The 115,343-nt window shown below is 31.2% G+C and carries 98 protein-coding genes (1 of these 98 cut by a window edge); 73 read left to right on the forward strand and 25 right to left on the reverse strand.

Features of this window, described 5'->3' with window-relative positions:
• Nucleotides 1-83 precede the first annotated feature (83 nt).
• The 3 genes from JM82_RS03355 (at nt 84) to JM82_RS03365 (ending at nt 4,703) form a co-directional block, all read left to right on the forward strand.
• Nucleotides 84-1,652 (forward strand): hypothetical protein, encoded by a 1,569-nt coding sequence (locus JM82_RS03355; RefSeq protein ID WP_145001229.1) that lies wholly within the window; start codon nt 84-86, stop codon nt 1,650-1,652.
• Between the two features lie 79 nt (nt 1,653-1,731).
• Nucleotides 1,732-4,065 carry an ATP-dependent helicase gene (locus JM82_RS03360; protein WP_145001231.1) on the forward strand — a complete coding sequence of 778 codons (2,334 nt, stop codon included), beginning with the start codon at nt 1,732-1,734 and terminating at the stop codon, nt 4,063-4,065.
• A 17-nt stretch (nt 4,066-4,082) separates the two neighbouring features.
• Nucleotides 4,083-4,703, forward strand: a complete 621-nt coding sequence (locus JM82_RS03365) for an L-threonylcarbamoyladenylate synthase (protein ID WP_145001233.1) — start codon at nt 4,083-4,085, stop codon at nt 4,701-4,703.
• Nucleotides 4,704-4,838: 135 nt separating this feature from the next.
• Here JM82_RS03365 and JM82_RS03370 read toward each other — a convergent pair whose 3' ends face one another.
• The 3 genes from JM82_RS03370 to JM82_RS03380 form a co-directional block, all read right to left on the reverse strand.
• Nucleotides 4,839-5,699 carry a flagellar motor protein MotB gene (locus JM82_RS03370; RefSeq protein WP_145001234.1) on the reverse strand — a complete coding sequence of 287 codons (861 nt, stop codon included), beginning with the start codon at nt 5,697-5,699 and terminating at the stop codon, nt 4,839-4,841.
• Between the two features lie 240 nt (nt 5,700-5,939).
• Nucleotides 5,940-6,923: a glycosyltransferase family 2 protein gene (locus JM82_RS03375; protein WP_145001235.1), complete on the reverse strand. Its 984-nt coding sequence runs from the start codon at nt 6,921-6,923 to the stop codon at nt 5,940-5,942.
• 52 nt (nt 6,924-6,975) lie between these two features.
• On the reverse strand, nt 6,976-7,425 hold the full coding sequence (locus tag JM82_RS03380; RefSeq protein WP_145001237.1) for a type I restriction enzyme HsdR N-terminal domain-containing protein: 450 nt from the start codon (nt 7,423-7,425) through the stop codon (nt 6,976-6,978).
• 70 nt (nt 7,426-7,495) lie between these two features.
• On the opposite strand from JM82_RS03380, the gene holA reads away from it, so the two are divergent.
• The 3 genes from holA to JM82_RS03395 all read left to right on the forward strand — a co-directional run bounded on the left by holA (nt 7,496) and on the right by JM82_RS03395 (nt 9,620).
• Complete coding sequence (gene holA / locus JM82_RS03385) at nt 7,496-8,500, forward strand: DNA polymerase III subunit delta (protein ID WP_145001239.1); 1,005 nt, start codon at nt 7,496-7,498, stop codon at nt 8,498-8,500.
• Nucleotides 8,501-8,527: 27 nt separating this feature from the next.
• Entirely contained in the window at nt 8,528-8,893 is a 366-nt protein-coding gene (locus tag JM82_RS03390; protein ID WP_145001241.1) for a cupin domain-containing protein, read from the forward strand.
• A 166-nt stretch (nt 8,894-9,059) separates the two neighbouring features.
• On the forward strand, nt 9,060-9,620 hold the full coding sequence (locus JM82_RS03395) for a type 1 glutamine amidotransferase domain-containing protein (protein ID WP_145001243.1): 561 nt from the start codon (nt 9,060-9,062) through the stop codon (nt 9,618-9,620).
• Between the two features lie 66 nt (nt 9,621-9,686).
• On the opposite strand, the gene JM82_RS03400 is transcribed toward JM82_RS03395, so the two are convergent.
• A complete protein-coding gene (locus tag JM82_RS03400; RefSeq protein ID WP_145001245.1) occupies nt 9,687-10,157 on the reverse strand; it encodes a hypothetical protein in 471 nt (156 codons plus the stop codon).
• Entirely contained in the window at nt 10,158-10,421 is a 264-nt protein-coding gene (locus JM82_RS03405; RefSeq protein ID WP_145001247.1) for a DUF202 domain-containing protein, read from the reverse strand. It lies immediately after the preceding gene.
• A 194-nt stretch (nt 10,422-10,615) separates the two neighbouring features.
• On the opposite strand from JM82_RS03405, the gene JM82_RS03410 reads away from it, so the two are divergent.
• A complete protein-coding gene (locus JM82_RS03410; protein WP_145001250.1) occupies nt 10,616-11,446 on the forward strand; it encodes an alpha/beta fold hydrolase in 831 nt (276 codons plus the stop codon).
• A gap of 79 nt (nt 11,447-11,525) precedes the next feature.
• Here JM82_RS03410 and JM82_RS03415 read toward each other — a convergent pair whose 3' ends face one another.
• The 5 genes from JM82_RS03415 to uvrA all read right to left on the reverse strand — a co-directional run bounded on the left by JM82_RS03415 (nt 11,526) and on the right by uvrA (nt 21,783).
• Complete coding sequence (locus tag JM82_RS03415; protein ID WP_145001252.1) at nt 11,526-13,937, reverse strand: thiamine pyrophosphate-dependent enzyme; 2,412 nt, start codon at nt 13,935-13,937, stop codon at nt 11,526-11,528.
• Between the two features lie 153 nt (nt 13,938-14,090).
• On the reverse strand, nt 14,091-16,919 hold the full coding sequence (locus JM82_RS03420) for a M1 family metallopeptidase (RefSeq protein WP_145001254.1): 2,829 nt from the start codon (nt 16,917-16,919) through the stop codon (nt 14,091-14,093).
• Entirely contained in the window at nt 16,916-18,181 is a 1,266-nt protein-coding gene (locus tag JM82_RS03425; RefSeq protein WP_145001256.1) for a T9SS type A sorting domain-containing protein, read from the reverse strand. Before JM82_RS03425 ends, JM82_RS03420 begins: the two co-directional genes overlap by 4 nt.
• An 8-nt stretch (nt 18,182-18,189) precedes the next feature.
• Nucleotides 18,190-18,879, reverse strand: coding sequence for a TIGR00730 family Rossman fold protein (locus JM82_RS03430; protein ID WP_145001258.1), 690 nt, complete (start codon nt 18,877-18,879; stop codon nt 18,190-18,192).
• 72 nt (nt 18,880-18,951) lie between these two features.
• On the reverse strand, nt 18,952-21,783 hold the full coding sequence (gene uvrA / locus JM82_RS03435; protein ID WP_145006584.1) for an excinuclease ABC subunit UvrA: 2,832 nt from the start codon (nt 21,781-21,783) through the stop codon (nt 18,952-18,954).
• A gap of 129 nt (nt 21,784-21,912) precedes the next feature.
• On the opposite strand from uvrA, the gene JM82_RS03440 reads away from it, so the two are divergent.
• On the forward strand, nt 21,913-22,437 hold the full coding sequence (locus JM82_RS03440) for a hypothetical protein (RefSeq protein WP_145001261.1): 525 nt from the start codon (nt 21,913-21,915) through the stop codon (nt 22,435-22,437).
• Nucleotides 22,438-22,512: 75 nt separating this feature from the next.
• Here the strand turns inward: JM82_RS03440 and JM82_RS03445 are convergent, their stop codons facing one another.
• Genes JM82_RS03445 through JM82_RS03455 form a run of 3 tightly spaced genes read right to left on the reverse strand, consistent with a single transcriptional unit; the run spans nt 22,513 to nt 25,539 of the window.
• A complete protein-coding gene (locus tag JM82_RS03445) occupies nt 22,513-23,226 on the reverse strand; it encodes a hypothetical protein (protein ID WP_145001263.1) in 714 nt (237 codons plus the stop codon).
• A 37-nt stretch (nt 23,227-23,263) separates the two neighbouring features.
• Nucleotides 23,264-24,943 carry a gamma-glutamyltransferase gene (gene ggt, locus JM82_RS03450; protein WP_145001265.1) on the reverse strand — a complete coding sequence of 560 codons (1,680 nt, stop codon included), beginning with the start codon at nt 24,941-24,943 and terminating at the stop codon, nt 23,264-23,266.
• Nucleotides 24,940-25,539 carry an ACP phosphodiesterase gene (locus JM82_RS03455; RefSeq protein WP_145001267.1) on the reverse strand — a complete coding sequence of 200 codons (600 nt, stop codon included), beginning with the start codon at nt 25,537-25,539 and terminating at the stop codon, nt 24,940-24,942. The genes ggt and JM82_RS03455 overlap by 4 nt, the downstream gene beginning before the upstream one ends.
• 40 nt (nt 25,540-25,579) lie before the next feature.
• Between JM82_RS03455 and JM82_RS03460 the strand changes: the two genes are divergently transcribed.
• Genes JM82_RS03460 through JM82_RS03470 form a run of 3 tightly spaced genes read left to right on the forward strand, consistent with a single transcriptional unit; the run spans nt 25,580 to nt 29,561 of the window.
• Nucleotides 25,580-26,650, forward strand: coding sequence for an acyltransferase family protein (locus JM82_RS03460; protein WP_186439173.1), 1,071 nt, complete (start codon nt 25,580-25,582; stop codon nt 26,648-26,650).
• Nucleotides 26,647-28,035, forward strand: a complete 1,389-nt coding sequence (gene glmM / locus JM82_RS03465; protein WP_145001271.1) for a phosphoglucosamine mutase — start codon at nt 26,647-26,649, stop codon at nt 28,033-28,035. The genes JM82_RS03460 and glmM overlap by 4 nt, the downstream gene beginning before the upstream one ends.
• 26 nt (nt 28,036-28,061) lie before the next feature.
• Nucleotides 28,062-29,561, forward strand: a complete 1,500-nt coding sequence (locus tag JM82_RS03470) for an aminotransferase class V-fold PLP-dependent enzyme (protein WP_145001273.1) — start codon at nt 28,062-28,064, stop codon at nt 29,559-29,561.
• 86 nt (nt 29,562-29,647) lie between these two features.
• Here JM82_RS03470 and JM82_RS03475 read toward each other — a convergent pair whose 3' ends face one another.
• Entirely contained in the window at nt 29,648-30,538 is an 891-nt protein-coding gene (locus JM82_RS03475) for a lysophospholipid acyltransferase family protein (RefSeq protein WP_145001275.1), read from the reverse strand.
• 63 nt (nt 30,539-30,601) lie between these two features.
• Between JM82_RS03475 and JM82_RS03480 the strand changes: the two genes are divergently transcribed.
• Entirely contained in the window at nt 30,602-31,237 is a 636-nt protein-coding gene (locus tag JM82_RS03480; RefSeq protein ID WP_145001277.1) for a rhomboid family intramembrane serine protease, read from the forward strand.
• Here the strand turns inward: JM82_RS03480 and JM82_RS03485 are convergent.
• Entirely contained in the window at nt 31,234-31,746 is a 513-nt protein-coding gene (locus JM82_RS03485) for a peroxiredoxin family protein (RefSeq protein ID WP_145001279.1), read from the reverse strand. The two genes, JM82_RS03480 and JM82_RS03485, sit on opposite strands and share 4 nt — an antisense overlap.
• Before the next feature lie 64 nt (nt 31,747-31,810).
• Between JM82_RS03485 and mnmE the strand changes: the two genes are divergently transcribed.
• From mnmE to JM82_RS03695, 43 genes are all read left to right on the forward strand, one after another.
• Nucleotides 31,811-33,202 (forward strand): tRNA uridine-5-carboxymethylaminomethyl(34) synthesis GTPase MnmE, encoded by a 1,392-nt coding sequence (gene mnmE, locus JM82_RS03490; RefSeq protein WP_145001281.1) that lies wholly within the window; start codon nt 31,811-31,813, stop codon nt 33,200-33,202.
• Nucleotides 33,203-33,467: 265 nt separating this feature from the next.
• On the forward strand, nt 33,468-33,827 hold the full coding sequence (locus tag JM82_RS03495) for a helix-turn-helix domain-containing protein (RefSeq protein WP_145001283.1): 360 nt from the start codon (nt 33,468-33,470) through the stop codon (nt 33,825-33,827).
• 9 nt (nt 33,828-33,836) lie between these two features.
• On the forward strand, nt 33,837-34,988 hold the full coding sequence (locus JM82_RS03500; RefSeq protein ID WP_145001285.1) for a tyrosine-type recombinase/integrase: 1,152 nt from the start codon (nt 33,837-33,839) through the stop codon (nt 34,986-34,988).
• Nucleotides 34,966-35,823, forward strand: a complete 858-nt coding sequence (locus tag JM82_RS03505; RefSeq protein WP_145001287.1) for a hypothetical protein — start codon at nt 34,966-34,968, stop codon at nt 35,821-35,823. Before JM82_RS03500 ends, JM82_RS03505 begins: the two co-directional genes overlap by 23 nt.
• A gap of 185 nt (nt 35,824-36,008) precedes the next feature.
• Nucleotides 36,009-36,338 carry a helix-turn-helix transcriptional regulator gene (locus JM82_RS03510; RefSeq protein ID WP_145001289.1) on the forward strand — a complete coding sequence of 110 codons (330 nt, stop codon included), beginning with the start codon at nt 36,009-36,011 and terminating at the stop codon, nt 36,336-36,338.
• Nucleotides 36,339-36,367: 29 nt separating this feature from the next.
• The gene (locus tag JM82_RS03515; protein WP_145001291.1) at nt 36,368-36,772 is read left to right on the forward strand and encodes a hypothetical protein; all 405 of its coding nucleotides are present in this window, start codon (nt 36,368-36,370) and stop codon (nt 36,770-36,772) included.
• A 5-nt stretch (nt 36,773-36,777) separates the two neighbouring features.
• The gene (locus JM82_RS03520; RefSeq protein ID WP_145001293.1) at nt 36,778-37,101 is read left to right on the forward strand and encodes a hypothetical protein; all 324 of its coding nucleotides are present in this window, start codon (nt 36,778-36,780) and stop codon (nt 37,099-37,101) included.
• A 2-nt stretch (nt 37,102-37,103) separates the two neighbouring features.
• Nucleotides 37,104-38,300, forward strand: coding sequence for a primase-helicase family protein (locus JM82_RS03525; protein ID WP_145001295.1), 1,197 nt, complete (start codon nt 37,104-37,106; stop codon nt 38,298-38,300).
• Nucleotides 38,301-38,731: 431 nt separating this feature from the next.
• On the forward strand, nt 38,732-40,354 hold the full coding sequence (locus JM82_RS03530; protein WP_145001297.1) for a type I restriction-modification system subunit M: 1,623 nt from the start codon (nt 38,732-38,734) through the stop codon (nt 40,352-40,354).
• 3 nt (nt 40,355-40,357) lie between these two features.
• Nucleotides 40,358-43,402, forward strand: a complete 3,045-nt coding sequence (locus tag JM82_RS03535) for a P-loop NTPase fold protein (RefSeq protein WP_145001299.1) — start codon at nt 40,358-40,360, stop codon at nt 43,400-43,402.
• Nucleotides 43,403-43,411: 9 nt separating this feature from the next.
• Nucleotides 43,412-44,674, forward strand: coding sequence for a restriction endonuclease subunit S (locus JM82_RS03540; protein WP_145001301.1), 1,263 nt, complete (start codon nt 43,412-43,414; stop codon nt 44,672-44,674).
• Between the two features lie 34 nt (nt 44,675-44,708).
• Nucleotides 44,709-47,714, forward strand: coding sequence for a type I restriction endonuclease subunit R (locus tag JM82_RS03545; protein ID WP_145001303.1), 3,006 nt, complete (start codon nt 44,709-44,711; stop codon nt 47,712-47,714).
• A 46-nt stretch (nt 47,715-47,760) separates the two neighbouring features.
• Nucleotides 47,761-49,092 carry a hypothetical protein gene (locus JM82_RS03550; protein ID WP_145001305.1) on the forward strand — a complete coding sequence of 444 codons (1,332 nt, stop codon included), beginning with the start codon at nt 47,761-47,763 and terminating at the stop codon, nt 49,090-49,092.
• A gap of 136 nt (nt 49,093-49,228) precedes the next feature.
• Nucleotides 49,229-50,422 (forward strand): PD-(D/E)XK nuclease family protein, encoded by a 1,194-nt coding sequence (locus tag JM82_RS03555; protein ID WP_145001307.1) that lies wholly within the window; start codon nt 49,229-49,231, stop codon nt 50,420-50,422.
• Nucleotides 50,423-50,430: 8 nt separating this feature from the next.
• A complete protein-coding gene (locus JM82_RS03560) occupies nt 50,431-51,123 on the forward strand; it encodes a hypothetical protein (protein WP_145001309.1) in 693 nt (230 codons plus the stop codon).
• Nucleotides 51,124-51,216: 93 nt separating this feature from the next.
• Complete coding sequence (locus tag JM82_RS03565; RefSeq protein WP_145001311.1) at nt 51,217-51,357, forward strand: WYL domain-containing protein; 141 nt, start codon at nt 51,217-51,219, stop codon at nt 51,355-51,357.
• Nucleotides 51,358-51,558: 201 nt separating this feature from the next.
• Nucleotides 51,559-51,918, forward strand: a complete 360-nt coding sequence (locus tag JM82_RS03570; RefSeq protein ID WP_145001313.1) for a hypothetical protein — start codon at nt 51,559-51,561, stop codon at nt 51,916-51,918.
• 258 nt (nt 51,919-52,176) lie between these two features.
• The gene (locus tag JM82_RS03575; RefSeq protein ID WP_145001315.1) at nt 52,177-53,571 is read left to right on the forward strand and encodes a PAS domain-containing protein; all 1,395 of its coding nucleotides are present in this window, start codon (nt 52,177-52,179) and stop codon (nt 53,569-53,571) included.
• Between the two features lie 28 nt (nt 53,572-53,599).
• Nucleotides 53,600-56,128 (forward strand): ATP-binding protein, encoded by a 2,529-nt coding sequence (locus JM82_RS03580; protein WP_145001317.1) that lies wholly within the window; start codon nt 53,600-53,602, stop codon nt 56,126-56,128.
• A gap of 76 nt (nt 56,129-56,204) precedes the next feature.
• Complete coding sequence (locus JM82_RS03585; RefSeq protein ID WP_145001319.1) at nt 56,205-56,585, forward strand: response regulator; 381 nt, start codon at nt 56,205-56,207, stop codon at nt 56,583-56,585.
• Between the two features lie 6 nt (nt 56,586-56,591).
• Nucleotides 56,592-61,076, forward strand: a complete 4,485-nt coding sequence (locus JM82_RS16505) for a sigma 54-interacting transcriptional regulator (RefSeq protein WP_145001321.1) — start codon at nt 56,592-56,594, stop codon at nt 61,074-61,076.
• A gap of 185 nt (nt 61,077-61,261) precedes the next feature.
• Nucleotides 61,262-61,681 carry a hypothetical protein gene (locus JM82_RS03595; protein ID WP_145001323.1) on the forward strand — a complete coding sequence of 140 codons (420 nt, stop codon included), beginning with the start codon at nt 61,262-61,264 and terminating at the stop codon, nt 61,679-61,681.
• Nucleotides 61,682-61,688: 7 nt separating this feature from the next.
• Nucleotides 61,689-62,105, forward strand: a complete 417-nt coding sequence (locus JM82_RS03600) for a hypothetical protein (RefSeq protein ID WP_145001325.1) — start codon at nt 61,689-61,691, stop codon at nt 62,103-62,105.
• A 152-nt stretch (nt 62,106-62,257) separates the two neighbouring features.
• Nucleotides 62,258-64,135, forward strand: coding sequence for a T9SS type A sorting domain-containing protein (locus JM82_RS03605; protein ID WP_261375287.1), 1,878 nt, complete (start codon nt 62,258-62,260; stop codon nt 64,133-64,135).
• Nucleotides 64,136-64,137: 2 nt separating this feature from the next.
• Complete coding sequence (locus JM82_RS03610; RefSeq protein WP_145001328.1) at nt 64,138-65,586, forward strand: cell wall anchor protein; 1,449 nt, start codon at nt 64,138-64,140, stop codon at nt 65,584-65,586.
• A gap of 61 nt (nt 65,587-65,647) precedes the next feature.
• Nucleotides 65,648-67,120 (forward strand): hypothetical protein, encoded by a 1,473-nt coding sequence (locus tag JM82_RS03615; protein WP_145001330.1) that lies wholly within the window; start codon nt 65,648-65,650, stop codon nt 67,118-67,120.
• 235 nt (nt 67,121-67,355) lie between these two features.
• Complete coding sequence (locus JM82_RS03620) at nt 67,356-68,120, forward strand: hypothetical protein (RefSeq protein ID WP_145001332.1); 765 nt, start codon at nt 67,356-67,358, stop codon at nt 68,118-68,120.
• 181 nt (nt 68,121-68,301) lie between these two features.
• Nucleotides 68,302-68,619, forward strand: coding sequence for a hypothetical protein (locus JM82_RS03625; protein ID WP_145001334.1), 318 nt, complete (start codon nt 68,302-68,304; stop codon nt 68,617-68,619).
• A 48-nt stretch (nt 68,620-68,667) separates the two neighbouring features.
• Nucleotides 68,668-69,756 carry a sensor histidine kinase gene (locus JM82_RS03630; protein WP_145001336.1) on the forward strand — a complete coding sequence of 363 codons (1,089 nt, stop codon included), beginning with the start codon at nt 68,668-68,670 and terminating at the stop codon, nt 69,754-69,756.
• A 9-nt stretch (nt 69,757-69,765) separates the two neighbouring features.
• A complete protein-coding gene (locus JM82_RS03635) occupies nt 69,766-71,094 on the forward strand; it encodes a sigma-54-dependent transcriptional regulator (protein WP_145001338.1) in 1,329 nt (442 codons plus the stop codon).
• Nucleotides 71,095-71,281: 187 nt separating this feature from the next.
• Entirely contained in the window at nt 71,282-71,446 is a 165-nt protein-coding gene (locus JM82_RS16310) for a hypothetical protein (protein ID WP_186439174.1), read from the forward strand.
• Between the two features lie 175 nt (nt 71,447-71,621).
• Nucleotides 71,622-72,926 (forward strand): Glu/Leu/Phe/Val family dehydrogenase, encoded by a 1,305-nt coding sequence (locus tag JM82_RS03640; protein WP_145001340.1) that lies wholly within the window; start codon nt 71,622-71,624, stop codon nt 72,924-72,926.
• Nucleotides 72,927-72,942: 16 nt separating this feature from the next.
• Nucleotides 72,943-73,362, forward strand: a complete 420-nt coding sequence (locus JM82_RS03645; RefSeq protein ID WP_145001342.1) for a GreA/GreB family elongation factor — start codon at nt 72,943-72,945, stop codon at nt 73,360-73,362.
• Between the two features lie 11 nt (nt 73,363-73,373).
• Nucleotides 73,374-73,793, forward strand: a complete 420-nt coding sequence (locus JM82_RS03650; protein ID WP_145001344.1) for a hypothetical protein — start codon at nt 73,374-73,376, stop codon at nt 73,791-73,793.
• Nucleotides 73,794-73,796: 3 nt separating this feature from the next.
• Nucleotides 73,797-74,183 carry a hypothetical protein gene (locus JM82_RS03655; protein WP_145001346.1) on the forward strand — a complete coding sequence of 129 codons (387 nt, stop codon included), beginning with the start codon at nt 73,797-73,799 and terminating at the stop codon, nt 74,181-74,183.
• 75 nt (nt 74,184-74,258) lie between these two features.
• Nucleotides 74,259-75,089, forward strand: coding sequence for a universal stress protein (locus tag JM82_RS03660; RefSeq protein WP_145001348.1), 831 nt, complete (start codon nt 74,259-74,261; stop codon nt 75,087-75,089).
• Between the two features lie 250 nt (nt 75,090-75,339).
• Nucleotides 75,340-78,105 carry a triple tyrosine motif-containing protein gene (locus JM82_RS03665; protein WP_145001350.1) on the forward strand — a complete coding sequence of 922 codons (2,766 nt, stop codon included), beginning with the start codon at nt 75,340-75,342 and terminating at the stop codon, nt 78,103-78,105.
• Between the two features lie 231 nt (nt 78,106-78,336).
• Complete coding sequence (locus tag JM82_RS03670) at nt 78,337-81,387, forward strand: SusC/RagA family TonB-linked outer membrane protein (RefSeq protein ID WP_145001352.1); 3,051 nt, start codon at nt 78,337-78,339, stop codon at nt 81,385-81,387.
• 3 nt (nt 81,388-81,390) lie between these two features.
• Nucleotides 81,391-82,857 (forward strand): RagB/SusD family nutrient uptake outer membrane protein, encoded by a 1,467-nt coding sequence (locus JM82_RS03675; RefSeq protein WP_145001353.1) that lies wholly within the window; start codon nt 81,391-81,393, stop codon nt 82,855-82,857.
• A 34-nt stretch (nt 82,858-82,891) separates the two neighbouring features.
• Nucleotides 82,892-84,880, forward strand: coding sequence for a carbohydrate binding domain-containing protein (locus JM82_RS16315; RefSeq protein ID WP_186439175.1), 1,989 nt, complete (start codon nt 82,892-82,894; stop codon nt 84,878-84,880).
• Between the two features lie 48 nt (nt 84,881-84,928).
• Complete coding sequence (locus JM82_RS03685) at nt 84,929-86,560, forward strand: family 16 glycosylhydrolase (protein ID WP_145001355.1); 1,632 nt, start codon at nt 84,929-84,931, stop codon at nt 86,558-86,560.
• 2 nt (nt 86,561-86,562) lie between these two features.
• Nucleotides 86,563-88,863, forward strand: a complete 2,301-nt coding sequence (gene bglX / locus JM82_RS03690) for a beta-glucosidase BglX (RefSeq protein WP_145001357.1) — start codon at nt 86,563-86,565, stop codon at nt 88,861-88,863.
• The gene (locus tag JM82_RS03695; protein ID WP_145001359.1) at nt 88,860-89,669 is read left to right on the forward strand and encodes a family 16 glycosylhydrolase; all 810 of its coding nucleotides are present in this window, start codon (nt 88,860-88,862) and stop codon (nt 89,667-89,669) included. The genes bglX and JM82_RS03695 overlap by 4 nt, the downstream gene beginning before the upstream one ends.
• Nucleotides 89,670-89,757: 88 nt before the next feature.
• On the opposite strand, the gene JM82_RS03700 is transcribed toward JM82_RS03695, so the two are convergent.
• Nucleotides 89,758-90,492, reverse strand: coding sequence for a Crp/Fnr family transcriptional regulator (locus tag JM82_RS03700; RefSeq protein WP_315897448.1), 735 nt, complete (start codon nt 90,490-90,492; stop codon nt 89,758-89,760).
• A 51-nt stretch (nt 90,493-90,543) separates the two neighbouring features.
• Here JM82_RS03700 and JM82_RS03705 point away from each other — a divergent pair, with 51 nt between their 5' ends.
• From JM82_RS03705 to JM82_RS03745, 9 genes are all read left to right on the forward strand, one after another.
• A complete protein-coding gene (locus JM82_RS03705) occupies nt 90,544-92,916 on the forward strand; it encodes a heavy metal translocating P-type ATPase (RefSeq protein ID WP_145001361.1) in 2,373 nt (790 codons plus the stop codon).
• 182 nt (nt 92,917-93,098) lie between these two features.
• A complete protein-coding gene (ccoS, locus tag JM82_RS03710) occupies nt 93,099-93,302 on the forward strand; it encodes a cbb3-type cytochrome oxidase assembly protein CcoS (RefSeq protein WP_145001363.1) in 204 nt (67 codons plus the stop codon).
• 2 nt (nt 93,303-93,304) lie between these two features.
• The gene (gene ccoN / locus JM82_RS03715) at nt 93,305-95,500 is read left to right on the forward strand and encodes a cytochrome-c oxidase, cbb3-type subunit I (protein ID WP_145001365.1); all 2,196 of its coding nucleotides are present in this window, start codon (nt 93,305-93,307) and stop codon (nt 95,498-95,500) included.
• A 6-nt stretch (nt 95,501-95,506) separates the two neighbouring features.
• Nucleotides 95,507-95,698 (forward strand): CcoQ/FixQ family Cbb3-type cytochrome c oxidase assembly chaperone, encoded by a 192-nt coding sequence (locus JM82_RS03720; RefSeq protein ID WP_145001367.1) that lies wholly within the window; start codon nt 95,507-95,509, stop codon nt 95,696-95,698.
• Nucleotides 95,695-96,657, forward strand: coding sequence for a cbb3-type cytochrome c oxidase N-terminal domain-containing protein (locus JM82_RS03725; protein ID WP_145001370.1), 963 nt, complete (start codon nt 95,695-95,697; stop codon nt 96,655-96,657). Before JM82_RS03720 ends, JM82_RS03725 begins: the two co-directional genes overlap by 4 nt.
• 10 nt (nt 96,658-96,667) lie before the next feature.
• Nucleotides 96,668-98,092 (forward strand): cytochrome c oxidase accessory protein CcoG, encoded by a 1,425-nt coding sequence (ccoG, locus tag JM82_RS03730; protein ID WP_145001372.1) that lies wholly within the window; start codon nt 96,668-96,670, stop codon nt 98,090-98,092.
• Between the two features lie 12 nt (nt 98,093-98,104).
• Complete coding sequence (locus JM82_RS03735) at nt 98,105-98,551, forward strand: FixH family protein (RefSeq protein WP_145001374.1); 447 nt, start codon at nt 98,105-98,107, stop codon at nt 98,549-98,551.
• Nucleotides 98,551-99,252, forward strand: coding sequence for a sulfite exporter TauE/SafE family protein (locus JM82_RS03740; RefSeq protein WP_145001377.1), 702 nt, complete (start codon nt 98,551-98,553; stop codon nt 99,250-99,252). Before JM82_RS03735 ends, JM82_RS03740 begins: the two co-directional genes overlap by 1 nt.
• 126 nt (nt 99,253-99,378) lie before the next feature.
• Nucleotides 99,379-100,203, forward strand: a complete 825-nt coding sequence (locus tag JM82_RS03745; RefSeq protein ID WP_145001379.1) for a universal stress protein — start codon at nt 99,379-99,381, stop codon at nt 100,201-100,203.
• A gap of 25 nt (nt 100,204-100,228) precedes the next feature.
• Here the strand turns inward: JM82_RS03745 and JM82_RS03750 are convergent, their stop codons facing one another.
• The 8 genes from JM82_RS03750 to JM82_RS03785 all read right to left on the reverse strand — a co-directional run bounded on the left by JM82_RS03750 (nt 100,229) and on the right by JM82_RS03785 (nt 107,799).
• Nucleotides 100,229-100,864, reverse strand: a complete 636-nt coding sequence (locus JM82_RS03750; protein WP_145001381.1) for a hypothetical protein — start codon at nt 100,862-100,864, stop codon at nt 100,229-100,231.
• A gap of 1 nt (nt 100,865) precedes the next feature.
• Nucleotides 100,866-101,309: a hypothetical protein gene (locus JM82_RS03755; protein WP_145001383.1), complete on the reverse strand. Its 444-nt coding sequence runs from the start codon at nt 101,307-101,309 to the stop codon at nt 100,866-100,868.
• A gap of 260 nt (nt 101,310-101,569) precedes the next feature.
• Entirely contained in the window at nt 101,570-102,943 is a 1,374-nt protein-coding gene (locus tag JM82_RS03760) for an MBL fold metallo-hydrolase RNA specificity domain-containing protein (RefSeq protein ID WP_145001385.1), read from the reverse strand.
• A 4-nt stretch (nt 102,944-102,947) separates the two neighbouring features.
• Nucleotides 102,948-103,793 carry an ATP cone domain-containing protein gene (locus tag JM82_RS03765; protein WP_145001387.1) on the reverse strand — a complete coding sequence of 282 codons (846 nt, stop codon included), beginning with the start codon at nt 103,791-103,793 and terminating at the stop codon, nt 102,948-102,950.
• 3 nt (nt 103,794-103,796) lie between these two features.
• Nucleotides 103,797-104,630 (reverse strand): universal stress protein, encoded by an 834-nt coding sequence (locus JM82_RS03770; RefSeq protein WP_145001389.1) that lies wholly within the window; start codon nt 104,628-104,630, stop codon nt 103,797-103,799.
• A 136-nt stretch (nt 104,631-104,766) separates the two neighbouring features.
• Nucleotides 104,767-105,603 (reverse strand): universal stress protein, encoded by an 837-nt coding sequence (locus JM82_RS03775; protein ID WP_145001391.1) that lies wholly within the window; start codon nt 105,601-105,603, stop codon nt 104,767-104,769.
• An 86-nt stretch (nt 105,604-105,689) separates the two neighbouring features.
• A complete protein-coding gene (hemN, locus tag JM82_RS03780) occupies nt 105,690-107,054 on the reverse strand; it encodes an oxygen-independent coproporphyrinogen III oxidase (protein WP_145001393.1) in 1,365 nt (454 codons plus the stop codon).
• An 85-nt stretch (nt 107,055-107,139) separates the two neighbouring features.
• A complete protein-coding gene (locus JM82_RS03785) occupies nt 107,140-107,799 on the reverse strand; it encodes an HAD family hydrolase (protein ID WP_145001395.1) in 660 nt (219 codons plus the stop codon).
• Between the two features lie 162 nt (nt 107,800-107,961).
• On the opposite strand from JM82_RS03785, the gene JM82_RS03790 reads away from it, so the two are divergent.
• From JM82_RS03790 to JM82_RS16320, 9 genes are all read left to right on the forward strand, one after another.
• Complete coding sequence (locus JM82_RS03790) at nt 107,962-108,675, forward strand: zinc-dependent peptidase (protein WP_315897449.1); 714 nt, start codon at nt 107,962-107,964, stop codon at nt 108,673-108,675.
• A 43-nt stretch (nt 108,676-108,718) separates the two neighbouring features.
• Complete coding sequence (locus JM82_RS03795; protein WP_145001399.1) at nt 108,719-109,351, forward strand: Crp/Fnr family transcriptional regulator; 633 nt, start codon at nt 108,719-108,721, stop codon at nt 109,349-109,351.
• A 63-nt stretch (nt 109,352-109,414) separates the two neighbouring features.
• Nucleotides 109,415-110,209, forward strand: coding sequence for a sulfite exporter TauE/SafE family protein (locus JM82_RS03800; protein WP_145001401.1), 795 nt, complete (start codon nt 109,415-109,417; stop codon nt 110,207-110,209).
• A gap of 226 nt (nt 110,210-110,435) precedes the next feature.
• Entirely contained in the window at nt 110,436-111,851 is a 1,416-nt protein-coding gene (locus tag JM82_RS03805; RefSeq protein WP_145001403.1) for an MBL fold metallo-hydrolase, read from the forward strand.
• A 227-nt stretch (nt 111,852-112,078) separates the two neighbouring features.
• Complete coding sequence (locus tag JM82_RS03810; protein ID WP_145001405.1) at nt 112,079-112,348, forward strand: heavy-metal-associated domain-containing protein; 270 nt, start codon at nt 112,079-112,081, stop codon at nt 112,346-112,348.
• 11 nt (nt 112,349-112,359) lie between these two features.
• Nucleotides 112,360-113,358 carry a DUF3365 domain-containing protein gene (locus tag JM82_RS03815; RefSeq protein ID WP_145001407.1) on the forward strand — a complete coding sequence of 333 codons (999 nt, stop codon included), beginning with the start codon at nt 112,360-112,362 and terminating at the stop codon, nt 113,356-113,358.
• Nucleotides 113,359-113,369: 11 nt separating this feature from the next.
• Nucleotides 113,370-113,666: a thioredoxin gene (gene trxA / locus JM82_RS03820; RefSeq protein WP_145001409.1), complete on the forward strand. Its 297-nt coding sequence runs from the start codon at nt 113,370-113,372 to the stop codon at nt 113,664-113,666.
• A complete protein-coding gene (locus JM82_RS03825) occupies nt 113,666-114,247 on the forward strand; it encodes a methyltransferase domain-containing protein (protein ID WP_145001411.1) in 582 nt (193 codons plus the stop codon). The genes trxA and JM82_RS03825 overlap by 1 nt, the downstream gene beginning before the upstream one ends.
• Before the next feature lie 98 nt (nt 114,248-114,345).
• Complete coding sequence (locus JM82_RS16320) at nt 114,346-114,495, forward strand: hypothetical protein (protein WP_186439176.1); 150 nt, start codon at nt 114,346-114,348, stop codon at nt 114,493-114,495.
• A 77-nt stretch (nt 114,496-114,572) separates the two neighbouring features.
• Here the strand turns inward: JM82_RS16320 and JM82_RS03830 are convergent, their stop codons facing one another.
• Nucleotides 114,573-115,343, reverse strand: the 3' end of a protein-coding gene (locus JM82_RS03830) for a TonB-dependent receptor (RefSeq protein ID WP_261375292.1). 1,332 nt of this gene lie beyond the right edge of the window; only the last 771 of its 2,103 coding nucleotides appear in the window; its start codon lies off the right edge, out of view; it ends in the stop codon at nt 114,573-114,575.

A 115,343-nucleotide genomic window follows, 5' to 3' on the forward strand; every position in this document is an offset into this window, starting at 1 on the left:
TAACTGATAGTTTAATCAATTAAGTTTTCTTAAAGATTTTTAAAAATTGAGGTACTTAAGATTGTTAGTTTTATCTTTATAGTATGAGCATAAAAAGAAAAAAAATAGTAATTGGATTTGTTACCTTTATAGGTTTGGTAATACTATCGTTAGTAATAGCAAATACTATAGCTAAAAATAAACTTAAAAACTATATCGTTAATTTACCAGAGCATATATCTTTATTGTATGACGATTTAGATGTTAGTCTTTTACAGGGTAATATTACCTTAAAATCCCCTTTGCTAACAGTCAAAGGAAAAACGACAAATCAAATTAATGCTCAGGTTAAATTAAGTAGTTTATCTATTAAAGATTTTAGTTATTGGAACTATTTATTTAATGACAATTTAAAGTTTGATCACTTAAATTTTGATACTCCAAAAGTAACTTATTACCACAACCCATTGGCTGATACAGATCAAGGCAGTGAGTCTGTTTTTAAAAACATAAAAAAAACAATTTACATTAAAAATCTTAGCGTTAATAAGGCTTCAGTTGAGGTTCTTAATGTCAAAAATGATTCCGTTTTATTAAGCACAAACAATCTTGATTTTACAATGTCACAGATTATTGTTGATAATAATTTAGCGTCTTCAAAGCTTTTCGATTTTAAATCTAGCACTTTAAGCGCTAATAATTTAAAATATCAGATAAGCAGATTTGAAAACTTAAGTGTTGATAAATTAAAAATAGATAATACTAGAATGACTTTATCTGGATTTAGTTTAAAAACAAAATATGATAAGGTGGCATTATCAAACGTGATCACCACAGAGCGTGATCACTTTGAATTAGCAACTCCAGAAATACGTATTGATAATTATGATTTTAAGTTTGATAATACCATATTATCGGGATTTAGCACAGATAAAATTACCTTTACAAAACCTGATTTGACAATTTACAGAGATAAGTTAGTTGCGGACGACTTAACACAAAAAGACCTATATAGTACAATGTTAAGGTCGCTTAATGTTAAATTAGATATTAAACATATAAATATTGTGGAAGGTAAAATTGTTTACCAAGAAAAAGTTAATCAAGATAAAACAGCAGGTCAGCTTACTTTTAGTGACTTTAATGCAAGCTTAGACCACATAAGTAACACTAAATTAAATCCTAAAAAAACAGAAATTAAAATAGATTGTAACTTTATGCAAAGTACACCACTTAAGGTGGATTGGTCGTTTGATGTTAATGATCCTAATGATGGCTTTGTTTTTAAAGCAAATTTAGGAGACTTACAAGCAGACCATTTAAACCAATTTATGCAACCTAATTTAAATTTAAAATTAGAAGGTAATTTAATGCAAACACTGTTTACAATAGATGGAAATGCTACAACCTCTAATGTGGATTTAAAAACAAAGTACACTAATTTTGATATTATTTTACTTAAAGAAAACGGTAGCGAAAAAAATAAAATACTATCCAAAATAATAAACATTTTTGTTTCAAAGGATAGCAAAGACGCTAAAGATAACTTTAGAAACAGCAATACTAAAACAGTAGAACGCGACAATACTAAATCAATATTTAATTTTGTTTGGAAAAATGCTCAAGCAGGTTTAATCTCTGCTATGGCAGGTGACGGTAAAAAAGATGATTGATTGTTTATAATTAATAACAAATCTTTAGAGTAAAAACAGAGGGTTTGGTTAATTTTGCTTTTTTAAAAAAGAATAAAAATTGGAGAAATATTTAAGTCAGTTAAACGAAGCACAATACGCGCCAACAGTTCAAAAAGAAGGACCTATGATAATTATCGCAGGTGCAGGTTCTGGAAAAACACGTGTGCTAACCTATAGAATAGCCTATTTAATGAATCAAGGTGTAGACTCTTTCAACATCTTAGCATTAACCTTTACAAACAAAGCAGCCAAAGAAATGAAAGGCAGAATAGCCGAAATTGTAGGTGCAAGTGAGGCTAAAAACTTGTGGATGGGAACCTTTCACTCGGTTTTTGCAAAAATATTACGTTTTGAAGGTCACCATTTAGGTTATCCAAGTAATTTTACTATTTATGATACTCAAGATTCTCAAAAATTAATGGGTAGTATAATTAGAGAAATGGGTTTAGACAAAGACTTGTATAAAACCAAGCAAGTATACAGCAGGATTTCTTCTTACAAAAATAGTTTAATTACAGTCAAGGCATATTTTAATAATCCAGAATTAATGGAAGCTGATGCTATGGCTAGGCGTCCAAAAATGGGAGAAATCTATCAAGCTTATGTGGAGCGTTGCTTTAAAGCAGGAGCAATGGATTTTGATGATTTATTACTTCGTACTAACGAGCTGTTAACGCGTTTTCCTTCAGTTTTAGCGCAATATCAAGATAAGTTTAGATATATATTAGTGGATGAGTACCAAGATACAAACCACAGTCAATATTTAATTGTACGTGCTTTAGCAGATCGTTTTCAAAACATTTGTGTGGTAGGTGATGATGCACAAAGTATTTACGCCTTTAGAGGAGCAAACATTAGTAACATCTTAAATTTCCAAAAGGATTATGAAGATGTAAAAATGTACCGATTAGAACAAAATTACCGTTCTACAAAAAATATAGTTGGAGCAGCAAACTCTGTAATAGAGCATAACCAAACTAAATTAGATAAAATAGTTTGGACTGCAAATGTGGATGGACCTAAAGTGCAAGTGCATCGCAGTTTAACAGATGGTGACGAAGGTCGTTTTGTGGCTAGTGCCATTTGGGAGACAAAAATGACAGACCATGTGCCAAATAGTGATTTTGCGATTTTATATCGTACCAATTCACAATCACGTGCAATGGAGGAAGCTTTGCGTAAAAGAAGTATTCCGTATCGTATATATGGTGGTTTGTCTTTTTATCAAAGAAAAGAAATTAAAGATGTTACAGCATATTTACGTTTGATTTTAAATCCATCTGATGAAGAGGCCTTAAAACGTGTTATCAATTATCCTGCACGTGGTATTGGTCAAACAACCATAGATAGATTAATGGTTGCAGCTAATGAGTCTGGTAAAACTATTTTTGGATTATTAGAAAACATTGATAGTACAGATATAAATATAAATGGAGGTACAAAAAATAAGCTAAAAGACTTTGTCACGCTTATTAAAAGTTATCAGGTAATGAATCAAACAGCAAATGCTTTTGATTTAGCAGAGTATGTAACTAAAACTAGTGGTTTAATAAAAGAGTTTAATAAAGACAATACTCCAGAAGGTGTCACGCGTTTAGAGAATGTCGAAGAATTATTAAATGGTATAAAGGATTTTGTCGAAGGACAAATGGAAATTGCAGACTCTAAAGATGATTTAGCCGAGTTTTTAGAAGATATCGCATTAGCAACCGATCTTGATGGAGACAAAGGAGATCCAGATCATGTAGCGTTAATGACTATTCACTCTTCAAAAGGATTAGAGTTTAGTAATGTCTTTATCGTTGGTTTGGAAGAAGACTTGTTTCCAAGTGCAATGAGTATGAATACAAGAAGCGAGCTTGAAGAAGAGCGTCGTTTATTCTATGTAGCTTTAACCAGAGCAGAGAAAAAAGCATATCTAACCTATGCGTTATCGCGTTATCGTTGGGGAAAATTAGTAGACTCAGAACCAAGTAGATTTATTGAAGAAATTGACGATCAATTTTTAGACATTATAACACCAATAGAAGAGCGTCGCATTAACCCAATGCTGTCTGCAGATATCTTTGGCGACACACCACCTAATAAAGTAAGATTTAAAAAACCAATGCAACCTAAATTGAAGAAGAAAGACAAATCTAAGCCAGTAAATTTTGAAATTAGTGCTCCTAAAAAACTTAAAAAGGCTTCAGAAGTTAAGCCTTCAGCAGAAGCAAATCTGTTTGATGGAGATTTAGCAGTAGGTAATCGCGTTAAACATTTAAAATTTGGTAGAGGTGATGTTTTAAGTATCGAAGGTAAAGGTGGAGATGTTAAAGCTGAAATTGATTTTGAATTTGGAGGAAAGAAAAAGCTTTTACTACGTTTTGCAAAATTAGAGCTTATAGGATAATATTTAAAAAATTTATTATGGCAGACTTTATCAGAATTTATGAAGAAAATCCAAATCCTAAGGAAATTAAAAAGGTAGTAAACATCCTTAAAAAAGGAGGTCTTATTATTTATCCCACAGATACGGTATATGGTTTAGGCTGCGATATTACTAACTCAAAAGCTTTAGAGCGTATCGCTAGGATTAAAGGTGTAAAGTTAGAAAAAGCTAATTTTTCTTTTATTTGTCATGACCTTAGTAATTTATCAGATTATGTAAAGCAAATTGATAGTACAACTTTTAAAATATTAAAACGTGCTCTGCCAGGACCATACACTTTTATTTTACCAGGATCCAAAACGTTGCCAGCAGCTTTTAAAAAGAAAAAGGAGGTAGGTATAAGAGTGCCAAATAACGCTATCGCATTAGAGATTGTTAAGGCATTAGGTAATCCAATTGTGTCCACATCAATCAGAGATGATGACACAATTTTAGAGTATACCACAGATCCTGAATTGATTTTAGAAAAATGGGACAACCTAGTAGATTTAGTTATTGATGGTGGTTATGGAGGTAACCAAGGATCAACAATTATTGATTTGTCAGGTGAACAACCTGAAATAATAAGGGAAGGAAAAGGTAGTATCGAGATTTTTTAGAGCATATTTTTAATAATTCAGACTATTAACTCTTTTAATACTATCGATTTTCAAACTCATGATTTTTAAACGATAAGATTTTAAACAAAAAAAGCCCAACCGAAAGGTTGGGCTTTTTTACTCTAATAAAAAGAATTAGTTCTCTTTAGATAAACTTTTCATTTCAGTTTCAATCATTTCGTAAAATTGATCAATCTTAGGTAAGATGTAAATCTTAGTTCTTCTGTTGATTGCTCTGTTTTCTGCAGTATCATTTGATACTAAAGGTAAATGATCACCACGTCCAGCTGCAATTAATTGTTGAGGTTTAACACCTAAGTCTTGTAAAGCTCTAACAATAGCTGTACTACGCTTAACACTTAAATCCCAGTTGTCAACTAATACACCACCTTTGTTGTATGGTACGTTATCTGTATGACCTTCTACCATTGCTTCAAAGTTTGGCTTTCCATTAATAACTGTTGCTACTTTTCCTAAGATTTCATTAGCTCTAGTTGTAATGTTATAGCTTCCACTCTTAAATAATAACTTGTCTGATAAAGAGATAAAAACAACGCTTTTTTCAACATTGATTTCGATGTCTGGATCGTTTAATCCAACTTCTTTCTTTAAGCTAGTTACTAAAGCTAGTGTTACACTATCTTTTTTAGTTAAAGCATCTTGTAATCTTGTAATTCTTAAGTCTTTTTCTTTTAAGCTTTCTAAAGATTTTTCAACGTTTTTAGCGCCTTGAGCGGTTAACATTGTCATATCTTTTGTGCTTTCAATCAATGCAAGATTATTTGCTTTCATGTCTGCTAAACGAGCTTGTAATTCTGCTAAACGCGCTGCAGATGCTGCTTCGTCAGCTAAACAAGAGTTAAGTTTAACAGTTGCTGTGTTTAATAAATCCTGTGTTTCTTTTTGTTTTGCTTCTAATGCAGCAAATTCTTTTTTAGACACACAAGAGCTTAATAATAGTAGTGCACCTGCACTAAATAAAAGGATTTTTTTCATAATTTTTAAATGATAAATTAAATTTATACACACCAAAAGTATAAATAATTAAAATGTTAAAATACGCTTTAACAAAACTTTTGCTAAAACTAAAAGCAAATAAGGTTTAAAACTGACAGTTAAAATTTAGTATAATAATTAAAATATTTAATCAGCTAATAATCAGTATTTTGTTTGGGTAAGTAAAGCGTAAGTAAAATATCGTTTAGTTTTTAATTATTCTATTTTTTTAATAAAAACTTACTTGACAAAGGTTTTTTTATTTAAAACAAAATAGTTGTAAACTATTGATTTTGTCTGGTAATAGCCAGTTTTTTGCGAGATTGCTTTTCGTTTTTTTAGTAGCTTAGGTAAATGTTTGTAAAAAGATACATGTGCTTTTAAAATTGCTATTAAATGGTTAGGCTTAAATTCTATTAAAAATTTTAAGGCAGCAATACCATCAAGTACTAATCTTACAAAAATTAATAATGCAATATATCCTTTGGCGTTTTTAGTTAAAGTAAACAAACTGTTTCTAAAATTTAGATAGGTTTTTTTTGGACTACTTGCGTTTAAGGTTGCTCCACCAACGTGATACACAGTACTATTATTAATGTATTTGGTTAAATAACCCTTGTTAAACGCTCTCCAACATAAATCAATTTCTTCCATATGGGCAAAATAGGATTCGTCAAATCCTTGTAAAGCCTTAAATGTAGATTGTCTAATAAATAAGCAAGCACCTGATGCCCAAAAAATGGTTTCGTTTTGGTACTGATTGGTATCAACTTCAATTGTATTAAAAATACGACCTCTACAATATGGATAGCCATATTTATCTATATAACCTCCAGCAGCACCAGCGTATTCAAACTTTTCTTTGCTTTTGTAATCTAAAATTTTAGGTTGTATAATGGCTGTTTCAGGTTGCTCTTTAAATGTTTTTAAAATAGGGACTAACCAATTAGGCGTAACTTCAATATCGCTATTTAATAAGCAATAAATATCTTCTTTAACAAAAGGTAAAGCATCATTATAGCCTTTTACATAGCCTCCATTTTCTGAGTTTTGAATAATTATAACCTCAGGATAGTTTGTTTTAATAAATGTTACAGAATTATCAGTTGACGCATTATCAGCCACATAAATGGTTGCATCTTTAGAGTATGCAATAACAGATGGTAAAAATTGCTCAAGCAATGCGCTTCCATTCCAGTTTAATATAACGACTGCTATTTTCAAATTTTTTAAAGGCGTTTTGGTTTTTTTATTTATGCTTTAGACTAAACAAAAACTAGTGTTCTTGATAATCTGGTATGTCTTTTAAAAAGTGATACTGTTCTGCTTTAAAATCCATACTGCAATAATAGTGATTAATACCATTTGTTACCATCAAATAGGTTGCATTTAATGCCAAATTATAACGTGCTATTTGGTCAAAAGTGTTTTGTTTGATTTCTATTTTAGGCGCTTTACATTCTACAATTAAATGTATGCTTCCGTCAGTATTAAAAATAACAATGTCATAACGCTTTTTTAAACCGTTGACTTTTAGTTCTTTTTCGACATTAATCAAAGAGATTGGATATTTTTTAACTTCTATTAAGTAATGTACACAATGTTGTCTTACCCATTCTTCAGGTTGTAAGACCATAAATCTTTTACGTATAACATCAAAAATAGATACTTTATTTTCGTTATTTTTGAATCGAAACACAAACTTTGGAAAGTTTAACTCTTGCATTTAATGGTATTCGGTTTTTTTCAAAGTTAAACTTCAAAAGTCAAAAACCAAATTTTTAATTTTTTTTCCTTTGGACGAAGTCAAACAGTTAGTTACTGATATAAAAAATAAGCAGCTTAAACCTATCTATTTATTAATGGGTGAGGAGGCTTATTACATTGATAAAATCTCAGATTACATCGAAAAAACCGTTTTAACGGAAGAGGAGCGAGGCTTTAACCAAATGGTGTTATATGGTCGTGATATTAGCGTGGACGATATTGTAAGTAATGCTAAGCGTTACCCTATGATGGCAGATCGTCAAGTGGTGATTGTTAAAGAAGCTCAAGATTTATCTAGGACAATTGATCAATTAGCAGATTATGCCAAAAACCCACAACCTACAACGGTTTTAGTTATTTGTTATAAATACAAATCTGTAGACAAACGTAAAGCGGTTTACAAAGCTATTAAAAAGTCAGGTCAAGTTTTTGAAAGTAAAAAGCTTTACGAAAACCAAGTACCAGATTGGATAAGTCGTGTGTTGTCACCAAAAGGCTATTCTATAACTCCAAAAGCATCACAAATGTTAGTGGAGTTTTTAGGTACAGATTTGAGTAAATTAAGTAATGAGTTAAACAAACTACAAATAGTCTTACCAAGAGACACACAGATTACTCCTGACCATATCGAAGAAAATATAGGTATTAGTAAAGACTATAATAACTTTGAGTTACGTAAAGCTATTGGTGCAAAAAATACTGCTCAGGCTTTTAAAATTGTCCATTATTTTGCAGAAAACCCAAAGGATAATCCAATGGTCTTAACTGTATCTTTATTGTTTAGCTTTTTTTCTCAATTATTGCATTTACATGGAATGTCTGATAAAAACCCTCGAAGTGTAGCCTCTGCATTGCGTGTTAATCCTTATTTTGTAAACGAATATATAGAGGCTTCACGCAATTACCCAATGCGAAAAGTTAGTCAAGTTATTGCTATTTTACGCGAGTTTGATGGTAAAAGTAAAGGTGTTGATAGTAATGCTGTGCCACAAGGTGATTTGCTTAAAGAGATGTTAGTTAAGATTATGTACTAACATTTATTTAAAACTTTAAAAAACATCATGAAACCATATTATATAATCGCAATAGTGCTTTTAAGCTTTTCTTGTAAAACTGTACAAACACTTCCAGATCCATTAGCAGCAGGTTGGGAAGGACATAAAGTGTGCAAAGTATTACAAGACACAAAAAAACAGCGCATATTAAAATGTACGTTTCCACCTAATGTTGGTCATGAGAAGCACTATCATAAACCACATTTTGGTTATACCTTAGCAGGAAGCACTTTTCAAATAACAGATGCTACAGGTACACGTACTATTCCTGTAAAAACAGGAGTGACTTGGTCTAAATCTGAAATTAGCCAGCATCAAGTACTAAATGTTGGAGATAGTACTGCAATATATTTAATTATAGAACCCAAATAGTTAATTTTTTTAACGAAGCTAAATGGGTTTTAACACTTCCATATTATTATTTAACACTTGATATTAAATCGAAGTTAAACAGGTTTTATAATTCGTCTAAGGCTATTAATTATAGTACTTTAGAGGTAGTAAATCGAATTATTAATAACAAAAACCAAAAAATAAAATGGAAAACTTAGAGAGAAAGAAAGTTGCAATTTTAGCAACCAATGGATTTGAAGAAAGTGAATTAAAAGAACCAATGAATGCTTTAAAAGAAGCAGGAGCTGATGTACATATCGTCTCTGAAAAATCAGGACAAATAAAAGGTTGGGCAGACGGAAACTGGAGTAACAGTTATGATGTAGATAAAACCTTAGATCAAGTGTCTCAAGACGATTATAATGCACTAGTATTACCAGGAGGAGTCATTAATCCTGATACTTTAAGAAGAAATGAAGATGCAATTAGATTTATTAAATCGTTTTTTGCTAATAAAAAACCAGTAGCAGCTATTTGCCATGCACCTTGGTTGTTAGCCGAAGCAGGTGTATTGCAAGGACGTAAAGTAACATCATTTAGCTCTATTAAAAGAGATTTAGTAAATGCAGGAGCCATGTGGGAAGATAGCGAAGTTGTGGTAGATGAAGGATTAGTCACAAGTCGTAATCCAAACGATTTGCCAGCTTTTAATAAAAAATTAATAGAAGAAGTTTACGAGGGTAAACACAATATGCAAACTGCATAATCTATTTACAGATTGAATATAAAAGCCAACCGTTAAGGTTGGCTTTTTTTATGTTTTAATTTTAAACTACATATCTTCTAATTCAGTAGTATAATCGTATTGTAAATCTTCATGTAATGCTAATATTTTTTTAGTAATCGCCTCAATGTTTCGGTCATACAGATTAGTTAAGGTTGTGTTTCTAGAAATAGACGGTTTCATTGTTTTTAACTTTTTACAAAAGTACAGCAGTAATTCAACTTCAGTTTCTTTATTAAGCGAGTATCTAATATATTTTTTTGTGTTTCGTAAAATCTTTCTAACACTCTTTTTTATATAAAAAAAGCTATCTGTATTTATTAGTTCAAATTGTTCGTCTATTTCAGCTTTGACGGTTTCAATATAACCAGCTTCACTATCTGCTTCAAATAATAAATAGGTAAGCAGTTCTTTGTTTTCTTTTTTAAAACGTGATAATCTTAAACATAGTTCTGCCAATTCTTCGTTGGTTTTATGTTTTAACTCTTTTCGGATCGTAACAACAGATACAGCTTTCATTTAAATTTTATAGTGTTTTTTTATAGTGCGTTTGACTACATATAGGCGTACAATACCTATTATTAAAATAATAGGAGCTATTGCTATTAATATGATACCATACGTTTTTAAATCTGCTAGTAAATCTAATTTAAGTATAGTAATTCCTGTACCTAAAATAACTAAAAAAGTTCTAAAATAAGCCAAAAAAGTACGTTCGTTGGCTAATTTGGTACGCTCAATAGCTAGCCAATCGCGTGTTGTTAAATCGGTTTGTTCTATCATAATTTTTAAATAGATTTTAAAGGTATAAAAAAAGGAGTCATTTACTCTAGCTAATGCCTATTGTCTGCATAATTTCATTTATATATTTTATTTTTTGCAATTTAACGACTTGTTAATAATACTTTAAGTCTGGTTTAACACTGTTTAGTCATTGATATTTTATCTTTAAGTAAACCAAAAAAAAAGAAATTGATATGCCATTTATTACAAACAAAAACACAGCAGAAACCGTAGATATTTTTTATGAAGATTATGGAAGCGGACAACCAGTCATTTTAATTCATGGTTGGCCATTAAGTAGAAAATCATGGGAACATCAAGTGTGGAAAATCGTAGAATCAGGTTATAGATGCATTTCCTACGATAGGAGAGGCTTCGGAATAAGTAGTACACCTTGGAATGGATACGACTATTCTGCATTAGCTAGCGATTTAGAACAAATTATTGCTCAGTTAGATCTTGAAGATGTGATTGTTGTAGGATTTTCAATGGGTGGAGGAGAAGTTGTAAGATATTGTACAGATTTTGGCACAGATAAAATTGCTAAAGCAGCTTTAATAAGTAGTATTATACCTTTAGTTAAGCAAAAAGAGGATAATCCTGATGGTGTCTCTGAAAGGGATTTACAAGGGATTCAAGATGCTTTAGAAGAAGACAGAGTAGGGTTTTTAAAAGAATTTTCTAAAGGGTTTTATAATTTTGAAGACAATAAAGACAAGGTTAGTCAAGCACAATTAGACTATGATTTTGTTGTAGCTTCACACGCTTCGCCAAGAGCCACAATCGAAACTGCCAAAGCATGGATGCATACAGATTTTAGAGATGAATTAAAAAATGTAAATGTGCCAACTTTAATTGTACATGGTGATAGTGATAACACTGTCCCAATTGAAACGTCTGCTAATCAAGCAGCAAAAGGTATTACAGATAATGTGTTTAAAGTCATTAAAGGTGCACCTCATGGTTTAAATATTACCCATAAGGACCAATTAAATACTATTTTAATTGATTTTCTAAAATCGTAAATGGTAACTAATATATAAGTAAAAAGCTCATCTAATTTTATAGATGAGCTTTTTTATTTAGTATATAGCGTTTGACCAATTATCTTAACTTAGGAAAACGACTAGGATTAGACTCGTGCATAACCGCGTAAACTGCTTCAAAAACATCTTCTGTTGAAGGTTTAGAGAAGTAATCTCCATCAGTACCATAAGCTGGTCTATGTGGTTTAGCAGCTAATGTTTTAGGTTGGCTATCTAAATGCTTATATGCATTTTGAGTGTTAATTATTTGATCTAATATATATGCGGATGCTCCACCAGGAACGTCCTCATCTATAACCATTAAGCGGTTGGTCTTTTTGACACTGTTTACAATGTCGTGATTAATATCAAAAGGTAGTAAAGATTGTATGTCAATAATTTCTGCATCAATACCAACTTCAGCTAGTTCTTTGCCAGCTTGTTGAACAATTCTTAAAGTTGATCCATAAGATACTAAAGTAATATCTGCACCTTCCTTGATAGTTTCAACAACTCCAATAGGTGTTGTAAACTCTCCAATATTAGATGGTAATTTCTCTTTTAATCTATAACCGTTAAGACACTCTACAATTAAGGCAGGCTCGTCACTTTTTAAAAGTGTATTGTAAAAACCTGCAGCTTTGGTCATGTCTCTTGGTACCAATACATGAATCCCTCTAACTAGATTTAAAACGCCACCCATTTGCGAACCTGAATGCCAAATACCTTCTAGTCTATGTCCACGAGTACGAATAATTAATGGTGCTTTTTGACGACCTTTTGTTCTGTAACGCAAGGTTGCTAAATCATCGCTAATTATTTGTAAAGCATATAGTATATAATCTAAATACTGAATTTCGGCAATTGGACGTAAACCACGCATAGCCATACCAATACCTTGGCCTAAAATGGTCGCTTCTCTAATACCAACATCAGCAACGCGTAATTCGCCATATTTTTCTTGTAAACCTTCTAATCCTTGATTAACATCTCCAATGTTACCAGCATCTTCTCCAAATACTAAAGTTTCAGGATATGTATTAAAGATAGCATCAAAGTTTTCTCTTAAAATAACACGTCCATCAACATCTTCAGTTTTACTGTCATAAGTTGGTTTAATTTCTTTTATATGAATCGCAGAAGTTGAACTTTCGTTATGTAAATCAGAACTATACAAGGGTTGTACCTTGGTAAAAAAGGTGTCAATCCAGTCTAATAATTGTTGTTTTTCTGAAGAATTTTCAGCAATAACATAACGCAACGCTTTTCTAGCAGCAGATACAGCGTCTTTTCTGTTAGGCTCTCCAATAGCACTTAAATCGTTTGCAATTTTTTCGATAAACACTTTATTAGAACTAGCTTTAGCAACATTTTTTAATAGCGCTACTAAATCTTCTTTTTCTGTCAAAGCAGGTTTTAAATAATTAGTCCATGCAGCTTTTTTAGCATCTCTAACTTGCTTTTTAATGTTTTTTTCAATGGTTTGTAATTCTTCGTCAGTTGCAATGTTGTTTTCTATTAACCAAGCACGCATTTTAAGATTACAATCGTTATTAGCTTCCCACTCTAAACGGTCTTTATCTTTGTAACGCTCATGCGATCCTGAGGTCGAGTGACCTTGTGGTTGTGTTAGCTCGTTAACATGAATTAAAACAGGTACGTGTTCTTCTCTTGCTATTTTTGCAGCTTCTTCATAGGTCGCTATTAAATTAGCATAATCCCAACCTTTAACTCTTAGGATTTCATAACCATTATTGTCTTTATCACGTTGAAATCCTTTTAAGATTTCAGAAATATTTTCTTTTGTTGTTTGGTGTCTTGCATGTACAGAGATTCCGTATTCATCATCCCAAACGCTTATTACCATTGGTACTTGTAATACACCAGCAGCATTAATAGTTTCAAAAAACAAACCTTCACTTGTACTTGCGTTTCCTATAGTTCCCCAAGCAATTTCATTACCATTTACAGAAAAATTGGTCGTATCAATACCTTTAACATTTCTGTAAATTTTTGATGCTTGCGCTAAACCTAATAATCTTGGCATTTGACCTGCTGTAGGTGAGATGTCAGAACTTGAGTTTTTTTGCTGAGTTAGATTTTTCCAATTTCCGTTTTCATCCACACTATGCGTTGCAAAATGTCCACCCATTTGTCTTCCTGCAGACATAGGTTCTTGCGATAAATCTGTATTGGCATATAATCCAGCAAAAAACTGCTGAATTGTTAGCTCTCCAATAGCCATCATAAAGGTTTGATCACGATAGTAACCTGATCTAAAATCTCCGTTTTGAAAAGCTTTAGCCATAGCTAATTGAGGGACTTCTTTACCGTCACCAAATATTCCAAATTTAGCTTTTCCGGTTAACACTTCACGACGTCCTAATAGACTACATTCACGACTGGTTACAGCGATGTGGTAATCTTTAAGAACTTCAGTTTTAAAATCTTCAAAAGACAAGTCTTTTTTATTGTTAACTTTTGTTTGCATGTGTAAGGAATTATTTGAAACAAATTTAATCAAAAATTGTCGGTTTAGCAATATCAAAAAATCTTAAAATAATGTGAATTATTCAATAATTAAGCCTTAAGTAGGGTTATTTAATAAATTAATCGCAAAAAAGACTAATCTGCTAAGAATTTATTAATACCAACGTCTGGTAAATAGACCTAATAAAGTTTTTGGAGATAGGGTAACTATAAACCTAATTTTTTCGTCATAATTAGGTTGTCCTATTTCCCAACCTAAATTAGAGTAGACCGGAAAGTATAGCTCAAAATAATCTTCGACAAGATTTAATCTAATACCAGAATCATAAACAAATTCTGGACTAAAATTTTGATTTTTTATAACTCCAGCATCACCATAAAGCATAATATATCTCCAAAGTGTTGCGCTTGTGTTAACGGTTGTCATCCATTGGTTAGCAAAAGGCTGAGATAGTTTAGATTTAAATCCACCTTCGGCTATTATAATTTGTTGACTTAATACTCCAGTTTGTTCGCTTCTACCTAAATAATTATAGTCAAATAAATAGTCTGTAGGTCTGTCTAAAGCAAAACTAAAAAAGTCAGAATCTTGATACGTATCATTGTATAAAAACAAACCAGAAAAAACACGTAAATTAAATTGTTTATTACGTTCGTTTAGGTTTCTAAACTCTAACGTAGCCGATATTTTACCAAAGTTTTTAGCTACTTGTAAATCTGTAAATAAAGACGCGTAGTCTTTTAAATTATTGTCTACAAGACCATATTTAGCATTAAAGACAGAATATTTTGGCTCTCCATCTGTTTCAAATTCTCCTGTTGGATCTACCTCTCTATTTATATTTACATATCTAAAAGATAAAAACTCACGTTTATTGTCCCTTAAATCTTTATGGTTTCTAAAATTATAATCAATAAAAGGTGTAAAAGAGGTATAGCTTAGGTTTGGTGCATAATTGTAATAATTACCAGATAATCCATAGCGTGTTCTAAAATTGTCAGTTCCTTCTGGTCTAGCATTATAAATTAAGGAGGCACTACCAACAACTTGATTACTTTTAAATCCATATTTAGGACTTAATTTGTATAGAAAGTGCTTACTTAAAAGGGTCTTATTGTATAGTTTTAAACCAGGAGATAGTCCATCATAAAAATTATAGTCAAACTCTGGCATAAAAAAGACTTGGTTATAGTTTGGGTCTTCAATGTCTTTAAATAATCTAAATTGTAAAGGTTTATTGGTTAGAAAAAAGCCATTTAACTTTTTAAAATTGTTACGTTGGTTAAATTCTGGTATGACATTATCATAGTTTAACGCTAATTGGTCCACGTCTTTATTTGCTATTGTAATGGTTTTATTACCATTAAAACCATCAATCCAAAATTTGGAGGTAATACTATCGTTTTCTAAAGTAAAAAGCGAAACAGGCATTTTATTATCCCTAAGGTTTTTAAGAGTAATTTTAATAGAGTCTTCTGATTTTTTTATCTTTTTGATTTTAAAATCTATCTTTTTACTTGTGCTAACATAGTCTTCAAAAAACCAATCAATATTTTTAGGCGTTTTAGATCTAATTATAGTTTCAAAATCTGCTGGTGTTGTGCGTTTTAATTTAGATTGTTTAACAAAATCACTTAAAGTTTTAGAGACTATAGAGTCACCTATGTAATCATCCAAGTAATTTAATCCAATTGCTGCTTTGTATTTGTTAGATATATTTTTATTGAATTTTAATAACGAGTCCTTAGCCATACCAATAGGTTGGTCAATATTTGTACGTGCCATGTGCATGTATAAAAATGAATATTGGTCGTTAAAATTTAAGTCTGCTGCATGAAACGATCTTACTCCCCAAACATTAGCTAGTTTTCCTAATATTTTTTGGTTAGGATAAAAGTTTTCGACGTATTTCATTAAATAGTATACCTGAATACCATCTAGTAACCACTGTTCTTTTCTTGGGTTTATTAACAAAGTGTTTTCTAAATATACCTTTAATGTGGTTTTAAGTAATTTTAATTCATATTGAAACGTATCCTCAAAAGGTCTTACAAAGTCAGGAAGTAAATTAAGACCATAAATAGGGTCTTTTTTGTAATCAATCCAAGTTAATAATACTTTTTCATGTGGATAATCACCTAGGTTTTTGGTAATAAATTGTGCAACTCGATCGGATGCTAATGCTACTTCAGTAGGTTCTAGACTTTCAGTATCAATATTTGATTCAATATTAAAAAAATCTGTTTCAACTGTTTTGTAATCGTTGTTTTGTACTAGTGATAATTTAGAGTTTATTCTATTTTCACCTTTAAATGTAGTGGTTGTAACAGTTCCAACTTTATTATTTAGAATATTTAATTCAGATACTGGCGTAAAATTATTTGGATAGGTAAGTTTAAGGGTAATATTTGCAGGTTCTACAAATAAATCCTCTAAATCTTTATTACTGTAGTAATGCCAAGATCCATCAAACACAGCAGGCGTAATGTACCAAAAGCGTAGGTTGTAATCCCCAAAGTCAGTGACACCATATCTTGTAAATTTATTATGAGGTATTTGAACAATGTAGGTAAGTGTAATATTATAAGATTGATTGGGTTGTAAAGGTGTGTTAAGAGCTACCTTAATAACATCTGGGTGTTTAGCTAAACGTTCAAAAAAAGTAGTTTGATTAGATTGTTTAATACTAGTTAATGCAGTAAAACCACGATCTTCATTATTTGCAAAATGAAATGTTGTTTTAAACTCATCTGCAAAACGCTCGGCAAGTGGAGTTGTTTTTGAAGAATAGCTATGACTCCAATCGTTTAAATAGATGGTGTCTAAAACCGTATTACTATTGTTTTTATATTGTATACTTTGCGTTACGTTTATGCTATTTTTTTTAGTATCAAAAACAGCCTCAATGTCAATAGTATTTTGGCTTAAAGCCGAAATACTAAATAGTATAAAACAAATAAAAATATAATAGTTTAGCTTCAATTGACTTTTACAAACTTTAAAGGTTGAACATTAATATTGTTAAGTGAAATGTAATATATTCCGTTTGATAAATACGAAATATCAACGTTAATAGTTTTGTTGTTTATATAAATTGTTTTTACAACTTGACCTAACGTGTTATAAATCTTTAAGTTATTGTCTTTTTTAAGCGATGCGTTAATTTTTAAATTTAATAAACTTGAAACCATATTGGATCCAATGATCTCGAAAACCGGTTTTTTAACTACCACATCAGGTATGTTTAAAAAGTTTTGATTGGTTTCAATATTTAAAGTAACGGGAAGATGGTCGCTAAAATTGTGTAAAGACTCTCTAATACTTTCTGAAAACAAAACACCAGAACAATCGTTACTATTTATTGCGCTATTCCAGCAATTTGAGTTGTTATTGTTACCATATACTTGATAACTATTTGGCGTAAATTGTAATTCCGGATTATTAGTCAAAGAGGTACTAGTTAGTATAAAGTCAAACCTGTCATCAAAACCTCCTGTAGTACCACCAAGTCCTGTTGCTGTCCTTGTAGATTGTGTAAAAACATCTACATAACTTTGGTTATTGTGCCAACTACCCATCCTGTTTGCTGGATCTATAAAGGTAATATTGTTTGTAGGATTGATAAACTCTTGAAAAGCAGGTTCGGAATTTGTGTACACATTAAAATCTCCTGCTAATATAAAATAATCATTACTTGAAAAAGTGGATAAGTAAGTTGTTAAATCCTGAGCCATTTGAAAACGTAATTGCTGATTTGTAGTACCACTTGATGCTTTTAAGTGACACACTATCACGTTTAAATATATTGGGTCTGTGTCTTGAGTTAGTGTGTTTAACTTTAATTGGTAATGATTAAAGTCTCTGTAAATTGTAGTGACTTGATTTTGTCCTTCCAAACTAAATTTTGTGCTATCAAAATAGATTAAGTTTTGTAAGTCATTTTGGTCTCCTAAGTTATTATCGCTTGAGTTAAGTGTAAAGTTTGCCATTTGATAATTAACATTAATGCTTTGTTGCATCATGTTTAAAATAGCATTTGCTCCAGAGCTATTATTAAGCTCGCAAACCATAAAAAGATCTGGTTGGTAATTGGATAATATAATGTCTAGCTCGTCTAAGCGATCACTTGCAGGTTCTTGAAGCGGAAAATTTAATAAATTATAAAACATAGTTTTAAAGGTGTCTTGTGCATAGACACCTGAAAAACTAAGTAGTATTAATAAGTATAATGTTTTTTTTATCATTAATTGTTTTAGAAATTAGGACTTAATCCATAATCCTTATAAAAGTTGTCTAAAATATCTACAACCTCTTCAGCAGAATCGACTAAATGTATTAAATCTAAGTCACCTTCGCTAATATTTGCAAAACTATCTAAAAGGGTTGTTTTAACCCATCCCATTAAACCTTCCCAAAAGTCAGTACCTACAAGTATAATTGGGAATTTTTCAATTTTATTAGTTTGTATTAACGTAATGGCTTCAAATAATTCGTCTAAAGTTCCAAATCCACCAGGCATTACTACAAATCCTTGGCTGTATTTAACAAACATTACTTTTCTAACAAAAAAGTAGTCAAAGTCTAAACTTTTATCAGAATCGATATATGGGTTATCATGTTGCTCAAACGGTAATTCAATATTTAATCCAACAGATGTACCACCTGCTAGATGTGCACCTTTATTACCAGCTTCCATTATACCAGGTCCACCACCTGTAATTACACCATATCCAGCATCGACTATTTTTGAAGCTATATTTTCTGCTAATTTGTAATATTTATGGTCAGGCTTAGTACGTGCTGAACCAAAGATTGAAACAGAAGGTCCTATGGCACTCATCTTTTCAAAACCATTTACAAATTCTCCCATGATTTTAAAAATCGCCCAAGAATCATTTGTTTTTTTCTCATTCCAACCTTTTGGATGTTTTTCTTCTCTCATTATATAACTGTTTATTTTCTATTTATTAGTGTTTAAATATTGGTCTATTGTAAATGTAATTCATTCCCAATATTATTTTAATTCTTTCTTTAAAAATTTAGCTGTGTAGCTTTTTTTATGCTTAGCAACTACTTCTGGAGTACCTTCTACAATAACTTGTCCACCACCTTTTCCGCCTTCATATCCAATATCAATAATATGATCTACGGTTTTAATGACATCTAAATTATGTTCTATAATTAACACTGTGTTTCCTTTGTCTGCTAATTTGTTTAATACAATCATTAACACTCTAATATCTTCAAAATGGAGACCTGTAGTTGGTTCGTCTAATATATAAAAGGTATTACCAGTGTCGCGTTTACTTAACTCTGTAGCCAATTTTATACGTTGAGCTTCTCCACCAGATAGCGTTGTACTTTGTTGTCCCAAGGTAATGTAACCTAATCCAACATCTTTAATTGTTTTTAGTTTTTTATGAATTTTAGGAATGTTTTCAAAAAAGTCAACCCCTTCATTAATGGTCATGTCTAAAACATCACTTATGCTTTTTCCTTTATATCTAATCTCTAATGTTTCGCGATTAAAACGCTTACCTTGGCAAGTTTCACATTCGACATACACGTCAGGTAAAAAATTCATTTCAATAACACGTAAACCACCACCTTTACAGGTTTCGCAACGTCCTCCTGCAACATTAAAACTAAAACGTCCAGGTTTATAACCACGTATCATGGCTTCTGGTATTTTAGCAAAAAGGCTACGGATTTCGTCAAATGTTTTGGTGTAAGTTGCAGGATTACTTCTTGGTGTACGACCAATTGGTGATTGATTAATATCAATAACCTTATCTATATGCTCTAAACCTTTTATGCTTTTATAAGGCATTGGTTTTTTTACACCATTAAAATAATGTGCATTTAAAATAGGGTAGAGTGTCTCGTTAATTAAAGTAGATTTTCCGCTACCAGAGACACCTGTAACACCAATCATTTTAGCTAATGGAAATTTAACTGACACATTTTTTAAATTGTTTCCTGTACAGCCTTTAAGTTCTAAAAAGTGTCCATTTCCTTCGCGTCGTTTTTTTGGTATTTCAATTTCTCTATTACCATTTAAATATTCTGCAGTAAGTGTTTTTTCTTTTAATAGCTGCTTAGGTGTCCCTTGACTAATAATTTCTCCTCCATGTTTACCAGCTCTTGGACCAATATCTATAACATGGTCTGCACGCTCAATCATGTCTTTATCATGCTCTACAACAATAACAGAGTTACCAATATCACGTAAAGCTACTAAGCTATTAATTAGTTTTTCGTTATCACGTTGGTGTAACCCAATACTGGGTTCGTCTAATATATACAACACACCAACTAATTGTGATCCAATTTGCGTTGCTAATCTAATACGTTGTGCTTCTCCACCAGATAACGATTTAGAGCTTCGGTTTAAAGACAAGTAGTCCAAACCAACATCTAATAAAAACTGAAGTCTGGCACTAATTTCTTTTATAATTTCTTCAGCAATTTTGACTTGTTTTTCAGTCAAATACTGAGGTAATGTTTTAAACCATTTAGCTAATTCACTTATATCTTGATTAGCTAATTCGGCAATATTTTTACCATTTACTTTAAAATATAACGACTCTTTTTTTAGTCTAGCACCTTCACAAACAGGACATTCAATTTTGTCCATATAGTCTTTAGCCCATCGTTTTAGAGAGGTTGACTCAGCATTTTTGTATTGATTTTCAATAAAGTTAGCAACACCTTCAAAGTCTATTTTATAGTCTCTGGTTATGCCTAAGGTTTTACTTTCAACCGAAAATTTTTCATTACCACCAAACATAATAATTTGTTTAGCTTCTTGTGGTATTGATTTATATGGATCGCTTAATTTAAAATTATAGCGTTCTGCAATGGTTTCAAATTGTTTAAAAATCCAGCTCTTTTTTTCAGGACCATGAGGCGCCAAAGCACCTGTTTTTATGGATAACGTATCGTCTGGGACAATCTTTTTTTCGTTAACCTGATATAATGTTCCAATCCCATTACAATTATCGCAAGCACCTTTAGGCGAGTTAAACGAAAAATTATTAGGTTCTGGATTTGGGTAAGAAACACCAGAAGTTGGACACATTAAACTACGACTAAAATAGCGCGCTTCCTGTGTGTCTTGGTCAATAACCATCAACACATCATCACCATGATACATGGCTGTATTAATACTTTCGGTTAAACGTTTGTCATTATCAACACCATCATCAATTTTAAGTCTATCAATTACAATCTCAATATCATGGTTTTTGTAACGATCCAACTTCATACCTTTAACTAAATCCTTGATTTCGCCATCAGTACGCACTTTTACAAAGCCTTGTTTAGCAATTTGCTCAAATAACTCGCGATAATGTCCTTTTCTAGAACGCACCACAGGAGCTAAAATGTTTATACGCTTGCCTTTATAGCTTTCGGTAATTAATTCTTTAATCTGCTCATCACTGTAGCTTACCATTTTTTCGCCTGTATTATAGCTGTAAGCATCACTACCTCTAGCATATAAAAGACGTAAAAAATCATAAATCTCAGTAATAGTTCCAACCGTAGATCTTGGAGATTTACTAGTTGTTTTTTGCTCAATAGCGATTACAGGAGATAATCCATCAATTTTATCAACATCAGGACGCTCTAAACCACCTAAAAATTGTCTCGCGTAAGCAGAAAACGTTTCGATATAACGACGTTGTCCTTCAGCATAAATGGTGTCAAATGCTAATGACGATTTACCACTACCAGATAAACCAGTAATCACAACTAGTTTTTCGCGAGGAATGGTCACATCAATATTTTTAAGGTTATGCGCTCTGGCACCTTTAACCTCTATGTTTTCTTCAAAATTACTCATAGCATTTAAGTGTTTTTGCCCAGAAATAGACAAAGCTGTAAAGATACGCATTTTGTATTTCTTTTAGAAATAGTGTTTGTTAGGATTTTATTAATTATCACTATTTTTGAAATTATAAAAAAAACGATAATGGAAATATTAGGAATAGGCTCTAGAATTAACCATCCAGAACACGGAAAAGGAGTGGTAACTAACATTGATAGTAAACACTATTGGGTTACTTTTATTGAAAATGGGTTAGAAACCATTGCTTTAAATGATGATTTTGAAGTTATTGAAGCTGCAGAAAATGAGGTAGACACTATTAGTCTTTTTGATGTAGAAAGTAGCTTGGTTAGAATACTTAAAAAATATAGCGATGTCTCGGAAATTGTGCCAATTGGCGATAAGTGGAAAGGAGGTGTCTTAGAACTAAAACCAGCCGACAGTAACTTAAAAAGTAAAGTAATAAAAATTGAAGACTTTTTTCATAAAATCACTATGGTTAGAGATCGATTGAGAGTGATGGAACAAAAAGTTAACTCTAGTAATCTAGAACCATCAGAGAAAGTGGATATACAACAATATATAACCCGAATTTATGGAAGCTTAACCACTTTTAATGTGTTGTTTAAATCCAAAGAACAGCAATTTGTAGGTCAAAAAAGTAAGTAGTATAACTTGCTTTTAATTTTTGGTAGTTAGTAGTTATCCTTTTTAATATTAAACAATGGATAACTACTGCTTTTGTTATTTAGTGCCTTTTACGTCACCCATATCAAAACTAAAAAAGAATAATTGGTGGTTGGTTGGTAACTCTGCTTTAGACTCGGTTGTTTTCCAATCACTCCATGTGGCTTCCAAACCTCCAATAGGTAAAATATCAACCCACATTTTAAATTTTGTAGGCTTATAATTGTCATCTAAAATCCATAAATAAGAATCTCCAGGAGTAGAGCCTCCTTTAGAATAAGTCACCATTAAAGCATCTTTACCATTATGCTTAACAATGCTTCTAGACGTACCATGGTCAAATACTTTATAAGGTGCAACTAACCAAAAGGAATCGTTGTTAAAGTAGTTTATTGCTGTTTGGATTAGTGCTTCCTTCTCTTTAGTATTTATTTCTTGTTTGTTTATAAAAACTTGACTTATAGACGGATTGTTTAGGTCTAATATTACTTTGTTTTTTTTCCAATAGACTTCACAGCTATTCTCTTTTTTGTTCCATTTGTAGTGGTGTTTTTGGCTAAAGGTCCATTCTAAATTATTAGTAGCTTTGTAAGCGTCAGCGTTTAAGGATATTAGCATTTTATGTGCTAAAATATCAGCTTTTTCTGTTTGATTACCAATAGGTAAATCTTCGTTATATTTAAAGTAAACAATTCCAAAAAACAGCAAACTTGGTAATGTAAAAAAGATGATTACACCAGCTATTATTTTTAGTGCTTTTTTAAGTTTCATTATGTAAAAATTATATTGTTTTAATTTATTATACTGTTTAAAATCCAATAGCAGTGTCATCACCACGTTTATCTGCACCACCTTCTAATTGACCATTGTCTAAAACTAAGATACCATCTACTTTACCAATAACGTCAGCATTTTTTTCGGTAATGGAATAGCCTTTTTGTTGTAATTGAAGGACTAAATCTTTAGAGAAAGAGTTAGGTTCCATTCTAATTTGGTCAGGTAACCATTGATGATGAAACCTTGGTGCATTTACAGCTTCTTGCATGGTCATATCATATTCATGCACGTTTAAAATAGTCTGCATAACAGATGTTATTATTGTGGATCCTCCAGGAGTCCCTAAAGTCATATATAGTTTGTCGTTTTTTTCTACAATCGTTGGCGTCATGGAGCTTAACATACGTTTTTCTGGTAAGATACTATTAGCTTCAGCACCAATTAATCCATACACGTTAGGCGTTCCAGGTTTGCTGGAAAAATCATCCATCTCGTTATTAAAGAAAAAGCCTAATTTTGGACTATATAATTTTGAACCATAACCAGAATTTAAGGTGGTTGTCACAGCTATTGCATTACCAAATTGATCAACTATGGAGTAGTGCGTGGTCTCATCACTTTCAATAATATCAACTTTTCCATGAGAAATAGTGCTAGAAGGTGTTGCTTTGTCAAAGGTGAAGTCAGCCATTCTGTTTTTTAGGTAAGCATCACTTAACAATTGGTCATGAGGTATTGCAACAAAATCTGGATCACCTAAATAAAAACTACGGTCTGCGTACGCACGTCGCTCAGCTTCAGTAATAACCTGGATACTTTTAAGGCTATTGTGCCCAAATTCATCTAAATTAAAATCTTCAATTTGCTTTAATATTTGAGCTAAACAGATACCACCACTTGAAGGAGGTGACATGGATATAATATTTAAATTATCGTATTCAAATGTAATAGGTTTACGCCATATGGCTTGGTAACTTGATAAGTCGTCAACCGTAATTACGCCACCATTTGCTTGTATAAAGCTTGCTAATTTTTTAGCGGTTTTACCCTTATAAAATTCGTCACGACCATTTATCATTATGGCTTCAAGTGTTTTTGCTAAGTTTGGTTGTTTAATGGTGTCTTTAGCAATCCAATTTTTTGTAAATAATATTTCGCTTTTATTGACTGCTAAGAAAGCTTCTTTTTTTTCTTCTAATACAGCTTGATCTTTTTGTGAGACCACAAAACCACGATTTGCTAAATCAATGACAGGCTGCATAATGTCTTGTATAGGTAAAGAACCAAATTTTTCGTGCACTTCAAATAATCCTGCGATTGTGCCAGGAACTCCAACAGCAAGTCCACCTTGAGTACTTAGATTAGGGATAATATTTCCTAAACTGTCTAAATACATATTTTTGGTTGCTAGCTTTGGTGCCTTTTCGCGATAATCCAATGCGCCAATGCTACCATCCTCCAATCGATAAACCATAAAACCACCACCACCAATATTGCCTGCATAAGGGTAGCAAACAGCTAAGGCTAAATCTGTTGCTATCATAGCGTCAAAGACGTTTCCGCCTTGTTTTAAAATAGCAGTTCCAATTTTAGATGCTTCTTCTCGTGCAGAAACAACCATAGCCTGTTTGGTAATTAACCCACGTTTGTTATTGTTTTTGCAACTAAAAAAAGTAATACAAATTACAAAAAGTAATGCTAAATTTTTCATTGGTCCTTAGTTTGTAATGTCTCTAATGTTTGTTTGGTAAAAGTGATAAGCTCATCAAAAAAGCTAGTAAATTCTGTTTCAAATTCACTATAAAATTCTTCTAATTCATTGACAGCTAAATTCATTTTAGAACGGTTTTTAGTACGTCTATTCATGCCTTCCAATACTTTTGTTATTCCTTCAATGGACGCATAGCTTAGCAACCAATTGTCTGCTAAAAGGTGAGGCATCATTTTTTGAATTCGGGAAGGTAAGATTTCAAAATTATTTTCAAGCGTATCGTAAAAGTCATCCACATAGTCTGCTAAAGGCACGTCTGAGTATTTTGACCAGTTTTTTGCTAAATAGTGGTCGTATAAAATATCGACTATCACACCAGAATAATGTCCATAATTTTTGTGTAGTCGTTTGGTGCTTTTTCTTACTGTGGGATGTGCATCAGTAAAAGTGTCGATTTGTCTATGTAATAAAATGCCAATTTGGATGTCTTTTGGGTAGTCTTTATATTTTTTTCCTCTTATACCATCTGCTATAAAGTTACCAATGGTAATCATTTTGTCGTTTCCGGAAAGATAAATGTGTGCTAGAAAATTCATCTTATAAATATATGTATTTTTACCCTGTAAATTTTATAATTTGAAGCGATTACCCAATTTAGATGTATTACGGTTTGTATTAGCCACATTGGTTGTGTTTTTTCATTTACCACAATTATGTCGTAATCAAGGACTTCCGTACTTTTTGGATGCACCTATATTTAATCGAGGAGTGGAAGCAGTATATATGTTTTTTGTATTAAGTGGTTTTTTAATAATTAAAACTATTTATAGTAGTAAACAGCGCGATGCTTTTTCTATACGTAAATTTTACGTGCGTCGTGTATTACGGATATTTCCGTTGTATTATTTGGTTGTTATTTTTGGGTTTGTGTTTTATTGGATTATTCTTCCAAAATTAGAAATTCCGTATACAAATAATTACCCATTATGGGATGGTCTATTATTATCTACGTTTTTTTTACCAAATATTTTTGCCAAGCTTTACATGCCTGGTGGTATATTGGAGGTGTTGTGGTCTATTGGTATTGAGGAGCAATTTTATATTATAGTTGCTCCAGCTTTATTTTTGGTAAATAAAAATAGGGTTTTACAATTTTTAATAGGACTAACTGGTTTGTACTTTTTAATATTTCATTTAAGCCTTTTTAGTTTTCTTAAAAGTTTTAATATGGTATTTTTCTTTTTGTTTTTTGGCGGAATTGTAGCAGTTTTAGAAGAAAAAAAGCAGCTTCAGTTTTTTAAAAAGAATAAGATTTACCCAATAATAATAGTCGTTTTGGTATTGTTGTATTTTGTAACAGATATATTTCATTCAACAAACACTTATATATTTAACCTAATAACTATGGTGTTATTTGGGATGTTTATCCACACGATATCGCATAATAATCTAGGTGTTAACATTCAAAATAAAGCACTTAATTACTTGGGTCAAATATCTTATGGATTATATATGTTTCATGTAATCGCATTAAACGTTGTAGTTTTCTTATTTTTGAAGCTACAAATAGATACAATTTTTAATGACTGGTTAACAATAGTTTTAATTTATATGTTAACTTTTGCATTTACTTTTATAATGGCACATCTGTCTTATAAATATTTTGAAACCTATTTTTTAAAATTAAAAAACAAATTTAGAGAATGACACTTATAAAATCTATATCAGGAATTAGAGGGACAATTGGAGGATCAGTTGGTGATAATTTAACACCAATAGATGCAGTAAAATTTGCATCAGCTTATGGTACTTGGCTAAAACAACAACGCGACAAAACCGATTATAAAGTAGTTGTTGGTCGTGACGCACGTTTATCTGGAGACATGATTCAAAACTTGGTAATGAATACATTAGTAGGATTAGGTATTCAAGTTGTGGACTTAGGTTTATCAACAACACCAACAGTTGAGATTGCTGTGCCAATGGAACATGCAGATGGTGGGATAATATTGACTGCCAGTCATAATCCAAAACAATGGAATGCTTTAAAATTATTAAATGCTAAAGGTGAATTTTTAGATGGTGCAGAAGGACAGAAAATTTTAGAGATTGCAGAGTCTGATAGCATGACATTTGCTGAAGTTGATGATTTAGGAGCGATTACTAAAAATGATGCTTATATAGACATACATATTGATGAGGTTTTAGAATTGGAATATGTAAACCAAAAAGCAATAGAAAACGCAAATTTTAAAGTAGTTGTTGATGGTGTAAATAGTACAGGAGGAATTGCAATACCTTTATTGTTGGAGCGTTTAGGTGTTGAGGCAGTAAAATTATATTGTGATCCAACAGGTCATTTTCCGCATAATCCAGAACCTTTAAAAGAGCATTTAGGAGATTTATCTAACGAAGTTAAAAAGCATAATGCCGATTTTGGAATTGTTGTCGATCCAGATGTTGATCGCTTAGCTTTTATGGATGAAAATGGCGAAATGTTTGGCGAAGAGTACACTTTAGTTGCATGTGCTGACTGGGTTTTAAGTCAAAATCCAGGTAATACGGTAAGCAACATGAGCTCAACCAGAGCATTGCGTGATGTGACTGAAAAACATGGAGGTACATACGAGGCTTCTGCAGTTGGAGAGGTTAATGTAGTTACTTTAATGAAAAAAAATAACGCAGTTATTGGAGGAGAAGGTAATGGCGGAATTATATATCCAGAATCACATTATGGACGTGATGCATTAGTTGGTGTTGCTTTATTTTTAAGTTTGTTAGCCGAAAGAAAATTAAGTGTTAGTGAACTTAGAAAAACTTACACAAGCTATTTTATGAGTAAGAAAAAAATAGAATTAACGCCAACTTTGGATGTTGATGCTATTTTAAAAGCAATGGAAGATAAATACAGCAATGAAAATTTAACAACCATTGATGGTGTTAAAATAGACTTTGCAGAAAGTTGGGCACACTTACGAAAAAGTAACACAGAGCCCATAATTAGAATTTACACAGAAGCTAAAAGCCAAACAGAAGCAGATAGTCTAGCAGATAAAATTATTTCAGAAATCAAGGAAATTGCTAATATTTAGTATTTTTATTTAACAAGTAGTTAGTTATGCACATTACAAAAGCCCAAAGAACAGAGAAATCAGAATTAGAAGCTTATTTTTCTAAATTTAGACAGCATATTGTAGGTATAAATCAAGAGTTTGAATCGCCTTATGGATTACAAAAAATGGTCTATACAGATTGGACAGCTTCTGGACGTTTATATAGACCAATTGAAGATAAACTATTAAATCAATTTGGACCTTTTGTAGCCAATACACATACCGAAACTACTGTGTCTGGAACAGCTATGACAAACGCTTATCATAAAGCTAGGCAAATTATTAAAGGACACGTTAATACTAATGCAGACGACGTTTTAATTGTAGCAGGAAACGGAATGACAAGTGTAGTCAATAAGTTTCAGCGTATTTTAGGATTAAAAATTCCAGAAAACTTAAAAAGATTTACAACTATTCCTGACGAGATTCGTCCAGTGGTATTTGTAACACATATGGAGCATCACTCTAATCACACATCTTGGTTAGAAACTATGGCTAAAGTGGAGGTTATTCCTGCAGGAGAAGATGGGTTATTTAGTTTGAGTAATCTTGAAATATTATTAGAACAATATAAAGATTGTCCACTTAAAATAGCTTCAGTAATAGGAGGAAGTAATGTCACGGGAATTGAGACGCCTTACCATCAAATTGCAAAATTAATGCATAAAAATGGAGGTGTATGCTTTGTGGATTTTGCATGCTCTGCACCTTACGTAAATATTAATATGCATCCAGAAGATGAAGACGAAGCTTTAGATGCTATATTCTTTTCGCCTCACAAATTTTTAGGAGGTCCTGGTACTTCTGGTGTTTTAGTTTTTAATAAAAAACTATATAAAAATATGATACCTGATTGTCCAGGAGGAGGTACTGTTAGTTGGACAAATCCTTGGGGAGAACATAAATATATTGACAATATAGAAGATCGAGAAGATGGTGGTACTCCAGGTTTTTTACAAACTATAAAGACTGCTTTGGCCATAAAGTTAAAGGAGCAAATGGGAGTAAAAAATATGTTAGATAGAGAGCATGAGTTGCTAAACCAAGTATTTTCTAATTTGGATCATGTAGATAATATTAAAATATTAGCAGGAGATCAAAAAAAACGATTAGGAGTGGTTTCCTTTTATATTGATAATTTACATTTTAATTTAGGCGTAAAATTATTAAACGACAAATTCGGAATTCAAACACGTGGTGGTTGTAGTTGTGCAGGTACTTATGGTCATTATTTATTACATGTAGACCAAGAGCAATCACATAGTTTGGTTAATGAGATATCATTAGGTGATTTAATTCGTAAACCAGGTTGGATACGCATGTCAATACATCCAACAACAACCTGTAATGAAATAGATTATGTGTGCGAAAGTTTAATAGCTTTAGCAGAAAACCATGAAGAATGGGCTAAAGATTATGAATACAATAAAGCAAATAACGAGTTTATCCATAAAACGTTTGTGCCTAAAAACGATGTAAGAGTCAATGATTGGTTTCAGCTGTAATTAAAAAAACGAATTAGATTTACTAAAATTAATCAGTTTTTTGGATAAAAAAACACTCACAACTTTAAAAATTGTGAGTGTTTTTTTTATTTAAAATCCTCAGGAGTTTTATCACGATGTTTCCATCGTTTATGTGTCCATAAATAATATTGAGGAGCTTCGTGTATTTGCTTTTCTACTAATTTAAAAAAAGCATCAGTAATCTCGTAGTCTTTAAAGTCGTTTGGGGTTTCAGCTAGAGTTGTAAAAGTGGTTTGGTAATACCCTCTTTTAATTCGCTTTACAGCAAAATATACAACAGCCATATCTAATTGCTTAGCTAAAAGTTCGGCTCCTGTATGAGCAGGTACGTTAATACCCATAAATTCTAACCAATGGTGAGCTTTCCAAGGTTTTGGGCTTTGGTCAGATACAAAACCATTAATAGTTAATTCACCATTATTTTTAGCACGTAGTAAGGTGCTAAAGGTTTCTTTTGTGGTAATTAAATGAGAATTATATTTGGCTCTAATACGTTTAACTAGTTTGTCAAAATATTTATTTTCTAACTTTTTATATACTGCATAACCTTTGTGATTTACATGGTTTTGTAATATAAAAATCCATTCCCAACTTCCATAGTGTGCACACATTAACACAATACTTTTATTGGATTTACTGTATTGATTAACTTCTTCAATGTTAGGAAAAGTCATACGTTTCATCATTTGTTTTTCTGTAATAGTTAAAGACTTTATAGCCTCTACAACCATATCACATAGATGATGATAGAATTTTTTTCTTATGTCTTTAATTTCGTCCTCAGACTTATCAGGGAAAACTAGGTTTAAATTCTCTTTAACCGTTTTTTTTCTGTAGCCAATGATGTAATAGATTAAAAAATATAAACCATCAGAAAATGCATATAAAAGCCTAAACGGAAGTATAGAAATTAACCATAAAAAAGGATAAATTAAAATATAAGCTAATAATTGCATGAATACTTGTTAATTTTGCGAGAGCAAATATATGCTATATTTGATATAAAGTTAAACTAGACAATGGGTAATTTAAATTTAATAACTATAATAATAATTGCAGCTAATGTTATTATCTCTTACAAAGGGTTTGAAGATTATAGTTTTTTTGAAAAATATAAATTTAATGTTGGTGCTATAAAAAGAGGAGAACAGTTTAGGATATTTAGTTCTGGATTTTTACATGTTAATCCGCAGCATTTGTTGTTTAACATGATTACGCTTTATTTTTTTGCTTGGTTGGTCATTGCTAGGATTGGCGAAACTAAATTTATAATCATCTATTTAGTTAGTTTAGTAGCAGGAAGTTTACTGTCTTTGGTGTTTAATAAGGATAATTACCATTACAGTGCAGTTGGTGCTAGTGGAGCAGTAATGGGTGTTATTTATTCTGCTATTTTGTTTGATCCTTGGATGGAAATTAATTTTATAATTCCAGGTTGGGTTTTTGGTATAGGATATTTATTGTATTCTATTTACGGAATGAAAAAACAGATAGGTAACATTGGTCACGATGCCCATTTTGGAGGTGCTGTAGGAGGTTACGTGACAACGCTTATTATTGCGCCTTGGTTGTTACAAACGGACTTAACAATGGTGTTGGTTTTAGCCATACCAATTGTAGTATTATTTGTTATGCAAAAATTAGGTAAAATTTAGTTAGTTAAAATTTCTGCAATCTTATCCTCTAAAGCTTTTCCGCGTAAGTTTTTAGCAATAATTTTACCATCACCATCTAAAATGTATGTTGCAGGAATAGATCTTACACCATATGCTACAGCGATTGGTTCTTGCCATCCCTCTAAACTAGAGACGTGTTTCCAAGTTAATTGGTCTTGTGCAATTGCTTTTAACCAACGGTCTTCTTGTCCTTTTTTATCTAGAGATATTCCAACAATTTCTAAACCTTTGTCGTGGTATTGATTATACATTCTAACTACATTTGGGTTTTCACGTCTGCAAGGACCACACCAGCTAGCCCAAAAATCCAATACAATTACTTTAGCGTCAACATCATTTAAAGATAGGTCTTTGCCTTCAGGCGTTTTGGATGTAAATGTTGGAGCATAATCACCAATTTCGGTACCAAAAACAAGTGGTTTTGCAGGTTCTTGTTTACAAGAAAAACTTAATGTTGCAACTAGTAAAAGTAGTATGTATGGTTTCATGATTTAAATATTTCTTACAAATATAAAATATAAAAATTGAATATTTTATGTCTATTTTTGCATTATGATTTATAACGATACAATTGTAGCATTAGCAACCGCTTCAGGCGCAGGAGCAGTAGCCATTATTAGATTATCTGGTAAGGATGCTATAGCTATTGCAGACCGCTGTTTTGAGTCTGTAAAAAGTAATAAAACACTTTTAAACCAAAAAACACATACCATACATTTAGGACATATTGTTGATGACAAGCGTACTATAGATCAAGTTTTGGTTTCGGTTTTTAAAAATCCAAACTCGTATACAGGTGAAGACGTTGTAGAGGTGTCGTGTCATGGTTCTATTTATATTCAGCAAGAAATTATTCAATTGTTTTTAAGAAATGGTTGTAGAATGGCTAATGCTGGAGAGTTTACTTTACGTTCATTTTTAAATGGGAAATTAGATTTAAGTCAAGCAGAAGCTGTGGCAGATTTAATTTCTAGTGATAATGAAGCGTCACATCAAATTGCGATGCAACAAATGCGTGGTGGTTTTTCTAGCGAAATTGCTAAATTAAGAGCAGAATTAATGAATTTTGCTTCTTTAATAGAATTAGAATTAGATTTTGCAGAAGAAGATGTGGAATTTGCAGATCGTACGCAGTTTCAGGTTTTAGTTGAAAAAATCACCTTTGTTTTAAAACGATTGATAGACAGTTTTGCTGTAGGAAATGTTATTAAAAACGGAATTCCTGTTGCTATTGTAGGAGAACCAAATGTAGGAAAGTCAACCCTTTTAAATGCGCTTTTAAATGAAGAAAGAGCAATTGTAAGCGATATTGCTGGTACAACAAGGGATACTATTGAAGACGAGTTAGTTATTGATGGTATAGGCTTTAGGTTTATTGATACTGCAGGAATTAGAGAAACTAAGGATGTGGTTGAAAGTATTGGAATAAAGAAAACCTTTGAAAAAATGGAACAAGCCCAAGTGGTTGTGCTCCTTTTTTCTGCAGAAGAGTTTAAAACAGAAAGTAAACGACTAAAGGTAGAAATCGAAAAAATTAAAAATAGATTTCCATTGAAGCCACTTTTGATTATTGCCAATAAAGTTGATACTTTAAATACAGAAGAATTAGATAGACTAAAGCTTCAGTTTGAAAATGTCCATTTACTATCCGCAAAATCTGGTCTTGGAGTAGAGGAGTTAAAAGCAAAACTGATTGGTTTTGTAAACACAGGAGCCCTTCGTAATAATGAAACAATTGTTACTAATACAAGGCACTATGACTCATTATTAAAAGCTTTTGAAGAAATACAGAAAGTAAAATATGGTTTAGAGTCTGGTTTGTCGGGTGATTTATTGGCAATAGATATTAGACAAGCCTTGTACCATTTTGGCGAAATTACTGGTGAAATCACTAGTGATGATTTACTAGGTAATATTTTTGCTAATTTCTGTATTGGCAAATAAATGGCTAAAAAACACTAAAACAAAATAAACTAAACTACAGTAAATCAATAGATTACGATTTTTAATTTAGACTATATTTTAATATATTTTATTAATTTATAGTCTTTTTTGTACCTATTTTGTACCTCGTTTGGTCTTTTTATTTATATTTGAACCATAGGGCGAAATGATGGCACCTAATTACACCTAATTACACCTAATTACTCTTAATGCATCTTAAATACCCTTAATGATGCAAAAAAAATAGGAGAAATTAATAGTTATAATGAGTTCAAATATTCGAATTAATAGAGTTTGTGAAAATTGCAAAACACCTTTTGTTGCAAAGACTACTGTTACAAGGTATTGTGGAGGTAATTGTGCTAAAATTGCTTACAAAAAGCGAAAAAGAAACACCAAGGTAAAAAAGTCTAACACTGAGACTGTAAAGATTAAATTAGAACCATTAGAGATTATTCAGGTAAAGGATTACTTAACCGTAAAAGAAACTTCTGCGCTTTTAAATATTTCTAAAAGATCGACCTATCGTTTAATAAGCGAAGGGCAACTTAAAGCTTCTAATTTGTCTGAAAGATTGATCCGTGTAAAACGATCTGAAATAGAGAGACTATTAACTACGTTATAAAATATTTTAATGGTAAACATAACTGTTCGTAAAAAGAAACTTGCTAATAATATGTATAGTTTGTATCTAGATTATTGGCCTGCTATAACTAATCCTAAAACAGGAAAAGATACAAGACGCGAATTTTTAAAACTACAAGTTTTTGGAGCGCCAAAAGATGCAGCACAAAAAAAACACAATAAAGAAACTATTGAGTTTGCTGAAATAATACGTGCAAAACGACTAATTCAGTTTAGAGACAAAGAGTATGGTTTTAAAGAGAACGTTAATCTTAGCGTTAATTTTATAGCTTTTTACGAGACGATAATTGAGGAGAAAATGAATGCTACAAGTCATTCAAATTATCTAGCATGGAAAGCGTCACTAAAGTATTTAAAAGCATTTTTTGGTCAAAAAATTCACACGCATCAATTAAACGATGGTCATCTTATTAAATACCGTAACTTTTTATTATCAACCAATAACCTTAGAGTTAATGATGGTAGCAAGCTAACAATTAATACTGCATCTACGTATTTTAAACATTTTATAGCTGTTTTAAAAAAGGCATATAAAAGAAATTTGATATTAACGGATTTAGCAGATAATGCAGAATATATAAAAGAAGAGCAAACGCATCGTGAATATCTAACAGAGCAGGAACTTGAAAAGTTATGGAAAACGGATATTAAAATAGAAAAGATCAAGCATATGGCATTTTTTGCGGCTTTGACTGGTTTTCGTTTTTCTGATATTATAAACTTAAAATGGGAATTTGTGTATAATGACAAACATCAAGGTTATTATATTCAACTTAAAGAGCAAAAAACAGGCAATATCAATAATCATCCAATATCTGACAATGCATATAGTTTATTAAAAGCTCAAGGTGTGGGTAAGGGTAATATTTTTAGAGATATAAAATACACGCAAGTTACCAGACCTCTTAAGCAATGGATCACAGACTCAGGTATAACTAAAAAAATATCGTTCCATAATTTTAGACATAGTTATGCAACACTTCAATTAGCAAACGGAACAGATATATACACGGTATCAAAATTACTAGGTCACAAAAATGTATCAACAACACAGATATACACTAAAGTGATGGACAAAAATAAAATAAAAGCAGCAAATAGAATTAATTTAAATTTAGATGGATTACTTACAGATATATAACGAAAATTACCAATTTTTTTTTAAACAATATAAAGATGAGTTTTATAAGTTTCTTAATAATTCAATAGATGATGATAAGAAATTTAAATACGCGTTTAAATCGTTAATTCCAAAAATTCTAAATATCGCACTTTCGGAGATCGGCTTTAGTGAGATACAAGGTTCTAGATCTAGAATAATTGTTAATTCATCAAAAGATATGTATAATACAGATGGTTTGCGTAAAGTGTTGAATAGTGAACTAAAAGAGGAGTTTGAAAGTTTACAGAAGAAAACAAATAATCTTTTTATAGATTATTATCATTACTTAAAAAGTTTTAGTTGTCAACAAGCATATTGGGATTATGTGGAAAAGGTTGATGATGAAGAGAAAATTATTAATGTTCTTTATAATTTGAAAGAGCTAGATCAGTATAGTTTTAATAAAACAATTGATTATGGAAAAGTTTTAAAAGAGTATGATTTTGAATATTATAATCTTAATCCTGATGATAAGGGTAGGAATATTAAGAAAGAAACGAATGTCCCTGTATTGAATAAAAATGAGAGTTTTTTACTTTGGCACGTTTTATTATCTGTAATACAAGAAAGTGAAAAAGGCTATTTGATTGAAGTAGGTAGAGCTCTTGTTTTATCTAATATAGATACTAATCAATTATTGACAGATGAGTATAAAAATAATAATGGATATAAATTTTTAACTACAGGAATTGAAAGTGTTTTTAAAAAAGAAAATAGAGTTAAATTAATAAACGATTTATTGCATAAAATAAGACCATATAAACTAAAGAAAACTGAGGTTAAATTAAAAATATTGTTAAGGAATCTCGCTTAAATTAAAGTAATTTAAGTGATATTTATTTAATTAGCTTTTTGTTTTAATTGGTAAAACCTTCAAAAACAGAATTTTACGATTATGATTTTTAATTTTAGCTTAAAGCGAATACACCCGACCCATATATAGAATACTAAAGTGTCATTATACATTTGTTGAATATTAATTTATTAAAACCAAATATAATGAACAAAAATCAATTCTTTTTAATGGATGACAATGCGATAAATGAGCTTGTCAAACGCATTACAGACAAATTAAATCTTTCCCTAGGAAAAGACCCGCTCCAGGAAGATGAATTTATGACCATTGATGAACTAGCCAAATTTATTTCCATGACTAAAGGAAGTATATATGGATTAGTTCATAAAAATGACATTCCTTATCACAAAAAAGGCAAACTCTATTTCCTTAAATCCGAAATTATGGATTGGATAAAGAGCGGAAAACGTGAAACAAAATCTACACTTCACGAAAAAGCAGACGAGTATCTTCTTAAAAATCCTTTCAATTAATCGTTAGTCTAACGTTTAAATAACGCAAAATGGATAGATATACATACAATTGTAACTATTGTGGTGTAGAGTACACCCCAAGAAGAAGAAGAGTTCAAAAATATTGCAGCAATAGTTGCAGGGTTAATGCTTTTAAGCAAAGACAGGTTAAAAACCAGAATTTACCAATGGTTAAAAAGACTGATTCGGTTGGAGCACAAGATAAAATGAGTTGGAGTGGAGTAGGAAATGCAGCAGCAGGTAGTCTGGCTGTTAATTTAGTATCAAGTCTGCTAACTAAAGAAGAAAATAAGCCAGCTACTAAAGGTGATATTAAAAAGCTGCTTTATGGTAGCTCAAATAAAGATATACTAATAAAAAATGTACCACCTAGAGTAGATGGATCAAGAGCTTATTTCAACACAATCCAACAAATATTAATTTATAAAAAATAGCAAGAATGCAAACAGAAAATAATAATCCTTTTAAGCCAGTAGGACTTAAAGAGATGGAAGAACTTTATAAAGATTTATTAGGGATAAGGTTAAATGATAACCACCCTTTTTCAGTAAAAATTTTAAATAATTTGATTATCAAATTAGAGATAATAATTAAAAAATTAAACTATAATCCTAGGTTACCATGGTACGATATCGAAAAGGAGGTAATAGATATTTGTAAAATGGATACGTCTAGTAATGGCGTTAACATTAAGTTATTGTTTACGACTAAATTTGGGGTGATTGATGAGTCTAGGTTGTCTAATTTAAAAATAAGCGTGTGATCATGGAAGATAAATATCTAAGAATAGGATCTGCTTATTATAAAGATGTAGAAATGCCATTAATAAGTAATGATTCAATTAAAAAGCTTGTACAATGGTCTAAATCAGAAATCATAACTGATCATGGTAAGGATTTTATTAAAAAAGTGCCTAAATATGATGGCTTCTGTTTAATTCCATCTCATAATGACTATGAATCTGTTATAAATGGATTTTATAATAAATATGAAAAGGTACATCATGACATTATTGAGGGTGGGTTTCCTGAAACTTTAAAATTTTTAAAACATATTTTTGGTGAGCAGTATGAAATTGGCTTAGATTATATCAGTATTTTATGGCAAAAACCTACGCACATACTTCCCATTTTATGTTTGGTCAGTAATCAAAGAAATACAGGTAAAACAACCTTTCTAAATTGGATGAAATTAATTTTTCAAAACAACATGACTATTAATAATAATGAAGATTTTAGAAGTCGATTTAATTCTGACTGGGCATCTAAGTTAATTATTGCAGTGGATGAGGTATTATTAGATAAAAGAGAAGATAGTGAACGTTTAAAAAACCTGTCAACAGCTAAATCTTATAAAAGTGAAGCAAAAGGAAAGGATAAGATAGAAGGTAGTTTTTTTGGTAAGTTTATTCTATGTTCCAATAACGAAGAAAACTTTGTATACATAGATAATTCAGAAACTAGATACTGGGTACGTAAAATTATACCTTTTGACTTGTCAGAAGACAACCCTAATCTTTTAGAAACATTGCAAAAAGAATTACCACACTTTATTCATTTTATAATAAATAGAAAAATTGTAAGTCCTAGAAAAACAAGAATGTGGTTTACTACAGATCAAATATATACGCAGGCGTTAGCTGTTTTGATAAATGGAAGTAAAACTTACATTAATAAAGAGTTGGAACAAATCCTTTCAGATGAGTTTTTATTATTTGAAACTAACGTTTTAAAGTATTCAGTTACGGATTTAGTAAATAAGCTAAGTAAAAATAATATCAGAACCAGTTCTTTCAAAGTCTCAGAGATATTAAAAAATCAATACCAATTGGAAGCTAAAAACAGTAGTTATATTAAGTATAACACATATACTTCAGCAGATAATAAACTTATAATTGAAGAAACTGTATTTAAAGGTCGTCATTATACATTTACGAAAGAGGAATTTGGAATTATAAGTTGATCTGTTGATGTATTACTGTAATGCCATGCTAGCTGGCACTTATGGTATAAACAAACAAGCAACTTATAAGCAACATTTGCAACTTTGTAATTGTTGACACATTGTTTCTTTAGTGTTGACCTCTGAATAGCCTAAAACATTAGGTTTTGGTATGATAGGCAACAGGCAACAGATTATTCAGTAGGTTTTTATAAAACAGAATCTTGTTTAAATAGATCTTTAAGTTTATTTAATTCTAATACATATCTTCTTTTAACGTGTTGAATTTCAATTCGTTAACATTATGTTTCTAAACAGTGTTTATTAACAATTGTTTTAAAGTAAATTATGCTTTGATATTAACTTGATATTACTATTTTTATAATCCCTAAGAATTTCACATTTAAATAGCTAACTATAATATATAACGGATTACACCGAATAGAATAATTATGTCAAAAAACCAATCCAAAGCAGATATTAACTTCGAACAGGAGTTATGGAAAGCGGCAAACGAACTTCGAGGCGCAGTAGCCGAGAATCAATATAAAGATTACATATTACCGTTAATATTTTTAAAGCACATATCAGAACGTTATGAGTTACGCAGAGATAAATTAAAAGATTTACTACGCGATAAAGGCTCTGATTATTACACAACAGATACCGAAGAACAAAATTACGTTTTAGAAGATCCAGACGAGTATCTTTCAAATAATACTTATATCATTCCAGAGAAAGCTACATTTCAGTTTTTACAAGATAATGCAGAGCAGGATAATATTAAAGTTTTAGTAGATGATGCTTTTGACGTTTTAGATCAAACATTAGCAACCTACAGACCAGACTTAAAAGGAATACTACCACGTATATTTGTTAAAAGTCAATTAACAGCTAAACAAGTAGCAGGTTTAATTAACCTATTAGCAAACCCTAAATTATCAGAAAAAGAAAATCCAGATAGTGATATTCTAGGTCGTGTATACGAATATTACATAGGCAAGTTCGCTATAGCAGAAGGCTCTGGTGCAGGACAATTCTTTACGCCAGGAAGCATAGTACGTTTATTAGTAGAAATGATAGAACCTTACGAAGGTAAAATTTTCGATGCTGCATGTGGATCGGGTGGTATGTTTGTGCAATCGCTTAAGTTTTTACAAGCCCATAATGGAGACAAAAAAAACATTTCAATTTACGGACAAGAGCGTTACGATGGTACACTACGTTTATGTAAAATGAATTTAGCCTTGCGCGATCTCTCTTTCGATGTACGTTTAGGAGATTCTTTACTTCAAGATAAATTCCCAGACTTAAAAGCTGATTTTATAATTGTAAACCCACCGTTTAATGTCAGCCAATGGCATCCCGAAGATTTACCCGAAAATGACCCACGACTATTTGGTCCAAAAGATGAGTTTACTACAGATGGTAGTGCCAATTATATGTGGATGCAAACTTTTTGGAGTCATTTAAGCGATACAGGAACAGCAAGTGTAGTTATGGCAAATGGAGCCATGACTTCTAATAACAAAGGTGAAAAAAACGTACGTCAACACATGGTAGATAATAGCATGGTAGACTGTATTGTACGTTTGCCAGACAAATTGTTTTTAACTACAGGTATTCCTGCATGTATCTTTATTTTAAGTAAAAATAGAGATGGTAAAGATGGAAAGCATAGAGAGCGTAATAATGAAATTCTTTTTATAGACACCTCTAAAATGGGAACTATGGAAAGTAGGAAACTACGCGTCTTTACTGATGAAGATATTGATAAAGTAACTGAAACCTACCACGCTTGGCGTAATGCCGATCCTGTCACCTCGAGCGCAGCCGAGAGGTCTCATAAGGACTATAAAAACACCGACGGCTTTTGCTACAGCGCAACTTTGGAGGAAGTGCAAAAACAAGACTACAAACTCACACCAGGAATTTACGTTGGTACAGAAGAAGTAGAAGATGATGGTATTCCGTTTGAAGACAAAATGGAAACTTTGAAAACGCAATTGGAAGCGCAGTTTAAAAAAGGGAATGAGTTGCAGAAACAGATTTTATATAATTTTGAAAGATTTTAATTAATGAAGTTTTTAAACCTTAAAAATACCGTTGGAAACATATTTACTAAAAAAAATGTGCTCTTATTTGTCGTGGTTTTTTCTTTTTTTTATTTTCAAACGGAAATCATTTATTCTATAAATAAGCACTTAACAACTGATGCTGATTTTTCTAATAGTATTTTAGATTTAGGAATTATTTCTGTTTCTGTTTTAATAACTTTTTATTTATTATATAAAATGGCTTCTTATTCGTATCAACCTTCATTTAATCAGAAGGTTGTTATAGGTATGACTGTTTTTCTAATTTTATACTATAAATTAATAAATATAGAACTACCATGGACAAATTTATCTGACTCATTTTTTAATATAGAATACAATACATATGTTTTAGTTCCTTTAATAGTTGCTTTAATGTTTTTTGTAATAATCAAATTCTACAAAAAGTTGGATACAGTTTTTTCGTTGAAAAACGATTTAACAAAAAACAACTCAAATGTTTATTTAAATGATGATCCAATATTAAATGAAGACGAAGATATACTAAACTATCAACCAAAGATTGACAGTTTAAAGAGTATATTGTTAAATGAAACTTATAAAAAATCTATTTCAATAGGTTTAGTTGGTCCTTGGGGAAATGGAAAATCTAGTGTTATTCATATGACACAACTACAAATAGAAAACCAGACTAAGGATGATATATTAATGATTCATTTTTTACCTTACTTAAATCATAAAGAAGATGATATTATTAATGAATTTTTTATTTCTTTAAGTAAGCAGCTATCTAAATATAGTGGTAAGTTATCAAGTCAGATTTTAGATTATTCAAAAAAACTTACAGAAGTCTATAAAGGTGGGAATGTATTTGATTTTTTTGATAAACATGTGTCAAATATAAATTCTACTCCTGCAAAAGAACTTTATGATGACATTAATACTAGGCTGCAAGAAATAGATAAAAAAATAATAATTTTTGTAGATGATTTAGATAGATTAAGTGGAAAGGAAATAATACAAGTTTTAAAGTTAATTAGAAATACTGCTAATTTTACCAACACAATTTTTGTCGTAGCAATGGACAAGGATTATGTTATTAATAGATTAAAATCTGAAAATAATATTTCAAGTACTCGATTTGTAGATAAATTTTTTCAACTAGAAATTTACTTACCTGAAATCGATAAAACCATCCTAAGAAACTTTGTGTCTAAAAGTTTAAAAGATTCAATACTTAATAATTCCTCAGATTTTGAAATTAATTTTTCTAGAGGATTTAACCATAAAGGAAACCTTTTTGATGATTTTATAAAAAATTTAAGAGACTCTAAACGCTTAGTAAATCAAATAATATTTGATTATACTTTTTTAGGAGAAGAAATCAATTTCAAAGATTTCTTGAATTTTACATACTTTAAATTAAAGTTCCCAAAATTTATGGAGTTGTTAAGTCATAATAAACTCGATTTTCTAATTTTAAAAAATGGAGAATATGGTCTTAAACCAAAACCAGAACCTGAAGGAGAAAATACACCTGTTATCCAGTCAAATTATAGAGATTTGTTCATTTTTAATTCTATAAAATCTAATGATTATAGTTATTTAAAAAAATACGCGGTTACAGATTTATTATTGCCTAGTAGCGATTGTTTAAGAAATGTTTTAAACATTGACTGTGACGATGTTTTATTGCTTTCTAAAAGTTTAGCTCATTTATTTGGAGAAGAAAATAAGGTTGAGGATTTTAATTCTATTAAAAAGGAAAACAATTTTAATATGCTAATGCAACAAAGAGTCTTTAAAGAGTTGTTTTTAGAGAATGAATTTCAACAACTTATAAAAGAAGAAGATGAAGAAAAAAGGCATAATATTATAGAAAGTCTTTACTCTCAAAATAAATTAATTCAACTTTTTAGCAGATTAGACTACTTTAGTTCCAATGATGAAAAACTAATGTCTAATATTATATTAATAATTTTCAAACTTTACGAAAAAAGAAGAGAATATGAAGTTCAGGAGCAGCAATTACTCAATAAAATGGGTGTTTTTGTAGACAGGTACATTGATAAAGATGAAGGTATTAACCAAGAAAATGTAGATTGGGTTCAAAAACAATTATTTAAAGGAAGTATTCTTTCTTCAGAAAATAAATTATCTATTATTTGTGAGTTATTTGATTCAAAAATTGATAATAAATTATGGCATATTAAAGAGGATGAATTAACTAATAAAGCACTTTTACTGTTTAAAGGGTTTCTAGAATCCAAAAAAGATAAGCTGTGGGCAGTTAATGATTATTCTATATATAAATATTACCATTCATTAAAATTTATGCGTGAGTTAAAAGAGAAACTAAATAAAGAAATTAAGGACTTTTGGAGGGGTAATAATATAGAATTACTATGTGTGCAAAGTACAGATTCCCCAGGTTTTTCTCTATCTTCTTTTAAAATTTCTGATGGAGTTAAAGATGTTTTTGGTAGTAGATCTCAATTTCATGAGTTTATATTAAAGCATTCAGAAAACCCTTCAGATGCTGTAAAAGAGTTTATAGATCTATATAATTTGCATGAAATTACAGGCTATAGTTTACCTGTAATATATCAATTTAGTTCTTCTAAGTTAATGATAAAAAAAATAGAAGTTAATGGGGCTAACCAAAAGAGGTCTAAATATGACGAAGACGCAAACCGTTTGCAAATAGTCTTTGAAACTAATCTAGAGGGTTTGTTTTTAACATTAATTGATATTAGAAGACAAAAAGGAATTTATGATCTTGTTAAGGAACAATATCCTAAAATAAAGATATTACCCGATGAATTAGAAGCCTCTCAATTCTTAACTTTTTCCTTTAGAAAAAAAACCTATCTCTTTGTAAGTTACGATAAAAAACATAGGACGAGTCATGCTATTGAAATTTTAAAAACTTTAGAAGCAATTACTAATGTTATGTATCATCCTAAAAATAATAATTTTGAACCATATAAGACGAAGTTATCTAGTAAAGAAAATATCATAGTCGATCAAGATCATTATATGAAAGTATTATCAATTCAACCATAAAAAAATAGAATGCACAATAACTGGAAAACATATAAACTCTCAGATACTTTAAAAATAATTGGAGGAGGTACACCCAAAACTTCAGTATCAGAATATTGGAATGGTGATATTCCTTGGTTAAGTGTTAAGGATTTTCAAGGTGAGCAAAAATTTGTTTCTAGTACTGAAAAGACAATTACAGAGGAAGGTCTTAAAAAATCTTCAACCAAATTATTGCCTAAAGGAGCAATAATAATTTCAGCTAGAGGAACGGTTGGTGAATTAGCTGTTTTGGAAAAGGAAATGACTTTTAATCAATCATGCTATGGCCTGTTGCCAAATGAGAAAACTGATAAAAATTATTTGTATTATTTAGTAAAACAAAAAATCAGAGAACTGCAAGGGTTAAGTTATGGAAGTGTATTTGATACAATAACAACTAAAACGTTTGATGGATTAGATGTTCAACTCCCACCACTCCCAGAACAAACCGAAATAGCAAACATCCTATCAGCAATAGACGATAAAATAGAAAACAACCTAGCCATAAACAAAACCTTAGAAGACATGGCTATGGCATTATACAAACATTGGTTTGTAGATTTTGGTCCTTTTCAAGACGGTGAGTTTATAGATAGTGATTTGGGTTTAATTCCTGAAGGTTGGGAAGTGAAACGATTGGAAGAACTTTCAGAAATAGGGTCGAGTAAAAGAATATTTAGAAAGGAATATGTGGATGTAGGAGTCCCTTTTTATAGAGGGAAAGAAGTTATTCAATTAAGTAAAGGGAAAAATATATCCACAGAATTATTCATAACGGAAGAAAGGTTTCAAGAAATAAAATTAAAATTTGGTGCTCCAGTAAAAGGAGACATTTTAATATCTTCAGTTGGTACTATAGGTGTTTCTTGGTTAGTTGATGATTCAGATGAGTTTTATTTTAAAGATGGAAATTTAACATGGCTAAAGAATTATAAAAGCTTTATTAAAGGAGAGTTTCTTCATTTGTGGCTAAATTCAAATGTTGGTCAAGAACAAATTTTAGGAGAAACTATTGGAAGCACACAACAGGCACTTACAATTTCTGCTTTGAGAAGTTTAAAGCTAGTTATTCCTCCTAAGTCTATTTACCAAAAATTAGAAGAGAATTTAGTCAATAGCTATCGTCAAACTCAATTAAATCTATCGGAAGTTGCAACACTAACAAATCTCCGCGACACCCTATTACCAAAACTAATAAGCGGAGAAGTACGCTTAAAAGAATTTAGAGAGCAAGTAGAAAACTTAGTTTAATTAATAAGATTCCTGCTTTCGCAGGACATGAATTATGACAACAGAAGCAACCATAGAACAAGCCACCATAGATTGGTTAACCGATTTAGGTTATAAACATCAATTGGGCACAGCCTTACCACAAAATCATAATACAGAAGTAGTATTAAAAGATAGGTTGCTTCAGTTTATACAACAACAATATCCAGAGATTCCAAAGGAGATTCAAACCTTAGCAGTGTCTGAGTTTACCAATAATGCAGGAGCAGATCTAGAGCATCGTAACCGTACCTTTCATTTAAAACTAACTAAAGGTATTGAGTTTGCGTATGAGGATGCTTCGGGAAAAGAAAAGGCAGTTCATATTTACCCTATAGATTTTACAAATCCAGAAAACAATACCTTTTGGGCAGTCAATCAATTTAGTATTACAGGAAAAAATAAACGTCGCCCAGACATCATTATTTACATTAACGGATTGCCATTAATTGTATTCGAATTAAAAAACTGGTACGACCAAAACACCAATGTAAAAGAAGCACACAACCAAATACAACATTACAAAAAAGACATTCCGTTGCTGTTTGAGTATAATACTTTAACTATTATTAGTGATGGTAACGAGGCGCAACATGGTATGTTTAGTTCGGGTATGGAATGGTTTGCTGCTTGGAAAAGTATTAACGGTAGAGATACCGTACAAGAAGACGATTTCCAGATGCACACTTTGTTATTCGGCTTATTCCCAAAAGACAGAATACTAAATTATATAAAAAACTTTATTTTTCATGAAGATCATAATGGTAAACTCATTAAAAAAGGCGCAAAGTATCATCAGTTTTTCGGCGTTAACTTTGCGGTAGACGCAGCTAATAAATCGGTGCGTCCGTTTGGTGATGGTCGTATTGGTGTCATTTGGCATACACAAGGATCGGGCAAAAGTATCTCTATGGCCATTTACACAGGTATTTTGCGTAGTCTTCAAGAATTAAAAAATCCAACCATCGTAATACAAGTCGATAGAAGTGATTTAGACAGACAACTGTATGAAAACTTCGTACTCGCTAAAGATTTGGTGGGTGATGTACAACATGCCGATACTACACAAGATTTGCGTAACTTATTAAGTGCAGGCGCTGGAGGTGTTATTTTTACAACTATAGAAAAATTTAGATTAAAGCAAACCACAGAAGAAGCTTTAGGGGAATTAGAACACCCTATTTTATCCGAACGAGAGAATATTATCGTTATGGCAGACGAAGCGCATCGCACGCAATATGGTTTACTAGATGGATTTGCCTCTAATTTGCGCAAAGCTTTGCCTAATGCTTCCTTTATAGGGTTTACAGGAACACCAGTTGATAGTAAAGATGCAGACACACAAGAAGTCTTTGGTTCTGTAATACATACTTACGATATAAAGCAAGCAGTAGAAGATAAAGCAACCGTTAATATTTTTTACGAACCACGTTTAGCAAAACTGCATTTATGGAACGAAAGTATTGATGATGAGGTCGATGCTTTGGCAGAAGGCGAAGAAGATAATAGCAATCTTAAATGGGCTGCTATTGAGGATGCCGCAGGTAGTGAAGATCGCGTTAATAAAATAGCTAAAGACATACTTAACCATTACACAAACAGAACAAACACTTTAGCAGGAAAAGCAATGGTGGTTTGCATGAGTAGACGTAATTGCGTAAAAATGTATAATGCACTAACGGCCTTAGACGGTTGTCCTGAAGTAGCAGTAGTAATGACAGGTAACATCTCTAAAGATCCAGTAGATTGGAACCCACACTTTAGAACAAAAGATGCTACAGAAGGCATAAAAGCAAGATTTAAAAAGGAAGACGATCCTTTAAAAATAGTCATTGTTAGAGACATGTGGTTAACAGGTTTTGATGCACCTTGTGTGCACACCATGTATGTAGATAAAATTATGAAAGGTCATAATTTAATGCAAGCCATTACTAGAACCAACCGTGTTTTAAAAGATAAGAAAAACGGTGTTATTGTAGATTATATTGGTATTGGCGATAACTTAAAAACAGCAACTAGTAAATATACAGGAAGTGGTGGAGAAGGCAAACCAACTATTGATATTGAGCAAGCATTGGAATTGTTTTTCAATCAAGTTGAAATATGCAAAGCCTTTATACCTCAATCTATTGATTATTCCGATTGGAAACGTTTGCGTGATGCCGACAAGGTGCTTTTAGTAAAATCTGCTTTAAACCATGTGATTAAATATGACGAAGACGCAAACAATTACATGAAGGCTGAAAAAACCTTGTCTAGTTTGTTATCTATTGTGAAAAGTCAAACTGAAATACAAGAATATGCTGTAGATATTTTATTTGCGCAACATGTTTCTAAAGCGTTGCGTAACGCAAAATCCGTAACCTCCAGTCGAGGCGAGCAAAAAGAAAAAATTAAAGAATTGATTAGTCAAAGTATCGATTCTGAAGACATAGTTGATGTTTTCGCAATGGCAGGCATAGAAAAACCAGACATCTCCATTTTAGATGACACCTTTTTACTAGGTGCTAAAAATGAAAAAGATGGGCACGCTTTAAAAATAGAATTGATTAAAAATATTCTAAAAGACGAAATTAAATTAAGACTTCATAAAAACATCAAAAAGTACACCTCTTTAAGAGAAGAACTTGAAAAGGTAATAGAACGCTATCACAATAATGCATTGGATAGTTACGCTACTATTGCCGAAATGGTAGAACGCGCAAAAGATTTGCAAAACGATGATAAACGTACTTCAGAACTAGGTTTAAGTGACGAAGAATTAGCTTTTTACGACATCTTAGCAGCTAAAAAAGAGATTATAAAAGAAGAAGGTCCAATTCAAGATATTGTCCACGCAGTAGTTAAGGCAGTAAAGGCAAATCTACAATACGATTGGACAAAAAAAGAAAATGCAAAAGCAGCAATACGCTTATCCGTAAAGAAAGAACTGCGCAAAAAGGTAAGTTTGTCTAAACTTAACGAAATATTAGAAGAAATAATGCAGCAAGCCGAAGGTCAGTTTAAAGACTGGAGTGCTTAAAAAAAAATAATACGCTATTAATTAATAACCAATAAAACCAACCATTATGAAAAAATTAATTTTATTTCTGTTCTGTCCTTTTTTTCTTTTTGCTCAGACTAGTAGTGATACAGTTAAATATGTTAGCTCTAAATCCTTTTCCAAAATCTATAATAAATATTTGACAGAAGCTATTCTTGGAGATTCTGATTTAAGCAATTTAGGTTCTTATGTTAGTTTAGATATAGTAAAGCCAAAATTAAGTTTTGCACTAAGTAAAAACTGGTTTGGAAAAAATGATGAAAAATTAAAAGCAACTAGTACTTTTAAATTTGATGGAGGGATTAAAAACGATATATCTACAGTATTTAGTAATGAAGAATATAGCACAGATATCAATATTAAATTGGATCAGAGTTTAGTTTTGTCATTTTGGGGACTAACAAGGTATAAGTTTACAACAGAATATAAATCAGATTTAGACTCTAAAATAACTAAATTAAATTTAAAGAAAACTGATTATGACGATCACAAGATTTTACTTGATGACTTAATAAGTTCATATAAGTTAGAAATAAAAAATAATACGAAATTAAGTGTAATTGAAATAAAAGAAATTAAACAGAAAATTTACGATTTAAAAATAAAACTAGAAACATTAGAATTGGAGGATTATGATTCAAAAAAGGAAAAAATCGAATTAGAATCCAAATGGTCTTCGGTTAGATTAGTTTGGTTAAATTTATATGCTAAGTATGGTACTCAAAAATTATATACTTATGATTCAAACTTGAGTTTTTCTGAGCAAATAGAGAAAATTACTCCTGAAAACCATGAGTTAGGATTAGGACTCAACTTGTTTTATGACCAAGTTAATAATCTTTCTTGTGATTATAAAAATCATTGGGCGTATATTTTTAATGGTCAATATTCTATTAATTACTCCTACGCTGAAACAAATAATTCTTCAGAGCTAAGTTCTGAGAAAATTGTTACTGAAAATAATATTGGTAATACAGTAAATGGTAATAGATTTATTGAAAAAACAACTAATGCTTATTTATTAGGAAGTTTTGATACATTTAAAAGGCATCAAATAGCTTTTGATATCAATAAAAAAATTATTGATAATTTGCATTTACATATTTATGGTGATTATAATGAAATCGATCAATCCGATAAATACAATGGTAACTTCAAGAATTTTGGGCTTGGATTAGTGATTGGATTACAAAAGAAAAGCGATATAAAAAAGAAGACTATTGTGAATTTTGAATTATTTACTCTTTTTAAAGATATCGAAGATAAATTTCAAGAAACTGGAGATGAATTTTATAAAAGAGCAGTTGTCGGAATAAGAACGACAATACCATTTGATAATTTATTGAAAGGAAAATAAATTAATTTAAGAGGGAATAAAACAGCTAGTCTAAGGTCTGGTTAGCGTTTGGAGTTCTTTTTTTATAAAATAGACTGGTAAAAAAAACTTTAAAATCATCTGTTAAAATCATATTTTAAAGGTTAGTCATAAAAACATGGAATATTCAAAATTAGAATCTTTACTTACTCAGTCTGAAAATATTGTTAGTAGCCACCTTCAAAATATTGAAGAGAAAGGAGAAGACTTTAATGTTTTTTCTATTTTAGGAATGGAAACCAATGAGACTAAAACCCATTCAGCTATGATCGTGGCTCTTTTAGATCCAAAAGGAAACCATTATTATAAAGAAACGTTTTTAAAATTATTTCTTCAAGAAATTAGTTACAAAGATTATGTAGAAAAAGAATTAAATGGTGTTTGGGTAAAACCAGAGCATCATTTAGGTAAAATATCTAAAGATTATAAAAGTGGCGGTTTTATTGATATCTTAATTACTTTTCCTTCAGGTAAGGCTATTGCTATTGAAAATAAAATTAATGCCGGTGATCAGCCAAAACAAATGTATAGGTATAGTTTGTTTAAAGGTGGAGCTTGCTCATTATACTATTTAAATAAAACAGGAAAACAGCCAACCAAAAGTAGTCTCTATACTTTAACAGATAGGGATTATGAAGTCATATCTTATAACAAGCATATTTTAAGTTGGTTAGAACAGTGTTTGTTAGTTGTTAAGCCTGGGTCAATTGTAGAAAATGCAATAAAGCAATATCAAATTTTAATAAAAAAACTCACTAATAGTATGGATAAACATTTAGAAAATAATTTAAATGAGCTAATTATAAATAACCTGAAAGAAGCAAAGTATATTCATTCGCATTATCAAAAAGCAGTTGATAGTATTAGAGAGAAATTTAGGAGGTCAGTATGTAAAAAGTTAAATTCTATGCAGTTAAATGTGAAAGCTGATCTTGGTAATGACACAACTCACGTTTATTCGCAAATATGGTTAAGATCTGATGCTTTAGATAAAAAAGGGGCATTTTTTGGTTTGGAATCCTTCTCAGGTGAAGGTAATAATAAAGGACGCATTTTTGTAGGTGTATTAGATAAAAGGAATAAATATGATGCTATTAGAGATGGTGATTATAGATTAAGTAGTTTTTGGCCTCTAGTAAGCGATATAAAAACTTTAGATAACAATTCTTTAAATTTATCAAGTACTAATACACTGGAAAAGCTAATAAGTAATTCTAATTATTTTGAAGAAATGGTTGATGTAATTACAAAACAAACAAAAGATTTTATAGATATGTATCATGATCTTTATTTTAATAATGATGTAATTTAAAGGAGAGCATGAACAATAAAATTAAAATGACATGCGGTGGTACGTTTAATTGGTATGATCAGTGGGTTGTAATAAGTATTGACTTAATCGAAGCTTATGTAGAGCAATGTGAAATATCAAATAGTTTAGCTATAAATGAATTTGAAAGATATAAAAAACAAGAAATAGAAGAGCACGAACATGGTGCAAAAATTTTTACACATTTTAGATTGATTGATGGGGCTACTTTTAATGCTAAAGATATAATGTATATTGAATTTCCTAAATTGAATAGACATTCAACGTTAGTTTTAATAATGAGTATGTTCGAGAAAACATTAAAAAATTTATGTGATAGAATTAATGTCTTGTTTGAACTAAATAAATCGTTTAAAAAAATACCAAAAGAGAGTTTACTTTCAAGTATAAAGACTTATTTATCAGAAGTAGCAGGGCTTCAATTTACTCATGAATTGGATGAGCAATGGAGCGATTTAATGTGTTTGCAATCTATTAGAAATAGTATTACTCATAATTTTGGAAGATTTGAAAGAGGAACGAATTCTGTAACTGATTTTATCACAAAAAATAAAAATATAAGTCTAGCAGAAAATAGAGAGATTTATTTTAATCATGAATTTCTAAAGGATTTAATTCCTGATTTTAGAGCGTTTTGCATAGGGTTACAACAATCTATACGAGATAAGAATAATATTACTTAAAGGATGGAAACATATTTTTAAATATTGAATGATGCTTCATAAAGTTTTAGGTTTACGGAAGGTTGTAAAGATGAAAATAAATTTTTTTCTTTCTTGAAAGAAAGATACACGTCACAAATTGAACGTATTTTAATGTACGGTAGCAACGTTAAAGTAATTGAGCCAATTACTTTACAAGATAAAATAAAAGGAATTTATAAGGACGCTCAATCGCAATATGATTTAGATGCATAATATTTAAATTTAAAACCTACATTTGTAACAATTAAGGAGAAATTACAGGCGAAATTATTTTTCAGCCAAAAAAAAGTAAAATTTTAATTTTTTTTGTATCTATTTTGTACCTTATATCTTGTAAAGTGCTTATTTTACTCAATAAACACTTTCTGTATTGGTAAATAAAGCAAGGCTATCCAAAAAACACAATTTCTAAAAATGACAATTAACCAACTTCCAGGCACCTATAATATAATTGGTAGTAATCAAGATGTGGAAGGTGTAACCTATAAAGGACAATTAAGCCTGACCTTAGACCAAAACAATAGAGTAGTAGCTAAATGGTTAATTAATAATAGTCAGGAGCAGTTCGGTACAGGTTTTTTTAAAGATAATATTCTTGTTATAAATTTTAATTATAAAGGAGAGGATGACGCAATTTATAAAGGTGTTGTTGTTTATAAGTGCATTACTAACGATATATTAGAGGGATTCTGGTCTGAAAAACATGGTAATCCTTTATTTTTAGGTCAAGAGCGATGCTTTAGAATAGTAACCAACAACCAATTAGTAAATTAAGTAGGTTATTATTAGGTTAAGTTTTTATTGTTGCGCTTCAAATTTGGTAACGATTTAAATACTTGTAAATCAATAATTTAAAATTATTGATGTAGTTAGATTTTGGTGCTTGTTATCTCTTGTTTGTAGTAAGATTGCAAAAAAACATTCGTGGTTTTAAATAAATTCATTTATCTTTTAAGTGTAAATTGTTGATTTTTAATTTTTAATTATTCAATGAATTGTCATATAATGTTTTAAGAGTAACAATATGTTTTTATGAGCGATACAAACACTAAATTAGTAGAACAATTACAGCATCTATATGGATTTTCTGATAATTTTATAGAGTCGCTTCAAGATGGATTAATAATAATAACGCCTAAAGGCGAAATTGTTTTAATAAATGATGCCTTGTGTCGTTTAACAGGTTATGATAAAACAGAATTGGCAGGAGCCTTATTACCTTTCCCTTTTTGGCCTCCAGAACTACATGACGATTATAAATCGCTTTTTAAAGAGCTTTCAAAAGAACATGTTAAACGAGAATTTAAAGTTATTTACATGCACAAAAACGGGAAACGCTTTCCTGTTACTGTCTTTTTTGCAAGCATTAAAAATAATCAGGATAAGGTCATAGCCTACATAGGCTTTATTCAGAATATAGAAGGTGTTGATTATAAAACATTAAATAATCCATCTGATAATCAAGAAGTTTTTACAATTTTAAATTATCGAAAAAAATATTTAGACTTAGTACTAGAGCGAAAAATAAATCAACAATTACAAATCACTTTAAATAATATATCTGATGGATTTGTCACTTTAGACGAAGATTTATGTTATACCTACATTAATGATAAAGCAATAGAATTAATAGGTAAGAAAGGAGTAGATTTAATTGGCGAAAACATTTGGAAAGCATTTCCAGAGATCATAGGACACCCTTTTTACAAAGCATGTTGCAAGGCACTTGAAACCCAAACAACACAATATTTTAGAGGACATTTTAAGCCTTATGAAAAATGGTATGATTGCCGATTTTATCCAACAGCTAAAGGAGGTATAACTATTTATTTTCTAGATATTTCTGAACAAGAAAAAACAGAAGAATTACTATCTGAAAGCAAGAACGATTTAAACGCAATAATTAATAACATTGGTGATCCATTATTTGTAAAAGATGACCAAAGCTGTTTAATCTTAGTAAATGATGCCTTTTGTAAAATGTTTGATACTAATAGGGAATTTGTAATTGGTAAAACATTAGCCGAAGACGTTACAGAACAAGAGCGAGAAACTTTTTTAAAAGTAGATAAAGCAGTTTTAAAAACGGGAATTGAAAACATAAGTGAAGAAACCCTTACAGTTAAAAATAGCAAAACTAGAACTATTTCTACAAGAAAAACAAGATATGTTGATACAAATGGAAGTAAATTTATAATTGGTACGATTAGAGATATTACTAATCGTAAAAAAACAGAAGTAGAATTAGATTTATATAGACATCAATTAGAAGAGCTTGTTAATAGTAGGACAGAAGAGATAAATATCAAAAATGCCGAATTACAGCGTATGAATAAATTGTTTATTGGACGAGAATTAAAAATGAAAGAATTAAAAAATAGAATTGGAAAATTAAAAGAAGAAAACGATAACTTAACTAAACAATAATGCCTAATTTTTTTGATTCTTTTTAAATATGAAGCGTAGTCCAATTTATTCAATATTAAAAAAACCATTAGTTGCAGGTTTTATAACGTTTGCACTATTGTTATTTTTAACGGAATATATAACGTTCCAGAAATATTATATAAACGAAAACAATCAAAAAAGAGAAATTTCTAATCAAGTAAATTTAATTAAAGAAAAATTACAATCTTTAATTATGTTTAGTTTTTCAGCCACTAAATCCCTAGCATATATAGTAGAAAGAAATGGGATTCCGGAAGATTTTGATGATATAGCTGTAGAGTTGTTAAGTCGCAGTAAATATTTTGATGTTGTAGAGTTAGTAGATCGTAAAGGATTTATAACCCATGTCTATCCATTAAAAGATAATGACGTTATAGGGTTTAATATTATAGATAGTAAGGAGGCTAGTAGTGGTGCTTTAGCAACAATTAAAAGAAACGATTTTTTTATAGCAGGACCAGTTAACCTTAAACAAGGAGGTGTTGGAATGGTCAGTCGTCAACCAATTATTATCGATTATAAATTTGCTGGGTTTTCTGCAGTGGTTACTAAATTATCAACTTTTTTTAAAGATTTAAATATAGATCCTTCCAATAATAAGCAATACATCTATCAATTATCTAGAGTAAACCAAAAGACAGGAGAAGAGGACTATTTTTTAGATAATGATGTGTCTGGTTACAAAGCGTATGCTGTGCCAATAGAGATGACATTTGGCGAGTGGAAGCTATATGTAATTCCCACAAAACACGATTTTAATACAGCAATTATTTTTGCTATCGTAGGATTTTTATTAACCCTATTAAGCAGTTTTGGCGTTTGGTACTTTGCAGGACGTTCAGAACGCATTCATAAATTAATTAACATCGAGCTTAAAAAGCAAAAGTCACAATTAACTAAAGTATATGAAACTAGTAGGAGACAAATTAAACTAAGTGAGTCTAACCTAAATAAAGCCCAACGTATAGCCAAACTAGGTAATTGGGAGCTTTGCCTAGAATCTAGTAAGCTTACTTGGTCTAAACAAATGTTTAGAATTTTTAAAAAAAATCCAAAACAATTTAAAGTTTCACACCAAGCAATGTTGGATATTATACATCCAGAAGACAGGGATTTTGTATCCAAAACATATTCGGACTCGCTTATAAATAAAGTACCATATCGCATCACATACCGTTTAAAATTAGATGACAATCAAATTAAATTCATAGACGAACAATGCGAAACCATTTATGATAAAAATCAAATGCCAGAAAAATCATTTGGAATAATTCAAGATGTCACAGCACGAATAAAAAATGAAGAGGTACTTAAAAAAAGCGAATTATTGTATCGTAGTTTAACCTCAAACGCGCCAATTGCAATATTTAACATAAATCATAAAGGCGAGTGTACCTATGTAAACGAACATTGGATTAAATTATCAGGTATTAGTTTTGAAGACGCTATGGGTCAAGGTTGGTTAGAAGCTTTTCATCCAGAAGATAAAAAAAAGGTGATTGCAGAATGGGAAAAGGCAATGTCATCAAATATCAAATTTAAAACAGATCTTAGGTTTAAAGATAATACGGGTAAAATCACATTTTTGACCGTAAAGGCTACAAAGCTTTTAGATGAAGAAAATAATGTTTTTGGATATATTGGTATAGCCTTAGATATTACAGAAAGAATAAATAACGAGAAAGAATTATTAAAATATAAAAACAATTTAGAAGAGTTAGTTAACGTTAGGACAGAAGAGCTTAAAGATAGTAAGGATGCTTTACTAAACCTGCTTGAAGATCTAAATTTCCAATCCTTAGAGTTAGAAAAAGAAAAAGCTAAAGCACAATCTGCAGATTTAATGAAATCTGCATTTTTAGCCACAATGTCGCATGAGTTAAGGACACCAATGAACTCTATTATAGGATTTACAGGTATTTTACTAAAAGAGTTAGCTGGTCCATTAAATCCAGAACAAAAAAAGCAAATCAAAATGGTTAAAAATAGTGGAGAGCATCTGCTAGGTTTAATTAACGATATTTTAGATATTTCTAAAATTGAAGCAGGTAAGTTAAAAGTGACTTATAATAATTTTGATTACTTAGCTTCATTAGAAAATACAATTAACTTTTTGCAGCCTCAAGCTTCAGCAAAAGGAATTACTATTTTACCTCAAATTTCAACCTTAGATATTGTTTTAAATAGTGATGAGGTCAGAGTGGAACAAGTATTATTAAACCTAATGTCTAACGCTATAAAGTTTTCAAAAAAAGGAACCATAACAGTTAAAGTAGATATAAAAGACAATAATCTTATTACACAAGTTATCGATCAAGGTATTGGAATACATAAAAATGACATCAATAAACTGTTTGTGCCTTTTACTCAGTTAGAAGGTGGTTTGGATAGACACCATGAAGGCACAGGTCTGGGCTTATCAATTAGTAAAAACTTAATTGAAAAACTAGGAGGTAAAATATCTGTAGAAAGCACCTTAGGAGAAGGTAGTAATTTCACCTTTTCACTACCATTAATGCCTTCTGGTAGTAAATAATACTGTCAAAAATTATTTTAAATACTAAAAAATAATATATTTATAAAGCTATTACTATTCTTAATCATCAAAGCCCATGATGCCTACTATTTTAATAATTGAAGATAACAAGCAAAACATGTATATGTTATCCTATTTACTTGAAAAAAATCAATACCAGGTCTTAAAAGCTTACAATGGATCTGAAGGATTAAAATTAGCAAACATAAATAATCCAGAAATAATATTGGTAGACATACAGTTGCCAGACATGGATGGTTATGCAATATGTGAGCAGCTAAGAAATAGTGATTTACCAAAAAACACCACAATCATAGCTGTAACCTCATATGCAATGGAAGGTGATAAAGAAAAAGCGATGCAAGTAGGAGCGGATGGTTATATAGAAAAACCCATAAATCCCGATACATTTATAAACCAAATGCAAGAAATGTATCTTGCAAAAAACCAGAAATAAATAGGTATGAAAACAATTTTGATAGTAGATGATGTTTTTGAAAATCTATATTTATTAAGGGTAATTCTTATACAAGCAGGATATAATGTGGTAGAAGCTAATGACGGTAAAGAAGCATTAGATAAATTAACCGAAAATAGGGTAGACTTAATAATTTCGGACATATTAATGCCAGTAATGGATGGCTATATGTTTTGTCAAGCTTGCAAAAAAGATGAAAAATTAAAAGATATCCCGTTTGTATTTTATACCTCTACTTATACTGAAAAGGTAGATGAAGACTTTGCATTAAAATTAGGTGCAGCACGCTTTTTAAGAAAACCAACAGATCCAGATCACATAATAGCTTTAATAAAAAGACTTCTGGATACGTCAAACCCAAAAAATAAAGCAAAAAATAATACCGAGTTTACAGAAGAAGAAGTTTTAAAACTATATAGCAAACGACTAATAAGTAAATTAGAACAAAAAAATTTAGAATTAGAAAAAGAAATAACTGAGCGTAGCAAAATAGAGTTAAAACTAACTAATGAAAACGCAATATTAGATTTAATAGCCAATAACACCTCAATTAAAAAGGTGTTTAATCACATTATACATAACTATCAATCCTTACGTCCAGAATTTTATTTATCCATTAGTTTACTTGAAGACGATAAGGAGCATTTAAGGCTAATTTCTGCACCAAACTTGCCAAAAGACTATTGTGCTGCGATTAAAAATTTAAAAATTGTCGAGAATATAGGATCTTGTGGTACGTCTGCATATTTAAAAAAACCAATCATCGTATCTGATATAAGTACAGATCCGCTTTGGGAAAATTATAGACATTTAGCAGTTAACCACGATTTAAAATCGTGTTGGTCAATTCCAATACTTTCTGAAAAAAATGAGGTTTTTGGTACCTTTGCAATTTATAGTAGCAGTGTAAAAACGCCGACTTTTGAAAACATAAGAGAATTAAACTCTGCAGTAAGCTTAGCAAAAATGGCTATCGTAAAGTTTAATATGGCTGAAGAAGTAAAGAAAAAAGAAGAGTCTTATGAGTCTTTAGTTGAGCAAGCTACAGATGCTATCCTGACCTACACTTATGATGGAGTCATTCATAACTTTAATAAAGCAACCTACACAACACTAGGATATACAAAAAAGGAGTTTTTAAAATTAAAAATTCAAGATTTTATAATTGGAGATGTTATTCAAAATGACGTAACCCGTGACGCTATACTCAAAGGTGAAGCTGTTGTCTTTGATAGACAACTAGTGTGTAAAGACCAAACAATAATAGACGTTGAGGTTTCGGCAAAACTTCAAAAGGATGGTAAAGTTCTAGCTATAATGCGTGATGTTTCAGAACGTAAAAAAGCAGAAGCTAAATTATTAGAAAGCGAATATAATTTAAGACAATCCCAAATAGTTGCAAATCTAGGATCATATGCTGTGGATCTAACAACAATGACTTGGGATTGTACTGAGTTGTTATATCAAATTTTAGGAATAGATGAATCCTTCGTTAGAACAATAGATAGTTGGGTTGATCTTATTCATACTGAAGACAAAATAAACGTTTTAAATTATTTTGATAGCTGTGTAAAAAACAATACACGATTTAATAAAGAGTATCGTGTTATTCAATATAATTCTAAAAAAGAAATTTGGGTACATGGTATAGGTGAATTGTTATTTGATGACAACTCTAACCCTATCAAAATGATAGGGACTATGCAAAATATTACAAATCGAAAAAAAGTAGAATTAAAACTTCAGAAAAATGAAAAATCATTACTAGAAGCTCAAAAAATAGCTAAAATAGGAAGTTACTTTCTAGATTTAGAAACCAGTTTAGCTCATGCCTCAATAACCTTTAAAGAGATTGCTGGTTTAGAGAAAAAAGATACTATTTCTCGAAAATTATGGAAAGATATCACACATCCAGAAGATGCCGAAATAAATAGTGCTGAGATTGAAAGATGTATAAGAACAGGACAAGAGTTTGATTTGGAATATAGGATTTATTCTAAAACCGATAATAAATTAAAATGGATACACGGTTTAGGAGAAGTATCTTATCAAAACGGTAAAGCAAAAAGCTTTTTTGGAACCATCCAAGATATAACAGAGCGTAAAACAGCTGAAATCAAAATTCAAGAAAGTGAACAATCACTATCAACCGCTCAAAAAATAGCTAAAATAGGAAGTTTTAACCTTGACCTAATAAACTTGATCGCTAAAACCTCGGATACTTTTAATGAAATAGTTGGATATGAAACGGATAAAAAAATATCATTTGATTTTTGGAAAAATATAGTGCATCCTGATGACAGAGCAATAATAAAAGACGCAGTAATAGAAAGTGAAAAATTAAATAAAAAGTTTGATTTAGAATATAGAATTATTAGTACTAAAACTAAACAAGTTAAGTGGATTCATGGTTTAGGAGAGGTCTTTTACGTGGATGATATTCCATCAAGCTTTGTTGGAACAATCCAAGATATAACCGACCGTAAAAAAGCAGAAATAGATTTAAAAATAGCAAACGATTTTACTGAAAGCCTTGTAATGTCAATGCAAGAAGGTCTACTAATGGTTAATCTTAATGGTACTATCATGAAGGTTAATGAGTCACTATGTGATTTATTAGGATATACCGAAGCGGAACTTCTTGGCATGGATTTACCTTACCCTTTCGCAAGGTCAGAGGATTATGAGCTTATGATGGAGATTAAAGATAAAGTAGCAAAAGGCGAAGCACCTTCATTTCAACTAGAATTTATTAGAAAAAATGGAACCAGATTTATAGCGTCGTTTTTAGCAGGTATTATTTATAATAACCAAAATGAAGTTATTGCAATATTTGCTACTATAAAAGACATCTCTGAAGAACTAAAAATAAAAGAAACTTTAAAACAAATCGCTTTAAAATCCACGCAGAAAAAAGATGTTATATTAAAATTAGCAAGTCTTATTGGCGAAGATTTAGAAGCATCCTTAAAAAAGATTGCTATTACATCTGCAGAAGCTTTGCAAGCAGATTTAGTAACCATTTGGAAGTATAAAACAGATAAAACAGAGTTAGTCAGTAAATTGTTTTACAATGCAGAAGATAAAATATTTGATAGTGAAGGTTTATTAATTAAAAAAGAAAGTTTCCCCAATTACTTTAAAGCTTTTGAAGACAAAACTAGTATTAATATTAGCAATGTAGGAGCTAATCCTATTACAAAAGCTTTTGCTAAACAATTTTTTGAGCCTCTTAATATTTCTTCAAGAATTGATGTTGTAATTTATGGTCGAAATGAACATTACGGTATTTTAAGTTTTGAAACTAAAGCCACTAATAGAACCTTTAATGCAGACGAAGAGAGTTTTGTAACGTCCATTGCTAGTATAATTTCTTTAATGGTAGAAAGTACGGAACGTAAAATTGCTGAAAATAAAATAGCTCTAGCCAATGAAAAACTATTAGAAGTTAATAAAGAGTTAAACGTTTTAAGAAACCAATTAGAGCAAGAAAACGTCTATTTACGTAACGAGCTTGACCTGGTTTTTAACTTTGAAGAGATGGTTTATGGTAGTGTAGAATTTAGTAATGTATTAAACGAAATAGAAAAAGTCGCGCCTACTAATGCTACAGTATTATTATTAGGAGAATCTGGTACAGGTAAAGAGTTGTTGGCTAGAGCTGTACACAATATAAGTAACAGAAACAGCAAGCCATTAATTAAAGTTAATTGTTCTGCAATACCACGAGAGTTAATTGAAAGCGAATTATTTGGTCACAAAAAAGGATCGTTTACAGGAGCTTTTAGTGACAAAATTGGTAAGTTTGAACTTGCGGATGGTGGTACATTATTTTTAGATGAAATTGGAGAACTACCATTAGACATGCAACCTAAAATTCTTAGATTTTTACAAGAAGGAGAAATTGAAGTCGTTGGTGGATTAGGATCTAAAAAATTAGATGTACGCGTTATTGCAGCAACCAATAGAAACTTATTGGCAGAGATAGAGAAAAAGCAATTTAGAGAAGATTTATACTTTAGATTAAATGTATTTCCAATTGCGGTTCCAGCCTTAAGAGATCGTAAGGATGATATTCCATTGTTAGTAGAGCATTTTGTAGATAAATTTGGTAAAACCTATGAAAAACAGATCAAATATATATCTGATGATGCGATGTCCCAACTTAAAGCTTACAATTGGCCTGGAAATATTAGAGAGCTTGAAAACTTAATTGAGCGCGCATTAATACTATCTAATAGCGATACTTTAATTATTCCTGGTTTTGAAACCACTAATCAAAAATCTAAGCAACGCATTAACAGTGTAGACCTAAATTTAGATACAGTCTTACGCAATCATATCTTACAAGTTTTAGAAGATTGTAAATGGAAAATTAGCGGATCTAACAGTGCTTCTGAAGCATTAGGATTAAAACCTAGCACATTACGCGATAAAATGAACAAATTAGGGATAGTTAAGCCTAATTAAGACTAACGGTATTCCGTGAGTTGTCTGTTTACACAAAAGTAATACACGGAATACCGACACTTTATTTATAAGTAATAAATTCTTAAAAAATTACAAAACACTGTAAATCAATGTTTTGTAATTTTTTTTTGCTCAAAAATTATTTCTGGCATCCGTATTGGTTTAAACTTTACAAATCAATAGTTATGGAGGACGATAAATTAATTGAAAATTTCAAGTTTTGGGTAGATCATGATGTGATCTATTGCCAAATTTTGAGTGATTTAACTGATTTAGATGATAATAAAATAAAAGATATCGAGCACATTTTTTTAAATAAAATATTTATGCTATCTAAAGATGTGCACATGCCAATTTTAATTGACCTAAAAGAGTTAAATTTTTCTAACGCTATTAAGGTATTTACGTTTTTATCTAAAAATACATTAATTAAATCATTAGTGTTGTCTAAAACATTTTTAGTTAACTCCTATAAACTAAAAATGCTATTAAACATTCAAAGTTTTATTTGTAATCCTTCACTTCCTGATGTGATTTTTAAATGTAATAAGTCGGCAATACAATATTGCATAGAGGATAACCGAACGTATAACTCATTAAACTAAAAAAAACATGAAAAACATCCAAACAGTAGGACATGCAAAATTTTGGAAAGATGATAATAATATTATAAATCTTAAATTTAATAGTATTGAGGACTATTACATTTTTGATTTAACTGCAGCAAAAAAATATGTAAGCGTAATAATGGACTTGTGTAACGGTAGACCAATGTCTTTTATAATAGACTTAAGAGGGTTTCATGGTACATTCTCTACAGAGGCTGCAAACTTTATAGCTAAATCTAGTGACTTAATTAAATTAAGAATATCTGAAGCATTTATATTAAATTCAATAGGAACCAAATTATTAATAGCGTCTTATAAAAGAATATACGATCCCTTAACACCACATATAACGTGCAATGATATTGAGACAGCAAAGCAATATTCTATTGAAAATATTGAATTATACGATAAAGATAGCTGATGTAAAACAAACTAATAATAACTAACTATTTTTTACTAATCCCTTAATAATCCCCAAACCTACTACCTATGAGAAAAAAATATGTTCTATCTCATTGTCTAATTATTTTTAACCTACTATGTGTTTATTCGCAAATTGTAAACGAGGGTGTTTTGCAAATTTCGAATGCAACAGATGTGTATTTTGAAAATGAATACACAAACAAAGTTAGTGCTACGCTAAGTACTAACGGTAACCTATACCTAAACAATAGTTTTATAAATAATGGAGTAACAACGTCCAATTCAGGGACAACCTATTTTAAAAGCAATACAAACCCATTATTAAGTATTTCTGGATCTTCAAATACAATCAACTTTAATAATCTAGAAGTAGATATTACAGCTGCAAATACTAAAGGATTGTCTGTTTCGGATGGATTTTTATTAAACATTTCTAATGGACTAAATTTGGTAAATGGAGATGTAAGACTAAATGGAGAGTCTCAATTAATACAATCCCACGTTGGATTAGACGCTAATGCAGTTTCCTCAGGAAAAATATTAGTGGATCAACAAGGGTATGCTTCGGCTTACAAATATAATTATTGGACGTCACCTATTAACAATGGCGCAACGTTTTCATTATTATCAGGTATGTATGATGGTACAGATGCTAGCATTAATCCTTTTGCACCTTCACAAATAGCATTTATTTCTGGTTCTCCTTATAACGGTTTACCTGCAATCACTAATTTTTCAGGAGAAGTAACAACTCCATTATCCATAAGTACAATGTGGTTATACAAGTACATACAAGGATCTGGATCTTATTATGACTGGGTAGCGTTAGATCAAAACAGTGCATTAAATCCAGGAGAGGGTTTCTCCATGAAAGGTTCTGGAGCTTCAGGAGCTGATCAAAATTACGTGTTTTATGGTGCGCCTAATAATGGAGAGTATACATTTTCTATTAATGCAGGAGAGGAATCTTTAGTAGGTAATCCATATCCATCTGCTTTAGATACTAATAAGTTTATTTTGGATAACGCTACGGTATTTGATGCATTATATTTTTGGGTTGATGGTGGATCAACATCACATATCTTATCTAATTATTTAGGTGGTTATGCTATTAGAAATTTAACAGGAGGAACTCCACCTTCAGTGTTTTCTACTTTAATTGGAGGATTGGGTTCTGCAGGAAGTATTACTGTGCCAAAAAGATATGCGCCAATTGGTCAAGGCTTTTTTATTAAAGCATATGCGTCAGGATCCATAGTGTTTAATAACTCTCAAAGGGACTTTAAAAAAGAGTCAGAAGGAGAGGCTATTTTTTATAGAAATCAAAATGATCAAACAGAAAATCAAGATCAATTTATACGATTAGGTTATGAAGATCCAGAAGGGTTTCATAGGCAATTACTTCTAGGTTTTTTACCAGATTCTACTGCAGATGTAAATTATAATCCAGGTTATGATGCATTACTTAAAATATGCAGAGATGATGAAATGTTTTTTGTAATTGAACAAGATTTAGATAAAAAATATGCAATTCAAGGGGTTGATGCTTTTAACGATACTATGGAGTTTCCTTTAGGCATATTAATATCAGAAACAGGATTACATCAAATAATGATTGATGAGGTTGAAAATTTTCAACACACGATTTACTTAAAAGATAATATTCTAAATACAACACATAATTTATCTGATGCTAATTTTAATGTAAACCTGCCTATTGGTAATCACTTAGACAGATACTCTTTAGTATTTGTGCCTCAAAACTCATTATCAACAACGGATCAGACGTTGTCTAATCTTACGGTGTTTTATGATGGAAACAAAAATGTAGTAGTTAATAATAAGGATAGAATGCAACTTAAAAACATAACGATATACAATGTTTTGGGGCAAGAAATTTTAAGGTTAAATGATAATATAAATAATTCTAACAGAGTGCAAATTCCTTTTAATCAAAGCCAAGGAATATATTTTGTAAAGGTTGTAACAACAACAGGTGAATTAACTCAAAAAATAATAAACTACTAATTATGAGTATATTAAAACTAAAAATCAGTATAGCGCTAATAGTAGTTTTTATTAGTGTAAATTTTCAGGCAGTAGCTCAAGTTGGGATAGGAACATTATCTCCAGATACATCTGCTATGTTAGAGGTAAACTCAACAGAAAAAGGGATGTTAGCACCAAGAATGACCTCTGCGCAACGTATAGCAATTTCTAATCCAGCAGAAGGATTGTTAGTGTTTGATACAGATATTAATGTGTTTTACTTTTATGATGGCAATGTTTGGACAGCTTTAAAAGCAGAAATCAAACGAAGTAACTATAAGTTAGTTAAAGACATTTCAGACTTAGCAGATGAATTAGTCTCAGGTGGAGGATCAAAATATGTATTAAACGAAAATTACTTGTACGAAATAAACGGAAATATCAACTTTGATTTTCCAGTCGATTTAAATGGTGCTTACGTTAGCGGTCGTGATACAGGTGAAGATGCCTTAGTAAATAATTCTGGAGCAACTTTTTTTAGTGGCTCAAAAGGAGGGCATTTTAAAGATATTGTCATTCGTGGTAATAACCAGCAAGTCTTTAATATTTCAGGATCTGGAACTGAAAATCTAATTGCCTATAGCTTAGTAATAGTAGGTGCTTCTTCTGTCGGAACATTTAATAATTTAAATACTTTTTATTTTGAAGTTTTACAAGTATTAGGGACTGGAGACGGTATATCAGCTTCAAATATTTCTAATTATTATATGGATAAAGTCTTTTGGACAGACGGAAATAGTGGTACATTTTTGAAGTTTTCAGGTATATTTAGTAACTTACAGATAGCCAATGGTCGCGTAGTTGTAGATTCTGGTGAAACAGGAATAGATGTAAGCAGTAACCCAACTATTAATATTTCTGCATCTATTGCACAAGTAAGTTTTACAGGAGGTGGTAGTAGGTTAAAAGGCTACACAGAAAATACGTACGCAGGCTACAAATTTAATAGCAATTGGGATGTAGACGCAACAGGTTTACAGTTAGAAACGGATGATGCCTCAATTGGAGATATACATTTAGAATCTCCTATTGGTAGTGGTTTTCAAACAGATTTTACATCAATAGGATCTGGAGTACCAACAAAATTAGAAGGCTTATCTTATTCTAATAACTTATTTAGATTTAGTGCACCAATCAACAATAGATTGGTTTATGATGGAGTAAAAACTAGAAGTTTTCAGATTTCTAGTAGCATTTCCTTCCAAGGTGATAATAACAGTTCCATCTATATTTTTTACATAGCAAAAAACGGAGTTGTTCAAAACGATTCAAAAGTATACAGACAAGTAGGTAGCAATAACGATGTAGGAGCTGTATCTGTTGTTGGGTCTGTAAAGTTAGATCAAGGCGATTATATAGAGGTCTGGGCCGAACGTTATTCTGGTGCAGGAAGTCTACTGTTAGTCTCTTTAAATTTAATAATTAAATAGTCCAACGCGCTATAAATTCAATAATAAAATCGATTTCATAAAATTTTAAAAACTTTAAATTATGGATATTTCAAAACTAAAATTAATAACACTTACACTAGCAATATTTGCAGGTGTATCAAGTGTAGCTATTGCCCAAGTTGGTATTGGTACTGTAAATCCAGAAGTATCTTCAATGTTAGATATATCATCCACAGATAAAGGGATGTTAGCACCAAGAATGACATCTGTGCAACGTATAGCAATTTCTAGTCCAGCTAATGGATTACTAGTGTATGATACAACCGAAAATGCTTTTTATTTCTACAAATCTAGCGTTTGGTCTAAAATAGATTCAGCAAAACGTAGCATGCATAAATTAATTCAATCTGAAGCAGATTTAGCAGCAGAGCTGATAGCAGGAGGAGGATCGACTTATCTTTTATCTTCAGATACTATGTACGAAATTAATGGTACAATTGCATTATTGCACCCAATTGATTTAAATAACGCGTATATCGTTGGGTTTGATACAAACGAAGATGTATTATCTAAAGCTGGAGGAACAATGTTTGTTGGATCTACAGGAGGAAGTATTAAAGGGATTTCTTTGACAGCTCCAAGTGGTACTATTTTTGCATTATCCGGAGCAAATACACAAAATTTAATTTTTAGGGATGCTGTTGTATATGGTTCTGGATCTATTGGTACTGTTAGTGGTTTTGGATTAGCGTTTGTAAGTATTGTTCAGTTTGTTGGAAACGGAGCAGGTATCATATACAATAATATTACCAACTTATTATTAAGTAATATGGGATGGTTGTCTTCAAATTCCGGTACTTATGAAACATTTACAGGGACCTTTAATATTATTCAAAAACAAGGTGGTTTTTCAGAGGTTAATGGCTCTGCTATAGGGATTGATGTTTCTAGCAATCCTGCGGTAAGTAATGGTGTTTTAACAGGAGTTAGTTTTAGTGGTACAAGTACTCAATATATTAAGCGTTATGGTACTGGATCGTATGCAGGATTTAATTTTAATAATGCATGGACAGTTGATTGTCCTGGTATACCAGTGGAGTCAGATCAAGTAGCAACAGGTAACATTTATTATGATGGTACAATAACAACAGGATTTGTACAAAATATTACAGATAATAATCCCTTAAATTTGACAGGTAATTCAGGATCAAATTCGACAACAGCAGTAAATTTATTAAGGATGAGTTCTAGTACGGATAACAGGCTAACGTACTTAGGGAAAAAGACTAGAACTTTTCAGATTAGTGCCTCGTTGTCTGTTAGAGGTAATACAACTACCGGGAATTTTTATGGTTTTTTTATTAGAAAAAATGGGGTAACGGTAACTGGAACTACCTTAGTAGAAACTAACTCTTTAATGCGTGTAAATAATACTTCAGACATTAACAGTTTGTCTATTTCTGGAACAGTAGAGCTGGCTCCAAACGATTATATTGAGATTTGGGGACAACGACTTACAAGTTCTGGTACAACCTCGATAACAGTATTTTCTTTAAACCTTAATATCAAGTAATTTATTAATAGTAGTTTTTTAGTTAAGTTAGTAAGGCCTTCTGTTAGTTTTAACAGAAGGTTTTATGTTATTTGTAAATATAATAACCAGTAATTTTAAGTCTAATATCACTTAAGTAGTTGGTTTAAAAATTATTTTTTAATTAAATAATCAGGATAATTAATCCAAAAAAATATTGGCTTATCTTGCAGCGTTTTATTTGTAGTTAATACAAGTAATATAAAAAGTTATAAAAATGAATAATAATCGTAATAACGAGGATAAAGTCGCTCAAATTAATAAAGTAATAGATCATTACTTTGCGACTAATACAGATAAAGATTGGATACCTGCAAAAGATATCATGTCTGATTTAATTAATGCAGGTGTTTTTGTAAAAGATCAAAAAAAGGGATTACCACTTAGAAAAATCCTGAGAGTATTAGATAAAGAGGACAACCTAAAAGCAATACCAAGGGTACATCCAGAACGTGCCGAAGCAGCTACCTATTGGTACTTTTTAAGAGAAGGTGCTACATTTCCTGAAAACGAAAATATTAGTACAGTTTCAAAAAAAGATATGGCTAAAGCTAAACGCGAAAGTACAGACGAGTTTTACATAATTAATTTATGTGATGAGGTTTTAAAGGAAGAAGCTTCACGCAAGCATACATTTGCTTGGTTGTTTGGAGATATGCATAAAAAAGGTAAAACAAGAACATTGTTACCTGTAGCTGCGTTTTATAAAGACGCTAATTTAGTAATTGAATTCGCTGAAAAGAAAAATAAAACCGAAGCGCAATTAGAAAAATTAGAAGCGTTAACCACAAGTGGTATCACTAGAGGTCAACAAATAGAAAAGTACAATCACAGAAGAAAAGAAATGATTTCTAAAAAGGATATCAATTTAGTGACCATGGACTACACTTTATTTGAAACGGATAACAAAGGAAAATTAAAACGCAATACTACAGAGGATGTCGCATTACTTAAAAAAATCCTGAAAAATTATATTCAGTAAAAGCGGTTTTAAATAATACATTTAAAAAGGTCTAATCTAATACTTATAGGTTAGACCTTTTTTGTTTTCTGTTATTAATAGTTTTAATTCAAATCAAGTTTAAAAGTTAAAGTAGTATGTTAAATAAACAGTTTATTATATTTTTAGATGGTTGTTGTAATAAATCAAAATTCACTACAAAATGTCAAATAGTATAATTGAGATTAAACGAATAAAGCAATATGCTAATAAAGCTAGAGCAATCGAAATTTATATAAATAACAAAAAAACAGATACTATTAGAGATGGAGAAACCAAATCTTTTCAAGTGGATCCTATTCAAAACGAAGTGTATGCAAAAATTGATTGGTGCAAAACAAAACCACTTAAAATTAACACAAAAGAAAACGCTATATCAAAACTAGAATTAGGCTCAAATCTAACTGGCTTTAAATTATTGTTTGCTTTTTATTACGTGATTTTTAAAACGTCAGAATATCTATATTTAAAAAAAATATAAGTTGATACTCAAAACGTAAATTAAATAATTGCTTTAAAATTAATGTCAATGAATACCACTGAAAAAGCATTAAAAGAACGTATTAAGGAGTTAACTTGTCTTTATGAGGTATCTTCAATAATAGGAAACGCAAACGAAGAGCTAATCGAGGATACTTTGCAAGCCATAGTGTTTAGCATCAAAAAAGGATTTCAGTATCCTAAAAAAACAAATATTCAGATTCACACTGAAAATAATAGCATTTCAACCGCTAATGCTATAAAAAGTACCATTAGTATTCAATCTAAAATAAAATTATTTAATGAAGAAAAAGGGCAGTTAATAGCCTATTTAAATCAAGAAAAGTATTCTCAAAAGGATTTCTTAAACGAAGAGCAATTACTGTTAGATAATATAGCTTTAAAAATAGGAAGTTTTCTAGAACGTATCGAAATTCAGAAAAACGAAACATCCTTGAAACGTCAGATGGAACATGCCGACCGTTTAAGTATTTTAGGCGAAATAACTGCTGGAATAGCGCACGAGTTAAATACACCTTTGGCTAATATTTTAGGCTTTGCAGAGCTGCTAAAAGAGGATTTTAAAACAGATAAAAATGCCTCTTTGGATTTAGATAAGATTATTAAAAACGCCATATTTTCTAGAGAAGTAGTTAAAAAATTAATGTTTTTTGCTTGCGAAATGCCTCAGGAAATGAAAGAAGTAAATTTGGTGCCTAATATTAAAAGTGCCATAAATTTATTAGATGCCACTTTTAGAAAAGAAGAAGTCAAATATATTGTTAAAATAGAAGAAGAAAACTTGTTACTGCGTGCAGATCCAATACAATTAACCCAAATTATTTTTAATCTTCTAATTAATGCTATTTATTTTTCACCAAAACAAGGGTTGGTCACTATTGAGGCTAAAACCAGTAAAAAAGCAATTGTTTTAAAAATTAAAGATGAAGGTAAAGGGGTTAATCAAGCAGATTTAGATAAAATTTTTCAACCCTTTTTTACTACCAAACCTATAGGTGACGGTTCTGGATTAGGATTAAGTGTCGTCCATGGTATTGTGGCATCGCATAAAGGAACTATTACTGCAAAAAATAATAAAAATAAAGGCGTTACCTTTACCATAACACTCCCAAAATAATATTTTCTAATGCAATTACGTAAAGAAAACATACTTATAGTTGACGACGATATTAATATCCTTGAGCTATTACAGCGTCATTTACAATCTTGGAATTATCATGTGTTTAAAGCGCTTTCTGTTAAAGAAGCGGTTAGTATTTTAAGGGATTCGACTATAGATTTATTAATAACCGATTTAAAAATGCCGGAATTGGATGGCTCAGAGCTTATTAAATTTGTGTCAGAGCATTATCCTAAATTGCCTAAATTAGTGGTTACAGGTTATCCATCGGTTCAAGATTCGTTGGCTGCCATAAAATCAGGTGTAGTAGATTATTTAACCAAACCATTTACTAAAGACGAGCTTAAAATGGCGTTGGACAAATATTTGGTAAATGCAGATAATCTAGCGCAATCATCTAAAAATTTAGTAATTAATAATAATAAGCCTTACGGCGAAATTATAGGTCATTCCGACAAAATTAATGCTGTAATTCAAGTTATTGAACGTGTTAAAAATAACAAAGCAACAGTTTTTATTAAAGGTGAAAGCGGTACAGGTAAGGAGCTTGTCGCACGTGCCATCCATTACCAAGGTAAGTTTTCTAAAGCGCCTTTTGTTGCAGTAAATTGTGGTGGAATACCAGAAAACTTACTTGAAGCAGAGCTATTTGGATATTTAAAAGGTGCGTTTACAGGAGCAGAAACTAATCGCGAAGGTTTTTTTCAAGCTGCAAATGGTGGTACTATTTTTCTAGACGAAATTGGTAACGCATCACTAACTGTGCAATCTAGATTACTACGTGTTTTACAAGAAAAAGAAGTGGTAAAAGTAGGATCTACAAAAGCTGAGAAAGTAGATTTACGAATAATTGCGGCAACCAATAGTGACTTACGCGACATGATTCAAAAACAAACTTTTAGGGAAGATTTGTATTATAGATTAACAGTGGTAGAGATAGATGTGGTTCCTTTAAGACAGCGCAAAGACGATATTAAATTATTGGTTGATAAGTTTTTATTTAAATATGGCGTCGAGTATAAAGATGGCTATGTAAAAATAACTCCAGATGCTTTAAAAATATTAGAGCGCTACGATTGGCCAGGAAATATTAGAGAACTTGAAAACATCATACAACGTGCAGTGATATTAAGTGATAAAACCGTTGACGTTAGTCATTTACCAGAGCATTTAAAGTATACAATACAACACACTTCGGACACATTACAACCTTTAAAAGTTATTGAAAAGCAATACATAGAAAAAGTATTAAAAGCTACTGGAAACAATAAAACCAAAGCTGCCAAAATTCTTCAAATAGACAGAAAAACAATTCGTCAAAAATTATCTGAATAAGCTATTTAAAACTGGTGCGTTTTTACCCAGTTGGGTAATTATGTACCACTCGATATTTTGTATTTTATACTATATTATTCTATAAACCCTTTATTTTAAAGGGTTTTTTGCATTTGTAGCAGTGTGTGCATTTCCTTTGGCACAAGCATTGCAAATTGGAGTATAATCGATTATAAATTTTACACCTATGAGTCATTTTAATATTTGCCCAGATTGTATCCATCGCAATTCTTGCGTATTGACAACCCAAAAAGATACCGTTTGGTCTTGTAGCGAGTTTGATGCCTTTAAACCAAACCAACCAACTTTACAACAAGTAAAACAACCAGATCAAGAGTTAGTTTTAGTTTAATCATTTAATAATAAAAGCTATGTTTTTTAACACAATAGTTTCAGTATTTGGCAGTAAAAATTCTTTAGAAAAAAAATCTAATAAAAGCCAATCTAGAGATAAGTATATCTCACAAAAATATCACGAAAGATCAATAATCAATCGCTATTTCAAATAAAATAATAAACACTTTACAATGACAACAGTAACAGCAGATTTGAAAAAAGTAACAAAAAAAGTACCTGTAAGAGGTATGATGGATAATGTTATGGAGCAGTTTAATAGTGCTGCCGACCATATCAATTTACATCCAAATATTAGAAAAATATTAAGCATTACTAACAACGAGATTTTAGTCAACTTTCCGGTAAAAATGGATAATGGAGACGTCGAGATTTTTACAGGTTACAGAGTGCAACATAATAATGCGTTAGGACCATATAAAGGTGGTTTACGTTACCATCCAACAGTGGATATTGATGCTGCTAGAGCATTAGCGATGTGGATGACCTGGAAAACATCATTAGCAGGTTTGCCATATGGTGGAGGTAAAGGTGGTATTAAAATAGATCCTTCAAAATATTCGCAATCAGAGTTAGAGCGTATTACAAGACGTTTTACGTTTGCGTTAGCGGATAATATTGGACCAGAGCATGATATTCCTGCTCCAGATGTTAACACTAGTAGTCAAACTATGGCATGGATTGCAGATACTTACATGAGTACGCGTCCACCAGCAGAACGTACTGCAAATCAACATGTAGTAACAGGTAAGCCTGATGCAAGTGGCGGATTAGAAGGACGTGACAGAGCAACAGGTTATGGTGTGTATTTGTCCATTAAATTTTGGGCAGAAAAAAGCAATACTAGTTTAGTTGGTAAAAAGTTTATTGTTCAGGGATTTGGTAATGTTGGCTATTGGGCAGCTCATTTTTTAGAAAAAGATGGTGCAAAATTAGTAGCAGTACAAGATGCTTCTGGAAGTATTCAAAATCAAAATGGTATCAAGGTTGAAGACTTATTTAAATACAGTCAAATTAACGATGGTAGTATTGTAAACTTTCCCGATTCTAAAACAGTAGATAGCAATACGTTTTTTGCTTTGGATTGTGATATCTGTATTCCTGCTGCCTTGGGAAACCAAATTACTAAAGAAAATGCACCAAAAATTAAAGCAAAATTAATTGCAGAAGGTGCTAATGGACCAACAAATGTTGAAGGCGAAAAGATTTTATTAGAAAGAGGTATTACAATTATACCTGATATTTTATGTAATTCTGGTGGTGTTGTAGGCAGTTATTTTGAGTGGTTACAAAACCGAAATGGAGAGATTTGGCAATTGGACGAGGTGATGGCCAAATTGGATAAAAAAATGAATGAATCTTTTAATAAAGTGTTTGATTATGCTATAAATGAAACTGTGGATTTACGTACAGCTGCATTTTGTATAGCCATACAACGCATAGAAAAAGCATACATACAAAGAGGGATTTTTCCTTGATTTTAAAACAAAGAAGATGAAGTACGGAAGTTTAATATTAGAAAAAAAAGAGTATGTGTACCTAAAACGCATACTCAATATTTCGGGTTATGGAGATGATACAAGCGTCACTAAATCTTTAGTAAAGTTATCAGAAGAGTTAAAGACTGCACAAATTGTAAATGACGACCAAGTACCAGAGGATATAGTACGTTTTAATAGTATAGTGACTATAGCGTCGGATAATGGTTGGGAAAAAGAATTACAAGTGGTTATACCTATGGACAAAAACGTGGCACTTAACAAAGTGTCCGTTTTAGCTCCAATGGGAGCAGCGCTTTTAGGTTATTCTAAAAATGATACAATTGATTGGGATTTTCCTGGTGGAGCACAAAAAATTAAAATTATTGATGTCCAAAAGCAGGAGAATTTAAAAGGTGTTGATATAAATATTTAAAATAGATTATTATGAAAACAGAAAACACACAAATTTTTGATCATGATACTAATGTAGATGTGACACATAAAATTAATACAATGGAGTTAGACAATTGGATTAATCATTTAAAATACATAAAAAAAGAACTGTCTAACCTTATCAATATTTGTAAAAACGAATTAAAAGATAGGTTAGATGACAAAAGTGTAGCACATAAATTTGAGAAAAAAGAGATAGAAAACGAAACGCTTTTAAACGCGTTAAACACCTATTCTAAATCAAGACTAAATATCATCGAGTGTGAAGACACGCAATGTGATATGATATACATCACAGAGCATGAAAGTTATAGACGCAGCTACCTGTATCATTTAGATAAATACAGAAGACTTAAGGACGAGTTTTTTAATAAAGTACAAGGTAAATTCACGCTTTTAAAAGTTAATTAATAATTGAATACAGCTTCAGCCTATAAAATAGAGACACACAGACGCGTGTGCTTAGTTAAAGATTGTAAGGAGGCCAATCATTGGATTTCTGTACTAGAATTAGCGGTTAAAGAGTTTGAACATTTTTATGTTATAGAAAAACAACTAATAAAAAATATAGAGACATCCAATAATATGTTGGCTTTACGCAGAAAATTCACCTTAAGCATGGCTGATTTTTGCAAATATGAACAAGAGATTATAAATGAAATAGAATACGGAAAGACAGAATATAATGATAGTCGTGCCAAGGTGCACGAATTAAAAAGGCAGCAGTATATCCAAATTTTAAACGAGCTTCATGACTTTAGAATTAGGTTTTATACTATGCTAGCAAGGTATAAAAGGTAGCTAAAGTGACCGTAGTTGTTTAAACGATAACTCAGTTAAAAGTATAGGCTAAATATTAATTTAAAAAGTAATAAGATGAAAAAAATATTGATTCCAACAGATTTTACTTTAAATAGTTTTCAAACTATAGATTATGTGATAAAACTATTTAAAAACGAAACCTGCGACTTTTATTTTTTAAATACTTATTCATACAATGTTAATGGTTTAGATGCCATACAAATGCTTCAAGCAGACGACGATTGGTTTGATAAGCCTAAACAGAATGCATTAAAGCAATTAGGAAAACTAGTTGAGCGCTACACTTTAAATTGTCCATCATTAAATCATCAGTTTTTTGCAATATCTGACTGTTCTGATTTAGTATTAAGCATTCAAAAAAACATTAAACAGTTAAGCATAGATCTGGTTATTTTGACAAGTAAAAAGGAACAAAATTTAGGAAAAATAACACAAAATATAGTCGAAAAAATTAGATGTTGTCCAGTATTAATAGTGCCTCCACATGCTTCAGCAAGCAATAAGATTAATATAACTATCGCCTCAGATTTTAAACAGCAAATAAATACGCGTCAAATAGACAAGTTTTTAAATATTTTGGAAAACACCAATTTAGAAATTAGAGTTTTAATCTTAGCAAAACAAAATGCTATAAGCGATTGCGCATCTAACAATTTAGAGACTATGCTAGGATATCTAAAAGAAATTTCAGGACATACAGCAACATTACACTACACAGCGTCTTCTTATAATTTAAAGGCTTATGCGCAATCGCATTTAGATGGTATTATGTGTGTAATTGATAAAAAACCGCATTTATTAAGAAAAATGGGAGTGTTTAAATCAGACATTTTTTCAACTTTAAAACAACTACATACTAACACAGTGTTAACTGTTCACCAATAAAAATTTTGTTATGAGTAACCGGAAATTTAATGGTCTTATCATTGTAATTACAATCATAATTATTACAATATTATCTTTAATGGTACCACCACCAATTATGTAAAAGTAATTTTAATAGCACATAAGCAATAGTATAGTTTAATTACGTTGTATAATTTAACCATACAAAGTTGTATATTGCTTAATGCTTAAATTTAATCCTAATAATTGGTGTGACTTTAGTAAACCCCTAGTTTTACTAAGTTTGTTAATGTTGTTTACAAAATCTGTAGCACAAGATTTACCTCCAATACAATATTTTTCTCCCAAACAATACAATGCCGAAAATCAAAATTGGGAAATTTCCCAATGTAAGAGCAAACATATTTATGTCGCAAATTCTAAAGGATTATTAGAGTTTAATGGTTCAGAATGGATTTTATATCCATCACCAAATCAAACCATTATAAGATCTGTTAATGTTGTTAGTGATAGGGTTTATACAGGTAGTTATATGGAGTTTGGTTATTGGACCAGAACAGATGTTGGCGATTTAAAATACACCTCACTTTCTAAAAAAATTAGTAGCACTTTATTGGAGGACGAGCAATTTTGGAAAATAACTCATTTAGATGATTGGATACTGTTTCAATCGCTTAGTCGCATTTATATTTATAACACAAAAACCGATCAATTTAAAATTACAGAATCTAAAGCTGGTATAATCAAGATGTTTAAGGTTGATAATAGCATTTATTATCAGGATAGAATAGAAGGATTATTAAAATTAGAAAATGGACAACCTAAAGCTATATTACAATCTAATTATTTTAAAAATAAGATAATAGCTGGTGTTTATACATTAAAAAACAACTTGCTTGTTGTTACTCAAAATCATGGGATTGTAACAATAAAAAATAATGTAGTACAAGACTGGAATGCTAATTTAAACTCGCAATTAAAAGAGTATCGCATATATAGTAGCCTGCAATTAAATGACGATAGCTTAATTCTAGGGACTATCTCTAACGGAATTATACAAATTGATGTAAATGGTAATATTTTTCAAAAAATTAGCCAAGCCAATGGATTAGGCAACAATACTGTGTTGTCAATATTTCAAGATATAGAAAGTAATATTTGGCTAGCTTTAGACAATGGTATAAACTGTGTAAATATTAACTCTCCTTTCAGAATATTTAACGATGATCATGGCGTTTTGGGTACTGTTTACACCTCTTTAATTTATGACAACACGTTGTACTTAGGGACTAATCAAGGATTGTTTTATAAAAAAACAGGTCAAACAGCGTTTAAACCTGTAGTCAATACTAACGGTCAAGTATGGAGTCTTAAAATTATTGATAATCAATTGTTTTGCGGTCATAATTCAGGCACATTTATAATTAATAACAATGTAGCAAATCGTATTGCATCAGTAGAAGGTACTTGGGATATTAAAACAATTAGTGATAATCCAAACTTATTGATACAGGGTAACTATAATGGTCTTAATATTTTAGAAAAAAAAGCAGGTCTTTGGCAATTTAGAAACAAGATTGAAGGATTTAATAATTCGTCTAGATTTTTTGTGTTTTCTAAAAAGGATGAAATATTAGTAAATCATGAGTATAAAGGTGTTTTTAAAATTAAAATAGATTCGGATTACACAACTACAACACAAATTTCTAAAATTGAAACTTTAGAAAAAGGCTTGTTTTCTTCATTAACAACTAATAATAACACGTTGTATTATGCAACAGATAAAGGTGTTTTTAAAAAGCACTTAGAGGATAATACATTTGTTAAAGACACTGTTTTAAGTAATATTTATAAAACGCAAGGCTATTCTTCAGGTAAAATTATTACAGATCAGGCAAATAATGCACTATGGTTAATTACTAAAAAAGGGATTAATTACGTAAGTCCAGGTAAATTAAGCACAACGCCAGATATTTCCTTCATAGCGTTGCCAAGTTCGCTTAGGGAAGGTTTATCAGGTTACGAAAGCATCTTTAACCTAAAACCTAATTTATATCTATTTGGGACTTCTAAAGGTTATATAACTTTAAATCTTTCTAAGATAAAACCTAAAACGTATCAAGTTGAAATTAATACAATAAATAAAACACCGCTTCAAAAGTCGAAACGGTTAATTAGCTTAAAAGATGAAAATGCTTTTAAAAATAATGAGAATAACATCGAAATTAAATACAGTGTTGCAGAGTATGATAAATATTTAGAAGCAGAATATTCGCATAAACTAGAAGGTTTGTATGAGGATTGGAGTACATGGAGTACAAATGCAGAAGTATTGTATAAAAACTTACCCTATGGTGAATATACCTTTATTGTTAAGGCTAGAGTAGGAGGTGTAGAGGTGACTAATCAAGACAGTTTTACATTTACAATAGACAAGCCTTGGTTTTTATCCAACATTATGATAATGGTCTATTGTGTGATGGGTTTCATTATTATTCTTTTAATAAATTATTTTTATAAACTGTATTATAGAAAGCAAAAAGAAAAACTAGTCCTAAAATCAAAACGTGAGTTAGAGCTTAAAGATTTAGAAACTAAACAACAATTAATGGCTTTAAATAATGATAAATTAAGACAAGAAATTGACAATAAAAACCGAGAATTAGCAATTTCTACCATGAGCTTGATTAAAAAGAATGAATTTTTAAATACCATCAAAAGCGAGCTAAATGAAAAGGTAGAAAGTACTAATCTAAAATCCGTAATTAGGATTATTGATAAAAATATTAATAATAAAGATGACTGGAATTTGTTTGAAGAAGCATTTAATAATGCAGATAAAGACTTTCTGAAAAAGGTAAAAACCAAACATCCAGCCTTGACATCTAACGATTTAAGATTGTGTGCTTATTTAAGACTAAATTTATCTTCAAAAGAGATTGCTCCTTTACTTAATATATCTCCAAGAAGTGTAGAGGTCAAACGATATCGTTTGCGTAAAAAGATGGAATTAGAGCATGATGTTAATTTAACAGACTACATCTTAAGTATATAATAACACTACAATTAGTTAAAACACCTATACATTACCTCAACAAATCTAATTTTACTAGTAATAATGTGCTTTCTTTATATAAATGTTAAAATAAGGTTAATGCTTGTTTTTAATGAGATTTAGATAATTAAACCAACTTTTTTTTGTGATGTATGTTTTTTGTTGCGGTTAAAATTATCAAATCAGCATTATATCTGCTTAAATTTGATAAAAGCACAAAAACTTTTAAACATGAAAAAAACTTTTTTCTCCTTTTTGTTATTCTTAATGACTTTCTCTGCTTTTGCTCAGGAGTATATAATAACAGGAAATGTAACTAGTCAACAGGATGGATTACCTATTCCTATGGTTAATATACTAGTTAAAAATACATCTAATGGTGTAACCACAGATTTTGATGGTAATTATACTATTAATAACGTATCTAAAAATTCAACTTTAGTTTTTTCCTATATAGGTTATAAAACAAAAGAGGTAGTAGTAACTAATGGTAATCCAGTTAATGTGCAACTAACTGAAGATGTTGAGGCACTAGAGGAAGTGGTTATTATAGGTTATGGTTCTCAAAAACGTAAAGAAGTAACAGGAGCAGTATCAACGGTTTCTAGTGAAACTATTGAAGCGCTTAAACCTACACGTATAGAACAAGCCTTACAAGGTCAAGTAGCTGGAGTTAATATTACATCACAATCTGGTGCTCCAGGTAGTGCATCTAATATTAGAATTAGAGGTGTATCCACTAATGGTGACAATAGACCACTTATCTTAGTAGATGGTAATGTTATTGAAGATTTAAGTGTTGTAAATCCAGGTGATATAGAAAGTTATACAGTACTTAAGGATGCTACAGCAGGTATCTATGGTGTAAGAGCTGCCAACGGAGTTATTTTAATTACGACTAAAACTGGTCGCAAAAATAAACCAATGACATTTCAGTATGATTCGTATGTTGGTTTTCAACAAACGACTAGAAAAATACCATTACTAAATGCTACAGAGTATGCTTTAATTAAAAACGAAGCTGCTGCAGCTAGCGGAAGTACTTTACCTTTTCCTGATACATTTGGATTAAATAAAGGAACAGATTGGCAAGACGAGGTGTTTGAAACTGCACCAATATTTAATAATGCTATTACTGCAAGTGGTGGTACTGAAAAATCTACCTACTCTTTTGGAGCGTCTTTATTAACTCAAGATGGTATTATAGGAGGTAGTAAAGCTAATTTTACGCGTTACACAACACGTGCTAATTATGGATTAGAGATTATTAAAGGTTTAAACTTAAAGGCTAATCTTATATATACTGGGACATTAAGAAAAGCGTTACCAGAAGGTGGCTTAGGGTCTGTTTTATTTAATGCAGTTAACTTTGCACCAACAGATGCGCCAAGAGACGAAAATGGAGAGTATACTTCTTCTGCTAATTATCCAATAGAGGTTGTAAACCCATTAAAGCAAATCGAAAATACATTTAATAGAACAAAAGTTGATAAACTAAGTGGTGTTTTTGGGTTAAACTATAAGTTTTTAAAAGGCTTTAGTGCAGAAGCTAACTACCAATGGAATTACTCAGAAGTTAGAACAAGAGGTCTTAACCCTATAGTAGAATATGGAAATGGTTCTGTATTTGATAATACCGAAAATTTACAATTCACAGAAGGCATAAACTTTTTTAGAGATTATACGTTTGATGCTTTTGTTAATTATGAAACATCTTTAAATGATGATACTCATAATATTAAAGCAACTTTAGGGACGTCAGTTTTTAAATCAACAGGAGATTATTACTTATCTGTTGGAGACGGTATGCCTGAAAATACAACGTTCAGTGATGCAGATATTAATGATGCAACTACCATTACAGATCCTTATGCTCAAATAAGTAATCGTTTTTTCGATTCTAGATTATTATCTTATTTTGGAAGATTGCAATATAACTATAAAGGAAAATACCTATTCTCTGCAGTAGTTAGACGTGATGGTTCGACAGCTTTTGGTCCAGAAAATAAATTCGGAATTTTCCCTTCAGGTTCAATTGGTTGGGTTGTCTCTGACGAAGACTTTTTATCAAGTAGTAATACCATAGATTTCTTAAAACTTAGAAGCTCTTATGGAGTTTTAGGTAATGATAGAATTCCTGGTTTTAGATTTGAATCATTATTAGATGGTGAAGGTGTTTACGTTTTAGATGATGCATTAGCACTTGGTACAGCAGTTGGTGCGATATCTAATCCAGAAATTAAATGGGAAGAGCAAAAAGCATTTGATATAGGGTTTGAAACAAGATTATTTAACAACAAAGTAGATATTACAGCAGATTATTTTAAACGTACCACAGAAAATTTATTACTTCCTGTTGAAAGTTCGTTAATATTAGGAGGTGCTGCTCCAGGATCAGGAAATCCTATTGTAAACGCTGGAACGGTAGAAAATAGTGGGTTAGAGTTTGCGGTATCTTATAAAGATCAATTATCTGATAATTTTAAGTTTAATGTAAGCTATAATATTTCAACTTTAAATAATAATGTAGTTGAAGTTAACAATAGCATAGGTTATGAAGTTGGAGGAAGCTTTGGTATTGGTCAAGCAAATCCACCTTCTAGAATGCAAGTAGGACAACCAATAGGTGTGTTTTATGGAATGCAAACCAATGGAATTTTTCAAAACCAAGCCGAAGTTGATGCGCATCCATCACAATTAGACTTAGGTGCTAACGCACAACCTGGAGATATAAGATTTGTGGATGTTAACCAAGATGGAGTTATTGATGCAGATGACAGAACATTTATAGGTAACCCAATTCCGGATGTTACAATGGGTTTAAATTTATCATTTGATTATAAAAATTTCGATTTTCAAACCTATTTCTTTGCGTCAGTAGGTAATGATATTGTTAGAAACTATGATAGAAACAGTGCCAAAACTAATCTTACGAGTTATGTTTTAGATAGGTGGACTGGTCCAGGAACATCAAACACAGATCCAAGAGTAACAAATAGCGCAACTTCTAATAGTGTATTTTCAGATTATTTTGTTGAAGACGGTTCATTCATCAGAGCTCAAAATGTACAATTAGGTTATACATTTAATCAAGATAAATTACAAAATATAGGGTTAGATAATATCAGGGTTTATGCGTCTGTAAGTAATGCTTTTACATTAACAAAATACAGAGGTTTTGACCCAACGACATCAAATGGAGCTCCAATAGGAGACGGAATTGATAGTGGTTTTTATCCAAACCCAAGAACATTTTTAATCGGAACAAACGTAAAATTTTAAACAATGAAAAAAATAAAATATATAATCGTCTTTTTAGTTTCGACTTTTACAGTAATATCGTGTAGTGATGATTTTGTGGATGTCGCTTCTCAAAATGAAAGTTCAGAAAACTACTTTAATTCAGAGCAAGATTACCAAGATGCTTTAATTGGGGCATACGATTTATTACAATCAACCTATTTAAATGTTATGTTAGGCGAAATCGCTTCAGATAATACTTTAGCTGGAGGTGAAAGTGCTACAGATGTGCCAGGAATACAGCAAATTGATGATATGATTCATACTGCTAATAACGAACAGTTACGCTCAATTTGGGGCTGGATGTTTGCAGGTGTTAATCGTGCGAATTACATCTTAGAATTTCAGGACAAAATAGACTTTAGCGGAAAAGAAAATGTTTTAGCACAAGCTAGATTTTTAAGAGCCTATTACTATTTTGAATTAGTAAAATGGTTTGGAGATGTGCCTTTAGTAGTTGATCAACGTTTCTTATTTGGAGATCAATTTGAAGTGGACCGTACACCTAAAGCATTAGTTTACGCGCAAATTGAATTAGATTTAATGTATGCAGCAGATAATTTACCATATACGCAAACACAATTAGGACGCGTAACTAAAGGAGCTGCTGAAGCATTATTAGGTAAAGTCTACTTGTATCAAAATAAATTTGGAGCTGCTGCTCTTGTTTTAGAAGACTTAATAAATTTTGGACCTCATGATTTAGTAGCAGATTACACAACCATTTTTGAAAACGATAATGAGAATAGTATCGAGTCTGTGTTTGAAGTGCAATATGCAGATTTAGAAGGTGCAGGGTTTGGTTGTCTACAGTGTAGTGAAGGTAACGTGGCTGTTGGTTTTAACGGAATCCGTAATTATAATGGACCATTGTTTGATTCCGGTTTTAGTTTTAATGTACCAACTCAAGAAGCTGTGGATGCTTTTGAGAGTGATGATCCAAGAATAGATACTGCAATCTTAGATATTAATGCTTGGGCTACAGCAACAGGTGCAACTTTTGGAACAGGTAATGAGCACACAGGGTATTATAACAGAAAATATATAGCGCGTCAAGGCGATTCTAATATTGGTGATCAAAACTTGACCAACCCTAATAATTACAGAGCTATTAGGTATGCAGACGTCTTATTAATGGCTGCAGAAGCTTTAAATAGAGGATCTATAGCAGATGACAGAGCTCAAAATTATTTAAATCAAGTTAGACAACGCGCATTTGGAGATATGGATCACAACATTACAGCTACAGGTAGTGCCTTAACAGATGCTATTTATCAAGAACGTCGTGTGGAATTAGTAGGTGAAGGACATCGTTTTTTCGATTTAGTTAGAACAGGTCGTGCAGCTTCAGAAATTGATGGTTTTACGACAGGTAAACATGAGGTTTTTCCTATACCACAAATAGAAATAGAGTTAACAGGTAATCGTTGGACACAAAATTCTGGTTATTAAAAAAATAAATATGAAAATTAAAACACAACATAGCATGAAAAATTTTAAGTACATCCTTAGTTTATTCATAGTAGTAGCTTCAGTAATTGGTTGCTCTCAAGATGATGATTTACCAGATGTTAGTGCATTACCAGCACCAACTAATGTTGCAGCAGTAATTAGTATTGCTCAAGATAATTCTGGTTTAGTTACCATTACTCCAACAGGAGAAAATGTAGCTAATTTTAGAGTTAATTATGGTGATGACTCAGGTGCAGATTCAGGACTTTTAAATCCTGGACAAAGTACTCAAAACACGTATCTAGAAGGAACTTACGACATCGTAATTGCTGCTTCAGGTATAAATGGTAAAACAACTACTGTTGCACAAACTATCGTAGTGTCATTTCAAGCTCCAGAAAACTTAGTAGTTACAATAGAGAATGACCCAACAGTGTCTAGACAAGTAAATGTAACTGCTACAGCGGATTTTGCAGTGTCTTATCAAGTAGAATTTGGAGATGCAGCAGCAACGGTTTTAACATCTAATATTGGTGACGTAACATCATTTGTATATGATGCAGCTGGAACTTACACAATTACAGTAACAGCTAATAGTGGGTCTGTAGATACTATTTCGTACACAGAAGAATTTGAAGTAACAGAAATATTAGCTCCTTTAACTCCAGCTCCAACGCCTCCTAACAGAGACGCTAGTGATGTAGTTTCTATTTTTAGTGATGCGTATGCTAATATTACTTTAAACGAATTACCTACGGATTGGTCTGCTTCTGGATTTGAGGCTACTACTGTAGATAGTGATAATGTTTGGAGATTAACCAATTTAGACTTTATTGGTATGGTAAGTAACTATGATAACGGAGTAGATGTTTCAGCTATGGAAATGTTACATATTGATTATTGGGTACCCTCAGGAACAGAAAACGAATTATTAGTTAAAATTGTTAATACCATTGATGGTGGTGAGGATGTCGAATCTTTAGGAGCAACAGTAGGTGGTTCTTGGCAAAGTATTGATATTGACATGACAGGTTTTGATGGCGGAAATTTAGCCAACACGCAAAAAATTACACAAATCTTAATTGATGCAGATGTTGTTGCAGATATAGTTTATATAGACAACTTTTACTTTTATAAGCAAAGTGCTTCTACTGGAACATTTGATGATGGATTGTTAATTAATGGTGATTTTGAAAATGGAAGCGAGGCTTGGATAATTGGTGTAGATGATGCAGCTCTTGCTCCTGTGGTAACTAATAGTGGTAATACTTACTACTCTGTAGATGTTACTTCTGCAGGAAATTCATACGATGTCAACTTAAGTCAAAAAGTAGAAATTATTCAAGGTAATACTTACACTCTTACTTTTAATGCATGGTCAGATGTAAACAGAGCTATTGTTGCAGGAATTGGTTTAAGTGCAGACCCTTGGTCTAATGATTCACAATCAGTAGACATTACAACAACTAGTACGACATATTCTTTAACACTTAGTGCAGCAGATTTTGGAGCTATTGATGCTCGTGTAATTTTTGATTTAGGTGCAGAAGTAGGTATGGTTAATATTGATAATGTATCATTAATTATAGGCACAGGTAACACTGTCGTTAATGGTGATTTTGAAAATGGAAGTGATTCTTGGATAATAGGTGTTGATGATGCGTCAGTAATACCTGTGGTTACAGTAGCAGGTAATACATATTATTCAGTAGATGTTGCAACAGCAGGAAATTCTTATGACGTAAATCTTAGTCAAAAGCTAGAAATTATTCAGGGTAATACTTACACATTAACTTTTGATGCTTGGTCAGATGTAGATAGAGCAATTGTTGCTGGTATTGGTTTAAGTGCAGACCCTTGGTCTAATGCTACACAAACCGTTGATATTACTACAACTAAAACAACTTATACATTGACTTTGGTAGCTACGGATTTTGGAGCACCAGATGCTCGTGTTCTTTTTGATTTAGGAGCACAAATAGGTATGGTTAATATTGACGATGTTTCTTTATCAAGCAACTAGTTAATGATCTATGCTTTATTTATAGCAGTTAATATTAAAAAATAGAAGATGAAAAATAAATTTAAAATAATAGCATTCATTCTTGTAACAGCCTTATTTATAGGTTGCCAAGAAGAAGATCAGACTTTCGGAAACATCGTCGCACCATCTAATATTGTTATTGTACCAGAAATAGTTGGTCAAGATGCAACTAATCCAAATGGAGATGGTAGTGGTGTGGTTAACTTTACAGCAACAGCAGATAATGCATTAAGTTATAAATTTAGTTTTGGTAATGCAGAGCAAAATGCTCCTTCAGGAGTAACGTCGTATACCTATTCAAATTTAGGAGTTAATACGTACACAGTAGTAGTGGTAGCATATGGTACAGGTGGTGTTTCTTCAACAGCTACTATAGATATTGATGTTTTAGCAACTTACGCTCCTCCAGCAGATTTATTAAATGCATTGGTTGGTGATGGTTCTAAAACGTGGCGAATTACGTCAGAAAAGCAAGCGCATTTTGGTCTTGGACCAGTTGGAGGTGAGGTTGCTGCAGAGTGGTATGCAGCTGGTCCTGGAGAGAAAGCAACGACAGGAATGTATGATGATCGTTATGTTTTTAATGCAGATGGTACATTTACACACATCGTAAATAGCACTAATGACGATCCTTCAGTGGATGTAACAGGTACTGTTTTTGGAAGAGAACCTTTAATTACAGAATTAGGTCCACACAGCGAGACACCTATTGGAGCAGATATAGAAAACTATCCATATCAAGATTATTCAGAAAACTGGGTAATTACAGCACCTGGAGGAGCAGAAACAATAAACATTACAGGCTTAGGTTTTATTGGATACTATACAGGTGGTAATCATAAATATGAAATCTTTAGTCGTGATATACCTAACGAGTTTACTATTAGAACAACAGATGGTAACAGCGAGTTTGATTGGTGGTTTATAATAACTTCTGAAGAGGAAGGAGCCACCACAGGATTCGAAACTATTTATACAGATTTAGTTTGGTCAGACGAGTTTGACACCAATGGAGCACCAAACCCAGCAAATTGGACTTACGATTTAGGTAATGGTACTGATGGTTGGGGTAACCAAGAGGCGCAAAGCTATACCAACAATTTAGAAAACGCAGAAGTAGCAGATGGTATGTTAAAAATTACAGCAATCTCAACAGGAAGTGGTTATACATCTGCAAGATTAAAATCAGAAGGTCTTTATGATTTTACTTATGGTCGTGTAGAGGTTAGAGCAAAGCTTCCAACAGGAGGAGGAACTTGGCCTGCAATTTGGATGCTAGGTGCTAATTATCAGACAAATGTATGGCCAGCTTGTGGAGAAATTGATATTATGGAACATAAAGGTAACGAGCAAAACACAATACATGGTACGTTACATTATCCAGAAGCGTTTGCAGGTAGTGCAGATGGTAGTACAACGGTTGTAGATGCTGTTGCTGATCAATTTCACAATTATACAGTAGAGTGGACTCCAGATGTAATAAAAATATTGGTAGATGATACAGTATATCATACCTATACAAATACTAGTGCTTCACCTTTTAATAGTGAATTTTTCCTAATATTAAATGTAGCAATGGGAGGAACCTTTGGTGGAGACATAGATCCAGCATTTACACAATCGTCTATGGAAATTGAATATGTTAGAGTTTATCAATAAATATGAAAAAAATAAAGTATTATGTATTAGTCTTAGCTAGTTTTCTCATTATATCATGTAATAATGATAATGAGAAAAACTTAGCTTTAAAAACCAATACGACCTCTAAAAATTCGGATATCGAAACTAAAGTATCAGATTTGCTAGCCAAAATGACTTTAGAAGAAAAAATAGGTCAAATGAACCAGTATAATGGGTTTTGGGATGTAACAGGTCCTGTTCCTGAAAATGGAGACCAAGCTAAAAAATACGAACATTTAAGAAAAGGATATGTTGGTTCCATGCTTAATGTTAGAGGTGTAAAGGACGTAAGAGCTGTGCAAAAAATAGCAGTAGAAGAAACGCGTCTAGGGATTCCTTTAATCATTGGTTTTGATGTAATTCATGGTTACGAAACATTAAGTCCTATTCCATTAGCAGAATCAGCAAGTTGGGATTTAGAAGCGATTAAAAAATCTTCAGAAGTTGCAGCTAAGGAAGCGTCTGCTGCAGGTATAAACTGGACATTTGCACCAATGGTAGACATTTCTAGAGATGCACGTTGGGGACGCGTTATGGAAGGTGCAGGAGAGGATACTTATTTAGGGTCTAAAATTGCAATTGCTAGGGTAAATGGGTTTCAAAGTGACGACCTATCTTCTCATTTTTCAATTGCAGCATGTGCTAAACACTTTGCAGCTTATGGGTTTGCAGAGGCTGGACGTGATTACAATACAGCAGACATAGGGACTTCCACGTTAAACAATATTATTTTACCGCCTTTTAAAGCAGCCAAAGATGCAGGTGTGAGAACGTTTATGAATTCGTTTAACGAGCTTAATGGTATTCCTGCAACTGGAGACAAATATTTACAACGCGATATTTTAAAAGGAAAATGGGGTTTTGATGGTTTTATGGTTTCAGATTGGGGATCAATTACAGAAATGATTGCTCATGGTTATGCTAAAGATGGCAAACAAGCTGCCCAATTAGCAGTTAATGCAGGTTCTGATATGGACATGGAATCTTATTTGTATGTAGAAGAACTTGCAGGTTTAGTTAACGAAGGTAAAGTGGATATCAAGCTTATTGATGATGCTGTAAGCCGAATTTTACGCGTGAAATTTGAGTTGGGTCTATTTGATGATCCTTATAAATATTTGGATGAAACCAGAGAGAAACAAGTCATTGGAAGCCAGGAAATTCAGGATGCAGTTTTAGATATGGCTAAAAAGTCCATTGTATTACTTAAAAATGAAAATAACCTTTTACCATTAAAAAAAGAAGGTCAAAAAATAGCAGTTATTGGTGCTTTGGCTTCAGATAAAACAAGTCCATTAGGAAGTTGGCGTATAGCTGCTAAGGATAGCACAGCTGTTTCTGTATTAGAGGGATTAAATCAATATTCAGGAAACACAATTACCTATTCCAAAGGTGCAGATGTCGCTTTAGGTAAAACCGAATTTGCGATTGAAGTAAATATAAACACCACTGATAAAAGTGAGTTTGATGCAGCTATTAAAAACGCAAAGCAAGCAGATGTAGTTATTATGGTTTTAGGAGAACATGGTTATCAAAGTGGTGAAGGTAGAAGTCGTACAGACTTAGGCTTACCAGGTGTCCAACAACAGTTACTTGAAGCGGTTTATAAAGTTAACAAAAACATAGTTTTAGTTTTAAACAATGGAAGACCTTTAACTATTACTTGGGCAGATGATAATATTCCTGCAATTGTAGAGGCTTGGCAATTAGGCACACAAAGTGGTAACGCTATTGCTCAAGTATTATATGGCGATTATAATCCAAGTGGTAAATTACCAATGACTTTTCCTAGACACGTTGGTCAAGTTCCAATTTATTACAATTACAAAAGTACAGGTAGGCCTACTTTACCAGGTAAGGACGTGGTGTTTTGGTCACATTATCAAGACGAAACAAATGATCCATTATATGTTTTTGGACATGGTTTAAGTTATACGACGTTTAAGTATAGTAACTTAAAAATTAGTAATACCTTTTCTGATGATGAAACCATAAAAGTTTCTGTAGACTTAACTAATACAGGTAAATTTAAGGGTAAAGAGGTCGTACAGCTATATTTAAAGGATTTATTTGCTAGTGTAACAAGACCAATTAAAGAATTAAAAGGGTTTGAATTAGTTGAATTAAATCCAAATGAAACCAAAACTATTCAATTAATTTTGACTAAAGCAGAACTTGGTTTTTACAATAATCAAGGTGAGTTTAACGTCGAAACTGGAGATTTTGAAGTCTATATTGGAGGAAGCTCTAAAACTGTTTTAACAGACACATTTAAATTATGATAAAAGTATTTAAATTAGTAGTAGTCGCATTGCTATGTTTGGCTTGTAAAGAAGAAAACAAGGAAGTAGTTAAGCTTGACACAAAGTTAGACAACAATAATCAAGTGTTTAACTTTATAGATCAATTTGATGGGACGCAATTAAACGATGCTAATTGGAATTACGATTTAGGAGATGGTTGTCCAAATTTATGTGGTTGGGGTAATAATGAAAGACAAATTTATACTAAAGAAAATGTATCTGTAAAAGACGGTAATTTAATAATAACAGCTACTAAAGATTCGACTGGATATTATTCAGGAAAAATCACAACTAAAGACAAAATTGAATTTCAATATGGTACAGTAGAGGTTAGCGCTAAATTGCCAAAAGGATCAGGATTATGGCCTGCATTTTGGATGTTAGGTAATGATATTGATACTAATACTTGGCCTGCTTGCGGTGAAATTGATATTTTAGAATATGTAGGTAAGGCTCCACATCAAATTCATACGACGTTACATACGCCTGATAGTTATGGTAAATCTGTTAATACAAAAATTACAACTATAAAGGATATAGAGGAAGGGTTTCATAATTATAAAACAAAGTGGACTAAAGACTCTATTTCATTTTATATAGATGATAATTTAGTGTACACCTTTTCACCAGAAATTAAAAACGAAAAAACTTGGCCTTTTGATAAACCTTTTTACTTAATAATAAACCTTGCAATTGGAGGTAACTTTGGAGGTCCAGAAGTGGATGATTCTATTTTTCCGCAAGAATTTATTATTGATTATGTAAAGGTTTCAGGTTTAAATTAAAATAATAATGGATTGATAGTTTAAATTACCTTAAACAAAAAAAGGATATCATTATTGATATCCTTTTTTTTATAAATTAATTTTTATTTTACTCCACACGTTTTAAAGCCTGCTCATCTTCAATTTTTATTTGCTTTCCTTTGGTACTAATAATGCCTTCCTTTTTAAATTGAGATAAAATTCTAATAGCACTTTCTGTTGCTGTACCAACAATGCTAGCATAGTCATCTCTAGATAATGTTAAAGCTAAATAACCATCTGCATCATTATCAAATTTGTTTTTAACGTACAATAAAGTTTCTGCTAAACGTTGCTTTACTGTTTTTTGAGCCATATCCACAAGACTATCATCTGCATCTCTTAAATCTTGAGCCATTCGTTTTAAAAGATCCATAGAAAAGTTTACATTTTTCTGTAAATCATCTAATATTTCTTGTTTGGGTATAAAACAAATTTGCATATCATTTAAGGCTACAGCAGTTAAATTAGAACATTCATTACTAACCAAAGAGCGTTGTCCCATCATACCACCTTTTACAGATAATTTGACGACTTGATCTTTACCGTTTTCGCTTAATTTAGTCAGTTTACAAACGCCTTCTCTAATGCAATAAATACCATTTAATGCTTCACCTTCTCTAAAAATTATGTCACCTTTTTTGACTACTCGTCCAGTTTTACATGCAGACACGCGCACTAATTCCTCTCTTGTCAAGGTGTTTAAACTATTAAATTGCCTGACAATACAATGTTCACATTTACTCATACCTAATTTTGTTGCAGTATACCAAAAGTATACAATACCTGATATGACAAATATCATATATTAATTAATCACAAAATGTAACCTTTGTTACAGGTAAATGAGCAAATTATGGAATCAAAAGTATGTTATCATTGTGGCGATAATTGTACAGATACAACAATACTAATAAAGGATAAACCCTTTTGTTGTCAAGGTTGTAAAACAGTTTATGAAATCTTGTCTGAAAGTGACTTAACATGTTACTACGACTTACAATCGTCTCCTGGAGCAATACCAAAGGAGATAGAAGGTAAGTATGATTTTTTATCGCAAGATAAAATTATAGAGAAGTTAGTCGAGTTTGACGACGGTAAAACTCAAATAGCTACACTTTATATTCCGCATATTCATTGTAGTTCTTGTATATGGATTTTAGAAAATCTTAATAAATTAAATCCAGCAGTTTCTTTATCTCAAGTCAATTTTGGTAAAAAAACAGTACGAGTTTCTTATAACACCGAAGCTTTTTCGCTTAAACAACTAGTCCTTCTATTAAGCTCTGTTGGATATGAACCCTACATTAGTTTAGACGATTATAAAACAGGACAAGAAAATGTCAACCGTAGTTTAATTTATAAATTAGGCGTTGCAGGTTTTGCTTTTGGTAATGTGATGTTTTTATCATTTCCAGAATATTTTGAGGTAAATGAGTTTTGGTTAGAGCAATACAAGCATGTCTTTAGGTGGATTATGTTTGCGTTTTCATTACCTGTTGTGTTTTATGCAGCTCAAGATTATTTTATTTCGGCTTTTAAAGCTATAAAAACTAAAATATTAAACATAGATATTCCAATAGCTTTAGGCGTTGTTGTTTTGTTTTTAAGAAGTACTGCCGAAATTGTTTTTGACATAGGCTCTGGTTTTTTTGATAGTTTAACAGGTTTAGTTTTCTTTTTATTATTAGGAAAGTTTTTTCAGCAAAAAACCTATTCGTTCTTGTCTTTTGAGCGCGATTACAAGTCGTATTTCCCCATAGCAGTAACTAAAATTTTTAATAACGAAGAAGTGCCAGTTCAAGTATATGACATTAAAAAAGGAGATCGATTATTAATAAGAAATCAAGAATTAATTCCGGTTGATGGTATATTAATTAACGGAAACGCAAGAATCGATTACAGCTTTGTAACAGGTGAGTCCGAAACGGTTAAGAAAAGTTCTGGAGACAAGTTATTTGCAGGCGGTAAACAAACCTCTGGTGTTATAGAAATGGAGGCCATAAAATCTGTAGAACAAAGTTACCTGACACAATTATGGAGTAACGATGTTTTTAGTAAAAATAAAGAGGATGGTTTTACAACCCTAACCAATGCGATTAGTAAACGTTTTACAATTGCTGTTTTAAGTATTGCCTTTATAGCTACAGCATATTGGATGTTTGCGGATAGCAGTAAAGCTTTAAATGTCTTTACAGCAGTATTAATTATCGCTTGTCCATGCGCAATTGCTTTAGCAGCTCCTTTTACTTTTGGTAATTTGTTACGCATTTTTGGAAAAAAGAAATTTTACCTTAAAAACGCTTCTGTTTTAGAACAATTAGCACATATCGATACTGTTATTTTTGATAAAACAGGAACCATTACGTCTAATAAAAAAAGTGATGCAAAATATGAAGGTGTGCCATTAAGTTTGGATGAGGAAGTATTATTAAAAAATACCTTAAGAGGCTCAAACCATCCTTTAAGTAGAGGGTTGTATGATATTTTAAAAGATAATGATATTGTAACCTTAGATTATTTTGAAGAACATTTAGGGCAAGGTATTGAGGCGTCTCATGCGACCCAAAATATAAAAATTGGTTCGGCTAAATTTGTAGGTTTTAACAACGATAGTACAGTTTTAAATACTGCAGTACATATTAGTACAAATAAAGGTTACAAAGGAAAATATACATTTTATAATAGTTACCGTAAAGGCTTGTCTAAGTTGTTTAACAAACTTAAAAAGCACTTTGACTTAGTGATTTTGTCTGGAGATAATGAAGGTGAATTAGAAAACCTTAAAAAGCTTCTGCCTGCTAAAACAAAAATGCTATTCAATCAGAAGCCAGATGATAAGTTAGAGTATATTAAATACCATCAATCAGAAGGTGCAAAAGTATTGATGGTTGGAGACGGTTTAAACGATGCTGGTGCTTTGGCACAAAGTAATGTTGGAATAGCAATTTCAGAAAATGTTAATGTATTTTCTCCTGCTTGTGATGCTATATTGGATGCTACAAAGTTTAACCAATTGTATCAATATATAAAGGCTTCTAAAAGCGCTATAAAGATTATAAAATGGAGTTTTTTATTATCATTATTCTACAATGTTATTGGTTTGTATTTTGCAGTAACAGGACAGCTAGCTCCTGTAATTGCAGCTATTTTAATGCCTTTAAGCTCGATTAGTATAGTCATATTTACAACACTTGCAACCAATTGGATTGGACGTAAAATAAAGTAAAGTTTATTTCAATTTTTTGCTTAGTGTTTTTACGTGTTGCAAGTTTTCCGCGAAAGCGAAAAAAATCTTAATAAAATCTTAAAATTTTTTTAAATTTAAGTTCAAAACTTGGTTAAACATGATAAATGTCATCTTTTAAACAAGCCTACTAAATTACTTTTGTAGCATAACTTCTAATAGGTATGAGTGTTATATATATTTTACTAACAGTAAGCATAATTATCGCGATTGTGTTTTTTACAGCGTTTATAATGGCTGTTAAAAATGGACAATTTGATGATGGTTACACACCATCTGTAAGAATGCTTTTTGAAGACGAATTGGTTAAAACGCCAGTTAAAACAATAAAAAAAACTAAAATCAAAAATAAGACTAATCACAATTAATTATGGAAATGCAGCAATTTTATTACGATAACAAAATCGTTAAAAAGTTTCTTTACGCTACCATCCTCTGGGGAGTTGTTGGTATGCTTGTAGGGCTACTTTTAGCTTACATGTTTTTATTCCCAAATATGACAGATGGGATTTCATGGCTTAGCTTTGGTCGTTTAAGACCATTACACACCAATGCGGTGATTTTCGCGTTTGTGGGTAACGCTATATTTGCAGGAGTGTATTACTCGACACAACGTTTACTTAAAGCTAGAATGTTTAGCGACTTGTTAAGTAATATTAATTTTTGGGGATGGCAATTAATAATTGTTGGAGCAGCCATTACGTTACCTTTAGGTTACTCGACATCTAAAGAATATGCCGAGTTAGAATGGCCTTTTGATATTGCTATTGCCTTAATTTGGGTTGCTTTTGGTGCAAACCTTATTGGTACAATGTTAAAGCGTCGTCAACGTCACTTATATGTTGCTATCTGGTTTTACATCGCTACGTTTGTAACTGTTGCAGTACTACATATTTTTAATAGTTTAGAGTTACCTGTTAGTTTAACTGGTATGAAAAGTTACTCGGTTTACGCAGGTGTACAAGATGCTTTAGTACAATGGTGGTATGGACATAATGCGGTTGCCTTTTTCTTAACAACACCTTTTTTAGGTTTGATGTATTACTTTGTACCTAAAGCTGCTAATAGACCTGTGTATTCATACAGACTATCCATTGTACACTTTTGGTCGTTAATCTTTATTTATATTTGGGCTGGACCACACCATTTATTATACACTGCTTTACCAGAATGGGCTCAAAATTTAGGAGTTGCATTTTCTGTAATGTTATTAATGCCTTCTTGGGGAGGAATGATAAATGGATTATTAACCCTTCGTGGTGCTTGGGATAAAGTACGTGTTGATCCAGTACTTAAATTTATGGTTGTTGCAATTACTGGTTATGGTATGGCAACATTTGAAGGACCAATGTTATCGCTTAAAAATGTAAATGCAATTGCACACTTTACAGATTGGATTATTGCACACGTGCACGTTGGTGCATTAGCGTGGAATGGGTTTTTAACATTTGGTATGATTTACTATTTAGTACCAAAATTATTTAAAACAAAATTATACTCATTAGCATTAGCAAATCTACATTTTTGGATAGGTACTTTAGGTATTATTATGTATGCCTTACCAATGTATGTAGCAGGTTTTACACAAGCTAGTATGTGGAAGCAGTTTAATCCTGATGGAAATTTAAAATATGGTAACTTTTTAGAAACTGTATCAGAGATTATACCAATGTATTGGATGCGTGCAATAGGTGGTACGCTATACTTAACAGGAATGTTAATCTTAGTATTTAACGTTATTGCAACTATTAGAAAAGGTAGTGTTGTTGAGGATGAATTAGCAGAAGCTGCTGCGTTACAACGTGTATCTAAAAAACGTGTATCTGGAGAAGGATGGCACACATGGTTAGAGCGTAAGCCAATAAGATTAACTATTGGAGCAACTATCGCTATTTTAATTGGAGGGATTGTGCAAATTGTACCAACAATTATGGTTAAATCTAATATACCAACTATTAGTAGTGTTAAACCATACTCTCCATTAGAGTTAGAAGGTCGTGATATATATATACGTGAAGGTTGTGTTGGATGCCACTCACAAATGGTTAGACCATTTAGAAGTGAAGTAGAGCGATACGGAGAATATAGTAAAGCAGGAGAGTTTGTATATGACCATCCATTTTTATGGGGAAGTAAGCGTACAGGTCCAGATTTACATCGAGTAGGTGGTAAGTATAACGATAACTGGCACTTTAACCATATGTATGATCCACAAAGTACCTCTTCAGGTTCTATTATGCCAGCTTACAAATGGCTAATTGATAATACTTTAGATAAATCTCAAATTGAGGCTAAGATGGAAGTTATGGTAAAACTAGGTGTACCATATACAGAAGAAGATATTGCAAATGCACAAGCGCAAATGTTAGAACAAGGAACGCAAATTGAAAAAAATCTTTATAGTGATCCTGATTTTGCAAAAGCTTATGAAGATAGCAAGAAAAACGGAGGAGCAGATTTTGTTGAAATGCGTAATCGTGAAATTGTAGCTGTTATAGCTTACTTACAACGTTTAGGTACAGATATAAAAGTAGACACAGTAGAAGAAACAACAGTACAAAAATAGAACGCCATGTTAAAATTTGTAAAAAATCATTTAGACAGTATTGCAGGTGTAGAGATATATCCAATATTTTCATTACTTATATTCTTTGGTTTTTTTGTAGTCCTTTTTTGGTGGGTAATTACCGCTAAAAAAGACTACATCACCACTGTAAGTAATTTACCATTAGACTTAGATAACCAAAACGAAACCGAATTATGAGACATTTAATTCCATCATACGTCAGAGTACCAGCTGTATTCTTTATTATTTTTGGATTAGTAGAGTTTTTTGTAGACTCAGGAGACAAACCAGCTTTTTTAGAGTATCCAATAATCATGTTATTTTTATTACTAGTATTAGTGATACTAATTGCAATAGAAGGGATTGTAGGCTCTATTGAAAACGTACTATTTCAAAGTTTAGATGAAGCAGGTAAACAACGCTATTTAGCTAGTCAAACTAAAGTCCATCAATTTACTAAGTTAAAGGCTGTTTATGCTAAACTTAAAGGTGGTGAAAAACCAATCGAGGAAGAGCACGAAATTATTTTAGACCATAACTACGATGGTATTAAAGAGCTAGATAATAACTTACCACCATGGTGGTTATACTCATGGTACGCATCTATGGTATTTGCTGTAATCTACTTGTTTAATTTTCATGTTACAGGATCATCAGACACACAATATGAAGAGTTGGATAATGAGTATGCACAAGCAAAAATTGAAATTGAAGCATACAAAAAAACTGCTAAAAACCTAGTGGATGTTAATTCAGTAGTACTATTAACAGATGCTTTAGACTTACAAAACGGTAAAAAAATATTTACAGAAAACTGTATCGCTTGTCACATGGCAGATGGTGGAGGAGGAATTGGACCAAATCTAACAGATAAGCATTGGATTTTGGGTGGAAGCATAAAAAATGTATTCCAGACAATCTCTGAAGGTGGACGTTCTGGTAAAGGTATGGTGTCTTGGAAAAAAGATTTAAAACCATTAGAAATGGCACAAGTAGCAAGTTATGTGTTGTCTTTACAAGGTACAACTCCTGCTAATCCTAAAGAGGCAGAAGGTGATCTTTGGCAACCACAAGGTGCAGAAGATTTACAAATACCAGCAGAAATAAAAGATACAGACGTTTTAGAAGTAGAGAAATCTGTTTCAATGAACAATTAATACATATACAATGGAAGCTCCAGATAACGAGAGTTTTAGAGACTCAATAGCAACTATAAACGAAGACGGTAAACGTGCTTGGGTATTTCCAAAAAAGCCAAGCGGAAAGTTTTACGATTATAGGAAAATAGTAAGTTATATTCTTTTAGCCTTTTTATTTGCAGCTCCATTTGTTAAAATTAATGGTAACCAGTTTTTACTATTTAATGTATTAGAAAGACGTTTTAATATTTTTGGTTTTCCGTTTTGGCCTCAAGATTTTCACCTATTTGTAATCTCAATGATTATTGGTGTTATCTTCATTACTGTATTTACAGTTGCATTTGGTCGTATATTTTGTGGATGGATTTGTCCACAAACCATTTTTTTAGAAATGGTGTTTAGACGTATCGAATACTGGATTGATGGTGATAGAGGTGCTCAAATGAAATTAAAAAGAACCAAATGGACACCAGAAAAAATCAGAAAACGTATTTTAAAACATACCATTTTTGTTATCATTTCCTTTTTAATAGCTAATGTCTTTTTAGCTTATTTAATAGGTAGTGATAAGCTGTTAAATTACATAACAGAAGGACCATTTAAGCATTTAAGTACTTTATTTCCGTTGCTAATTTTTACAGGATTATTTTACTTTGTATTTTCTTGGTTTAGAGAGCAAGTTTGTATAATCGCTTGTCCTTATGGACGTTTACAAGGTGTATTATTAGACAATCAATCTATTATTGTTGCCTATGACCATAAACGTGGAGAAGGTGAGAATGGACGTAAAAAGTTTAGAAAAAACGAAGATAGAGAAGCGCTTGGTCATGGAGATTGTATCGATTGTATGCAATGTGTACATGTGTGTCCAACAGGAATTGATATTAGAAACGGTACACAATTAGAGTGTGTAAATTGTACAGCTTGTATAGACGAGTGTGATGATATAATGGAAAAAGTAGGCTTGCCTAAAGGACTTATACGTTATGCAAGTGAAAATAATATTGAAAAGAAAGAACCCTTTAAATTTACATTAAGACTTAAAGCCTATGTTGTTGTCTTATTTATATTAACAGGTGTTTTAATTGCAATGTTACAGTTACGAAACGATGTAGAAGCACGTGTTTTAAGGCTGCCAGGTCAATTATTCGAGCATAAAGCTGATAATATAATAAGTAATGTTTTTACTTATAAACTTGTAAATAAAACAACTCAGGCTATTGATAATGTAAACTTTAAACTTAAAAAGTATAAAGGAACCATTAAGTTAGTCTCTACGGATAATAGCTTTTTAGTACCAGCACAAGGTTTGGCTGAAGGAACTTTATTTATAGAGCTTGATCAAAGTGCTTTAAAAGAGGATAAAACTAAGCTAACCATTGAGGTGTATAGTGATACAAAATTAATCGAAACTACAACAGTTAACTTCTTAGGACCTAGAAGCTATAATTAAACAGATTAGAAAATGAAATTAAATTGGGGAACAGGAGTAGTTATAGCATTTATACTATTTATAAGCTTTATAATGTATTTTGTTATAGCCATGAATACAGATAAAAATCTGGATCATGATTTGGTTAATGATAATTACTACAAACAAGAGTTAGAGTATCAAAATGATATTAATAAAGAGAAAAAATCTAAAGAGCTTGACTCTAAAATAACCTGGAAAAAAACACCAGAAGGTATGCTAATTAGTTTTCCTTCAGAGTTAGACTTCAGTAATATTAAAGGTAAAGTGTTCCTATATAGACCATCTAACAAACAACTAGACTTCGAAACCACAATTTTGTTGTCTAATCACAATTTGCTCATACCTGACAAACGTATGTTAGATGGTCGTTGGAACATTAAAATAGATTGGAATTACAAAGGTACAAATTACATGTACAAACAAGACGTCTTGTATTAATGTTAATTACAGCGCTCATATTTGGTTTATTAGGAAGTTTTCACTGCGTTGGTATGTGTGGTCCTATTGCTTTTATGCTGCCTGTAGATAGAAGTAATTCTTTTAAAAAAATAACTCAAATTACGGCTTATCATTTTGGACGTATATTAGCTTATAGCATCATTGGTTTAATATTTGGTGTCATTGGTAAAAGCTTATATATTTTTGGATTACAACAAAAATTATCTATCCTAATAGGAGTTTTAATGATAGTGGTAATCCTTTTTCCGTATAAAAAATTAGGACGAAATTATATAGTTAAGCCTATTTATAAAGCAGTTGGCTTTGTAAAAAAACAAATGGGTCAAGCCTTAAAAAAGAAAACAGCAGACACCTTTTTAACCATAGGATTTTTAAATGGTTTTTTACCATGTGGTTTAGTATATATGGCAGTTTTTGGAGCCATAGCTGCAGGTAATGCTTGGCAAGGCAGTTTGTATATGGCTTTTTTTGGTTTAGGTACCATCCCATTAATGACTACAGCAATTTATTTGGGTAAATTTTTAAACGCACAAGTAAAACAACGCATTCAAAAAGCAATTCCAGTATTTGTAATAGTAATTGGCGCTTTATTTATTTTGCGTGGACTAGGATTAGGTATTCCATATATCTCTCCAAGTCCAGTGGTACAGATGGTTAATAGTGCAATTGATTGCCATTAATAAAACGTTTAAATTTATCGCTTTCGCGGAAATAAAGCCAAGCCAACTTAAACTTAAATTCATAAATAATATTTACTATTATTTTGTAAATTACAATACGCTAATTAATTTAAAATCAGTTTTATAATGCAGAATGTTTTATTACTTACGGACTTTTCAGAAAGCTCAAAAAATGCTATAGATTATACATTACAATTACTAAAATCTAAAACTGTACAGTTTCATTTAGTATATATACATAAAGCATCAGCATTTACATCTGCAGATTTAATGACTACTGGTAATGCCAACTTATATGCTTCCATAGTAAAGTCACCTAAAGAAGATTTAGAGGATTTAGCTACAGCACTTCATTTAAAATATAAAAACGATAGACATGCATTTTTAACTCATATAGATTATGATGTGTTTACAGATGCAGTCAATCAAATAATCACACAAAACGCTATAGATTTAGTCGTAATGGGAACAAATGGTGTGACTGGAGCAGATGAGGTTGTTTTTGGAAGTCATACATTACATGTTATACGTAATGTATCTTGTCCAACATTAGTTGTGCCTAAACATTTCAAGTTTACTAAACCAGAAACAGTTTTACTTCCGTTAGATGATAAGGATATTTTAAACGAAAAAAGAGTACAACAAATCTTGAACCTAGTGGACAAGAGTACAAGTAAATATCATATTTTAAGAATAACCGAAACTGCAACTTCAGACCAAGAAGATTTAAAATTATTAAACGAACTATTACACACAAGTAATTTTATTTACCATCAAGTTGTTAGTGTACCTATGCATCATGTAGTGGATACTTATTTGCAAACTAACACCATAGACTTTGAAGTGTTTATAATACAAAAAACTAGCTTTTTAGAACGTTTGTTTATGGGATCTCCAATAACAAAACATAGTAAAATAGCTAGTGTTCCTTTATTTGTACTACACGATTAATAATAGGCGTGTGTTTAAAAAGTATTTATTCTATTTCAGGAATAATACCATCGTTTTCTAAGACTAATGTTAATAGTTTAGAGTAATCATTTACTGTTTGATCAATGTTTTCTGGATCTACAATGTCTATATATCCTTTCCATATTAGTGTGCGGTCTTTTGTAGGACATAGGCAATACACGGACGTTTCGGCATTATAAACCTGATATTCTTTATAAGCATCCGGATTAAAAACCTGATCTTGATACATTAAAAAATCGTCATTAAATTTTTTGTGATTTTTATCAAAATTAGAATAGTCTTTCTTGTATTGAATTTTGTTTTTTATTCCAGCTACTTTAGTAAAAATTACAGCATCAAAACCTTCCTCAATTAATTGATTTTCTAACACTTTTAATTCTGCGTCAGTTTTTTCTGATTCTAAAAAATCTGCGTCAAACTTATCTAAGCTAACAGAAGCATCAATCCCTCTAGCGACTAATTGTTTTTGTAGTTTTTTTTCAAATTGTGATTTAGCTGTTTGATTATTTGATAATGCCACAATAAAAACTTTTTGTAATGTGTAATCGCTGGCGTCTGGACTAATCCAACGCTCTCTTAATTGCGTGCTATCACATGCATATAGCGATATAAGTAATAATATAAGTAGTGTTTTTTTCATATTATTTATTTAATAAGTGTTCGTCTTTGTCTGTTTTCATTAGTCTTTTTACCAATTCAAAAACCTCAAATTTAACCGCTTTATAGTCGTAAAAAAAAGAACTCAATGTCTTAGTTAACGTTCTATGGTCTTCTTTATATTGTTCTTCTTTTTCAATTTCATCCTTACCGTCCACCATTAAACTTAGTTCTTTTTCGTGCTTTGTTAAGTCATTAATAAGTAGTTGATTACCTCTAGTGGTTCTTAGTAAAGCAGTGGTTACTATTTTGGCTCTATCTAATATTTCTGCCTCAATTATTTTATGTGTATAATCGGTTAGTAATTCTTCTAAAAAGATTTGTTCATCCTTTATAAAGTTAAGCTCTGATAACCATGTTTTGGACATGTTATGCATTCTTTCAGCACTATACCATTCTACAATTTTGGTTTTCTTTTCTGATTTCATAATTTAATTATTGTTTTAAAAAAAAACAGGAAGTATAACATTGTCAACTTCCTGTTTATTGATTACAACTTTATGTACCACTTTTTGGTATTACTTTGACTTAGTAAACCGTTTAACAAAAAAATAATTTTTGTTGTTGATTAATAGCGTGTCGTGGTATTAATTATTGCAATCTCTTACTACTCAGTTATTATTTTCTATAATTAAAGGTACTTATATTGTTAGTCTTAAACTATGATATTTATCATGTAACTAACAGCTTACAATTTAATTTTAATCACTTCATTTAACGCTGGACAATAGCTGTCCCATCCATAAACAGTTTTTAATTTAACATGAAAGGCTTGTTGTGCAGTAGCCTCTCCATGGACTAAATAAATGGCTTTTGGTGTATTTTTAATAGCACTTAGCCAATCCAATAAACCTGATTGATCTGCATGAGCAGACAAACTATCAATATGTTTTACTTTTGCTTTAACAGGGTAGTATTTACCATAAAATTTAACCTCATGTGTGCCTTCTTTTAATAAGCGTCCTCTGGTACCTTCTGCTTGGTAACCTACCAGTAAAATGGTTGTGTTATCATGATCTATTAATTGTTGCAAATAAGTTAATACACGTCCTCCAGTTACCATACCACTTCCTGCTATAATTATTTTAGAGCGTGGATCATCTATGGTTTTCCAGGTATCTGCATAAGAGGTAATAATATTAATATGGTTACACATAGCCTCATAATCTGATGCTGACAATTTATGCCATTTTGGAAATTTTTTAAAAACCTCTAACACATTGTTTCCCATTGGGCTATCTACAAATATCGGAATGTTTGGAATTTTATTTTTTTGATATAATTTAAATAAAATAAACATTAGCATCTGTAAACGTTCTACCGCAAAACTTGGGATAATTAAATTGCCTCTATCGTTTATGGTTTGTTTGATTATGTCAGTTAGTTTTTCTTCAATAGCCTCTTTAGGATGTAGTTTATCTCCATAAGTACTTTCTATAAATAAATAGTCTGCATTATCAGGACGTTTTGGGTCGCTAAGTAAATAATCATTTGTTCTACCAATGTCTCCAGAAAATACAAAACGTTTTCCATCAATATCTAATTCTATAAATGTTGAACCTATTATATGACCATTATAATTAAATCTATAGGATATGTGATTATTAATATTAATCCATTTGTCTTGGGTTTGTACTTCAAATTTGGCCACAATTTGTTCTACTTCTTTTTGCGTATAAAAAGGTAATGCTGGATTATGTTTAGTGTAGTTTTCTGCATTAGCCTTTTTGGCTTCTTCTTCGTTTATTTTTGCGCTATCTTTTAAAATAATTTCGGCTATAGCCAAAGTTGGAGCAGTACCAATTATAGTGCCTTTAAACCCTTGTTTTATTAGTCTAGGTAAATAACCAACATGGTCTAGATGTCCATGAGTTAATAATATAGTTTGTATGGAAGCTACATCTATTGGAAGTGGTTGCCAATTTAAAAGGCGTAAATCTTTTAAGCCTTGAAACAATCCACAATCTATTAATATTGAAGTATTAAAAGCTTCAATTAAATATTTGGATCCAGTTACTGTTTTTGCTCCTCCTAAAAAGGTAATGTTAACGTGATTATTCATAGCTTTATTTGGTATTACATAGTAACTTAATTTCGTTTAAAATTCTTTTTTTACGAATTTCAGAGACGCCTAAATGATCTAAATAAAAGGCGTCATTTAATAAATCTTTGCAAAGGACAACCTCTCTGTTTAATAAAAATTGTTTTTCTCTTTTAGTTAGTAATGTGGATGTTGTAATAGGGTAAAGTTTTAATTGATCGATACGCTCTTTTAACCCATTATTTAAAGGGTAATCCCAACTTAATAAGTGTAACCCAATACAATTACCATATGTTTTTGCATCCTCTGTAAATCTTGTGTTTGTGACTACCCAACCTTGTGTCATAGTTGTGTTTGAGTGATATTTGATATTCCAGTTAAGCTGAATATCCTGAAATCTAGAATAGATATACAACGGTATTTTGACATTGCAATTTAATCCAGCCTCACCATGAAATTTGCACTCGACAAGTACAGTATTATTGGCTTTTGTTGCCAAAATATCGACCTCATGCTTCACACATTTTCCATTAATAATCTCGCCAACTTTAGTTGTATAACCTGAGGCTTCTAAAATGGCTGCTACATAACGTTCAAACGGAAATCCCGTAGGGCCTAACTCATAAATAGCTTTTTTTAATTTGTATTTAGAGGCCAAGTGACTTTTGGTCGCCTTAAGCATAGCAAAAGCACGATTGTAAATTTCTTTAGTAGAAATCCCTTGGTATAACTCATCTCTAACATTTGATGTGATTTTTTGGGCTAATGCTTTATCTGCTCCAGATTTTATTAAAGAATTTTTAAGTTTATCTATAGAAAACTTAACGTGTTCTCCGGATGATTTTTTTATGTAAAGGTCCTGTGTTGTCATATTTTATTGGTTATCTGGAATAACTAAAAAAGGGATAGAGGGATTAAAACCTATTTTTTTTATAACAGGTTCGTTTAAAAACCGTTCCATTATACTGTGCTTATAATTGACCATAATAAGTAAGTCGATATTTAAATCTTGTATAAATGTATTTATGATCTCAGCTTTTTTGTTGTAATTGGGTACTGAATGGTAATGCGTTTTAAAGCCTTGAAGTCCTTTTTGTAATATGGATAAATTATATTGTTGTATAGGTGCCAAGTTATCATTAACCTGAATGTTGACAACCCTTAAGGTGGCATTGTTGTCGTAAGTAAAATCATTGATAGTTTTAATTTCTAAATCGGTATAAAACCTATTTAAATCTGTAGAGAAAACGATTTGTTTTAAAGGTTTATAATCATATTGATCAGGTATAATTAAAATTGGGCATATTTTAATAGTGTTAACTAATCGCGTTGTATTACTACCAAAAAACAGTTGTTTGTTTCTTGAAGTACCTTTTGTACCCATAATAATTAAGTCTATTGGGTTTTCTGCAATATGTGCTTTTACTGCAACTTGTAAATCAATTAATTTTAGAACAGTCTCAAAGCTGTGATTAGCATTTGCATCACTAGATTCTATTTGGTCTTTAACTTCTTCTAATTGTCGTTTACACTGCTGTATGGTGTTTTTTAAATATACATCTGACAAATTGGATAGGGAAGAGGCAGTTAACGGATTAGCATGTAATAAGTAAAATGTACAAACTTCGTATTTATACAATTTTACAGCGTAAACTATAGCACTCCATGCATTATCAGAAAAATCAGTAGGTAGTAAGATATGTTTCATATCCTTAAGTTTTAGGTTTACTTAAAGATATTTGATATAAATCTTATAGGATATGATATATATTAGTTTTACAAAAAAAGGGTATTAAAATGATAATTCATTTTAATACCCTTAATATAACTAACTAAAAAAACAGTTATTTAATACGGAAAGTGACTACAGGCAATGCAGCATGATTTGCAATGTCTTCAGAGATACTTCCTGATAAAAAGTGTGTAAATCCAGTACGACCATGTGTAGCAACAGCTATAGCGTCTGCACCAGAAACATTTGCATAATTTAAGACTCCTTTTTCTACTGAGTAATCAGATATAAACTGTACTTCTGATAATTTATCTAAATTACCATCTGCTTTTTGTAAAAAGTTAGCAACCGTTTTTTCCATTTCAGAGGTGCTACTAAAGTTATCTCCTGGAGTATTGATATATACTAAATGTAAGTTTGAACCTAATGTTTCAAATAACTTAGAAGCATTTAAATATGGAGTGACTGTTCCGTCAGAAAAATCTGAAGCAAATACTACATTATCAAAACTTAAAGTTGTTGGTTTGTTTTTAACAACCAGTACAGGTATTTCTGCGTGACGTACTACTTTTTCTGTATTTGAGCCCACAAAAATTTCTTTTAAACCACTACTACCATGAGAACCCATAACTATTAAGTCTGCATTATGCTCTTTAGCAACATCGTTTACTTCACTAAAAACTTTAAAGTGTTTAACTACAGGTGTTACTTTTACATCTTTTAAAAAGTCTTGATCTAAAAATTCTGTAAATCTATTTTCGGCTAATTTTAAAAAGAAAATAGTTTCTGATTGGATATCAGCTTCACCTTGGGTTAAGATGGTTTCAGAAATTTCTAACATGTGTAATGCAAATATTTCTGCATTATATTTTTTTGCCAATATAGCTGCTGATTCTAAAGCATATTTTGAATGTTCAGAGAAGTCTACTGGTACTATTATTTTTTTCATATTGATAGTTTTAAAGGTTGTGTTTTATGTTTTAAAGTTATCGATTGTGTTGGTAATTATCGAGCTTTTATAAATTAATTAACAGTCTAAATGGTCATGGAAAATAATTGCGTTTCTGGTTTGTTTCGCTGTAAAAGCAAATCAAAAGCCATACATATATTTCTAACAAACGGTTTTCCTTTTTCTGTAATAAAAATTTGATTTAATTCTATGTTTAATAAACCATCGTCTTGCATTTCTTTAAGCTTTAATAGGACTTCTGGTATGTCTTCAAAATATAAATTATTAGCCATCCAATTGGTTTTAAAGTGGCACATTAAATTTAAAATGTGCTGTCTAATAATTAAATCTTCAGATGATAAGATGTGTCCTCTAAAAACAGGAATACTGTTGTTTTCAATTAAATGATAATATTCTTCAATACCTTTTACGTTTTGTGCAAAAGCATACCAACTGTCACTAATAGATGAGACACCTAAACCTATCATCACTTTAGTTTTTGAGGCTGTATAACCCATAAAATTGCGATGCATAGTTTCGGTTTGACTTGCTTGATACAAACCATCTGTTTTAAGTGCAAAATGATCCATTCCAATATCATGATATCCTGCTTGTGCTAATAGTTTTTTACCTAATTGATATTGGTTTTGTTTTATACTTGGTGTTGGTAAATCACTGTCTTTATAGCCTCTTTGTCCATTTCCTTTTATCCAAGGGACATGTGCGTAACTATAAAAAGCAATACGATCTGGCAATAATTGTTTTGTTTTTTTAATGGTGTCTTCTACATGTGCTTCCGTTTGAAAAGGTAAACCAAATATAATGTCATGGCCAATAGAGGTGTAACCTATTGTTCTTGCTAACTCTGTAACTTTTTTTACATTTTCAAAGGGTTGAAATCTGTGTATGGCTTTTTGTACAATAGGGTTATAATCTTGCACTCCAAAACTGACACGTCTAAATCCTAAATCAAATAGCGTTTGTAAATGTGTTTTTGTGGTATTGTTAGGGTGACCTTCAAAACTAAACTCATAATCATCTGCTAGTTTAGCTTTGTATTTAATACCATTGATTAAAATTTTTAAATTTTCAGAATCAAAAAAAGTAGGTGTTCCACCACCAAGGTGCAACTCTTTAATTACAGGTTTATCGCCTAATAAATCACAGTATAATTGCCATTCTTTTAAAACTGCATTTATATAAGGTAACTCTACATCATGACGTTTAGTGATACGTTTATTACAACCGCAAAACGTACAAAGACTTTCGCAAAAAGGTAAGTGTATGTATAAGCTAATACCTTCAGTACTGTTGCTTTCGTCAAAAGCTTTTTTAAGGCTTAGTTTCCATTCTTTTAATGAAAAAGTATCTAAATCCCAATAAGGAACAGTAGGATAACTAGTATATCTAGGTCCAGCAACATTATATTTATTAACTAAAGACAAGCACATATTTTAACTATTTGATAAGTCAAAGTTAATGGGCTTGTGCCTTTTAAAATATGACATATGTCATACAGGTCGTAAAGCTTTAGTTTTAGTTTAGAATATTGTATATTTTGTTATACTGTATGTCCTTAAAGTGAGAAACAACTAAATCTGCTTGTGTATAATCTTGGTTTTTAGAATGAAAACTATCATAACCAATACAATAGCTTCCCGCAGCTTTTGCAGCTTTAATACCATTGGTAGAGTCTTCAATAACTATACAGTGTTGTTGTAAATGACCAGCTAATTGTGCTGCTTTTTCAAATATTTCGGGATGTGGTTTTGAGGCTTTTAAATCTGCACCACTTATTTTAGCTTTAAAATATTGGTCTAAATCAAAACGTTTAAAAACATTATTTATAGTTAGCATAGATGCCGAAGAAGCTAAAACTAAGGTTAATCCATTACTATGATAGTCTTGTATTATATCCAACACACCATCAATAAGTTGTAAACTTGGATCACTATGAAAAAGATTTACAAATATATCACGTTTATATTGCACTAACTCCTCAGGCGCATTGTCTAGTTTAAATAGGTCACACATACGTTTACAAACATTAATTGTAGATTGTCCTGTAGTAGACTCATACAACGTCTCTGACACTTCAATTTTAAAATGATCAAACATTTTAAAGTAGGCTTTTTTATGTAAAGGTTCAGTGTCAACAATAACACCATCCATATCAAATAACACAGCTTTTAACATACATTTTGTTTTTTGCGAAGATACTTAATATGTGGTTTTTTACCATAGATATATTTTTTAGTCTATTATAATTACAATATTTTGCGATAACACTTTTAAAATATGATTTACACCATTGTTTTTATAATTTTTATTGGCTTTATAGTTTACGCTTTTGTGCTAATGAGGCCAAGGACAGTAAAACAAATTCCGCTACATTGGCACGCCATACTATTAGATAAGGTTTTATTTTATAAAAAGTTATCTAAAGCAAATCAAGACGTGTTTAAAAAACGGATAGCGCTTTTTTTAACCGAAATAAATATTGATGGTGTAAATACTACAATTGATGAAACTGATAAGTTACTAATCGCGTCTAGTGCTATTATTCCTGTTTTTGGATTTAAAGAATGGAGTTATAATAATCTATCAGGTATTATAGTCTATCCAGACAGTTTTAATGAAGATTTGCAATTTTCTGATATCGATAAAAACAGAAAAATTTTAGGGATGGTAGGTACAGGTAGGTATGAAAAACAAATGATTTTATCCAAAAAAGCAATTCGTTTAGCCTTTAATAATAAAACAGATAAGCATAATACACCTGTCCATGAATTTGTCCATTTACTGGATAAAATGGATGGAGAAACGGATGGTGTACCTGAGTATTTTTTAGGCAAAGAATATATACAACCTTGGTTAGAGTTAATGCATACCGAAATGGAAAACATTAATAACGATACTTCTGATATTAGAAAGTATGGAGGTACAAGTCAAGCCGAGCTTTTTGCTGTAGCTTCCGAGTATTTTTTTGAACGTCCTAAGTTATTCAAACAAAAGCATCCTGAGTTATATAAGATGTTGTCGTTATGTTTTCAACAACCAAAACAAAGTTAAATTAATTCAAATTAGTTAACTTTACAATTGAAAAAAACAAACCATGTTAGAAGAGTTACAACAGCATTACGGATATTTATTTGAAGATGAATTAATTCAAGAAATTAATAATGTTGGTACTTATAAAGATATTCCTGAAGGATTTAAATTAATTGAAATTGGTGACTATATAAAAACAATGCCACTTTTAGTTAGTGGAGCGATTAAAATTTTAAGAGAAGATGAAGATGGCGATGAGTTAATCCTTTATTTTATCGAGCAAGGAGATACGTGTGCAATGACATTATCTTGTTGTTTAGGAAATTCTAAAAGCGAAATCAGAGCCATAGCAGAAACAGATACCAAGTTAATTATGATACCTGTTGCTAAAATGGAAGAGTGGTTAGGTAAATATAAGACTTGGCAAAAATTTGTCTTACAAAGTTATCATAATCGTATGTCAGAGTTGCTAGAAGCTATAGACACTATTGCTTTTTTAAAAATGGACGAGCGTTTATTTAAATACCTAAAAGACAAAGCAATGGTTAATCATAACGAGTTAATCCATGTGACACATCAACAAATTGCTAGAGATTTGCATACGTCGCGTGTAGTAATTTCAAGATTACTAAAAACACTTGAAATTGATGGTAAAATTGAATTGCACAGAAACAACATTAAGGTTTTAGATTTATAAGCGTAACAACTGTTACAAACCATCTCCTATATAAACTTTAAGTTTGTATAAGATTATTAAATTATGGATTTTATACAAGTAATAACATATTTAGCAGCTTTTTTAATTGGAGCAGTATTAGGACTAATTGGAGGAGGTGGATCTATTTTAACTGTTCCATTATTAGTTTATTTTTTGGCTTATAATCCAGTTATTGCTACAGCATATTCCTTGTTTGTCGTTGGCTCGTCGTCATTAGTTGGTGTTTTTCAAAAACATCGCGAGGGATTAGTAGATTTTAAAACAGGTTTGGCGTTTTCATTTCCATCATTTATTGCTGTTTATATTTCTAGACGTTTTGTAGTACCAGCAATACCAGAAACTATACTATCTATTGGCACATTTAGTTTGACCAAGGATATGGCCATCATGATATTTTTTGCAATAATCATGTTTTTGGCAGCTTTTTCAATGATTAAAACTAAACAAAACACAAAATCTACAGCGACCTCACAACCTTATTATAAGACATTTATGCAAGGTGTGATAATTGGTGTTATTACAGGATTAATTGGTGCAGGAGGAGGATTTTTATATGTTCCAGCACTAGTATTGTGGGCTGGATTAGACATGAAAAAAGCAGTAGGTACATCCCTAATTATAGTCGCAATAAACTCGCTAATAGGTTTTTCTGGAGATATGCAAACCCTAGATATTGATTGGGTATTTCTATTATCATTTACCGCTTTAACAATAATTGGTATTTTAGTAGGAGGCTATTTTTCTAAATATATTTCTAGTAAAAAACTTAAAAAAAGTTTTGGATGGTTTGTATTGGTAATGTCCATTTATATTATATTAAAAGAGCTAGTTTTTTAATTATGTAACTTAAGTTGCTATAAAAATTTAAAAACATTAGTAAATTTGAATAATTAAATAAGATTTTTTAGCCTTACGGCGAATTTCGTTTAGTAAAAAAAAATAGAATTGAAAATGAACCGAGCCATCAAGGCGAACACATTTTACCAAAATATAAAATAGAATTGAAAATGAACCGAGCCATCAAGGCGAACACATTTTACCAAAATATAAAATAGAATTGAAAATGAAGATAGAGCAGATTTATACAGGTTGCTTAGCACATGCAGCATATTATATAGAAAGTAATGGAGAAGCAGCAATTATCGATCCATTAAGGGAAGTGCAACCATACATTAAAAGAGCACAAAAAGACAACGCAAAAATAAAGTACATTTTTGAAACGCATTTTCATGCAGATTTTGTGTCTGGACATTTGGATTTAAAAGAAAAAACAGGTGCTCAAATCGTATTTGGACCTACTGCTAAACCTTCTTATGATGCATTAATTGCAACAGATGGTCAAGTATTTGAAGTTGGAGACTACAAGATTAAAGCTATCCACACTCCAGGACATACAATGGAGAGTACAACATACCTTGTTATTGATCAAAATGGTAAAGAACATGGTATAGTTACAGGAGATACGCTTTTTATAGGCGATGTTGGTCGTCCTGATTTGGCACAAAAAATAGCTTCGGATTTAACACAAGAAAAACTGGCAGGTTATTTATTCGATTCACTTCGTAATAAGATAATGCCATTAAGTGACGACTTAATAGTGTATCCTAATCATGGTGCAGGTTCTGCTTGTGGAAAAAACATGAGTAAAGAAACTACAGATACTTTAGGAAATCAGAAAAAAGTCAATTACGCTTTACGTGCAGACATGACTAAAGACGAATTTATTGCTGAATTATTAGAGGGTTTATCAGAGCCACCAGCGTACTTTCCTCAAAACGTTATGATGAATATTAAAGGTTATGAAAGCTTTGATAAAGTAATGACTAAATCTCAAAAACCATTAACACCAAAGGCTTTTGAAGCAGCAGCTAACGAGACTGAAGCTATTGTTTTAGACGTACGTAATCAATCAGAATTTGTAAAAGGACATATTCCACGTTCTATATTTATTGGTATTGATGGTGGATTTGCTCCTTGGGTTGGTGCATTAATTGCAGATGTTAGTCAACCAATTTTATTGGTCATTCCAGAAGGAAGAGAAGAAGAGGTAATCACACGTTTGTCACGTGTTGGATTTGATAATGTAATTGGGTATTTAGACGGTAGTTTTGAGGCTTGGAAAAGCGCAGGAATGGACTACGACACCTTAACATCAATCTCTGCAGAAGAGTTTGCAAAACGATACGAAGACAATAAAGACGTGATTTTTGATGTTAGAAAAGATGGTGAATTTACTGCCGAACATGTCGATGGAGCTAAACATACTGCGTTAGATAATATTAATAGTCATTTAAGCGAGTTTCCAGAAGATAAACCGTTTTATATTCATTGTGCTGGTGGTTACAGATCTGTAATTGCAGCATCAATATTAAAAAGCAGAGGTATCCACAATTTAATAGATGTAGCAGGTGGTTATGGTGCCATTAAAAAAACAGATATACCAAGAACAGATTTTGTTTGTCCTACAACATTAAAATAATATTATAATTAATTTTATTGGTAAAAGCGCGTATTGCATTATTGTAATACGCGCTTTTTTTGTGTAACATTAGTTACCGTTTAGGTATATATATTGTGGTAACTTTATCTATTAATATAAAAGTTTGCCTTACGGCGAAATAGTTTTACAAAACCTCAAACTTATATTAAAAATGAACCCAGCATTTTAGCGAACATATTTTACCAAAATTTAAAACAATATTATAAATGAACACTTCAATAACAGTACAAAATTTAAAATGTGGTGGTTGTGCAAACACCATAACTACAAAATTAGCAGAACTAGAAAATATCTCAGAGATTTCAATAGATGTTGACAATAGTGTAGTAGCATTTAGTCATAATAATCAAGCGGAAGCTATAGCAGTAAAAGAACGCCTTAAAACATTAGGTTATCCATCAGTAGATGATGATAATAACTTGGTGTCCAAAGCTAAATCTTTTGTAAGTTGTGCTACTGGCAAGCTTTCACAATAAAAAAATAGATTATGAAAAAATCCTATCTACTTATTGCTTTAAGCTTGCTTATATTGAGCTGTAATAATACCAACAATAAAAAGCTTTCTGCTTTTGATTTACAAATGGAAGCCAATAAGCATCCAGGAAAAAAGTTAATGGAAATTAACTGCTATACGTGTCATAGTCCATCTGCAAGTCAGTCGGATAGGATTGGACCACCAATGGTTGCTATTAAAAGGCATTACATTGATGAAAACACTACAAAAGCACAATTTGTAGAAAATATGCAAGCATGGATTAAAAATCCAAATGCACAAGATGCAAAAATGTTTGGAGCAGTAAAACGTTTTGGTGTTATGCCAAAACAATCATTTCCAGAAGAGACAATTGCTAAAATAGCAGATTATATGTTTGATTATAATATTGATCAACCTGACTGGTTTGAAAAGCATTATAATGAAGAAAAAGGACATGGTAAAGGGTTTGGAAAAAGCCAACAAGAAGAGACTAAGCAACAACAAACAGAAATAAACTATCATGATTTACCTTATGCGGAACGTGGCCTAAAGTATGCATTAGCAACAAAAGCGGTATTAGGAAAAAATCTAATGGGTTCTATCCAAAAAAAAGGAACTTTGGGTGCTTTAGCGTTTTGTAATGAAAAGGCCTATCCGTTAACAGATAGTATGTCAGTGGTACATAATGCATCTATTAAAAGGGTATCTGATAAACCAAGAAATCAAAATAATTTAGCAAATAATAAAGAATTGACGTATATTAATTCTTTTAAAAACGATATTAAAAATAATAAAGAACCTCAACCAATAGTTGATTTATTAGACGATAAAGTACAAGTATATTATCCAATTACAACCAATGCAATGTGCTTGCAATGTCATGGTAAACCTAATCAGGATATTGAAAAACCTACGTTAACTAGGCTTGCTAAACTATATCCTGAAGATAAAGCTACAGGTTACAATATAAATCAAGTTAGAGGTATTTGGACTGTTGTTTTTGATAATTAAATAAAAATAAAATGAGTAAATTTTCAGAAATAATTAATCAAGATTCACCTGTTTTGGTGGATTTTTATGCAGAGTGGTGTGGACCTTGTAAAACTATGAGTCCTATTTTAAAAGACGTAAAAGATAATTTAAAAGACCGTGTGTCTATTATTAAAATTGACGTAGATAAAAATCAAGAACTAGCATCTAAATATCAAGTTAGAGGTGTGCCAACGTTATTGTTATTCAAAAAAGGTAAACAAGTTTGGAGACAATCAGGAGTGCTTCAAAAAAACGAATTAATTGATGTTATTACTGCAACGTACTAATGGACTTAAGCGCAAATTTTTGGGATAATAGATACCAATCTAATGATATTGGTTGGGATTTAGGTACTATTTCTCCACCATTAAAAGCTTATTTTGATCAGTTAACCAATTTGGATTTAAAAATTTTAATTCCTGGTGGTGGTAATAGTTATGAGGCAGAATACCTTTTTGATAAAGGTTTTAAAAATGTATATGTAGTCGATTTATCTCAAACCGCTTTAGATAATTTAAAAAATAGAGTGCCCGATTTTCCGTCATCAAATTTAATTTTAAATAATTTTTTTGATTTAGATCAGACGTTTGATCTAATTATAGAGCAAACTTTTTTTTGCGCAATTAATCCTAGTTTGAGAGCTGATTATGCTAAAAAAGTTTCAGAGATTTTAAATGTAGATGGTAAAGTTGCAGGGCTATTATTTGATGCAGTTTTAAATACAACACATCCTCCTTTTGGAGGCAGTAAGACAGAGTATTTAGGCTATTTTACACCCTATTTTGATATTAAGATAATGGATGCTTCGTATAACTCCATAAAGCCAAGAGCCGGAAGAGAATTGTTTTTTATTATCCAAAAAATATAAAAATTAGAAAGCTTATTTAAAACTGATAATTGTCATATTAAATATTAACCAACAACAGTAAATTTGTGTTTTACGATAAACACTAAAATTTTAAAATTATGATTTCTCAAAACATCGCATTATATAGTTGGAGTAACGGAGTAGTAATGATTGCTATTTTTGCAGTAATTTGTTTACTGCTTATTGGTTTTTTAGTAAAATCAATGTCTAGTAGTGACAGAAAAGATGACGAAGCAAAAGAAAGATAAGGTCTAGTTATATTTAAATAAAAAGAAGGAGCACATATTAAATGGGCTCCTTCTTTTTTATCTACACTTTTTTAGTTTTAAAACTTATACTGTAAAAATACTGAAAAGTTACGTCCAGATTCTGTAATAGGTGTACGTCCAAAATCTTCTTGATTAGTAAAAGAGAAGTTTAAATGGTTATTATAAGCTTCATCTAAAGCATTAATTACAGCAACACCTAAAGTAATATTCTTAACGGGTTTAACGCCAAAACGGATGTCTAAAGTTTGATAACCATCCGTTTCGGTTTCTCCAAAACTTCTAGAAATATTATCCTGTTTAGATACGATGTTATATTGTGCATTTCCCCAAAATTTTTCTTTCTGAAATCCTAAAACTAATTTGGTATTAAAAGGAGGCGTTAAAGGCAATGACTCTGCTAAATCTTTGTTTTTAGCATAGACATAAGCAAATTCAGTTTTGAAGTAATAATAGTCTAAAAAATCGATTTCAGCCATAGCTTCAAACCCCGTTTTATAAGCTTCATTTATATTTTGAAATACTTTTACATTAGTTGGGTCCGAAGTAGGATTAAACTTTCTTGTTAATGTTGGATCTATAACACCAACAATATAGTTTTCAAAAAACGAATAATAAAAAGATGTTTCGTATTTAAAGCTATTAAATCCATTTTTTAATGGTTTTTTTCCTTTAAATCCAATTTCAAATTGATTATTTACTTCAGATTTTAAATTAGGATTTCCTACATATTCATAAGGGTCTTGACCAACAGTAAAATGGTTAATAAAACGCTCAATCATATTAGCAGATCGCACACCACGTCCATAAGCAGCTTCCAGTGTAAAATT

The organism is Olleya sp. Hel_I_94 (assembly GCF_007827365.1).
GTDB lineage: Bacteria > Bacteroidota > Bacteroidia > Flavobacteriales > Flavobacteriaceae > Olleya.

Excerpts from the sequence above, each read along its gene's own strand:
- JM82_RS03355 (WP_145001229.1), top strand. The coding sequence starts at position 84 with ATGAGCATAAAAAGAAAAAAAATAGTAATTGGATTTGTTACCTTTATA.
- JM82_RS03365 (WP_145001233.1), top strand. The coding sequence starts at position 4,083 with ATGGCAGACTTTATCAGAATTTATGAAGAAAATCCAAATCCTAAGGAA.
- JM82_RS03370 (WP_145001234.1), bottom strand. The coding sequence starts at position 5,699 with ATGAAAAAAATCCTTTTATTTAGTGCAGGTGCACTACTATTATTAAGC.
- JM82_RS03380 (WP_145001237.1), bottom strand. The coding sequence starts at position 7,425 with ATGCAAGAGTTAAACTTTCCAAAGTTTGTGTTTCGATTCAAAAATAAC.
- JM82_RS03390 (WP_145001241.1), top strand. The coding sequence starts at position 8,528 with ATGAAACCATATTATATAATCGCAATAGTGCTTTTAAGCTTTTCTTGT.
- JM82_RS03395 (WP_145001243.1), top strand. The coding sequence starts at position 9,060 with ATGGAAAACTTAGAGAGAAAGAAAGTTGCAATTTTAGCAACCAATGGA.
- JM82_RS03400 (WP_145001245.1), bottom strand. The coding sequence starts at position 10,157 with ATGAAAGCTGTATCTGTTGTTACGATCCGAAAAGAGTTAAAACATAAA.
- JM82_RS03405 (WP_145001247.1), bottom strand. The coding sequence starts at position 10,421 with ATGATAGAACAAACCGATTTAACAACACGCGATTGGCTAGCTATTGAG.
- JM82_RS03410 (WP_145001250.1), top strand. The coding sequence starts at position 10,616 with ATGCCATTTATTACAAACAAAAACACAGCAGAAACCGTAGATATTTTT.
- JM82_RS03415 (WP_145001252.1), bottom strand. The coding sequence starts at position 13,937 with ATGCAAACAAAAGTTAACAATAAAAAAGACTTGTCTTTTGAAGATTTT.
- JM82_RS03425 (WP_145001256.1), bottom strand. The coding sequence starts at position 18,181 with ATGATAAAAAAAACATTATACTTATTAATACTACTTAGTTTTTCAGGT.
- JM82_RS03430 (WP_145001258.1), bottom strand. The coding sequence starts at position 18,879 with ATGAGAGAAGAAAAACATCCAAAAGGTTGGAATGAGAAAAAAACAAAT.
- uvrA (WP_145006584.1), bottom strand. The coding sequence starts at position 21,783 with ATGAGTAATTTTGAAGAAAACATAGAGGTTAAAGGTGCCAGAGCGCAT.
- JM82_RS03440 (WP_145001261.1), top strand. The coding sequence starts at position 21,913 with ATGGAAATATTAGGAATAGGCTCTAGAATTAACCATCCAGAACACGGA.
- JM82_RS03445 (WP_145001263.1), bottom strand. The coding sequence starts at position 23,226 with ATGAAACTTAAAAAAGCACTAAAAATAATAGCTGGTGTAATCATCTTT.
- ggt (WP_145001265.1), bottom strand. The coding sequence starts at position 24,943 with ATGAAAAATTTAGCATTACTTTTTGTAATTTGTATTACTTTTTTTAGT.
- JM82_RS03455 (WP_145001267.1), bottom strand. The coding sequence starts at position 25,539 with ATGAATTTTCTAGCACACATTTATCTTTCCGGAAACGACAAAATGATT.
- glmM (WP_145001271.1), top strand. The coding sequence starts at position 26,647 with ATGACACTTATAAAATCTATATCAGGAATTAGAGGGACAATTGGAGGA.
- JM82_RS03470 (WP_145001273.1), top strand. The coding sequence starts at position 28,062 with ATGCACATTACAAAAGCCCAAAGAACAGAGAAATCAGAATTAGAAGCT.
- JM82_RS03475 (WP_145001275.1), bottom strand. The coding sequence starts at position 30,538 with ATGCAATTATTAGCTTATATTTTAATTTATCCTTTTTTATGGTTAATT.
- JM82_RS03480 (WP_145001277.1), top strand. The coding sequence starts at position 30,602 with ATGGGTAATTTAAATTTAATAACTATAATAATAATTGCAGCTAATGTT.
- JM82_RS03485 (WP_145001279.1), bottom strand. The coding sequence starts at position 31,746 with ATGAAACCATACATACTACTTTTACTAGTTGCAACATTAAGTTTTTCT.
- mnmE (WP_145001281.1), top strand. The coding sequence starts at position 31,811 with ATGATTTATAACGATACAATTGTAGCATTAGCAACCGCTTCAGGCGCA.
- JM82_RS03495 (WP_145001283.1), top strand. The coding sequence starts at position 33,468 with ATGAGTTCAAATATTCGAATTAATAGAGTTTGTGAAAATTGCAAAACA.
- JM82_RS03500 (WP_145001285.1), top strand. The coding sequence starts at position 33,837 with ATGGTAAACATAACTGTTCGTAAAAAGAAACTTGCTAATAATATGTAT.
- JM82_RS03505 (WP_145001287.1), top strand. The coding sequence starts at position 34,966 with ATGGATTACTTACAGATATATAACGAAAATTACCAATTTTTTTTTAAA.
- JM82_RS03510 (WP_145001289.1), top strand. The coding sequence starts at position 36,009 with ATGAACAAAAATCAATTCTTTTTAATGGATGACAATGCGATAAATGAG.
- JM82_RS03515 (WP_145001291.1), top strand. The coding sequence starts at position 36,368 with ATGGATAGATATACATACAATTGTAACTATTGTGGTGTAGAGTACACC.
- JM82_RS03520 (WP_145001293.1), top strand. The coding sequence starts at position 36,778 with ATGCAAACAGAAAATAATAATCCTTTTAAGCCAGTAGGACTTAAAGAG.
- JM82_RS03525 (WP_145001295.1), top strand. The coding sequence starts at position 37,104 with ATGGAAGATAAATATCTAAGAATAGGATCTGCTTATTATAAAGATGTA.
- JM82_RS03530 (WP_145001297.1), top strand. The coding sequence starts at position 38,732 with ATGTCAAAAAACCAATCCAAAGCAGATATTAACTTCGAACAGGAGTTA.
- JM82_RS03535 (WP_145001299.1), top strand. The coding sequence starts at position 40,358 with ATGAAGTTTTTAAACCTTAAAAATACCGTTGGAAACATATTTACTAAA.
- JM82_RS03540 (WP_145001301.1), top strand. The coding sequence starts at position 43,412 with ATGCACAATAACTGGAAAACATATAAACTCTCAGATACTTTAAAAATA.
- JM82_RS03545 (WP_145001303.1), top strand. The coding sequence starts at position 44,709 with ATGACAACAGAAGCAACCATAGAACAAGCCACCATAGATTGGTTAACC.
- JM82_RS03550 (WP_145001305.1), top strand. The coding sequence starts at position 47,761 with ATGAAAAAATTAATTTTATTTCTGTTCTGTCCTTTTTTTCTTTTTGCT.
- JM82_RS03555 (WP_145001307.1), top strand. The coding sequence starts at position 49,229 with ATGGAATATTCAAAATTAGAATCTTTACTTACTCAGTCTGAAAATATT.
- JM82_RS03560 (WP_145001309.1), top strand. The coding sequence starts at position 50,431 with ATGAACAATAAAATTAAAATGACATGCGGTGGTACGTTTAATTGGTAT.
- JM82_RS03570 (WP_145001313.1), top strand. The coding sequence starts at position 51,559 with ATGACAATTAACCAACTTCCAGGCACCTATAATATAATTGGTAGTAAT.
- JM82_RS03575 (WP_145001315.1), top strand. The coding sequence starts at position 52,177 with ATGAGCGATACAAACACTAAATTAGTAGAACAATTACAGCATCTATAT.
- JM82_RS03580 (WP_145001317.1), top strand. The coding sequence starts at position 53,600 with ATGAAGCGTAGTCCAATTTATTCAATATTAAAAAAACCATTAGTTGCA.
- JM82_RS03585 (WP_145001319.1), top strand. The coding sequence starts at position 56,205 with ATGATGCCTACTATTTTAATAATTGAAGATAACAAGCAAAACATGTAT.
- JM82_RS16505 (WP_145001321.1), top strand. The coding sequence starts at position 56,592 with ATGAAAACAATTTTGATAGTAGATGATGTTTTTGAAAATCTATATTTA.
- JM82_RS03595 (WP_145001323.1), top strand. The coding sequence starts at position 61,262 with ATGGAGGACGATAAATTAATTGAAAATTTCAAGTTTTGGGTAGATCAT.
- JM82_RS03600 (WP_145001325.1), top strand. The coding sequence starts at position 61,689 with ATGAAAAACATCCAAACAGTAGGACATGCAAAATTTTGGAAAGATGAT.
- JM82_RS03610 (WP_145001328.1), top strand. The coding sequence starts at position 64,138 with ATGAGTATATTAAAACTAAAAATCAGTATAGCGCTAATAGTAGTTTTT.
- JM82_RS03615 (WP_145001330.1), top strand. The coding sequence starts at position 65,648 with ATGGATATTTCAAAACTAAAATTAATAACACTTACACTAGCAATATTT.
- JM82_RS03620 (WP_145001332.1), top strand. The coding sequence starts at position 67,356 with ATGAATAATAATCGTAATAACGAGGATAAAGTCGCTCAAATTAATAAA.
- JM82_RS03625 (WP_145001334.1), top strand. The coding sequence starts at position 68,302 with ATGTCAAATAGTATAATTGAGATTAAACGAATAAAGCAATATGCTAAT.
- JM82_RS03630 (WP_145001336.1), top strand. The coding sequence starts at position 68,668 with ATGAATACCACTGAAAAAGCATTAAAAGAACGTATTAAGGAGTTAACT.
- JM82_RS03635 (WP_145001338.1), top strand. The coding sequence starts at position 69,766 with ATGCAATTACGTAAAGAAAACATACTTATAGTTGACGACGATATTAAT.
- JM82_RS16310 (WP_186439174.1), top strand. The coding sequence starts at position 71,282 with ATGAGTCATTTTAATATTTGCCCAGATTGTATCCATCGCAATTCTTGC.
- JM82_RS03640 (WP_145001340.1), top strand. The coding sequence starts at position 71,622 with ATGACAACAGTAACAGCAGATTTGAAAAAAGTAACAAAAAAAGTACCT.
- JM82_RS03645 (WP_145001342.1), top strand. The coding sequence starts at position 72,943 with ATGAAGTACGGAAGTTTAATATTAGAAAAAAAAGAGTATGTGTACCTA.
- JM82_RS03650 (WP_145001344.1), top strand. The coding sequence starts at position 73,374 with ATGAAAACAGAAAACACACAAATTTTTGATCATGATACTAATGTAGAT.
- JM82_RS03660 (WP_145001348.1), top strand. The coding sequence starts at position 74,259 with ATGAAAAAAATATTGATTCCAACAGATTTTACTTTAAATAGTTTTCAA.
- JM82_RS03665 (WP_145001350.1), top strand. The coding sequence starts at position 75,340 with ATGTTGTTTACAAAATCTGTAGCACAAGATTTACCTCCAATACAATAT.
- JM82_RS03670 (WP_145001352.1), top strand. The coding sequence starts at position 78,337 with ATGAAAAAAACTTTTTTCTCCTTTTTGTTATTCTTAATGACTTTCTCT.
- JM82_RS03675 (WP_145001353.1), top strand. The coding sequence starts at position 81,391 with ATGAAAAAAATAAAATATATAATCGTCTTTTTAGTTTCGACTTTTACA.
- JM82_RS16315 (WP_186439175.1), top strand. The coding sequence starts at position 82,892 with ATGAAAAATTTTAAGTACATCCTTAGTTTATTCATAGTAGTAGCTTCA.
- JM82_RS03685 (WP_145001355.1), top strand. The coding sequence starts at position 84,929 with ATGAAAAATAAATTTAAAATAATAGCATTCATTCTTGTAACAGCCTTA.
- bglX (WP_145001357.1), top strand. The coding sequence starts at position 86,563 with ATGAAAAAAATAAAGTATTATGTATTAGTCTTAGCTAGTTTTCTCATT.
- JM82_RS03695 (WP_145001359.1), top strand. The coding sequence starts at position 88,860 with ATGATAAAAGTATTTAAATTAGTAGTAGTCGCATTGCTATGTTTGGCT.
- JM82_RS03700 (WP_315897448.1), bottom strand. The coding sequence starts at position 90,492 with ATGATATTTGTCATATCAGGTATTGTATACTTTTGGTATACTGCAACA.
- JM82_RS03705 (WP_145001361.1), top strand. The coding sequence starts at position 90,544 with ATGGAATCAAAAGTATGTTATCATTGTGGCGATAATTGTACAGATACA.
- ccoS (WP_145001363.1), top strand. The coding sequence starts at position 93,099 with ATGAGTGTTATATATATTTTACTAACAGTAAGCATAATTATCGCGATT.
- ccoN (WP_145001365.1), top strand. The coding sequence starts at position 93,305 with ATGGAAATGCAGCAATTTTATTACGATAACAAAATCGTTAAAAAGTTT.
- JM82_RS03720 (WP_145001367.1), top strand. The coding sequence starts at position 95,507 with ATGTTAAAATTTGTAAAAAATCATTTAGACAGTATTGCAGGTGTAGAG.
- JM82_RS03725 (WP_145001370.1), top strand. The coding sequence starts at position 95,695 with ATGAGACATTTAATTCCATCATACGTCAGAGTACCAGCTGTATTCTTT.
- ccoG (WP_145001372.1), top strand. The coding sequence starts at position 96,668 with ATGGAAGCTCCAGATAACGAGAGTTTTAGAGACTCAATAGCAACTATA.
- JM82_RS03735 (WP_145001374.1), top strand. The coding sequence starts at position 98,105 with ATGAAATTAAATTGGGGAACAGGAGTAGTTATAGCATTTATACTATTT.
- JM82_RS03740 (WP_145001377.1), top strand. The coding sequence starts at position 98,551 with ATGTTAATTACAGCGCTCATATTTGGTTTATTAGGAAGTTTTCACTGC.
- JM82_RS03745 (WP_145001379.1), top strand. The coding sequence starts at position 99,379 with ATGCAGAATGTTTTATTACTTACGGACTTTTCAGAAAGCTCAAAAAAT.
- JM82_RS03750 (WP_145001381.1), bottom strand. The coding sequence starts at position 100,864 with ATGAAAAAAACACTACTTATATTATTACTTATATCGCTATATGCATGT.
- JM82_RS03755 (WP_145001383.1), bottom strand. The coding sequence starts at position 101,309 with ATGAAATCAGAAAAGAAAACCAAAATTGTAGAATGGTATAGTGCTGAA.
- JM82_RS03760 (WP_145001385.1), bottom strand. The coding sequence starts at position 102,943 with ATGAATAATCACGTTAACATTACCTTTTTAGGAGGAGCAAAAACAGTA.
- JM82_RS03765 (WP_145001387.1), bottom strand. The coding sequence starts at position 103,793 with ATGACAACACAGGACCTTTACATAAAAAAATCATCCGGAGAACACGTT.
- JM82_RS03770 (WP_145001389.1), bottom strand. The coding sequence starts at position 104,630 with ATGAAACATATCTTACTACCTACTGATTTTTCTGATAATGCATGGAGT.
- JM82_RS03775 (WP_145001391.1), bottom strand. The coding sequence starts at position 105,603 with ATGAAAAAAATAATAGTACCAGTAGACTTCTCTGAACATTCAAAATAT.
- hemN (WP_145001393.1), bottom strand. The coding sequence starts at position 107,054 with ATGTGCTTGTCTTTAGTTAATAAATATAATGTTGCTGGACCTAGATAT.
- JM82_RS03785 (WP_145001395.1), bottom strand. The coding sequence starts at position 107,799 with ATGTTAAAAGCTGTGTTATTTGATATGGATGGTGTTATTGTTGACACT.
- JM82_RS03790 (WP_315897449.1), top strand. The coding sequence starts at position 107,962 with ATGAGGCCAAGGACAGTAAAACAAATTCCGCTACATTGGCACGCCATA.
- JM82_RS03795 (WP_145001399.1), top strand. The coding sequence starts at position 108,719 with ATGTTAGAAGAGTTACAACAGCATTACGGATATTTATTTGAAGATGAA.
- JM82_RS03800 (WP_145001401.1), top strand. The coding sequence starts at position 109,415 with ATGGATTTTATACAAGTAATAACATATTTAGCAGCTTTTTTAATTGGA.
- JM82_RS03805 (WP_145001403.1), top strand. The coding sequence starts at position 110,436 with ATGAAGATAGAGCAGATTTATACAGGTTGCTTAGCACATGCAGCATAT.
- JM82_RS03810 (WP_145001405.1), top strand. The coding sequence starts at position 112,079 with ATGAACACTTCAATAACAGTACAAAATTTAAAATGTGGTGGTTGTGCA.
- JM82_RS03815 (WP_145001407.1), top strand. The coding sequence starts at position 112,360 with ATGAAAAAATCCTATCTACTTATTGCTTTAAGCTTGCTTATATTGAGC.
- trxA (WP_145001409.1), top strand. The coding sequence starts at position 113,370 with ATGAGTAAATTTTCAGAAATAATTAATCAAGATTCACCTGTTTTGGTG.
- JM82_RS03825 (WP_145001411.1), top strand. The coding sequence starts at position 113,666 with ATGGACTTAAGCGCAAATTTTTGGGATAATAGATACCAATCTAATGAT.
- JM82_RS16320 (WP_186439176.1), top strand. The coding sequence starts at position 114,346 with ATGATTTCTCAAAACATCGCATTATATAGTTGGAGTAACGGAGTAGTA.